This window comes from Cedecea sp. AS113, assembly GCF_037152415.1.
Lineage (GTDB): Bacteria > Pseudomonadota > Gammaproteobacteria > Enterobacterales > Enterobacteriaceae > Cedecea.
In genome coordinates, this window is record NZ_JBBCMI010000013.1 from 56,336 (window position 1) to 139,642 (window position 83,307).

Sequence of the window (83,307 nt, forward strand, 5' to 3'; positions counted from 1 at the left end):
GCGCAGGTGCGTATCCAGGCTGTGCAGCCACGGGCCGACGACTTCACCGCCGAGATAGCCAAGCGTCGTAAACAGCGTGGCCCACAGGATAGCCCCGCAGATATTCAGCGGGATAAACAGCTTTGGCGGCAGCTTACTGGCGCCGATGATAATCGGCCCGACGATGCGAAACCCGTACATAAAGCGGCTGCCAATCACGAACAAATAGGGATGGCGGTTGATCAGCGCCTGCGCCTTGGCCACTTTCTTTTGATGCTTCTTAAAGCGAGCCAGCAGGGCGCTGCCGAAATGCCTGCCGACCAGGAACAGCACCTGATCGCCAATCATGCCGCCCAGTGCGACAGACAGGACGACTAATGGGAAGGTTAAAAGCCCCTGATGCGCGGCCACGCCGCCTAGCAGGGTAATGGTTTCCCCCTCTGCCATACTGCCGATAATCAGCGCGGCGTAGCCATACTGTTCTATTAAGCCATTGATATCCATTAAGCTGGACTCTCCTCCATGTATACCCGTCATACTTCAAGTGGCAGGTGCGTTGGCTGCATCCGCTCACCTCAGTCACATAGTTAGCTATGCTCCTGAGGATTCCCGGCCTTGCCGTGTTACTCGGCAAGCCTGGCCCCTCCGGAGTCAGCGTAGACGCTGTTCAAAAAGACCTGAAAGTCTTTTTGTCCTGCAACGCGAATTATTTAGGGTATGAAATTTTCCCTAAAGCATACAACTCATCGCCGCCAGGCTTGTACAGAATCGGAGATATTTTTCGTCTGGTTAAATAATAACCTGAAGGTGAATTATACTTGGAGTATCGCAAGCATTTGCGCCGCAGGTCCGGAGGTTGTATGAGCCATGTCTGGGGATTGTTTTCCCATCCTAATCGGGAAATGCAGGAAATTAAGCGCGAGAACGAATCCGTCTCGCATCACTACACTCACCATGTGCTGTTGATGGCGGCCATTCCCGTCATCTGCGCGTTTATCGGCACCACGCAAATTGGCTGGAACTTCGGGGACGGCACCTATGTCCAGCTCTCTATGTTTACCGGCCTGTATCTGGGCATTCTTTTCTACGCCCTGATGCTGGGCGGCGTCGCGGTGATGGGGCGGGTTATCTGGTGGATGGCGCGTAACTATCCGCAGCGTCCGTCGCTTGCCCGCTGTATGGTTTTCGCAGGGTACGTGGCCACGCCGCTGTTCTTAAGCGGGATTGTGGCACTTTATCCGCTGGTCTGGCTGTGCGTGGCGGTAGGCGCCCTGGCGCTGGTCTACACCGGCTATCTGCTCTACGTTGGCGTGCCGGACTTCCTCGGCATCGACAAAGAAGAGGGGATGAGTTTTTCCAGTTCAACCCTGGCCATTGGCGTGCTGGTGCTGGAAGTACTGCTGGCCGTCGCGGTGATTCTGTGGGGTTATGGCTACCGTTTGTTCTGACGGGGCGAATTAACAGAAAGTTTTGATATAACGTTACGATTCTTAACTGGCAGTCAAGCGGGGCGGCGGAGTATGATTCCGGCGCCCCGCACGTTTATGTCATCCCGATGACGCTTAGCGGTGAGCCTCTACTTTTCCGGAATCATTACAGAAGTGTCACCATGCCGACAAAAATCCGTTTATCGTTGTTCAGCCTTGCGCTGATGATGACTGTGCCTTTTGCCCCGCAGGCAGAGGCCAGTAAGGTCGCCACCCACGCGGCCAGCGCCGGTCAGGAGATTGCCTCCGGCAGCGCCATGATTGTCGATCTGCAAACTAACAAGATTCTCTATTCCAGCCATCCGGATCTGGTTCGTCCTATTGCCTCCATCACCAAGCTGATGACCGCGATGGTGGTGCTGGACGCCCATCTGCCGATGGATGAAATGCTGAAAGTGGACATCAGCCACACGCCTGAAATGAAGGGCGTTTACTCTCGCGTTCGCCTGAACAGCGAAATCAGCCGCAAAAACATGATGCTGCTGGCGCTGATGTCGTCAGAAAACCGTGCGGCGGCGAGCCTGGCACATCACTACCCTGGCGGCTACGACGCGTTTATTCGCGCGATGAATGCGAAGGCGAAGTCCCTCGGCATGACCCACACCCGCTATGTGGAGCCGACCGGCCTGTCGATTGAAAACGTCTCAACCGCGAGCGATCTGACCAAACTGCTGGTGGCGACGCAGAAATACCCTCTGCTGGGCCAGCTCAGCACCACGCATGAAGATATGGCCACCTTCCGCAACCCGGCTTATACGCTGCCGTTCCGCAACACCAACCATCTGGTGTACCGTGAAAACTGGAATATTCAGCTGACGAAGACTGGCTTTACCAATAACGCAGGCCACTGCCTGGTCATGCGCACGGTCATCAACGGCCGCCCAGTGGCGCTGGTGGTGCTGGACGCGTTCGGGAAATACACCCACTTCGCCGACGCCAACCGCCTGCGTTCCTTCCTGGAAACCGGCAAAGTAACCCCTGTTCCGGCGGCGGCGTTAAGCTACAAGCGCTCTAAAGCGGCGCAAATGGCCAGCAACGCCGCAGCAGGTTCAGAAGAAGAGTAATCAGTCCGGCAGCGTCCCGTCTCCACCGTTGAGGGGGCGCTGCATCATCACCGTGTCCCGCCAGTCTCCCAGCTTAAAGCCAACGCTTCGCAAACATCCGACGGTTTCAAACCCGTGCTGACTGTGTAATTTGCAGGATCCGGTATTATTTTCCCCGTCGCCAATCACCGCAATCATCTGCCGCCAGGGTCCTTTTTCACACAGCGCGATGAGCTGGCTCAACAGGGCTTTGCCAATGCCGCGTCCGGTCATTGCGGCGTCGATATACACCGAATCTTCTACCGTGTAGCGGTAGCCGGGGCGAGGGCGGTACACCGTAGCGTAGCAGTAGCCCACCACTTGATTGTCAATCACTGCAACCAGCCAGGGCAGGCCATGAGCGCGAACCGCCGCCAGCCGCTCGGTCATCTGTTTTCCATCAGGCGGGGTTTCTTCAAACGATCCTTTGCCGTGCAGCACGTGCCAGGCATAAATCGTTGTTATCGCGGGGATATCGTCGGGGATGGCTTCCCTGATGAGTACGGCAGGGAAAGGCAGAGTTTCTACTGCGGACATCTTTCGCTCCTTGGGCAGAAAAAGGGTGAAGATAGCCTTCACCCTGCTTCATTAATCTATGCCCAAAAAAGCGTGAAACATAGTTTGCCCGTCATAGGAGAAACTTATCTCTGTCAGCCGTGCTCCTGCACGCTGTCGTCTTCGGCCCAGCTTTTACGCCGGGTTGTTTTGCCAATTCCAGGATTCATGCTGTTGGTCGGGTCGTTGGCCTTGTAGAACTGCTTCAGCGTTTCCGGCGCTTTGTAGAGATGGCCTACGTTATGCTCGGCGGGGTACTGCGCCCCGCGTTCGTGCAACAGCGCCAGCATCTGCTCTTTCAGCTCGTGCACGTCCACGCCTTTTTTGACGATGTAATCCTGATGGAAGACATGGCACATAAAGTGGCCGTAATAGAGACGGTGGATCAGCTTATCGCCGATCTCCGGCGGCAGCTCTTCGAACCAGTCTTCGTCGTTGCGGCGCAGCGCTATATCCAGCGCCAGAATATCTTCCACTTCATCCGCATGCACGGCGTGATAGCGGATGGCGGCCCCGGCGGCGGCAAAGCGGTGCAGGAAGGCTTTGCTGCCTTCTTCCGCAGTACAAACGAAGAAGTCGCCTTCGGCGGTTTTAAAATATTCGCTCAGCCATGCTTTGGCTTCATCGATCCCGTCCCCGGCCATTTTCAGCAGCAGGTGGTGAGGATATTTATCCCGCCAGGTTTTCATCCGTTCCGGCAGGTGCGCCGGGAAAACGCCGCCGAGCTTCTGCATAAAGCGGTCGGTAAAGTGCGGCTTAAACAGCGACACCTTATCGAGCATCGCATCGGTGCGTCCTTTCATGGTGAAGAAGAACGGCATTTTGTCGGTGCCGAGCTTGTCGATCATCAGGAACGTGTCTTTGCCGTACTTCTCCGCGATGTCGTAAATATCCCGGTGCATATACTCCCCGGCAACCGGCAGATTTTCGAAGTTGGCCAGAATATGGCGGCGGATTTCGCCCAGCACGCGGGGCTGGTTGGTGCCGATGTAAAACACCTGCTGGCGCTTTTCCGCCCGGAAGGTGTCGAGGCGGACGGCGAAGACCGCCAGTTTGCCCGCGCAGCCGGAGGATTCAAACAGGCGGTCCGGATCTGCGTTATAACGCGCGGGCGTGTCGGCCTCCACGTCGCGCACGCGGGTGACATAATCGTGGTCGTGAGCGTGGCGGCCATCGTGCTGCACGTCGCTGTCTTTCACGCGCTGATCGTCGAGCGCGCCAAGAATTTGTTCCGGCGTGGTGCCAAGGTTAATCCCCAGGTGGTTTACCAACTGCAGCTTGCCGCTTTCATCAATGCGCGCGAAAAGCGACATCTCGGTGTATGCCGGGCCGCGCTGTACCAGCGACCCGCCGGAGTTGTTGCAAATCCCGCCGATGACCGAAGCGCCAATACAGGATGATCCAATCACCGAGTGCGGCTCGCGCCCGAGCGGTTTCAGCGCTTTTTCCAGCGAGTAAAGCGTGGTGCCTGGGTAGGCTAGGACCTGCTCGCCCTTATCCAGCAGATGCAGTTTGTCGAGGCGCAGCGTGCTGATAATCACAATATCGCGATCGTAATCGCTGCCGCTGGGCGTTGAGCCTTCGGTCAGGCCGGTATTAGCGGCCTGCATAATAATGATTTTATCCGCCGCGACGCAGGCGCTTAATACGCGCCACAGCTCCAGCAGAGAGCCGGGGAAGACCACGGCCAGCGCTTCCCCCTGGCCGGAACGGAAGCCTTTGCGGTAGCGGGCCGTTTTGGCCGGGTCGGTTAAAACATGGTGCGAGCCAACGTGGCGAGAGAGTTCGTTTATCAGCGTTTTATTATCGGAAGTCATCAAAACAGACATGGATCCACTCCTTGTGATGGCATCAAAAAGCCTGTCGTTAAGCATAGCGCCGAAAAACGTGAGCGTAACGAGGAAATCTCCACGAAATCAGCAGCCAGGTTTGGCTACGCTCTTCTTACCGTGATGGCGATGTGGCAAACTGCACGCCTTAACAAAAGCTTGTGAGAGTGAATCCGATGAAATGGCTCTGTTCTGTAGGGATTGCCGTAAGCCTGGCGCTGCAGCCTGCGCTGGCCGACGAAATGTTTGGCCCGCACCCTTTAACGCCGGAAGCGCGTGATGCCTACGTCACCGACCTGCTGAAAAAAATGACCACCGATGAAAAAATCGGTCAGCTGCGTTTGATAAGCGTCGGCCCGGATAACCCGAAAGAAGCCATCCGCGAAATGATCAAAGCCGGGCAGGTGGGAGCCATTTTCAACACCGTCACCCGCGAAGACATTCGCATCATGCAGGACCAGGTGATGCTGCTCAGCCGCCTGAAAATTCCTCTCTTCTTCGCCTACGATGTGGTGCACGGCCAGCGTACCGTTTTCCCGATAAGCCTCGGCCTGGCGTCCTCGTTCAACCTTGATGCGGTCAAAACCGTGGGCCGGATTTCCGCCTATGAAGCCGCCGACGACGGCCTGAACATGACCTGGGCGCCAATGGTGGACGTCTCGCGCGATCCGCGCTGGGGCCGCGTGTCCGAAGGCTTTGGGGAAGACACCTACCTGACCTCGATGATGGGGCGCACCATGGTGGAAGCGATGCAGGGCAAAAGCCCGGCGGATCGCTACTCGGTGATGACCAGCGTGAAACACTTCGCCGCCTATGGCGCGGTCGAGGGCGGGAAAGAGTACAACACCGTCGACATGAGCCCTCAGCGCCTGTTCAACGACTACATGCCGCCGTACAAAGCCGCGCTGGACGCGGGCAGCGGCGGCGTGATGGTGGCGCTGAACTCTCTGAACGGTACGCCGGCTTCCGCCGACAGCTGGTTGCTGAAGGATTTGCTGCGCGACGAATGGAAATTCAAAGGCATCACCATCTCCGATCACGGCGCGATTAAAGAGCTTATCAAGCACGGTGTAGCCAGCGACCCGAAAGACGCGGTGCGCATTGCGCTCAATTCCGGCATCAACATGAGCATGAGCGACGAGTATTACAGCAAGTACCTGCCGGAGCTGGTGAAAAGCGGTGCGGTGCCGATGAAAGAGCTGGATGACGCCGCTCGCCACGTGCTGAACGTCAAATACGACATGGGGCTGTTCAACGATCCGTACAGTCACCTGGGGCCGAAGGATTCTGACCCGGTCGATACCAACGCGGAAAGCCGCCTGCACCGCAAAGAAGCGCGTGAAGTGGCGCGTGAGAGCATGGTGCTGCTGAAAAACCGCCTGCAGACTCTGCCGCTGAAAAAGACCTCCACCATTGCGGTGATTGGTCCCCTGGCGGACAGCAAGCGTGACGCGATGGGCAGCTGGTCTGCCGCAGGCGTGGCCGCGCAGTCTGTCACCCCGCTGGAGGGCATCAAAAATGCCGTCGGCCAGCAGGGCAAAGTGGTGTTTGCGAAAGGCGCGAACGTTACTGATGAAAAAGATATCGTCGAGTTCCTGAACCAGTACGAACCGGCGGTCACCGTTGACCCGCGCACGCCGCAGGCGATGATCGACGAAGCGGTGAAGACGGCGAAAAACGCCGACGTAGTCGTGGCCGTGGTCGGTGAAGCCCAGGGCATGGCGCACGAAGCCTCCAGCCGCACCAACCTGACGCTGCCGCAGAGCCAGCGTGACCTGATTGCCGCCCTGAAGGCTACCGGTAAACCGCTGGTGCTGGTGCTGATGAACGGTCGTCCTCTGGCGCTGGTGAAAGAAGATCAGCAGGCGGACGCAATGCTGGAAGCCTGGTACGGCGGCACAGAAGGCGGTAACGCCGTCGCTGATATCCTGTTCGGCGACTACAACCCGTCCGGCAAACTGCCTATGTCCTTCCCACGCTCCGTGGGGCAAATTCCAACGTACTACAGCCACCTGAATACCGGCCGCCCGTACGATCCGGAAAAACCGAACAAATATACCTCCCGCTACTTCGATGAAGCCAACGGGCCGCTGTATCCGTTTGGCTACGGCCTGAGCTACACCACCTTTAAAGTCGGTGATGTGAAGCTTTCCGCCCCAAGCATGAAGCGCGACGGCAAAGTTGAAGCGTCGGTTACCGTTACCAACACCGGCGACCGCGCAGGGGAAACCGTGGTGCAGATGTACCTGCAGGACGTGACCGCTTCCATGAGCCGCCCGGTAAAAGAGCTGAAAGGCTTTAAGAAAGTGGCGCTGAAAGCGGGTGAAAGCCAGACGGTCAGCTTCCCAATCGACATCAGCGCCCTGAAGTTCTGGAACGCGAAGATGAAGTACGATGCGGAGCCGGGCAAGTTCAACGTGTTTATCGGCCTCGATTCTGCCCGCGTGCAGCAGGGTGAATTTGAGCTGAAATAAAGCAGAGCATTATTAGAATGCAGCCACCTTTAAAGGTGGCTGTTTTTTTAGGTGTAATCAATGCTTCGTTGAAAATTAGCGTATTCCCTGATTATTTTCGCTGGCAAGATTTAGCTCGTTTAATACTGGCGCAACAGAATAGAATGAGCCGCAAACGACAATCACATCGTCGGCACTGGCGTCAGCTTTAGCCGCTTCCCAGCCGGATAAAATATCCGGGAAGCTTTTTGCCTTCGGTAAATACTGAGCAATATCTTCAGCTTTAGAGCTTCTGGGGCCCGCCTGAATACCACAGCAATACCACTCTCCGTTGAGGTCTTTTAACTGTTCAATAGTGCCGTTGATATCTTTATTAATAAGCATACCGATTACAAAAAGGTACTTTCCCTTTATGGGGAAGTTACGCAATCTTTCCGCTAAATATGCCGCAGCATGCGGATTATGCGCCACATCTAAAATCACCGTCGGTTGATGGCTAATGACTTGAAAACGGCCCGGCAAATTGCCTTTATCAATGACTTCACTCAGCGCGGTAAGATCAAATTTAAGCCCGCTGACGCGCAGAGCCGCTAGTGCGGTAGCCACGTTATCGCGTGGCATTTTAGGCTGGCTCAGCGGCGCAATTTCGCCGAGGTTATCGCTAAACGCCCATGCATCTCCACGGTCTGTGACCTGCCAGTTGACGCCACGCTGATGGGGAATCGCGCCAATATGTTCCGCATAGCGGAGCAATGATGCCGGTGCCTGAACTTGCCCAATCACCGCCGGACGTCCACTACGGAAGATGCCCGCTTTGATTTCGCCGATGGCTTCGGTGCCTTTCCCCAGCCAGTCTTCATGGTCCAGTGCCACGTTGGTAATCACAGAGACATCCGGCGTGAGAATGTTGGTCGCATCGTCCCGGCCGCCCATGCCGACCTCAATGATGGCGACATCAACCTGAGCCCATTTCATCAGGCAAAATGCGCCTAGCGTATTGAACTCGAAAGGCGTGAGCGTCGTGGCCTCGCGCGCTTTTTCAATTTCAACAAAAGCAGCAATGTGGGCGGCGTCCGACAGCTCCTGGCCCTGAATGCGCACGGTCTCTTTATAATGCATCATGTGGGGGGAGCTGAAGACGCCCACTTTGTGCCCTGACAGCATCAGCACTTTTTCAAGGGTATGGCAGGTGGTGCCTTTGCCGTTGGTCCCGCCGACCAAAAAGACAAAAGGGGCGGGCCGTAAGACATTCAGTTTGGCTGCCACGTCCCTGATTCTGTCCAGGCCCATATCAATGACCTGCGAATGAAGGCTGTCGATGTAAGCCAGCCAGCGGGGTAAGTCTGCGGTGAGATCGGGTATGTTGGCGCGGTTGCTCATCAAATATTCCTTGGTTAAGCATCATCACTTTCTGGGACGAAAACTGAGGCAGGGCCATATTATCCAGATAAAGAAAAAATAGGATCCGGCAGTTGTAAGCAATAAATAATGAGTTTTTGAAGCTATCTTGAATATTTAATCCACCGACAATTTAAGCGGGTTTGTACCGGCACAGCATCTTGTTTAGCATTTCACACCAACAAAAAACTCATAAAATAAAGATGAATAAAATGCGGCAGTGGAACGTTAGCTGAGTATGTCCGCTACCGGAAATACTCCATGCTTCGTATTCTTCTCAAAATAATCCTCGGGCTGTCGATTAGCCCCTGGCTTTATGCCGCGCCGGAAAGCTACAGCGTCCTTACGCCGCAAACGGCGATAGAACTTTCATGGCGCGCGTTTGGCGGGACTTCTCAGGCGCACCTCGACGGCGTCACTGGCTCACTTTTGCTGGATGCAGGGAACGACATGCACGACAGCATCAGCGTACGCATCCCGGCCGCAACGCTGCAGGCTTCAAACAGCCTGCTGACTTATCAACTGCAGAGCGGGCTATTCTTTGATACCGCACATTACCCAACGCTCTCGTTTAGCAGCACCAGGGTTGTGGCCCAGGGGGCCGGGCGTTACCGGATTTTCGGCCTGCTGCAGGTAAAAAATGTTCAGCATCCGGTGGTTTTGGAGGCGAGTCTGGATAACGCCCCCGCATTAACTTCAGGCCAAAATGCCCTCTCATTACGTGCCACAACGGTTATCTCCCGCGCCGCCTTTAATATGGATAAATTTGAGGCCGTGGTGGATGACAGTATTGCGATTGAGATTAAAATCCGCGCGAGGATTAGCTAGGTTTTTTAATGTAAGTATTTGTTGTATGTGTATTTAATTGCTTATTCTTTGAGGTGGTTGGTGTCCCTATTTTAACCTTTCAATTTTCCGTTCACCCGTAGATCGATTTCCCATATACGCTCAGATCACGGTGAACGTGCCAGGGGGCATTACGCCATGCCCCCTGACAACCCCCGGCGCCCGGCGAGCTCATCGCCGCTGAAGCGGTAAACCCACCGGTTATCACCCAAACATTCGGGGTCGTTCGCGATGCGTTCCCGACGATCGCTCTCTTTCGCTGTTCCCGACAGCTCAACCCCGCCTGAGTTGGGTCATAACCGGGGGTGCTGAGAGCCGGGAACAAGGGCGTGGCTTTGAGACCTGAAGCAACGTTAACGTTCCGTGTGGCTGCGGGTATAAAGCGAGGCACGGTTCCGGCTTAAATCGCCTCCGTTTTCTCTCCGACTGGCCAGGGTCCGGACGTCGGGAACGGCCGGAGGCTGAGAGCGTCGGGAACGCGTCTCAGCCGACCCAGGACTGGGAGATAAAACGGAGGTCTGCCGCTTCAGCGGTCGATTTATTTGGCCGGGAGTCCGGGGTCTCGGGGGAGTGACGGTGGCTCCCCCGAGCCGTTCACCGTCTCTGCGATGGCATATCAAACCGAACTGGAAGTGAACGGGACCTTAGCCGACCCTGCATAATCACGGGTATTTGCTGCCATAAGCCTGACCGGAAACCATCAATACAAATTCTGCGGCGTAAAAATCCCGTGGTGGGAAGTGCGTAAAGGAATCACTGTGGCAGGCGCTGGGGCAGGCGCAGCGCTGAGCGAATCAATAAAAGCTCTGGCCCACCACTGGCTGTCGTACCTTTCCACTTTGGCCAGCAGCTGCTGGTGGCGGCGTTTACGCTCGTGCAGCGGCATCGTCAGCGCGGAATAAAGCGCATGGCTTGCTTCGTTGGCATCGTAGGGGTTGATCAACACCGCATCCGTCAGCTGTTCCGCCGTGCCGGTCAGGGCCGACAGCATCAGTACGCCGGGGTCTTCGGCATCCTGCGCGAGAACAAAAGCTTTCGCCTCCAGGCTCATCCCCTCAGAAAGTGGGGTGAACATCGCCACGTGGGCGTTACGGTAAAACGCGTGAATCAAATCGGAGTGGCAAAGATGGTTGCGAATATAGTTGATGGGGTACCAGGTCGCATCCCCAAAGCGAGCGTTAATTTCTGCGCACTGGTGTTCCAACTGGTCGCAGAGATCCCGCGCCGACCACGAATAGCCCCTTGAAGCGTCAGAGATTTGCAACAGGCTGACGTCACGCAGGTACTCCGGGTGCGAACTTAGAAACGTTTCCATCGTATTCAGGTGGCAGTGCACGCCGCTGATATCGCTGATCGTGTCGTTGCTGATCACAATCTGGCGAGGGTAGTTCCGCACCGCTTCGGCGTTGGTGTGCGAAAGCGGCGGCAGGGTTTTATCCACGCCGCAGGGGAAAATCCCCAGCCGGATAATGTGCCCGTTGAGCTGAATAAGATTATCCGCCAGCCGCTCCACGCGGTAAAACCGCAGCGCATAGGCGAGGAAATTATTCACATCTCCGCTCGACTGAAAGCCGAGCAGATCGTAGCTGAACAGCGCCTGCATCAGGCTGTCGTGTTCAGGTACCGAACGCAGCACATCGCCTGGCGGGAAGGGCTGATGCAGGAAAAAGCCGCAGCGGTTGGTGTAGCCATCCTCTTTGAGCATCTTGCCGGTGAACAACAGATGGTAGTCCTGCACCCAGACGAGATCGTCAGGCTCGATTTTGGCGGCCACCCGCGCTTTCACGTCATGGTTATAGTTTTTCCAGGTGGTGAAATACTCTTTTTTATAGTGGATCAAATCCGGGCGATTGTGGAAAACCGGCCACAGCACCTGATGAATATAGCCCTGGTAAAAGTTGTCATACTCGTTGGGGGTCAGCACCCAGCTGTATTGCTGGTAGCCCGACTGACTGAAAAAACGCTCTTTTCTCTGCTTGTTCCCTGCGGCTATTTCACCGTTCCAGCCAAACCACAGGCCCGAATGTTTCTTCAGAACGGCATGAAGTACCGGAAGCAGAGGATCGCCGCGCTGCCCGCGTTCTGGTTCGCAGCGATTAGACAGCATGATAAGACGAGACATACATCACCTCAGGTTAGCATTCAGGTTAAGAGCACACGGGCGTTAGCGGGACAGCACCGCTTCTTCCTGGGTCACAATAGTTTCAAACCACGCCAGTTCCGCCAGCTTGTGGGTCACCCACTGGCGGGAGAACGCTTCCCCCAGGCTTTCGGCCATGTAATGACTTTGCTGAAACTCATCGATTGCGACGTGCTGGAACAGCGGCAGCTCAGGGGCAAACAGGGCTGAATTTTTCAGGGTATCGCTGTCGATATTTTCCAGGCCGTAAAGCATGCCGGTCAGAATGGCGGCCATCGCCAGATACGGGTTCACGTCGGCCCCGGCGAGGCGGTACTCAATGCGGCGGTTGCCGTCGTCAGAGCAGGGAATGCGCAGGGCGGCGCTGCGTTTGTTGTAGCCCCAGGAACTGAACAGCGGCTCGGTAAGGTTTTTGCGAAGCCGCCTGAAAGAGTTGACGTGTGGGGCAATAATGGCCACGGCGGCGGGCATTGTTTGTAGCATCCCCGCCAGGCAGAGCTGGGTCATTTCGTTCAGGTTTTCCGCCGGGGAGGCAAAAACGTTGTCGCCTTTGCGGTCGTTCAGGCTGATATGAAAATGCAGGCCGTTTCCGGCCAGGTGCGAAAACGGCTTCGCCATAAAGTTGGCCTGATAGCCAAACTTATCGGCCACGATGCTGGTCAGGCGGCGTAGCGCCAGCACGCTTTCGCACACGCCGACGATGTCTTTGCCATGCTTCAGGTTCAGCTCAAACTGCCCGGCTTCCGCTTCGCAGACGATACCGCTCAGCGGCAGCTTTTGATCGGCGGCGGCCTGCTCCAGCGCTTCAATAAAAGCGGTGTAATCGGAAGGGACGGGCATATAAAAGCAGCCCTGGGCCGGCACGTCCTGTTGGGCTTTGCTGACCAGGTAAAACTCTATTTCCGGCGCAGCGACCGGGTAGAGGCCGTGGTAATGAAACTTCTGCAGGACATTTTCCAGCACCACTCTGGGTTCTAGCGCGTAGCCGCTGCCGTCGCTCTGCTTCATGGTTAACAGCAGCTGCGCGTTGTGCTTCGGGTCGTGGGCGCAGGGCCGCAGCGTCCCCGCCACTGGCAGGCAAAGCCCGTCGGGCTCGTCGTATTCCACGCTGGCTGATGCCTGGCTAAAAGGTTTACCCTCGTGATCCATCGCGTAAACGGACTGCGGGAAATAGCAGCCGGCAGAGAGCGACAGCAGGCTGTCTACCGCGATGCGCTTGCCGCGAAAAGCCCCGTTGACGTCATTGAGGTAAATATCAACGTGCTTTGTGTCGGGGTGACGCTGCAGGTAGCGCTGTACCTCTTCGGCAAACTCTTTAGCTCGCTCCGCCGCTGGCTTTTGCCGCACTGACTGGCCGACGGATTCTTCATTGGATGAAGCCTGCGGCAAAGCGAAAAGCGTAAAAATGTTTTTAACGAGTGAGTGGTGAATGAGTGAGTTCATGGCGGTCTTTTTCTAAGCCTCTCGGCGACGAAAAGAGCATATTCACTGGCGTATAAAAAGAAGGTAAAAAAGCCCAGGCGGTGGGTAAAAAAAGTATAAATGGCAATAAGTGTGGGGATTTAGCCCGGCACCTGCGGCTGTCCGCCTGTCCAAACGAGTTCGCATATCATATACCGCTTAGTGCTTTCCCCAGCCGATTCAAACTCGGCTATTCTTTGTTTACTGCATGATTTTTAAGTAAAGAACAACGAGGAATAACTATGAACATATCAACACGTTGGGGTTTGGCAGGGTTAGTGATGTTGGCAACAGGCGCGCAGGCGGCGGAACCGGTGAAAGTCGGCTCTAAAATTGACACCGAAGGCTCTTTGCTCGGCAATATTATTTTGCAGGTTCTGGAAAGCCACGATGTAAAAACCGTGAATAAAGTCCAGCTCGGCACCACCCCGGTTGTGCGCGGGGCGATTACCTCCGGCGAGCTGGATATTTACCCGGAATACACAGGCAACGGCGCGTTCTTCTTTAAAACTGAAAACGATCCGGCCTGGAAAGATGCCCAGAAGGGCTATGAGAAAGTTAAGCAACTGGATTACGACAAAAATCACCTGGTCTGGCTGACGCCGGCCCCGGCCAACAACACTTACACCATCGCGGTACGTAAGGACCTGGCGGAGAAAAACCACCTGGTTTCCCTGGCGGATCTTAGCGAATACCTGAAAAAGGGCGGCACCTTTAAGCTGGCGGCTTCCGCCGAGTTTATCGAGCGCTCCGACGCGCTGCCGGCCTTCGAAAAAGCCTACGGCTTTAAGCTGGAACAAAGCCAGCTGCTTTCCCTGGCCGGGGGCGACACCGCAGTAACCATTAAAGCAGCGGCACAGCAAACCTCCGGCGTTAATGCCGCGATGGCCTACGGCACCGATGGCCCGGTTGCGGCCCTGGGCCTGGAAACGCTCACCGACCCGAAAGGCGTGCAGGCCGTTTCTGCGCCAACCGCCGTAGTGCGTGAGGCCGTGCTGAAAGAGTACCCGCAAATTGGCGACTGGCTGAAACCGGTCTTTATTTCCCTCGACCAGAAAACGCTGCAGCAGCTGAATGCTAAGATTGCCGTGGAAGGTCAGGATGCCAAAAAAGTGGCCGCTGATTATTTAAAGCAAAAAGGCTTTGTTAAATAGCCTGCTGGCGGCGTGCATTGTGCTTCAAAGCCCGAAATGCACGTCGTTATTTGGTCTGCCTCAAACAGTCGACAACGCCGGTTGTCGGCTGTTTGTCATCAATTAGCTGGAATGACGTTTGCTAAAAATTCATAACAGGGTACTGCTGCTGCTGGTGTTACTGCTGGCGGCCGCCTTGATGTTACTCCCGATCATCAACAACGCGCCTAACCGCCTGGTTTCCGGCGAGCCGCTGGGCGTCACCCAGTTGCCCGGCACGCTGTATTACTGGCTGGCGATTCCTTTTCTGATGCTGGCTGGCCTGACGCTGGCCCCCGCCCGCGCCCTCACTCAGCTGGTGATTATTGCCACCGGCGAGCTGCTGTTTATCGGCCTGCTGTTACTGCTGGGACACACCGCGAGCCAGCTTGCCCTGGAGGGCAGTTCCCTCGCGCGTACTTCCCCCGGCAGCGGGCTGTGGCTGATGCTGGCGGTTTGCCTGCTGCTTTGCGCCGATGCGGCTAACAGACTCACGGCCAGCCCTTTGTGGCGGCTCTTGCTGAATCTCCAGGTCTGGGTCGTCCCCGTCGCGCTGCTGGCAACCGGCTACTTCAGCGATCTTTCGCTGATGAAGGAGTACGTCAACCGCCAGGACGTGTTTGACGATGCCCTGAGCCGCCACCTGGCCCTGCTGGCCGGTACGCTGGCTCCGGCGCTGCTGATTGGCGTCCCGCTGGGGCTCCTTTGCTATCGCCGCCCGGCCTGGCAATCCGGCGTGTTTTCTCTGCTCAACGTGATCCAGACGGTGCCTTCCGTGGCGCTGTTTGGCCTGCTTATTGCGCCGCTGGCGGGTCTTGCCGCCTGGCTGCCGTGGCTGGGGAAAATGGGCGTGAGTGGGATTGGCGTCGCGCCTGCGCTGATTGCGCTGGTGCTTTATGCGCTCTTGCCGCTGGTGCGTGGCGTGGTGGCGGGTTTGCAGCAGGTACCGCGCAACATCGTGGAAAGCGCGCTGGGCATGGGTATGTCGCGGGCACAAATTTTCTGGCGAGCGGAGGTGCCGCTGGCGTTGCCGGTGCTGCTCCGCAGCCTGCGTGTGGTCTGCGTGCAGACTATCGGCATGGCGGTTATCGCCGCGCTGATTGGCGCAGGTGGATTTGGCTCGATTATTTTCCAGGGGCTGTTGAGCAGCGCGCTGGATCTGGTTCTGCTTGGCGTGATGCCGGTTATCGCCCTGGCGGTGATCGTCGACGCGCTGTTTAAGCTGTTTATTTCTCTGCTGGAGGCAAAATAATGATCGAGTTCGATCGCGTCAGCAAATACTTCCACGGCGAAGCGGCGGTCAGTGATTTGACGCTGAACATCCTTGAAGGGCAATTCACCGTGCTGATCGGCACCTCCGGCTCAGGCAAGTCCACCACGCTGAAGATGATCAACCGCCTGGTAGAGCACGACGAAGGGCGCATTCGCTTTGCCGGGGAAGAAATCCGCAGCTTTGACCCGAAGGCGCTTCGCCGCCGCATGGGCTACGCCATTCAGTCCATCGGCCTGTTCCCGCACTGGACGGTGGCGCAGAACATCGCCACGGTGCCTGAGCTGCTGAAGTGGCCGAAGGCGAGAGTGGCCGAACGTATCGACGAGCTGCTGGAGCTGTTAGGCCTGGACGCCGCGCAGTTCCGCGACCGCTATCCACACCAGCTTTCCGGCGGGCAGCAGCAGCGCGTGGGCGTGGCCCGTGCGCTGGCGGCCGACCCGGAGGTGCTGCTGATGGACGAGCCTTTTGGTGCGCTGGACCCGGTCACCCGCGCGACGCTGCAGCAGGAGATGATCCGCATTCATCAACTGCTGGGGCGCACCATCGTGCTGGTGACCCACGACATTGACGAGGCCTTAACGCTTGCCGACAACATCGTGCTGATGGACGGCGGCAAAGTTATCCAGCAGGGAGCGCCGCTGGAGCTGCTGACCAACCCGGCCAACGACTTTGTGCGTGATTTCTTTGGCCGCAGCGAGCTTGGCGTCCGGCTGCTTTCACTGCGCCACGTCGCGGACAGCATTCGCGCCGATGAACGTCTGGAAGGGGAACCTATCCGGGCAGACATGACGCTGCGCGAAGCGCTCTCGCTGTTTATCGACCGCCAGTGCGAAAAACTGCCGGTGGTGGATGCCCAGAATCAGCCCTGCGGCGTGCTGCACTTTAGCGACCTGGTCAGGAGGAGAGAACATGCGCCTGCTGCGTGACCCTTTGCTGTGGCTTATCGCGCTTTTTGCTGCGCTGCTGGTGCTGCTGCCCTACACCAGCGGGCTGTTTAGCTGGCTGTTCCCGCAGCTGACCAGGCCGATGTACCAGCAGGACAGCTTTGTCTCTCTGGCGCTGGCGCACTTAACGCTGGTGGGCATTTCCAGCGTGGTTGCGATGGTGATTGGCGTGGGGCTGGGGATTCTGGTCACGCGTCCGGCGGGGGAAGAGTTTCGTTCGCTGGTGGAGACCATTACCGCCGCCGGGCAAACTTTTCCGCCGGTGGCCGTCTTAGCCGTGGCGGTGCCGGTGATGGGGTTCGGGCAAGAGCCGGCGATCATCGCGCTGGTGATTTACGGCCTGCTACCGATTTTACAGGGGACGCTGGCGGGAATTGGCGCCGTGCCTGAATCCGCGCGCGAGATTGCGCTTGGCATCGGCATGAGCCGCGGGCAAATGCTGCGGAAAGTGGAACTGCCGCTCGCCGCGCCGGTTATTCTGGCGGGCATCAGGACGTCGGTGATTATTAATATCGGCACCGCAACGATCGCGTCTACCGTGGGCGCTAACACGCTCGGGTCACCGATTATTATCGGGCTAAGCGGCTTTAATACCGCCTATGTGATTCAGGGCGCGGTGCTGGTGGCGCTGGCGGCAATTGTTACTGACCGCCTGTTTGAGCGCCTGGAAAGTTACGTCACGCGCCATGCAAAATAACGATGTAGCCGACCAGCATCACGCCGCCAATGCCGCCGATCGCCATAACCAGCATTCCGCCCACAAGGGCCATTTTTGACAGTTTCATCCGTTGCTCCGTTTGTTAACGAAGCGATTATAAAGGGAAGCGGGGTTGTTAATGAACCTTTGATTGTGACGAAGAGGGAAAAAGGCCATTTTCCCTCTTTATTGCCGTCAGTCCGTGGGCTGTCTGCGCTCAACGTTACCCAGCACAAAAACGGGCAGCCCTGCGCTGCGCCATGATTCAATCTGGTCTATTTGCCGTTCTCCGGGGCAGTCACCGCACCAGACCAGCAGCGTTTGCCGGTCAAAAATCTCCGGTTTCAGGCTGCTCAGCGAATTAGCCAGCACGTCGACCCGCCAGCCTTGCTGGCTGGCAATCCACGCCGCCATCCACAGCCGCGTTGTGTCCTGCACGTTCCAGCCCACGACTAAAGCATCTCTGCCATTTTGCTTGCGCGCGGTGGCAATACACATCGCGATATAGTTGATCAGAGCGCCGTCCAGCAGGCTAAGCAGCGCGCAGAGCGCAATTTGCTGCCCGTAAAGGCGGCGACGCAGCGGAAGATAGAGATGTTGCACCAGCGTGTGCGCCGGATAGATACGCCCAATGTCGGCTATCCAGGCGCGGAGCAGGTTGGGGTTGCCGCTTTGCAGATGGCGGAGCAGCGTTTCCTGCCGCTCTCCCCAGGCGTGTTCTTTTTCCCGGTGTTCACCGCTGAGTAGGCCTTTGACTTTGCTGACCTGCACGCCTTGCTCGATCCAGGTTTGGATCTCGCGAATCCGCTCGATGTCGGCGGAGTCAAACAGGCGATGCCCGCCGTCGCTTCGCTTAGGTTTGAGCAACCCGTAACGCCGCTGCCAGGCCCGGAGGGTTACCGGATTAATATTGCAAAGCGCAGCCACTTCTCCGATGGAATAAAGCGCCATAACGTCACCTGATACCTTAAGGGGAGGCCCTTACTAACTGTAGTAAGTTCTGGTGAGTTTGGCTTCATTGGGCGAGATTTCTTGGGGGATTGGCGTTGTTGCTTAATCACATTTCTCTTTCAAATCTTCCACAGATATCTTTCGCTCCGCAGTTATGCCGTTCACCGATAATTAAGTTTCCCTTGTACTTTCAGAGCACGTGAACGTGTCAGGGGGCATTACGCCATGCCCCCTGACAACCCCCGGCGCCCGGCGAGCTCATCGCCGCTGAAGCGGTAAACCCACCGGCTATCACCCAAACATTCGGGGTCGTTCGCGATTCGTTCCCGACGATCGCTCTCTTTCGCTGCTCCCGGCAGCTCAACCCCGTCTGAGTTGGGTCATAGCCGGGGGCGATGAGAGTCGGGGACAAGGGCGTGGCTGTGAGACTTACAGCTACCCAAACGTTCAGAGTGGCTGCGGGATTGAAGCGAGGCACGGTTCCGGCTTAAATCGCCTGCGTTTTCTCTCCGACTGGCCAGGGGCCGGGCGTCGGGAACGACCGGAGGCTGAGAGCGTCGGGAACGCATCTCAGCCGACCCAGGACTGGGAGATAAAACGGAGGTCTGCCGCTCACGCGGTCGATTTATTTTGCCGGGAGTCCGGGTTCTTAGGGGAGTGACGGTGACTCCCCTAAGACGTTCACCGGTGCGGGGGCTGCATATAAAACAGGACTCAAAGTGAACGGAATATTAGCCAGTCTTTCATAACGCCTATTTATGACTAAGAGACAGCTCTGGACCGGCTTAATCCTCGAAGTACCAGTACCCCTGGTTAATCAGCGCCGTCAGCTGGCGGATAAATTCGTCATCCTCCACGGCGGCACCCAGCTCCGTTTTGGTCAGCCGGGTATAGCGGCACATTGACACGGCGGCGGCCTGATGGCTAACGTCCAGCGGTTCACTGTTGACGAAGAAACCCTCGCCAACCTGCAATACCCGCAGCCCGCTCAGGCGAATCAGCTCTTCTCCGCCAGCCAGCGCGGCGGCCACTTCTTCGGGCTCGTAAGGCGGCTCCGCAGATGCAATATCCAGCTCGTGCCGCGGCGTGGTCACAAAGCTGCCGAACCACTGGTTGAACGCTTCCGGCTGGCTAATCAACGCCGTCATCATGTCGCGCAGGCGTTCCAGCTCGTAGTTTTCTACTTTGCCAGGGTTTACGCGGCAGGTGAGATCCGGGTCGCTGTAGTGATCGCCGCCGAGGTCATTTTCCAGCACATAATCGGCAAAGCTGCTGATTAAGTCGCGGCTGTTTGGCCCGCGGAAGCCAACCGAATAGTTCAGCGCCGTTTCATGGGTAAAGCCGTCGTGCGGGAAGCCAGGCGGAATGTAGAGGATATCGCCGGGGGCTAAATCTTCATCGATGATCGGCGTGAACGGCTCAACGTGCAGCAGCGCTGGGTGCGGGCAAAACTGCTTCAGCGGCAGCTTATCGCCCACGCGCCAGCGGCGGCTGCCCATCCCCTGGATAATAAACACGTCATAGTTGTCGATATGCGGGCCAACGCCGCCGCCCGGTACGGAAAACGAAATCATCAAATCATCCAGCCGCCAGTCCGGCAACACGCGGAAAGGGCGCACCAGCGCGGCGGCGGGTTCGTGCCAGTGATTAACGGCCTGGGCCAGCAGCGACCAGCCGGTCTCGCCGAGATTATTAAAGTGTTCAAAGGGGCCATTGCTGGCGTGCCATTTTCCCTCTTTAAAACTGACCAGCCTGCTGTCGACTTCATTTTCCATTGCAAGGCCGGCAAGTTCGTCGGGCGTTATAGGGTCGACAAAATTAGGCAGTGCGTTTTTGAGCACCACCGGCTTTTTCTGCCAGTACGTTTCCATAAACGCTGGCCAGTTGAAATTAAGTTGATAATCCACGGTTATTTACCCCTGTGCGGAAGGAGGCCGATTATAGAGAGCGGCGTCCGCCGCCGACCTTGTCATGGGTCAATCTGCCGCTACATTCCCGCTTTTTCTCCGGCCAGAAAACGCCGGGGCTATCGGTTTTTTCTGATTTTATTTTAACGTTCAACCGGGCTGCAGCCCTTGCTGTGGCTGGTTTTTTCTGGTTTTACACAGAGTTAAAGAAAATTTAGCCTGGAACCGGAACTGAATTCTTACCACTGACTAAGCGGAGAACGTGTTTGACTGTTAAGGGGTAACAGCATGGGATTAGGAATATCGGCTTTTATCAAGCCAGGGCGAGCCATTAGCGACCGTGAAATTACCGATTTACAGCAGGGGCGGTCATGCGCCTCAGCGATAAAACAAAGCAAAGCGCCACCCACGCAAATCGCGTCGGGGTCACTGCACGCCGAGGCCGGAGCTACGCTGCCCCCCGGTGGACTAAGGCAGAGTGCGGCAAATACGCAGACGCCGCAAAAAGGAATGTTCAGCCGTTTTTTAGGACGGCATCGCAGCGGACAAGATGCCGCGCAAATTACGATTCCCGCCACGGCAAGCGCTTCTCGCGCGAGCAGCCCAAGTCTCTATAGCCAGGCCAGCGCTTCTCGTGCCACTAGCCCAAGCCTTTACAGCCAGCCCAGTGCCAGTTCCGCCAGCGTTTATAGTCAGCCGGATGTGTCCGACCCGAACGCCATCCCCAGTAATGAAGTCGGAACGCCTGGCAGCCACTTTGCCGAGCTGCCGCTGGAGATTGAGCCTGAAAAAAACATGCTGCTGGAAACCCGGCTATCGCTCGATAAAAAAGGGCGGCTGGAGATCGATACGCCCGCAACCTCTGCGCCTCTACATGCCCTGATGGAAAAAACCATCGGCCATGACCGCCTGCGTTATCAAAATCACCTGGCCAGCGACGACGGCCATCAGCATGTTTTGCTGGATAAAGAAGGGCGGTTGATGACGCTGCGCAGCCAGCCCGGCGCGTTTATTGCCCTCAGCCACAGTCAGCAAAAAGTGGAGTGGCGGGAAGTACATCCTCCCCATCGGGGATTTATGCGCCGCCAAAGCCTGGCGCCCGCCGGGCAGCATCTTTCCTGGCACGACCGCCAGACCGTCGAGATTGGCGGTGAGAAAGTGCGTCTGCCGGAAACGGGCATCCGCGACCGCCTGACGGACAGCGTTACCGACGGCGACGGCACGCGCTACCGCCTGCACGACAAAAAACTCTTTAGCTTTGACAGCGCCGCCAACGCCTGGCAATCGCTCTCCGGCGAGGACGATAAACTCTCCTCCCTGTCGCGCCAGAGCGACGGCATGCTGTGGCGAGTGAACGACGACAAACAGCTTGGCAGCGCCGTGGGTGACACGATCAAGGTCAATTTTGAGCACAAAATCGATCACTATGCGGTAGGCCCGAAGCGCGATGCTCTGGTGCTGCTGAGCGACGACGAGAAGAAGCCGCAGGTGGCCTATCTGGCCAACCTGGCGGCGACCGATCCTCAGCCTAAAATGCTGACGCTGCCCGAGAACATGACGCTGAAGAAAACGGCGCTGCACGGCCCGCTGCTGTTTGCGCTGGACAACAATGGCCGGCTGCACTGCGGCGACAAACCTGATGCACAAAGCACGGCGCTGACCTTTGGGGAAGCCCGGCACAAGCCGCTGCTGGATAACATCACGCAATACGTGGCCGCGACCGTTGAAGATGGCGCGCGAATCGAAGATATGCTGGCCGATGAAACCGATCGCCTGCACCTTATCGTGAAGGATAAGTACGACCAGAAGCACGCCATTACCTTCCACTGGCACGGCGGCGATCTCAAGCCGCAGAGCAGCTGGAACCTCAGCGACAGCCTGGTGCTCGACTACCAAAAAGGGCTGCCGCAGGTCACGCCTGCCGCCCATGATGTGGTGGATCTCGGGCGGCTCGGCAAGCTGGCTTTGCACGACGGCAAAGTGCACTACTTCAACGAAACTACCGGCCTGTGGGCCGCTTCCGACGAAAAAGCGGACAAGCTGCAGTGCGGCCTGGACGGCCAGCCGTGGCTGATGAAAGACGGCGAGCTGAAGCGCCTCAAGGTCAACCTGAGCAGTAACAAAGTTGACCACGGCAGCAACGTTTTTGCGCTGCCGCAGGTGACCAAAAGCGTAAGCGCCGATCTGGCCACGGCCGGGTTGGACAAAGCCGAGAAAGCGCAGGCATTCACGGCGATCGACAGCCGCCGCTATCTGGCGGTGAACGAAAAAGGCGATATCGGCTTCCACCACATAGACACCACCACTCGCCGCAATCAGCGTGCCACCCAGACGCTCAGTCAGGCGGCTCTGCAGCAGCAAATTGAGAAGCTGGTCCCCGGCAGCGCGGGGAAAGAGGATGCGGCAAAAGTCAGCGATCTCGCCCTCGATGAAGACAAGCAGCTTTGGCTGTTAAGCAAAGAGGGGAGCCTGTTCAGCCTGCCGGAAAACGGCTGGAGCAGCGGCAAAGCTGACGGGTTAGCGAAAGCCACTCTGCCGGCAAACGAGGACGGCAGCCAGCCTGAACTCACCGCGCTGCAAACCTCGGCTAAGGGGCAAGTCAGCGCCCTCGACAAGCAGGGCAATACGTTTGTCTTCAAAGCCGGAGACTGGGAAAAAGGCGACCCGGCGACCGCGCCGGTGGCGGAACCCAACATGGCTCGCCAGCACTACGAGCGCCTGACGAAAGCGTCAAAAGACTGGCGCCTGCCGGGCACCGGGATCACCTTCAAACGCGAGGTAAACTTCCTCGGCCAGACCGGGCAGGACGGCAAGCAGGTTCGGACCTCGTTCCGCACTCGTCTCAGCACGTTTGTCTTCCGTCCGTCGCTGGAATGGCCGCGCCCGATAAAAACCGCCGCCTATTCTATTCAGCACCGCTACGCCGGGCGTGAAGGGCTGAAAGACGTCTACCAGCAGCAGGGGGATTTGACCCAGCGGCTGAAGGCGCTCTCGCAGCAGCCGGGCAGAGCGGCTCCGCGCCCAGGCTTAAGCCAGCGTCTCGAAATCATGAGCGGGGAAACGGCGCGCCAGTGGCAGCCGCAGGAAAAGGCGCTGCTGGAAGAAATGAGCAGCTTTGCACGCCAGCTTTCCGACAGCAGCACGCATTACTGCGAGCAAATTGGCCAGCACTATGGCGTGCGTGACGAACGCCGCCAGGAGGCCACGCCTTCTCGTTTTGGGCTGAACCATAGCCAAAGCGGGGCGCTGAACCCGTCGAGCAGCCGCCAGGATAATTTGACCGGGCAACTGAACGAATTGCTGCGGCGCTATCCGGCCGATAAAAGCAACCACGCCGGGGCGATTATTGCCGAGCTGGAAGCGCGGCAAATAACTCTTAACCACCAGAAAGAACAGGTCCCGATGGGGCGCCAGCGCGATATCCATGACGACATCGGGCTGGTGAAATCCAGGGTAATGCTGGACGTGCTGGCGCTGAAATCCCTGCATGATTCGGTGGATGAGCTGCAGCAGGCCTCGCTGCTGGGCGAACCTCAGCGTTCAGCCAAAATGACGGAAATTGCCGCCAACGTGGCCCGGCTAAGGGACAGCGAATGGGGCGGGAACGTGATTAAAACGGTCACCACTCAGGGCTTCGGCAACCACAAGTCGCTGGAGGCCAACTATGACGCCATCAAGGCAATGACCAAGGCGTTCAGCAAAGAAAACCACGGCGTTAACATCAATACCAAAACCGTGATGCAGGCGGAAAACCAGCGCGAAATGCAGGACAAAATGGTCTCCACCGTGCTCTCGCTGGAGAGCGGCGAAAACCTGGCGTTCAGCCGCACCTATGGGGCGTCTGCCACCGCCACGGTGGCACCGGGCACTCAGGTTGTGGCGGGCGTTGGCGGCAAAGTGGGTGCAGATCGTGGCTACACTATGAGCTTTTCACGCGGCGATACGGGAATTAACGTCAGCTTCGGGCGCACCGGTGCCGTGTCGGCAACCGGCATCGTGGGCGTCGGCTACAACGTGCTGACCGACTACAACAAAACCCACAAAGTTTACCTCGACGGTGACCATAAGCACCCGCTGTCGCAGGGCGTTCGCCTGGGCGGCGGCGTCACGCTGGGCGGGCAGCTTCAGTCCCAGCACGGTGTCTCGTTTGAACTGGCGGAGCACGAAATCCCCGGTTTTATCGAACAGCTGAGCAGCGGCACGCTGGATCCGCTGGAGTTTTTGAACCGGGGTGCCAACCATAGCGTGAAAAGTGGCGCAACCCAGAGCTTCAGCGTGGACATCAACGCCGCCGCGCTGGCGAGCGTTGGCTTCCCGTTTACCGACAGCCACGAGAAAGATTTCCCGACCAGCGCCCGCCTCGGCGGCGGCGTCTATGCCAACACTAACCTGCTGGCGGGCAGCCGCGAACGAACGGACTCACGCAACGCCGAAGGGCAGGGCGTCAGCCACAGCGACCACCGCCTGAGGGCATTTAACCAGATGAGCGCCGGGGCTAACATCGCCATTCCGGTCAGCACCACCCTTCAGCCGAAGCACAAAGATCCCTTCTCGGTGGGCGTCGGCGTCGGGGCCAGCGTGCAGCTGTCAATCAACAACCGGACGACGCACAGCCTCACCGTAGACTTAAAAAATGCCCAGCCGGTGGAGGGCGTTCACCTGGAAAAACTGATGACCACGCTGGGCAAGCAGTTCACCGACAGCGCCTCCACGCAGCTGCTGGCCAAACTGAAAGAGGAGCCGAAAGAAGGGGAGCTGCCGATCTCCGTGGCCGATAAGCTCAGCCAGCTGGATGCCCATTTTACACGCTGGTATCCGCCTGCCGATAACGCGAAGGCGCGCCGTCCGCTGCTCGACACGCTGCAGCAGCTGACCGCCCGGCAGCAGCAGGCCGACTCGCTTTCCGTGCAGAATACGCAGCCGGAACCGACCAATGCCGAGGTGGATGCGCTTATCACCGGGCTACGCGGCGAGTTTACCGACCTCGCCAGCCGCCAACTTCTGGATGAACTCACGCCGGCGGAAGGGGCTCCACGCCTGCCGATGTCAGCCGGAGAGCGGCTGGGCAAGCTGGAAACCCACTTTGCCCGCTTTATTCCGCCGTCGCGGCACCACGAGCTGACGGGCAACGGCCCGCAGGCGGCGCTACAGTCGCTGCAGCAAACCGTGCGCCAGCAAAATGCGGTGCTCAACCAGCAGCAGCTGGTGAACAAGGCGGAATACCAGTCCACCTATAAGAACCTTTCGCGCATCGACAACAACGGCTTGTTCCACTTTATGCGCCACTTTATGGAAGGTGAGTTTTCGCCGAGTAACGCCGACCGCATTACCCAGATGATGGGCGAGGATTACCGGCTGAAAGCGCTCCTGCGCGGGCTGCAGGATAACAGCAGTTCCCAGGCGGTGGTCTCCCTTGAGCTGAAAACCAAGCCGCGTGAAAAGCTGGCCGACCAGTGGGCAAACCATACGGTCACCCAGGACTCGATTGTCGATCTGTTAAAAGATCGAGACAAACTGCGACTGAAATCTATCGCGTTTACAAAAACGCAGAGCAAATCCGATGGGTTCTCGACGCCGTCATTTTTACTCGGCGGCTCTAACGGCGTGTCGCTGTCGATGAACGAAAATCTGGGCACCATCAACTTTAGCTACGGCGATGACGACAGCGCGCCGCTCAGCTACACCGTGGACGGTGGCGTGGCCCAGGCAGAAAAAGAAGTGAAATCGGCGCTGCAAGACGCCGCCGAGGCGGGATTTATGGTGAAAGGAGGATAAGGAAATGACGATGCAACAGCAGCTTCAACAGTGGCTTGATGCCTGGGGAAAACAGCACAAGATCTCGCTGCGTCTGGAAGACGGCGTATGCCTGCTGACGGATGCGCAGCAGCAAGAGGCGGCGGTGATTGAACTGCCGCCGGACAGCAGCGCGGCGGTGCTGCACTGCCGGGTAGGGGAATTAACCGGGCAGGATGCGGCGCTGCTGCCGAACCTGCTGGCGATGAACTTTGAAATGAACGCGATGCGTGGCTGCTGGCTGGCGCTCGATGGGGAAAATGCCATTCGGCTTTGCACTCAGTGCGAAATGTTTGTCCTGGACGCCGAGCGGTTTGCGGGTTGGTTAAACGCCTTTATCAGCCAGAGCGGCGAGGTCAGAGCATTTATTGCCGAGCTGCCTTCGCTGCTGGAGGCCGCCGCGCCGCGCTGATATTGATAGAAATAAAAAACCGGGAAATATCCCGGTTTTTTATTGGCCTGCAGCCACGTTGCTGGCAAACAGATCCTCTTCACGCCGCGCGGGCTGCTGCTTTTGCAGGATCTTGTAAATACGCTGGACGTCATCAGCATAGCGGCTTCGAAGCTGGCGGCGCTTTTCCGACGGGCCGGTATTGTACATGCCGACGGTATTCCAGGAGCGGCCATACTGGCGGAACAGCCCGTGTAACACCCACGCGCCGGTGGCGATGCAGGTACAGGGATCGTGCAGCAGGTTGTCACGCGTCACGCCCAGCTGCTTCAACCGGCCAAAATGCACGCTGTTCACCTGCATCATGCACACGTCTTCGGTGTGGTTCGAGTTGGCGGCGTTCACCGACGAGAGACTAAATTTCGACTCTTTCCAGGCGATGGCCTCCAGCAATGCGGGAGCAATCCCAAAGGCATGCCCCACGCGGGTAAAGCATTCGGCCTGGGCGAGGGCCGGCAGGCTAAGCAGTAAAAGTCCCCAGCGCCATTGTTTAGTCTGCATCGCGTTATCTCCTCTAATTCTTACAGGCAATGTGTGGCGAAAAGCGCACTTGGGTTCCCATTTTTTGCCATGTAAGGAACTCTTTACCCCTGCTTCTCACTCAGTTGAACATTCCGGGCGTGGGTAAAACTAAGCGTCATTGCGCGGTTAAGCGGCGGCCGGTTATTGCTACTGGGTATCACTTAGGGAGTGTGTTGTATGCAGATATCATCAGGACCGGGCGGGTTCTCACCGCTTTTGCCGGAAAACCATTTTCCAGGCCTGGACGGGGCATCACCTGACTCACAGAACGGCAGTAACAGCATTACCGCCAAACTGCTGCTGAATAACGGCGGGAACACGCTGGCGATCCCGCTGGCGCTGAACTTTGCCAACACGGGTGCAGCGGACAAGCCTTCGGCGATTAACTTCGGCGACTCACCGGCCAGTAATAACAGCCCGGCAACGAACCCGGCGAATGCTTCGTCAAGCAGCAGCAGCGGTTCCGCCGACAGCATGATGCAGGAACTCCAGCAGATGCTGCAGCAGTTCCTGAAAGAGCTGATGCAGCTCTTCCACATGAACACCGGGCAAAGTAAGGGGGACGACGATTCCTCTTCACCGGCGAGCGGCATTGGTTCCGGCTCCGGTTCTGGCATGGACAGCGGCAGCAGCGATGGCGTCGGGGATGCAGGCCGCCCGCTGAATAACCTCGCGGCCGCGCCTTCTGGTGGTCCATCCGGTGCGTCCGGGCCGTCTGCGGATAGCCTGCCGCCGGGCGACACCAGCCTGAAAACCAGCGATCCAACGCTGCAAAAAATTGTTTCCCAGTTCGGGGGAGAATATGAAAAAGCCTCCGCTGAAACCGGCGTTCCGGCCAAGCTTTTAGCCGCGCTGACGATGCAGGAATCCGGTGGGGACGTAAATGCCAAATCCACCAACCCGGGTAACGGCCTGACCGACAGCGGCATGAACCAGATCAACCCGGACACTTACCGGGAGATGCAAAGCAAATACCCGGACAAGCTCGGCAGCGACATGAACTCTCCGGCCAACCAGATCATGTGTTCGGCGTTGATGCTTAAAGAAGGCAAAGAGAAATTCGGCAGCTATGATGCCGCGCTGCGCGCCTATAACTCCGGCGACGATCAGGTGAACCTGCACAACCTGTCCAGCGTCTCTTTAGGCGACCCTAACTACGTGAACGAAGTGAACAGCCACATGGCGAAATTCGCCTGATTGTGGAGCGGTAATTTTTGCCTGTTTCTTTACAAAATGGGGTAATTCAGTGGCCACGTCTCCAAAGAGGGTGGCTGCTTTTTTTAGTTACAAAGCAGTTTATTTCTTTGACAAGCTAAAATAGCGTGATTAATCGCAGTAAATGCGTCCAGGAATGTTCCCAATTAAACATAAATACTAAAAGTGAAATATATTTCAAAAAGAAAAGGGTGTTTCCATAGCGACCTCTCAATGTAAATAATCGTAAATATATATTATCGGCTTTGCGGATTGTGAGGAAATCCTGTCGGAGAATCCGTCGGGCTTCATACGTGAGTCGGGCAAAAATTCATTTTTTGGTCGCAACAGGGTAAAAAATTAACGGCCTGTCTGTTTTTATTTAATTTATTCATTAAAATCATTTATTTAGTTTAATTGTGATAAATTTAGATTCTTATTAATACATTTGGAAATATTCAGCGAATCTCACATTTTTTTTCAGTCGGCTTCACGAAATGAATCTCAGCAAACGCTATCGGCTGACGATTTTATTCCGCTCAAAACAACCTGCTATCCAGACATCGGAACAGTTAAACCTGAATTCTTATGTAGGGATATTCCTACATGAGGCTAAAATTTTGTCTGATTGTGAAACCGCGGCTCGGTGATAGGTTGTTCCTGCTTCTCATAAACAAAACTCATTTATTTAGCGTGCTACCGTATTTTATTCACGGCAGCAGGCGGCAATTATTTTGTGGTTCACGTTTATGGTTCATAAGTGGGACTCATACGCCAGACCTTGAATAAGCCAGGCAGCGGGGGATTTATGAAAGAAAACAGTTCGAATCATTGGGAGATAAAACATATTCCGGTCGATATCGACTTGAATATGCCGCGGTCCGCAGCCGCATTACCCGCGTCTGAAAATGTGCACGATGGGCTGGATATCTGGCTGCAAACGTTAGCCCCACTGAAGGTTGATTTGGTGCTGGAGGGCGAAACGGGCACCGGGAAAGACACCTTTGCACGCCGTATCTACGACCATTCCGGCTGTCGTGGCGCTTTTGTGCCAATTAACTGCGCGGCGATCCCCGAAACGCTGGCAGAAAGTGAACTGTTTGGCGTGACGGCGGGGGCCTACACCGGCGCGACACATTCGCGTGCTGGCTACATTGAAAGCGCCAATAATGGTGTCCTGTTTCTGGATGAAATTGACAGTATGTCCCTGAGCCTGCAGGCCAAGCTGCTGCGGGTGTTAGAAACCCGCACCGTGGGGCGCCTGGGCAGCACGCAGTCTATTTCGCTTAATCTGAGGGTGATTGTGGCCTCGCAAAAGCCCCTTGCCCAGCTCATGGAGCAAAAGCTGTTCCGCCAGGATCTCTTCTTCCGCCTGACGACGGTCAAAATTTCGCTTCCGGCGCTGCGTGAGCGCGTGGAATGCATTATTCCCCTGTTCCGCCGTTTTGCGCAGGAGTCTGCTATTCGGCTGAATCGCCCAATGCCGCCGATGCCGCAGCACCTCAGCGAAGCACTATTGATGCACCGCTGGCCGGGGAATATTCGTGAACTGAAAGGCGCTGCCGAAAGGTTTGTGCTGGGGCTGCCGGCCCTGGGGCAGGTGGCGCACCCGGAGATGCGTTCCGTTCGGCTGCGCGAACGCCTGCGGCGGATAGAATACAGCCTGATAGAAGATTGCCTTTCGCGGCATGAAAATCGGGTTGTCAGCGCCGCACATGAATTGGGTATTCCAAGAAGAACGCTGTACCAGAGAATTAAATCTTTGACTGAAAAGGAAAATTAATTTTTTAAATTTCTTTGGAACTGCCGCTTACGCCGCGCCACTTAATCCGTGAATGACACAACATTTGCTGTTTAATTAACGAGGAGTAAACATCATGGCATCAGTAAACACCGGTAACAACGCGGGCGCAAGCAGCAGCCTGGCAGATAGCTTCCAGTCCCAGATGGACTCTATCGAAAACAAATCCATGCAGGACTCTCTGGACAAAGCTGAACGTGACCGTAAGAACGCCTACGTGTCCGGCTACCAGAACTCCGCCACCACCATGATCAGTTCTCTGGCACAGAACAAAATTTCCTTCTAATGCTAATCAGGGATTCGCCCCGGCGTGAATCCCTGATCTTCTCTTCTGCTGGCGGAAACTCTCTTATGCACATTCTTAATCCTGCGACAGGTATGCCTTTGCCAGAACCCGAGTCTCTGGGCGCTGCATCCAGCCCGGCCACTCAGTCTTCCATCCCGTTCGGCAACAGCGTCGCGAATCAAAGCGATGCCGCTTTCTTTTCAGCCGCGCTGCAGCAGCCGGAAGCGGCCTCGGCGATGGGCGGCGTGGGCGGGAAACCTGCCGCAATGTTTGAAAAAGCCTCCGGCATGTTCAAGCAGATGGAAGGCGACCAGAAACAGATGAATAACGTGCTGCGTAAAGCCGCACGCTCCACCGATCCGCTGGTGCTTAACCAGGTGGACGACCAGCTCTCTAACTATTACCTGGAGAGCATGATGAACGCCAAGATTGTCTCGAAGAGCATTTCGGGGCTCGATAAACTGACCAACCTGCAGTAATCCATCATGCAACGACGCTGGCGAAAAATCCTGCAGCCCTGGCTGCTGGTCCTGCTGCTGGCAGGCTGCGACTCACAGGTCATTCTGAACACCGGCCTGACGGAAAACGATGCCAATGACATCATTTCCGAACTCTCGAAATACAAGATTGAAGCCGACAAGCAAATTGATAAAACCGGCGTCACCGTGCTGGTGGCTCAGGACAATATTGAACGCTCCGTCCGCATTCTCAACGCCAACGGGTTGCCGCACAAAGCGCGGACCAACCTGGGCGAGGTGTTCCAGAAAAACGGCATTATTTCCAGCCCGCTCGAAGAGCGCGCCCGCTATATCTATGCGCTTTCCCAGGAGCTGGAGTCCACGCTTTCACAGATTGACGGCGTGGTGGTGGCTCGGGTGAACGTTGTCCTGCCTGAGCGCGTGGCGCCCGGCGAGCCGGTGCAGCCCGCATCGGCATCGGTGTTTATTAAATACACCCCGGAGATGGACCCCGACAGCATTGAGCCCAGGATCCGTCGACTGGTCGCCGCGAGTATTCCGGGGCTTTCCGGGAAAAATGACGGGGCGCTTTCCGTGGTGTTTGTGCCCGCTGCGGCCTATCACGACCGCGTGGAACTGGTGACCTTAGGGCCTTTCCAGCTGACGCTTTCGCAGTATGCCACGGTCAGGACGCTGTTCTTCTCGCTGATGGGCCTGTTGCTGCTGCTCGGCGGGATCTTCACCCTTTTACCGAAGCTAAAGGCGATGAAGCGCGGTAAAAACTCAGGCTCGACTGGACTGGCCGTTGTGCCCTCAGAGCGGCGGTAACGCCAGTGATTGCCTGGGACTACGCGCTCGCGGCGAACTGGCTTCGCTGGTGGCAGGAGGGGTTCTGGCGGCAGGCGGATGCCAGCTGGTTCGGGCTGCCCTGGTTCAGCCTGGACGAGGCGCGACGCCAGAGCCTGATGCTTAAATCGCCGCAGGCCGTGCCGGCTATGCTGGCGCTGGAGGAGTCTCTGCCGGATACGCCCGACGCCCGCCTGCTGGCGCTGGTTTCGCTTGACTTAGCCCAGCGCGAAACGCTTTTTGCGCTGGTGGCTGAGGTTTGTCAGCGCGGGAGCGGGGCGGGGCAGCTCACCGAATCTCAGCGGATCTGGTGCGAACGTCTAACCCGGGGGCTACGCCCCGGCGTCTGGCTGCCCGCAAGTCTTAGTTTTAGCGAAGAGCCGAGTTTCGCCGTGCTCTGCCTGCTGCGCCCGATTCTGACGCCTGCGGCCTGGCTGCGGCTGCGGCTCAGTTTCCCTCAGCCTGTGATTGTGCGATGCGAAGCGTGGCTGGCGGATGAACCTGCGCCGCTAAATCGCCTGCAGGCGCTGTGGGATGGCGGGATCTGGCAGGCTCAACGTTCGGCGATGCCAGCGCTGAATGATTTTTCACGGGAGCAATAAACCATGTGGGTCGGCCGTAAACTTGCTTTAGAAGAGAACGACCAGGTGATTGACGGCGTACTGTTGCCGCACTCCGCTTTGCAGGAGCAGCAACAGGCTCAAAGCCTGGTAGAACAGGCCATGCGCAAGAGTGAAGCCCTGCTGGAGGAGGCTCGTCAACAGGCTGAGCAGATGCTCGCCGAGGCGCAGGTCTATGCTGAACGGCTGGTCATCACACGCTGTGAAGAGGCAGAGGGGGAATTCTGGCTGCGGGTTGAGCCCTTTTTTAGCGAATGGCGGGCCGAGCGGGACGCGCAAAGTGCCGAAATCGTCGGCCAGGCGCAGGCGCTCATTGCGGCCGCGTTTGAACAGCTGTTTGGCGGCCTGAGCGACCAGCAAAAGCTCACGGCGCTGCTGACTCAGCTTCAGAGTTCAAGCGCTCGGGCAACGGACGTCACGCTGTATCACCCCTCACAGTATGAAGCGCCACTGGCAAGCTGGCTGGCCGCGCGCCCTCAGCTAGGCTGGACGCGCTGCATCGACGACGCGCTGGCGGCCGAAACGCTGCTGCTGCAAACCGCCCAGGGCGAGTTCAGCATTAGCTGGGCTTCGCTCCAGCAGCATTTGCTGCGCCTCGCCAGCTAACCCACTGCCAAAAACGTCCCGCCGGGAAGTTAATTTTCCCGCGTCGGGAACTGCCGCCTTTCTGCCGCCACTTATCATGCGATTTCAACGCGAGGAGAAACGTATGAGCAATTCCTTTGATATTCAGCGCAATCTCGACAGCCAGCTGTCCCGTCTGCACCACTCGGTTGCCGAGCTGGCGCAGAGCACGCTTGGCCAGCCCGCGCCAAGCATGGGCGACATGGTGGAATTCAAAAACGCCCTGATGAAAGAGGCGGCGGCGACCTTCACCGACAGCCAGCTGGGGTCGCTCAAGCATAGCCTGAGCAAGGAGATTATCGACTCTATCAACTAGTTATGCCGTCAACGGCTTATTCGTATCGATAAGCCGTTGTTTAACGCAGTTTGCACCCCGGATGGCTACCGTTTTATGCCGTCGATTACAGGAGAAGAGTCGTTGAATCAGCACGTTCGTTTACTGCGCTCAGCCATGTTTGCTTTGGCCGCTACCGCTGGTTGCTTCAGCGCAACTGTTAGCGCTCAAACGCCTGCCGACTGGCAAAATGGCGCCTATGCCTATTCTGCCCAGGGCACGCCGCTGCGCACCGTCTTGCAGGATTTCGCCAGCAGCCACGTCGTGAATCTGCGTTTAGGGGATGTGCCCGACAGCGTGGTGGATGGACGCCTGCGTTCCGACAGCGGCGTGGCCTTCCTCGATCGCCTGGCGCTGCAGTACCGCTTCCAGTGGTTTGTCTATAACGGCTCGCTGTTCGTCAGCCCGCAGTCGGCAGAAACCTCAAAGCGCATCAGCGTGTCAGCCGATGCCGCGCCGGATCTCAAGCAGGCGCTGCGTGATGTCGGGCTGCTGGAAGACAAATTCGGCTATGGCGAGCTGCCTGACGACGGCGTGGTGATTGTCACCGGGCCGCCGGAGTACGTCGCGCTGGTGGCGGACTTTAGCGCCAAAGACAAAGACAAAAAGCAGAACAAAGAGATGATGGCGTTCCCGCTGAAGTACGCCTCGGTGGCTGACCGCGAGATTAAATATCGCGAGAAAACGCTGCTGGTGCCCGGCGTGGCAACCATCCTTAACGAATTGCTGGGTAAAAAGAGCACCCGCTCTTCGCAGGGCATTGTACCCGGCGGAGAAGGCAGCTCGCGTGAAGCCCTCAACAAGTCATTCCAGGAACAATCGGACAATATTCTCTCCGGGCTGATTCAGGGCCAGGACAGCCGTCTGCGCGGCGCAGGCGGTGATGACGAAGGGGAAATGAACCCGCTGGTGTCTGCCGATGTGCGCAATAACGCCCTGCTGGTGCGGGACGATCCTAAACGCCGCGAGCAGTTTCAGGCGCTGATTTCCCAGATCGACGTGCCGCAAAAGCTGGTGGAAATTGACGCCATGATCATTGATGTCGATCGCCACGCGTTTTCGAAGTTCTCCAGCAACCTCAGCGGCACGTTCGGCAACATTACCGCCGGTTCTTCCATGCTGCAGGGGGCAGGCACGTTATTCGTGACCGACTACAGCCGCTTCTTTGCCCAGATCCAGGCGATGGAAGGCGAGGGCAACGCCTCTATCGTGGCTAACCCGTCGATTCTGACGCTGGAAAACCAGCCCGCAGTGATCGACATGAGCGACACCGCTTTCATTACTGCGACCGGCGAGCGCGTGGCGACCATTGAACCGGTGACCGCCGGAACCAGCCTGCAGGTAGTCCCGCGCGCCATCGGCAACGGGCCAACCAGCACGGTGCAGTTAGTTGTGGATGTGGAAGACGGAAAAGTCCAGGTCAACGATGACGGCGTGGCAACCGGCGCGAAGCGCGCCACGGTCAGCACTCAGGCGCTGGTGCAGCAGAACGGTTCACTGGTGATGGGCGGCTTCCATTCCCGTGAAACCGGTGACACCGACCACCGTATTCCGCTGCTGGGCGACATTCCTTACCTGGGGAAATTCTTCTCATATACCAGCCACGAAACGTCGCAGCGCGAGCGGCTGTTCATCATCACGCCGCATCTGGTGGGCGATCAGGTGGACCCGACGCGCTACATCGACGAGCAGGATCGCCAGCAGCTCTCTTCGGCGATGAATGAAGTACAGCTCCGCCAGCGCTACAGCTCGATGAAAGGCGACATCGAAAACGCCATGCGGGATCTGGCGGAAGACAAAGTCCCGACCGGGTTCCAGGCAGGCGGTGAAGGCGTGGGTATTGGCCAGCTGTGCAACGTGGGGCCAGGGCTGTCATCGGACAGCTCCCACAGCCAGTGGTACAGCAATTCATCGGTGCAAATCAGCGTCGGGCTGATCCGCAATATCAGCGGCAAGCCGCAGCGTTTTGACGAATCCAACTGCCGCGATGATGACGTGCTTGCCGTGGCCGCCTGGCCGGGCGGAAACCTTGCCCCAGGCCAGTCGGCAGAAGTGTATATCGCCTACCGCACGCGGGGAGAAGGGCGCCGTAGCCGCCAGTCGCTGCTGAGCTCTGCCTCGTCATTGCCGGTGAATTCATCCAGGTCGCGCAGCTATCTTCTGCCGCCGCGCCCCGTACTGCATTAAGGAGCCACGATGAAACCTTCAATTTTGATACTGATGGCGCTGGCGTTTGTGCTTAGCGGCTGTGCCACCCGCAATGACAACGGCTGTGACAACGTGACGTGTCGTCCCCTGTCAGACAGCCACCACCTGACCATCTGGTGGCCGAACGATATGCGTAACGGCGTGCAGGATTACACGCAGATGCCGGTGCGCTGAGTGCGAGAGCGGGCGTGGCTGTTTTCACGCCTGTTTTTAAAAAATCATTTTTTTCCTGATGTTAGGCAGTTTTGTGGAACCGAAGCCGGTTTCTTTTCACTTAACAGGCGTCTTAATACTGCGACCCAGCAGGACTGGTCGCCTGTATCAACCCCGTTGTCATGGTGAGGTAATCGAATGAGTACGATTGGAAATATGCTGAATCTGGCCACTGCATTACCGCAGCTGGCGCTGAACGCAACCCCAGAAGGTATGGCCGCTAATCTGTTGAAAAACGTTGGCGATCAGATGGTGAACGACATTGCCTCCAAGCTGACCAACCTGCTTTTCTCCGGCGGCATGAACGGTAACAATAACAACACCTTTATGTCTCCGCAGAGTCGGGGCGGCGCGAGCATGGGCAACACGCTGGCAATGAGCAACATGCAGCAGATGCTGCAGCAAGTGATCCAGCAGATGGGCGTGAATTCCCAGAACACGCCGTTCAACAGCCAGGCGGGGGCGGGCAACATGAACGCCTTCAACAGCGGCATGAGCAACGGCCTGCAGTCACCTTCTACCGGCATTGGCCTGGTCCAGCTGCCGCTGTCCACCACCAGCGCCAACAGTGCGAACAGCTTTAACCAGCTGGGTAACAGCATGGGCAGCCAGCTGGGCAGCAAAATGGGCCTGCAGGCGCTGGACGACGTGAAGTCGGACACCAGTGGCCTGTGTGGCGCGCTGGGCGGCGGCGGTAAAGTTGACGGCGGCTCAAAAGAGACTCGTGCTGAAATCGGTAAATTTATGGATCAGCACCCGGAAATCTACGGCAAGCCGCAGAGCGCGGGCGCCGGTATGCCGGGCCTGGTGCACGTTGGTAAAGGCCCATCCAGCTGGGAAGACGCGCTGAAAAACAGCAAGCCGCTGAGCGGCGATTCGCTGAAAGCCTTCCAGTCCGCGAAAAACGATCTGAAAACCTCCATGGTGGGTGGCTCTATCCCGGGTTCCGCCACGGCACCGGGCAACGGCTCTTCCAGCCTGCTGATGAATGCTGACGCACAGCTGTTTAACGGCAATATCATCAAAGATGCCCTGAAGCACCACCACGGCGCGCTTATGGGCCTGGCCAGCGCCGTGCTGGCCTAAGAGATTGGGTTGTAATCCACAGATGTTCTTTTGACGCGTGGTGCGAGGTAACTTCGCCACGCGTGTTTCGCGAAACTCTTCTTCGCCCTCTATTTGACCGGTTTTTCTGCGCTAATCGCGTGGGATACCGGTCTTTTTTTGTCTCGATCATGCCCGTGTATTTCCAGTACAGAATAATTATTCGACTCTCTCCCTAAGAGCTGTCTCTTAATCAAAAATCTCTGCGATTATGTAGGAGCGGCGAATATTCCGTTCACTTCCAGTTCTGTTTTATATGTCACCACTGAACTCGTGAACGGCTCGGGGGAGTCACCGTCACTCCCCCGAGACCCCGGACTCCCGGCCAAATAAATCGACCGCGTGAGCGGCAGACCTCCGTTTTATCTCCCAGTCCTGGGGCGGCTGAGACGCGTTCCCGACGCTCTCAGCCTCCGGCCGTTCCCGACGTCCGGACCCTGGCCAGTCGGAGAGAAAACGGAGGCGATTTAAGCCGGAACCATGCCTCGCTTTACGACTAACATTTGCCTTAGCTACAAAGTCGCTGGTTGTTTTACCCTCACCCTAACCCTCTCCCTAAAAGGGAGAGGGAATAAAAAAATGCCTCCCCTCACATGTTTTCTCCCTCGCCCCTTTGGGGAGAGGACCGGGGTGAGGGGCCGAATTGTTCACTAATATTTAGGTGATAGCCAGTGGGCTTGCTGCTTAGCGTTTCTGAACATGCGGGGAAAAAAGATCTATAGGTGAACGGAATAACTGCAGAATGACAGATATCTCCTGGAGGATTCACAAATAAAATGTGGTTAAGAAAGAACCCAGAGTAAGGGAAAATCGTCCCCGTTACTCCTCAAACTCAATCGTTTCACCCTTCAGGCGGCCCTCGAGCTTGCGCAGCAGGCGGTAAATAGCGGCCACCGCTTTTAGCGTGTCGCGCGGAATATAGGCGCCTTCTTCAGTGGTGCGGTAAAGATTGCGGGTAAGCCAGACGTAGCGCACCACCGGGATATTGGCGGCGTGAGCCAGTTTAATCAGCGCTTTGGCGTCTTCGTCCTGTGCTTTAAACAGCAGCACCGGCAGCGGCGTTTCGTCCGGGAGATAGCGCAGCCCCACGGCGTAGTGCGTCGGGTTCACCAGCAGCACGTCGGCTTTTTCCATCTCCTGCGGGGTGACTTTTTTTGCCGGTGCGTTGAGGATTTCGTGGGCGACGTGTTTGCGGTGGCCTTTGGTGTGCGGGTCACCTTCCATCTGCTTGTACTCGTTTTTCACGTCCTCGTGGCTCATGCGATTCTGCTTGAGGAAGAAGTATTTCTGCAGCGCGAAGTCGGCTACCGAAAACACCAGCATCACGCCGACGATGGTGTGGGCGAGAGTTTCCAGAATCGCCACGCCCGCATGCCAGAAGCCGTCCAGCGTGCCGCCTGAAAGGTTGGCCATTTGCGACAGACGGGGTTTGATCAGCAGCCAGAACACCACCGAAAGGGTGATGGCCTTCAGCAGGCTGTTGAGGATCTGGATAAACTGCTTTACCGAAAACATCTCTTTGAATTTATTCAGCGGGTTGAGCGCCTCAAGCTTTGGGGCCAGCGCGGCGATGGCAAACAGCGGACCAAACTGGATCCAGCCTGCGGCAATGCGCAGCAGGATTACGGTGCCCACCGTCATCATAAAAAACACCCCGATGGTCAGCAGCGCGGCACCGCCAACTTCCCCTAACGCCTGGTTGAAAGGGCTGCTGAGGCGCATCAGCGGCAGGAGCATCAGCGCCTGCAGCTTTGCCATGCTGGCCTCCATCATGGAAAAGATCAGCTGCAGGACGCCGAACATGATCAGCAGTTTGGGGATGTCCTGACTCTGGCTCACCTGGCCCTTTTTGCGGGCCTCCTGAAGTTTATGGGGGCTGGCCTTCTCTGTTTTTTCACTCACGGCTTGGCACCCTCCGAAGCGGCATTACCAGGTGGTTTGACGGGCGGGCAGAATATCCGCCAGGTGCGGGATCATATCGCGCAGGCTGCTGAACTGGTGGCCGGCGAAATACTCCAGCGTGGGCAGGTAAAAGATAAAGAACAGCAGCCCGGCGATGCATTTTAGCGGCACGGTCAGTACCGTGGCCTGCAGCTGCGGACTGTAGATGCTGAGCACGCCAACGGCGAAATCGAGGAACAGCAGGAGCAGCACCAGCGGGCCAGCGTACAGAATGGTGTCGATAAACATCTGCTTTACCTGGCCGAGAAACACCAGGAACCCCTGCTCGCGGAAGTCGGGCAGCCAGCTGTCCACCGGCCACAGCCGGTAGCTGTCCCAGATAACCTGGGTGGCGAGGGACAGGCCAAAGTTGACGATCAGCACCATCATCGACCACTGCAAAAGCATGTAGCCGAGCGGCGTTTCGTCTGCGCCCAGGGCCGGGTTAAGCTGGCCGCCGCTGAGTGCTCCACGCTGGTTATCAAACAGCACGCCCACCGACTCAAACAGCCAGAAGGGTAGCGCCAGCAGGTAGCCAAGAAAAATCCCCAGCACCACTTCTTTCAGCATCATGGCGACAATGCCCCACGGCGTGTGCGGGGCGTGGGTCAACATCGGGACAATAGTCGGCGTGACAAAAAGCGCCAGCGGCACGACAACCGCCGTGCGGATCATGCCTTTCAGGGCAGAGAACGCAAACAGCGGCGTCAGCAGCACGCACGGGTAAATGCGGGCGATTGCCAGCCCCAGCCCCAGCATGCCGTTGAAAATGGGCGTCAGTTCGGCGGCGATCATCGCAGGGTTCCGGACGCGGCCATCATGTTGAAGGCGGACTGCGCCAGCTCCACCATTTGCAGGCCAATCCAGCGGCCGCTCAGCGCCAGCGTGGTACCCACGGCCACCAGCTTGATGGCGAAGGGCAGGGTCTGATCCTGGAGCTGAAACACCGCCTGTAGCAGGGACACCACAATGCCCACCAGCACGGCCACCACCAGCGGTGGCGCGGAGAGCACAACCACCATCAGCACCGCCTGCTTAAACATGTAGATCATGTCCATAACGTCCTCACATATAGCTGTAGAACAGGCCGTCCAGCAGGCGCGTCCAGCCGCTCACCATGACAAAAAGCAGAATTTTGAGCGGCAAAGAGATGGTCATCGGCGACACCATCTGCATCCCCAGCGCCAGCAGCACGTTGGAGACAATCAGATCCACCACCAGGAAAGGGATAAATATTAAAAAGGCAATTTTGAAGCCGTTTTGCAGCTCGGACAGCACGAATGCCGGGATCAGGATCAGCAGGTTGTCGCGCTGGTGGACGACCTTCTCCGACAGATCTTTCGGCCACATGCGCTGGCTGTTTTCCATCAGGTGTGTTTCAAGGTCCGGGTCGCTGTTGCGCAGCATAAAGTCGGTCAGCGGCTTAATGCCGTACTGTAAGCTGTTCTCTAAGCGCTCTGCGCTGGTGGTATCGAGAGGCTTCTCTTTGAAGCGGGTTTGCATCCCGTCGAATACCGGCGCCATCACGAACAGCGTGGCGGCCAGTGCGATGCCGTAAAGCGCCATGTTGGGCGGCGTTTGCTGCACCCCGATGGCGTTTCGCGTCAGCATCAGCACCATCGAAATCTTGAGAAAGCTGGTGGTGATCATCAGCAGCAGGGGCAGCAGCGAAATGGCTCCCAGCAGGATGGCCAGCGCCAGCGGATTGAATGAGCTGATATTCTCGGCCATCACACGGGTTCCATGGCCGTACCCGTCTGGCGCAGCATGCGGGTGACCTGGAAGCCGAGCGTGCCATTAACGTCCACCAGTTCACCTTTTGCCAGCATGCTGTTGCCGTGACACAGCAGCGCCTCGCCCGGCGTGACGTGCTGAACCAATACCGTTGACCCCGCATCCAATTGCTGGAGTTCGCCAAGCGTCAGCTGTAGGTTGCCGCAGCGGATGGTTAAATCCAGCGACAAGTCGTCGAAACACCCCCGTGTTGTTTGCCATTCCCCGGCGGGTACCACTTCTTCGCCGTCCTGCTGATCGTCGTACTCCAGGGGGGCGTTCGGGTAAGTCATGGTTAGCTCCTCGCTAAACGTAATGTGTAGTAAGTCTCTGTGAGTGGTTTCGCTCGCCAGTTCCAGGTGAACCTGAAATTGTCGCCTCGCCAGCGGCATAACGCCGTGTCCTTCCGGCGAGAAGAACGTCTCTGAGGGCAAAAGCAAATCTCCGCTAACCAGACGGCGGGCGGCACCGGCGGAAAGCTGGAGCTTGCCAACGGTCAGCGGTAACTGGAGTGGGAGTTCAGGGTTTAGCGGGGCCATCAGCCGCTGCCAGGCCGGATGCTGAGCAAGCCGATGCAGCGTGGCCCAGGAGAGCGACAGCAGCGTGCAGGCCTGGGCTTCGCCGAGAAAAACCTCGAGGCGCAGCGTGACGTCAGGTTTTTGCCGTTCTTCTGCGGGCTGCAGAAACTCAAAGAGTTCGGCCAGTTCAGGGCTGAGCTGTTGACTGAAATAGCGCCAGTACCAGGCATTGTCCTCGGTGGAGACGCCTGGAAGCGCCGGGCAATCGGCCAGCAGCCCCAGTACCGGCAGCGGGTCGCTAAAAAGCAGCGAGCCAGCCGCGCAGTGAAAAGCTTCACCCGGCATATCTGGCTGGATCAGCGCTCGGGAGGGCAGGAGGCGAAGTTCTCCGGCTATTGCTTCCCGGACGAAAGGGAGCCGCCAGCCGCTGCCGGTCCAGCGCCGCAGGCGGGCTTCATCCGGTGACTGAGCGGCAAGCACCAGGCGTTTCATACCGCCTCCCGCCGCTTAAAGCGCAGGCGAACTTTTTTCCCCAGACGGCGGCAGAGCGAGCCTTGTCCATCCTGTTCAAAGCCGCGAACTTTGTCCCAGGCCTCGGCGGAAAAGCCGAGGGCAATATCCAGCCCATCGCCATTGGCCGGGATAACCTGCGCCACCACTTCGCCTAAATCCGGCAGCAGCAGGCTAAAGCGGGCGGGCAGGCTTTCCTGCTGTTCAATGCCCTGTATCAGGTGCGATTCCAGCATCGCCCGCAGGGCGGAAGACGGGGGTTCACTGGCCTGCTGCGGCTGTTCCGTGCCGCCGAGCGAGCCATCAAACAGGTTAAGCGCCAGAATGGGCATCACCGGGTCGGGCTCATCGTCAGACAGGAGATCGCTGAACTCTTTTTCATCCCGCGACAGCTTCTGGCGATCGCTGGCCCGGCCGGACGAGGACGTGCTGCGAGCGGGCATCTGCGGCATGAAGGGCGTGTTATTTCCCGGCGTGCGCGGTGCACGAGGCGTGGGTGCCTGCGGGGCGTTCTCGGGCTGGTGATGCGGTTGCGGGGCCGGATGGGCCTGCTGCCAAAGCCTGGGCTGCGGGTGAGCGTTTTTTAGCGCGTGGTAAATCATAAAGCGTTCCCCTGATTTTGGTTGAGCAAATACTCCATTTTTTCGATGTCCCGCTGGCAGCACTGTACGGCTGACTGCGCGGCGGTCAGCCGCTCCTGCTGCTGTTGCACCTCTTCCTGTAGCTGGTGCGTGTGCTGAATTTGTTGAATCACGCCCGCGCGGCTGGATTTCTCAACGTCCAGCGTCTCCCGCAGGTCGTTAAGCGGCTGCGTGACGCCCGCGTGCTGCGGCACGAAATTATTTCGCAGCTGCAAATAGCCGATTTTCTGCTCTGCCAGCTGCTGCTCGCCCTGCTCGACGGCCTGCCGGCAGCGCCGGAGCTGCTGCTCATGTTGGCGCTGCTCGCTTTCACAGCGGCGTAAGCGTCGCCGCCGGATGGGCAGTAAGAGCGTCAGCACTTGTTCCAGAGCAACCTGCTGCGGGTCCGGTGAGAGCGGCGTTTCCGCCTCGCTATAACGGCGCATAAGCAATCACCTCCTGTAGCTGCTGGCGGGTGTCGACGAAGTCGCTCGGGGCGTGGTTGGCCTGGCGTAAAAACGCGTTGATGGCCGACTGAGATTGCACTGCTGCGTCGGTCATCGGGTCATTTCCCGGCTGATATTCCCCGAGGCGGATCAGCATTTCGACCTGCTGGTAAGCCGACATCATCTGGCGCAGCGTGCTGGCTTCGGCAATGTGTTCTCGTGGGACGACGTTGCTCATGGTTCGGCTCAGGCTGGCCAGCACGTCCACGGCAGGGTAGTGCCCGCGCTCCGCCAGACGGCGGGTCAATACGATGTGGCCGTCTATCAACGAGCGGACTTCATCGGCCACGGGATCGTTCATCGAGTCCTGTTCGATCAGCACCGAATAAAGGGCCGTGATGGAGCCGCGTGAGGTTTTCCCGGCGCGCTCGAGCAGCCCTGGCAGCAGGGTATAGACCGACGGCGGCAGCCCGCCCCGGCCCGGAGGTTCGCCGAGCGCCAGGCCAATTTCACGCTGGGCGCGGGCAAAACGCGTCAGCGAGTCGATAATCAGCAGGACGTTTTTGCCTTTGTTACGGAACGCTTCGGCAATGGCCGTGGCGGTAAACGCCGCGCGGGCGCGTTCCATGCTGCTGCGGTCAGAGGTGGAGCACACCAGGACGGTGCGTGAGCGCAGTTCGGCATCCAGCTCGTGGTCGAGGAATTCGCGGAGTTCGCGGCCACGTTCGCCAATCAGGCCAAACACAATGGCATCGCACGGCGTGTTGCGCGCCATTTCAGCGAGCAGGGTCGTTTTGCCGCAGCCAGCCCCGGCGAAGACGCCCACGCGCTGGCCCACGCCAATCGTCAGCACGCCGTCAATGGAGCGAATGCCCGTCGGCAGCGGAGTATCAATGCGCGGCCTGTCCGTGGGCGGTGGCGCGTCGCCGAGCACGCCCCGGGCGTCCGGTGTTTCGCTGGCCAGCGCAAAAGCCGACAGGCTGTCTTCGTCGATGGCGCGGCCAAAGCCGTCCAGCACGCTGCCAAATAAGCTGTCCGACACGCTAATAGAATGGGGCTGAAACAGCGGCGTGACGCGAGCGCCCTGGGCGATGCCGTCCAGCGGCCCCAGCGCGGAAAGCAAAGTATGGCGGGGGTTAAAGCCGACCACTTCGGCCATCACTTCGGTGTCGCCGCTGCGGCTGATAAGACACAGGTCGCCGATGCGTGCCTGGGGCAAGCTGCTTTCCAGCAGAATGCCGCTGATGCCGGTGATGCGCCCGTAGGCGCTGACGGCGGAAAGCTGGCTCAGGCTGCTATGGCGCTGGGCAAACCAGGCGTTGAGGTCGGACTGATAGTGCCCCATCACCATTTCACCGCGATGTTTTCTTTGCCGCCAAACTGCACGCTGTCGCCGGTAATGCCGGTCAGGCGCAGGCCGTTACGTTCGTCCCCGACAAACAGGCGCTGCCCGTCCTCGGTCACGATGTTGGCGTGCGGCCCGGCGGTAATTTGCACGATGTGGAAGGGCAGCACGGCCTCGCGCACTTTGGTTTGGTTTGTGAGCGCCACCTTGAGCTGATAATCGCTGCGGATGCTGTCCACCATGCGGCTGACAATCGGCAGCTGGTTTTCCTGCAAATCCCCGGTGAGCGTAATCCCCTGCGGCGTGCTGGCCAGCTGCACTTTGTTATAGAGCTCCCGCTCGCGCAGATCCTGTTCCACCAGGCTGCGCAGTTCGTTGCTATTGGTAATCGCCGGTTTAATTTGCGGCTCATCGTCGCTGTTTTGCTGGGCGATGCCGGGCTGCAGCACCCAGCTGAAGATGGTGAAGGTCAGCAGCATCAGGCTGGACAAGGTGAAGATTTGCGCCCAGCGGGGCAGGATCCTTGCCAGCAGTGAACGGCGCGCGGTCGGCGCTGGTTTGCTTTGTGTCCCGCCGACGGGTTCGCGTATGGCTGATTCTGGCTGACTCGGGCTGACAGCAGGCAACGGCGGTGGCGGGCGGTTATCCCATTCGTCGTCAGCGGCGGCAAGCGTCAGCCAGACGCCGCCGACGGCGAAGATTTCACCGGGCTGCCAGAGTTGCTGAGCGCTCAGGCGTTCGCCGTGGCGGTGGCAAACGGTGCCTTCCATCGGCGTGAGCATCCAGCCTTCGGCGCTGCGGCTTAGCAGCGCGTGGCTGGCTTTAATACCGCCATCGTTGAGCTGCAAATCGCTGTCGGCGGCGTTGCCCAACTGCCAGCGTTCGCCGCTTAACGGCAGCGCCGCGCCTTCATGTAATCCGTTTAATACTCTCAGCTCATACATGGCAGCACCCTTTATGCAGTGAAGGCGTCAAGCGCGTTTTCGTGAATATCAATGCGCCCCAGCACGTTGACCGGCAGGTTAAATTGCAGCTCGGCGAAGGACAGCACCGGGACGTGATGGAATTCGTCCTGGATAAGCAGGCGCAGCGGGCTACGTAAATCCTGGGCGGACAGCAGCACGCTGGTTTGCCGCTGGAACAGGGGGAACACTTCCCGGAGCTGGTCCAGCAGCAGGGCGTGTTTGTCCTGGCTGAGGGCGAAGAAGGTTTCGTTCTGCGTCTGGCGCAGGCTGTCGCGCAGGATCTCTTCGGTTTCCGGCGTCAGCAGCCAAACCTGTATCCCGCCGTCGTGGCTGTACTGGTGGCAAATGTGTTCTTTGATGTCGATGCGAACCTGGTCGACCAGCAGGCCCACATCGCGCTCGTGCTGGCCGTGCACAATCAGCGATTCGGTAATGCTGCGCACCGAACGCAGCGAAATTCGTTCGGCCACCAGGCGCTGCAGCACCGCGCTCAGACGGGTGATCGGGAAGATGCGCTGGAATTCCTGCGCCAGCTCCGGCAGGTCCATCTCCAGCCACGAGATAATGGCGCGGGTCTCCTGCAGGCCGATAAAGCGCGGGCCGCTGGCAAAGAGCGCTTCTTCCATGCGGGCCAGCAGCAGCTGGTGCGAACTCCAGGACTCCATCTGGAATTTATCCAGCAGAGGATCGTTTTCTTCCAGCCACGCCCAGCCTTTTTCCTGCGGATAGGTTTCCGTGCTGAGTTCTGTCCCGGTTTCTTCCTGGGCCAGCAGGCGGTAGTCCAGCGCCCGCTTGCTTGAGCTGAAGGTGCCAATCACTTTAGGCACTTCGTACACCAGAAAACGAAATTCATCGTCAGGCTGGTACGGCGAGAAGTCGATGTTGAAGACCGGCAGCGTGAAGCCGTACTGGTTCACAATGCGGTTACGCAGGCGGCGAATGTCTTCGATAAGCGCCATGGCCGCCGGGTCACCGGCGCGAGCCGACGAGAAGCTGAGGACAAACAGACGGCTGGGGTTGAAGGTACGAATGTCTTCTTCGCCGTTGGCTTCCGGGGCGACAATTTCGCCGCCGGTGGTGGTGGCCGCCGCGCGTTTGGCGCGCCACAGCTGAAACAGCCCCGAGCCCAGGGTGATTATCCCGAGCACGATAAACACCGCCGTGGGCATGCCCGGCAGCAGGCTGAAGCAGAACATGCCGATGGCGGACATAATCCACGCCTTAGGCTGGTTGGTTAGCTGGTCGCTGATTTCGCGGCCAATGTTGTTGTTGGGAATGTCTTCGTTGGCCGACACGCGGGTGATCATCATCCCGGCGGTCAGGGAGATAAGCATCGCCGGGATCTGGTCAATCAGGCCGTCGCCGATGGTCAGAATGGAGTAGACATTGGCGGCGTCGCCTGCGGCCATGCCCAGCTGCAGCACACCAATACAGAAGCCGCCCACCATGTTGATGCTGAGGATCACAATCCCGGCAATGGCATCGCCTTTCACGAACTTCATGGCGCCGTCCATTGCCCCGAAAAGCTGGCTCTCTTTCGCCAGATCTTCACGTTTGCTTTTGGCCTGCTGGACGTTAATCAGCCCGGCGCGCAGGTCGCTGTCGATAGACATCTGCTTGCCCGGCATGGCATCGAGGGTAAAGCGGGCGGCCACTTCGGCAATACGCTCTGAGCCTTTGGTGATCACCAGGAAGTTCACCACCGTCAGGATCAGGAACACCACCAGCCCCACCGCCAGGTTGCCGCCGACCACAAAGTTGCCGAAGGCGGTGACGATATGCCCGGCGTTTTGCTGCAACAGGATCTGGCGCGTGGTGGAGATAGACAGCCCGAGGCGGAACATGGTGGTCAGCAGCAGTACCGCCGGGAAGGTGGTGAACGCCAGCGGTTTGGGCAGGTACATCGCCGTCATGATAAGCAGGCATGACACGCTGATGTTGACCGCAATCAGGACGTCAATCAGCCCCAGCGGCAGCGGGATGATCAGCATGAACACCACCGCCAGCGCGATGAAAGCCCCGACGACCTCGGAGCGTTGCATGGCGGTTATTGCCAGCCGGTTAAGAAGGTTAAACAAAGCGTTCATGGGCTATTCAATCCTGATAAAGTCCGTTTACTGCGCCAGCTGGCTGCGTTTTTCCCACGCGGCGTATTCGCCGTTGAGGGTGCGGAGCAGAAGCAGGGCGTTGCTGCGGGTTTCATCGTTCCCGCCCCAAATTTTCTCCGGCAGCGCCTGGAGCAGCGTCAGCAGCCCGTTGAAAAAGAGAGACTGCTGCAGAGGTTTTTCGCCCACCACCTGCAGCCCAAGCTGGGTCAGGTCGCGGGAATAGAAGCCGTTGCGGCACATGCTGAGCAAGGAGCGCGTCATGACATCGGCCCCCATCGTGACGTGGGAATATTTGCTCTTCAGGCGGTCGAGGAACTGGGCGACTTCCGACAGCGTGTGCGTAATGGCGCGGGTGTCGTTCAGCCCGGAAAGCAGGCGGCGCAGGGCCGTCGGCGGGGCGGATGGGGCCAGGGCGGCGATGTCATCGGAAAGCGCGCGCTGCAGCGTACGTAATGCGGGCACGAAGCCATCGACGCCAAACTTGTCCAGCAGCACGTCCATGATGTTGTCGGCAGACTGCTGGTTGATCACGCCGCTGTAATAGAGCTTGCGCATTTCGCGCTTCTGCGCCGGATCGCTGCTGAAGGCGGCAATTGCCGGGGCGGTATTCACCCCGGCGTTAATTTTTTCCGGGTGCTGCTGCTGCAGGTCGGCAAGCATTTGCTCGACGCGTGCCGCCAGCGCCGGGTTGCTGCCGTTGCGCAGGCGCATCGCCATCAGGCTGAGGGTGACAAATGCAGAAGCCGGGTCGTGATTGGCCTGTTCGAGCAAATCATCCAGCGTCGGGGTTTTTCCGTCGCCACCTGACAACATTCGTTCAAAAGCCGATTCCTGCTCGGCCTGCTCTTTCCCCGACGGGCTTTCTAGCAGTTTCCCCAGCTCTACAAGGTGAGTGACCTTGATTGCCGCCACGGAGATACGGCGCAGCTGGGTGGCCTGCGTGCGCTGTTCCTCATGTTTGATTTTCTGTTCGATGCTTTCCGCAAAAGTTGACGCCATCGACTCCTGAGCGGCCCCGGGCCGCTGCGGCGCGGGCGCTGCACGAGTGGCGGACGAGGAACTGCTCGCCGCGCTCTTATCGTTATTAGTGTCGCTGATTAGCTCATCGACCAGGGCGTCCGCCTGTTCGGTTTCAAGACGCAGATTGTGGTGATGGTGGTGCTGGGGGATTCTCATGTTCATTGCGGTGTGCCTTACCCGATTCGCCTGTCAGTGTGTGGGCTAAGGCCTGGGGCGGTTCCCCGACAAATAAAAAATTTCCGCCGCTGGGGATGTGTAAAAAGTTGCACAAACCCGTTTTCGGGCTGTGTGTGTTTTTGCTCATATTTATCTGATTAATAAAAATTAATTGTTATTAATCAATGTGTTGATTTGATATTTTTCGCTGGCACGGCGCTTGCTATAGGACGAACTCCTGAATCTATTCCATAAAAAGGTGTTCACTATGTCAGCAATGTTTGATTTCGAATCACAGGTTTTCCCGGATGCGCAGGCTGCTTTTGAGTCCCACGTTGTGCAGGGCGAGTTTCCGGTGGTTAACTGGGAGCGCGTGATGCGCGACAACGAACAGCGGCTGTACAATTTTATTCGTAAACGCGTGGCAAATTTTGCCGATATAGAAGACCTGGTGCAGAACACCTGGTATGAAGTGATTCGTAACAAGCACAAGTTTTGCGGCACGTCGCGCCCGGAAACCTGGATGTTCGGGATTGCGGTAAACCTGGTGAAAAATCACTATAAATCCGTCAAAGTGAGCTACCTGCACGATGAGTTAAACGATGATGTGCTCGGTACGCTGCTGCATTCGGAGCAGCCGGAAGGGGTGACTGAGGGTAAGGACATCCTGTCGAAAGTGTTGCAGCGCATTGCGCAACTCCCTGAAGATTATCAGCAATTATTACAGCTGATCGTTGATCACGATATCAGTTACCAGGAAGCGGCTGACCGGATGACTATTCCTATCGGCACCGTGCGTTCCCGTCTTTCCCGTCTCCGACAGTCTTTGAAACAGGATCTGGGGTGGGACAGCCTGAACTGAGCGAGCGGTGCTTCGTTACTCCCTGAACGAGAAGAATCACACTCTATGAAACAAGACGGCGGGCCGCACCCACGGCCCAATGATACTCAGGCATTGCTGAGCGCCGCTTTCAATAGCATGCGCGAGCTGGTTTTCATTGTTGACAGGGATTTCAATATTGTTTTTGCCAACCACAAGGCGCTCAGTCTTTGCCTGCCGGAAGGTGCCGGCCAGGCAAGGGCCGGGCATCTGGTGGGTGAAAATATTTTTACCCGGCTGCGGGGCTATGGCGACCTGCCGCTGCTGGCGGTGGTTGAGCAGCAGCTGGATCGGCCAGAACATTCGCCTTACGGCGATAAAATTAACGCCCGGTTTCAGGCGGCAACGCAGGCTATTCCGGTCGAGGTTTGCCCGAGCCGCTTCGAGTTTCAGCGGCAGAACTGGGTGATGATGGTGGTGTGCGATACCCGCTATCGCAATGATATTCATCGTTTTTACTACGATCGTGAAAACGAACTTCGAGACATTCTGGACAATATGCCGGATGCGATTCTGCGCGTGGACAGTGAACAGCGGCTGCTCTATGCCAACGAAACGGCGCTGCAGTGCATGCCCAAGAGCGCGGCGGCCATCGGGCTGAAGATCAACTCGCTTATCGGCGATTCGACGCTGATGGAGCAGATCGGCTGGTCGCTGCAGCTGGTGCTGAGTAAGCATATTCAGCTGGAGGCCGTGCTGCACGGCATGCGATCCGACCTGCGGGTGTCGAGAATCTACCAGGCGCGTTTTATTCCTGAATTTACCCAGCAGCAGACGCTGAAATCCGTGCTGGTGATCGCTCGTCCCGCTTCCCGGCAATATTTTGCCGAACAGCAGGTGCGGCAGACTCACGAACAGCTGCGGCAGATGACCCAAAAGCTGCAAAGCAGCGTCGAAAACGAGCGCAAGCATATGGCGCGGGAAATCCATGATGAGCTGGGCCAGCACCTGACCTCGCTGCGGGTGGGGATTTCGCTGTTGGGCCAGAATCATCCTGCGCTGCAGCATGAAGTTGAACCTTTGACGCAGCTGGTGGATGGCACCATCAAAGTGGTGCGCGATATCGCCACCCAACTGCGCCCGGCGGTGCTGAACATGGGGCTGAAACCCGCGCTTATCTGGCTGCGGGACCAGTTCAACAAGCACCGTTCCGGCGTGTGTACGCTGACGATTCAGCCGCTGCCGGTGTCGCTGTGTGACGATGAGGTCACCGCGATTTTTCGCGTGGTGCAGGAGTCGCTCACCAATGTGCAGCGGCATGCCAAAGCGCGGGAAGTGGAGGTGAAGGTGCTCACAAAGGGCAAAGTCGTGCTGATTTGTATCAATGATGACGGGCAGGGATTTGATCCCGGCCAGGTCTCCGACGGGGCCTTTGGGTTATTGAGTATGCGCGAACGCTGCATGATGAAAGGCTGGACGTTTAACATCCACAGCACGCCGGGCAAAGGGAGCTGCGTGCATATCGAGATCCCTTATGCCCTGCCGGCCCCGGCTAAAGTTTATGATAGCGAATAGCAAACTTGATGATGTCGGCGTTGTTGTCGAACTGCATTTTTTCCATCATCCGGGTCTTGTGGGTGCTGACCGTTTTGTTGCTGATGCTTAGGGTTTCTGCGATGCCATTGATGTTTTCGCCGCTGCTCAGCAGGCGAAGGATCTGCTTCTCACGCTGGGATAGCGTGGCGTAGCGGCGAAGCTGGTCGTTTTCCTGGGTTGAAAAGACGATGGCTTCCGCCAGGGAGGGATCAATGTAGCGCTGGCGGGAGGCGACGCGATGAATGGCGTGCAGCAGCGTTTGCGGGGCCTGGTCTTTAGTAATGAAGCCGTGGGCGCCGCTGGCGAGGACCATTTGGGCGATTTGCGGCTCGTTGTGCATGCTCAGCACCAGCACCGGCAGCATCGGCCACAGGCGGGTGATTTGCTGCACCAGCTCCGGCCCGGAGTCGCCGGGCATGGAGAGATCCAGCAGCAGGACATCGACGTCAATTTCCGTCAGCAGCGACAGCACCGTTTTGCCACAGCCCGCTTCCGCCACCACTTTAATTTTCTTATCCAGTGAAAAAATCTGTTTCAGGCCCTCGCGCATCAAAATGTGATCGTCCGCGAGGAGGAGTCTGATTGCCATACCGTCTGTCATCCATAATTTATAGTTATTAAATCGTTCTTTTTTATAAGAATAATCATCGCGCACGAATTGCAAAGACGCGTGTTAAATGAACATAGCAGCCTCGCTGCGGCGAATCTAGCTTTGCCGGGGGCGATAAGGTTGCAGCTTGTTACAAGTTCCCCCTGGAACCCACTTCGCCTGCCGCTCACTCACGCCCCATGTTCCTGACCGACAGGTGAAATCATGGTGATTGCCGAGCAGCTCTACCACAAACTCCAGCCGCTGTTTAAACAGCTGAATGCGCCTGGCATGGTGTACAACGCCCAGGGCTACTACTCGTTAACCCTCGACGGCGGCCAGCAGGTTTTCCTGGAGCTGACGGAAAACCTGACGCTGGCGATGATGGGCCTGCTGGCGCTGCCGGATAATCCCGGCGAGGCGCTGCTTCTCGAGCTGTTACAGGCCAACCTGAACATTGACCAGCAGCCAGCCATCACCGTTGCCGCCGATAAAGAGCGTGCGCAGCTGGTGGTCTGGGCGGCGTTACCCCTGGACGAACTGCATCTCGACACGCTGCTGCCTTTGTTGGAGCGGTTGAGCTGGACGCTGTCGGTGATTGGCCGCTGGTGCCAGCCTGCCGCGCCGCGTGAGCGCCAGGCTGCACCGGAGACAGAAAAAGATCGGCTTCAGCGCCGCCAGATTGAAGCGCTGATGCTGCGACGTTAACGTCCAACCAAGGGGAAAAGATGAGTACGATTTCTGCCAGCCATGTGGCGCCACATATCGCCATTGAATATCACCGCCCGGAAGACTATCTCGCTGCCGAAAGCGCTTTGCATAAGCTGCTCAGTCGGCCCAATGGCCGAAGCCTGGTGGGCGAACTGCGTAACCTCAGTACCCAGGGCCGGTACGTTAAGGTGAAAGTCACGGCGATGGCGAATACGGTTGCCCGCCCGGTGCTGACCGACTCTCAGGTCCGCCGGTTTCACCTCTCCGGCAGCGAGTACGATAAGGCGCACAATAAAAAAGCGACGCAATTAGCGCAAAAACAGCCGCTCGGCAAAAAAGGCGAGGGGACCAGCGTCAGCGTCGACTGGAACCCGCGGCAGTCCGTGGCTATCGATGCCCACGGCCGCCCAAGCCTGCTGGACGATCCCTCGCTGGCTTTTGTGTCGCTTGCCCATGAGCTGGTTCACGGTTATCGCATGATGAAAGGGACCTACACCGGAGGGACTTCCGACCGCTACGATACGGGCTCGCCGGCCGGGCAGGAGGAATCCCGCGCGGTGGGCATCGGCAAGTATGCGGGGGAAGCGCTGTCCGAAAACGGTATTCGCCATGAGCACGGCCTGCCGCTGCGCGGGCAGTACGCCGCAGGGTAAATTCTTCCGCAGCAGGAACCACCGCGCCGCTCTCCCCACATAACCTGTTGACGCAACAACTAAAGTGGGGAGATATCATGCCGTTAAACAACGTTGATACCAGCCTGCGGGTCGATCCAGGCCTGATAAGCGGTAACTCAAACCGACGGGTTTCCATGCGCCTCGCGCTGGAGCCTAATAACCCTCAGCATTTCGATTGCACCGTGAACGTGTCGTCGCGCCGGGCTGACGCGCTCTATTACGCCAATAAGGCAATAGATGATACCTGGCGCATTCTGGACATGGGGTCGGGTAACCAAAAGAACCATGTTCGCGCCACGATGGCCGAATCCTATAAGCGAACGCTTCTGTCGCAGAAGGAAACGGGCAACGGGGACTACACCGTGCGCGCCTGGGAGGCCTCTAAGTTTCGAGCGGGAAACTGCGGCGAAATGGCGGCGGTGAATGCGCTACTGCTGGCTAACTCCCGCGTCAAACAGCCGGTTTCCGTGGTGCATAACCGCGATGTCGACCACGCTTTTGTGATCATCGGCGATCCGCGGGAGAACGGGCGGTCTGTGGTGTCCGACCCCTGGCCGGAATTTGGCCGAGCCATGCGGATAGAAGACGCGAAATTCGGCGACAGTTACCACGTACTGCATACGTATCCTGTTGGCCACCGGGACGATGATGTTCGCGAGAAGCTGCTGCGTGGCGAGAAAGCGACGCAGGCGGAAGTGGATAAAGCGTTCCGTAAGGCCGCGCCAAAACTCGCGAAGCTAAGCCCTGAAAAGCTGCGGGACTCGGTGGTGGCGGGGCCAGGATACGTGCAGCGGCACGCCTCCAACAACCTGGGTATTCAGTACGATGGCACCGACAGCCGGGGCGTTGTGCAACATTTTGACCAGTCGCTGTCCGTCGGGCAGATGCGTTCCCGAATGATCGGGCCTCAGGCTGCGGTAGATGCGCAGCAGCGTGGGACACCTGCGCCAACGTTCACCAGTAACGATCGGCCTCGTCAGCGCACGGAATCGTTCGCCGCGGAATCTTCTTCCCGTGGCCGCCGCCCGAGAACGGCATCCAATGCGGTTCCCCCCGCAGCCCCTCGTCGCCGGGCAAACTCCGTCGATATTCGTCCGGCCCCGATGCCCATTTATGCCCCACCGCCTCCCGCGCCTGGAGGGATGTACAGCACGGTTCCGCTGCCGGGTCATGCCCCCGCGTTCAACTACGGCCCGCCGCCAGCGGCTGCACCGGTTTACAGCTACGGCCCACCGCCAGCTGCAGCGCCGGTTTACAGCTATGGCCCGCCGCCGGTGCACGCCCATGCGCCTATGCACGCGATGGCAAGCCGACCGGTTTACCGTGAGCCGCCGGTTATTCCGCCGGATGTCTACGGCACTGCACCAGCCCCGGCCCGAACCCGGCCTCGATCTAACTCAGTCACTGCCGCTTTCCGGCGAATCATAGGTAACTAACGATGCCCGCACCTTCAAAATTAGCGCAAGTTTTGCAGCCGCTGTTGACCGATGAGCTGGGGCAAAGAGTCGAGCTTGAGAACGCAGAAGGCTATTCCGTTGAGCTTGGCGAGGGCGTGACGCTGGAGATCAGCGAATCGCCGGTTGGGCACCTGCTGCTGAGCTGCATGCTGCCCGTTCAGCCCACCCGGCTGAGCGATACCGACACGCTGACGGTGCTGCTGCAGGCTAATCTGCTGGGGATGGATTATCCCCCGGTGCTCACCGGGCTGCTGCCCGACCAGCAGCAGGTTGTGCAGTGGAGCAGTCTGCCGTTCCATCAGTTGGAGCCGGAAGTGCTCAAGCGGCTGTTTAACCGCTTTGCGCAGCAGGCCGAAAAGCTGGCCGCGTGGTTGGTTTAACCGCGATCCTCACGTTTTAGCCGCCTTCGTGCGGTTAAAACGTTTTTCTGAATGAACCTCCAGGAAGAGGCAAAAAACGGCAGGGTCAGGGGAGTAAAAGTAAAACAATAGTGGCTGTTTATACAGTATCTCGTCATAATTCGGGCCACAGACGCCGTTCTGTGACTTAAATTATCCAGAGAAAGAAGTGATGTTATGGCTTTGTCGTCGGCGCAAAAAGCGCAAATAGGTGCCTGGTATAAGGCGTTACAGCAGCAGATCCCGGATTTTATTCCGCGAGCGCCTCAGCGGCAGATGATCGCCGAGGTGGCGAAGACCCTTGCCGGTGAAGAAGGGCGGCATCTGGCTATTGAAGCGCCGACCGGCGTCGGCAAAACCCTCTCTTACCTGATCCCCGGCATTGCTATCGCCAGAGGGGATCAAAAAACGCTGGTGGTCAGCACCGCCAACGTGGCGCTGCAGGATCAAATTTACAGCAAAGATCTGCCGCTGCTGCGCAAAATCATTCCTGACCTGAAGTTTACCGCCGCCTTTGGCCGCGGGCGTTACGTGTGCCCGCGCAATCTGGCCGCGCTGGCGACCGATAACTTTACGCAGGGCGATCTGCTGGCGTTTCTGGACGATGAAATGTCGCCGACCAGCAAAGCCGAACAGCAGCGCTGCGCCAAACTTAAAGCCAGCCTCGACGGCTATAAATGGGACGGGCTGCGGGATCACACCGATGAGGCGATTGACGACGATCTCTGGCGACGGCTAAGCACCGATAAAGCCAGCTGCCTGGGGCGAAACTGCCACTGGTATAAAGAGTGCCCGTTCTTTGTGGCCCGCCGGGAAATCGACGAGGCGGAAGTGGTCGTGGCCAACCACGCGCTGGTGATGGCGGCGCTGGAAAGCGACGCGGTGCTGCCGGAGGCGAAAAATCTGCTGCTGGTGCTGGACGAAGGCCATCATCTGGCGGACGTTGCCCGCGACGCGCTGGAGATGAGCGCGGAGATAACGGCGGGCTACAGCCGCCTGCAGCTCGACCTGTTCAGCAAGCTGGTGGAAACCTGCATGGCGCAGTTCCGGCCCAAAAGCCCGCCGCCGCTGACCGTGCCTGAACGTCTGACCAATCACTGCGACGAAGTGTATGAGCTGCTGCAGTCGTTTAACGCGATCGTTAGCCTTTGGCTGCCGGGGGAACGGGAAGGCGAACACCGCTTTGAAATGGGCGTCCTGCCCGAAGAGATCATGGTGATTTGCCAGCGCCTCGCGAAGCTGATGGAGGCGCTGCGCGGCCTGTCGGAAGCGTTGCTCAACGATTTGAGCGAAAAAACCGCCAGCCACGATATCGTGCGCCTGCACCGGGCGCTGCTGCAAATGAACCGGGCGCTAGGCTTCTTTGAAGCGCAGAGCAAGCTGTGGAAGCTGGCGGCGATGGAGCAGGCCTCCGGCGCGCCGGTGTCGAAGTGGGTGACGCGTGAAATCCGCGAGGGGCAGCCGCATCTGTTCTTCCACTGCGTGGGGATCCGCGTCAGCGATCAGCTGGAAAAAATGCTGTGGCGCAAAGTGCCGCATGTGATTGTGACCTCCGCCACGCTGCGCTCGCTCAACCGCTTTGATCGCCTGCAGGAGATGAGCGGCCTGCGTGAGAAAGCGGGCGACCGGTTTATCCATCTGGACTCGCCGTTTAATCATATTGAGCAAGGGAAAATCGTTATCCCCAAAATGCGCTTTGAGCCGCTGATGGAGCACGAGGCGCAGCATATTGCCGAGATGGCGGCCTTCTTCCGGGCGCAGCTGGCACAGGGCGAGCATAAAGCGATGCTGGTGCTGTTCGCCAGCGGCCGCGCCATGCAGCAGTTTTTAACCCACGTCACCGATCTGCGGCTGATGCTGCTGGTGCAGGGCGATCAGCCCCGTTACCGTCTGGTGGAGCTGCATCGCCAGCGCGTTCAGGCCGGGGAAACCAGCGTGTTGATTGGCCTGCAATCTTTTGCCGAAGGGCTGGATCTGAAAGGCGAGCTGCTGACTCAGGTGCACATCCATAAGATTGCCTTCCCGCCGGTAGACAGCCCGGTGGTGGTCACCGAAGGAGAGTGGCTGAAAAGCCTCAACCGCTATCCTTTTGAAGTGCAGAGTTTGCCCAGCGCCTCTTTTAATCTGATTCAACAAGTTGGGCGTTTAATTCGTAGCCACGCCTGCTATGGTGAGATAGTCATTTACGACCGCCGCCTGCTGAGTAAACGCTACGGCGAGCGTCTGCTGGCCGCGCTGCCGGTGTTCCCGATTGAACAGCCCGACGCGCCGGAAGCAAAAGTGATAATAACGACGCCGAAACACACTGTACGGCGCAAACGTGTGAGCAAGAAATAGCAAGGAGAGTCTGGATGGACTATCGCAAAATCATTAAAGAAATTGGCCGCGGGAAAAACCACGCCAGAGATCTCGATTTTGATACGGCGCGCGGGCTGTATAGCCACATGCTGAAGGGCGAAGTGCCTGACCTTGAGCTGGGCGGGGTGCTGATTGCCCTGCGTATTAAGGGCGAAGGCGAAGCGGAGATGCTCGGTTTTTATGAGGCGATGAAGCAGCATGTCATTACGCTCACGCCGCCGCCCGGCAAGCCGATGCCGATTGTCATTCCTTCCTATAACGGCGCCCGCAAGCAGGCTAACCTCACGCCGCTGCTGGCGCTTTTGCTCAACAAACTGGGTTACCCGGTTGTGATCCACGGCGTGAGTGAAGATCCCACCCGAGTGCTGACGGAAACCATCTTTACGCTGCTGGGCATTGAGCCGACCCGCCACGCCGGACAGGCACAGGCGAAGCTTGAATCTCATCATCCCGTCTATCTGCCGATTGGCGCGCTTTGCCCGCCGATGGAAAACCAGCTGGCAATGCGCTGGCGCATGGGGGTGCGTAACAGCGCGCACACGCTGGCGAAGCTGGCCACGCCGTTTGAGGAGGAGGCCGCGCTGCGTTTGGCCAGCGTTTCTCACCCGGAATATGTGCCGAAAGTGGCGAAGTTTTTTGCTGATATCGGCGGGCGGGGGCTGTTAATGCATGGCACCGAAGGTGAAGTGTACGCCAACCCGCTGCGCTGCCCACAAATAACGCTGATTGATGGACAGGGCACCCGCATCGTGAGCGAACGGCAAGCCGAACACGAAGGCGTCGTGCTGCCATCAGGCAAAGATCCTGAAGTCACTGCCCGCTGGATTGAGCGCTGCGTGGCGGGCGTTGAGCCGGTCCCGCAGTCGCTGAAAATTCAGATGGCCTGTTGCCTGGTTGCTACCGGAGAGGCTGTAACGCTTGAGGCCGGCCTGGCGCGGGTTGCCGACGTATTCTGAATGCTAAACAAAAAAAGCCCGCGACAGGCATCGCGGGCAAACAAGGGTAACATCAGGGTTAAACAAGGGTAGTGCTATCAAGGCCGATGAGGGTACCGGCCTTGATGAGGGTATTACTTGAGCGCGGGATTATTTGTAGATAACCGCGGTGCCGCTCATTTGGCCTTCGGTGTTGGCAGAAGTAATCGCGTAAGAGCTTGCGCCAGCGGCTTCTGCTTTAGCGGCCAGTTTTGCTTCCAGGCCATCCAGAGTTGTTGCGCCAGTGGCGGAAACAACGCCAATTTTATTCAGGTTCTGCGCCTGGGCTTCGTTTACGGATTGGGCAGCGAAAGCACCGAAAGACAGAGTAGAAAGAGCAATTGCAGCTACAGCATATTTGATGGTTTTCATGGCTAAATTCTCGCAGGTTGTTCTGTTAAGGTGACGTTGTTCCGTCGATGTGATTATGGTCACACTTTTCTGTGGAAGAATAAATCGAAGAGAATTGACGACCTTAATCAAAAAAATTGAATTAGTTATAACGTATTGAAATAAATGATAATTACGGAGTAAATAATTTCGTTGCGTGACGTTAACCCTGGAAACACTTAGTTTGCGCACATTTTGCTACTCTTTTTGCCAGCGCTGGTCTTACCTGATGTGCAATCGCTTGCGCCTCTTTTTCAGCCTGACTTTGATGATTTGCGCAGTAAGCTGACAGGGAAGCTTTTATACTGTTCTCTTTCCTTTTTAACCCGACGGATGAGGTTCGATGGAGATAAAGCTGCACTCCAACGCCACAACAACGCCGCGTACGCGAAAGTACATTCAGGAGTCCGCGAAAACGGACGGCGAGCTGGCGGAGGAGCTGAACATTTCGGTCGATACCGTCCGGCGCTGGCGTAAACGCGACGACTGTTACGACAAATCTCACCGGCCGAATACCATTCATCGGGCGTTAAGTCACGAGCAGGAATCGATGCTGATCTTCCTGCGCGTGCGCCTGGCGCTTTCCCTCGATGAACTTCTCGAAGCTGCTCGCTTACTGATTCAGCAGGGGATTTCCCGCGCAAGCGTCAGCCGTATGCTGCAAAACTGGCAGCTGTCGCGCATGGCTAAGCCAACGCTCAGCCAGACGCCGGGCCATTTTACGCTGGATACCTTCTCGCTGCCGGAGACGATTAGCCATAAGCAAGGTGAACTGCTGGTGTTCAGTGAAAGAACCTCCGGCTATATGGCCGTTGCGCTGCGCGAGCGCGGCAGTGAAGAGGTGGCTGAGCCGCTGGTGGGCTTTTTGCGGGAAGGGTTGCCGCTCGCCGTACTTTCTTTAACGACAAAATCTTGCTCTTTTACGCACAAGCTTGCAGGGGAACTGGGCGTGCCTTTACAGGCTGTGGAGCAGGAAGCCTGGCTGGAAAAGGCCGGGCAGGGCAATTACCACCAGGCGCTGGAAGCGCTGCTGAACGGCGAGCGCTTTGATAAGCGGCTGGGGCTGGGGGCGGTGCTGCTGGAGTTTGAAGATCTGCTCAATAAAAGGATTATCCGCAGCAGGCTGAAAAACCTGACGCCCGAGGCGTGGCTGAAACTTCATCATTCCCATCGTTAAAGCGCCCCATTGGGGCGCTTTAGGTTGCTGACAAAGAGAGAAAAAGCGTGGTTTTTCCCTCTTTGTGGTTATCAGCCGAAAATCAACAAATTGATTTTCCTGTTTTTTTAACATGAGGCCTGATATTTCTTCTCTGGTCAGAGGCTTGCCAGTCGTCGAAGCGCCCCATTGGGGCGTTTAATTCATGGCAACGCTATTTCCCTTCACACAGCGACAGGAAATACTGCGTCAGCAAATGTGCCGGGCGGCCGCTGGCCTGGGTGAATTTCCCACGCGACAGCGCGGTGCCGCTGACGTCCAGATGTGCCCACGGACGCTGGGGGCAGAACTTACTCAGGAACTGGGCGGCGGACACCGCAATGGCGGCGTTGTTGGGTGGCGTGTTGGTGTAGTCGGCAATGACGCTTTTGACCTGACCGTCAAAGCTTTCGTCCAGCGGCAGCGGCCAGACGCGATCCTGTGTCAGGCTACCTGCCTGCTGCAGGCGCTGGCTTAGGGCTTCATTGTTACTCATTAAGCCCGAAATATCGTAGCCCAGCGCTTTGACCACCGCGCCGGTCAGCGTGGCGACGTCGATCATTTCGACGGGCTTAAAACGCGCTGCGGCGTAGCTGAGCGCGTCGGCGAGAACCAGCCGCCCTTCGGCGTCGGTATTAATAATTTCGACGCTGGCCCCCGAGTAGGAGCGCACGACGTCACCCGGCATCATCGCCGTGCTGCCGGGCATGTTTTCCGCCAGCGCCATAAGGGCCACGACGTTAATAGGCAGCTTAAGACGCTTCACCGTTTCCATCATGCCGAACACCACTGCCGCGCCGCACATGTCATATTTCATGGTGCGCATGCCTTCACCTTCTTTCAGCCACATTCCGCCGGTATCGAAGGTGATCCCTTTCCCGACGAGGGCGTAAACTGGCGCTTCTTCGCTGGCACCCTGCCAGCGCAGCGTCACCAGCCGGGGAGGGTTGACGCTGCCTTTTCCCGTGGCGTGCAGGCAGCCGAGTCCGTGGTCAAAAATGGCCTGCTCGTCCAGAATCTCGCACTGGGTTTGCGGGTGTTGGCGGGCCCAGGTTTCCGCCCGCAGCGCCACATCCTGTGGCCGACAATTCAGCGCGGGTAAATCCGCCAACTGGCGAGAGAGCAGCATGCCCTGCGCGATGGCTTCGGCCTGGGAAGCCAGACGGCGAGCCAGCGCATTATTGGGTTCGGTAATCAACCACAGCTCGCCATTGCTTTGCGGTTCGTCTTCGCGATAGCCCAGCTGCGGCAGCTGATAGAAGCGGTTGAGGAGGGCAATCAGCAGCGTGCGCAGGCGAACAAAGGTGGTTTCATCCGCCAGATTAAAGCCTGCGAGATCCAGCGCCACGGGCTGCAAAACAGGGGAGGGCAGCAGCGCTTCGGCGGCGGAAAGCAGCTGGCGAAGTACGGCTGGCTGAGTGATTTCTGCTGAAGGCAGCAGCGACAGCCGCGCACAGATACCCCGTAAACCAAAGGTGGTGGTTTGCGGTTCATCGTGGGTTGACATCTCTTCCAGCAAGGATTGCAGGGCGTTTGGCCAGCGGCTTAGGGAAGTGTCCCACAAGATAAGATGAGCGTTGTTAAAGGCTGCATCGGGTGAAACGAGTATACATTTCATTGGATTACCTCCGCGGTGATGCGCTGCTTATAGGCGTCCAACCATTCGCTGTCTGCCGGGCGGATGACCGTGCGGTTGCCGTCCCTGGTAGTGAGAAACACCTGGGCGGGCTGCGCTGGAGTGGCAACAGAGAAGGAGAAGTTGTCGATGGTTGTCGCCGCGCCGTATTCGCCCCGGTTGTTCATGCAGACGACGGACAGGTCGCCTGCCCGGCCGTAGCGGGCAATCAGTCGGGCTTCAAGATCGTACACGGCGGACTCAGCCGCGCGCTGGGGAGACATGCCGCGCGCCATGCGGCTGACGATTTCATAGCTGATACAGCCTTTCATCAGGTCTTCCCCGAGGCCGGTCGCCGTCGCGGCACCCACTTCGCTGTCTGCGTAGAAGCCGGAGCCGGAGACCGGGGAATCGCCCACCCGGCCAGGGCGTTTCATAAACAGGCCGCTGGTGGAGGTGGCGACGGACATTCTTTGCTGGCCGTCAAGGGCGATAACCCCCACGGTGTCGTGCCCGGTGTACGGGCTTAAGCCGCGATCCAGTGTTTCACGCTTGCGCCTCAGGTAATGGTTGTACGCGCGCTCGGTCAGCATGGTTTTGCTTTCAAAACCCCGATCTTTGGCCCACGCTTCGGCACCCTGGCCGACCATAAAACTGTTGAAGCGCTCTTCGCTCAGGGCTTTGGCCACCAGAATCGGATTGGCAATATTTTTTACCCCCGCCACGGCACCGAGCGCGAGGCTGGTACCGTCCATAAAGGCGGCGTCGAGTTCGACTTCGCCTTGTTCATTCGGCAGGCCGCCATAACCGACCGATTTATAGAAGGGGTAATCTTCCACGCATTTAACCGCGTGCACGACGGCATCGCTCGCCGAACTGCCTTGCTGCAGCCGTTCAGCCGCTTCACCTATCCCTTCCCATGCCATACGCCAGGTGGCGATCGTTCCCCAGTTTGCTGCTAACGTCATGTTTAACTACTCCGTGGCGGGTTTACGTTCAGTCACTTGAGCCGGTGATTCATTGGCCCGATATTGCCGGTCGACCACTTTCAGGAACGGCAGATAAATCAGCGCCCCGATGCACAGGTTGATTATCTGGATAACCGCGCCGCTCAGGTGGCCGGTGACGATAAATCCGCTTAATACCGGCGGCAGCGTCCAGGGGATATACACCCCGGTGGTGGTGGCTACCATGCCAATGGACATCGCGATGTACTGCACGGTGACCAGCACCAGCGGCACAAGGTTGAACGGGATCAGCATGACGGGGTTCATGATGACCGGCAGGCCAAACAGCACCGGCTCGTTAATGTTGAAGATGGAGGAGCCGACGGCCAGGCGCGAAACGTTTTTGATGTGCTGGCTGCGGGCAAACAGCAGCATAGCAATCACCAGAGACAATGTAGCGCCCGCGCCGCCCATCCAGATCATGTCGTAGAACTGTTCCGTCACTACGTGCGGGGGAGGCATCCCGGCCTGCGTAGCGGCCAGGTTATCCATTTGGTTTTCCATCCAGAACGGACGGAGGATGCCGTTGACCATCGAGCCGGAGTTGATCCCCACCGACCACAGGCTGGTGATGCTGAAACAGGTGAACAGTGCGCCAATGTAAGAGGTGCCGAAGTGGCGAATCGGCGTCGCCAGCACTTCATACACGAACTGGTGAATGGTGTGGTAGTCGGTTTTGGCAAACAGGACGCGAACCGCCAGGGCGACAATCAGAATCAGCAGCGAAGGGATGAGGGCGGCAAAGGATTTTTGCACCGCCGGTGGGACGCCGTCCGGCATTTTGATCACCCAGTTCTGGCGCAGCATCCAGGCAAAAAGCTCCGTGCTCGCCAGCGCACCTAGCATCGCCACAAACAGCCCCTTCGATCCCAGCCATTCCATCGGGATCAGGTTGCCGACGTCCGGGTGTTTCGCAAAAGGCGTGAGGATCAGAAAGCAGGAGAGGGACAAAATGCCCGATGACATTCTGTCGATGTCGTAGCGTTCCGCCAGCCGGTAGGCCACCAGAAAACTGATAAACACCGCCATCGTAGAGAAGATGGCGTTAAAAGGGATCTCAACGGTGGTGGACCACCCCTCACCAAAAACAGAAGCCATAAACTGCTGGTAATGGGTACTTGGGAAGGACGAGATCACCAGCAGAATGGAACCAACGATAATAAACGGCATGAACGAGATATAGGCGTCGCGAATGGCGCCGAGGTGGCGCTGCTGCGCCATTTTGGCAGCCAGCGGCATCAGCCGGGCTTCTAATGCGGCCATCAGGTTTTTCATTTTACCGCTCCGTAAGTAATCACAAGAGACAATTCTTGCGTGCTTCTACCTTAGTGGTTGTTCGGAGCTAATAAAGTGAGTTAATTCACAGATGAGCCACATAAGTATCATATGATTGCTTAAATGGTTTGAGGGTGAAGGTGCCATAAAAATGCCCCGCAAAGCAGGGCATTATGTTGGCTGGAACGCGGGCTATTTGTAGATAGTGGCGGTGCCGTACAGGCGGTTATCGCCGCCGGCGGAGTTAATTACATAGCCGGTTGCACCCTGTTCCTTCGCTTTTTCAGCCAGTTTAGCCTGGAGATCGTCAAGGTTAGACGCTTTGGCGGTGACGGTACCAAAAGGTTGCATCTGTCCGACGTTTGCGTTACTCATTTCCTGGGCTGCCATGGAGGCAAAAGGCAGTGCAGCAAGAGAGATAACCGCAGAGAAATACAGCAGTTTTTTCATCTTTACATCCTCTTGAGCGTTGAGAGCAAAACACCTTTTTGTTGTCTGACAATTACAGTCTAGTTCCCCTTTGGGCAGGCGATGGCGCAAAAAACTGATGGACTTGTGCGTGTTTTTTGAACGATAAAACTTGACCAAATGCTGACAAAAAAGCCACAACCAGGTGGCTGATTTTATTTGTTTTTTTCTGGTTTAGCGCGCGTCGGGGCGAACCAGGTCAAAACGCTGTGATTCATCAACCGTGTAATAGGCGGTTGGCCCTCCGGCCCGCAGCACGGGTTGCGCCAGCGCGGTCTGGTAGATGCCGTCGATAAGCAGGTGTTCGTCGATGTGTACGGCAACCACTTCCCCCAGCACCAGCCAGCTGTTCAGCTCGTCGCCGTCGGCAGAGGTCAGGCGAATGCACTGCGACAGGCGGCATTCAAAGTTGACCGGGCTTTCAGCCACCAGGCTGGCGCTGACCTTGGTGCCTGCTATTGGCGTCAGGCCCGCTCGCTGGAACTCATCTTCTCCTCTGGGGAGCGTGACGGAGGTTTCATTCATCTGTTCTGCCAGCGGGCGCGTGGCCAGGTTCCAGACGAATTCTTTGGTGTCGAGGATGTTCTGGACGCTGTCTTTCCAGCCGGTGCTGGAAAAACCAATGATCGGTGGACGATAGTTAAAGCAGTTAAAGAAGCTGTACGGCGCGAGATTGCGCTGGCCCTGCAGGTTGCAGGAGGAAATCCAGCCGATTGGGCGCGGCCCGACAATGGCGTTCAGCGGATCGTGTGGTAAACCGTGGCCTTCCGAGGGCTCGTAGTAATAACGTTTTTTACTCATTACGCACCTGAATTCATGTTGGAAAGGTCAAATCGTCAGCGATGTATTTACCCGACGCGGAGAGCAGAGTATCTTACGCGGCCACACAAGGAGAAGCCCCAATGAAAACCCCTGCCGATACCAAACCTGGTTTGCACCCGCGTAACCGTCACCGTAGCCGCTATGACTTTGCCGCATTAACCGCGAGCAGCCCGGCGCTGGCGGAGTTTTTACGCCCGGGGCCGCACGGCGACACAACCGTTGACTTCGCAAATCCGCTGGCGGTGAAGGCGCTGAACCAGGCGCTGTTGGCGCATTTTTATCAGGTTAAGCAGTGGGATATCCCCGAAGGGTACCTTTGCCCGCCAGTGCCGGGCCGGGCGGACTATATTCACCATCTGGCCGACCTGCTGGCGGAAGGCAACGGCGGCGTTGTACCTGCCCAGGCTTCCGTCCTGGATATCGGCGTCGGCGCGAACTGTATTTATCCGCTCATCGGGCAGCACGAATACGGCTGGCGCTTTACCGGCTCTGAGCTGGACGGCGATGCGTTTCGCAGCGCGCAGCAAATTGTAGACGGCAATCCTGGGCTTAGCCGCATGATCCGTCTCCGTCGCCAGAAAAATGCTGGCTGCATTCTGGACGGCATCATCCACAAAAATGAAACCTATGATGCCACGCTATGTAATCCGCCATTCCACGATTCAGTCGAGGCGGCCCGCAGCGGCAGCGAGCGTAAGCGCCGCAATCTTGGCCAGGACGCAAGCGCCGCGCTGAACTTTGGTGGTCGTGAGCAGGAGCTGTGGTGCGAGGGGGGCGAAGTGGCCTTCGTCAGCCAGATGATCAAAGAAAGTAAAGCGTTTGGCCGCCAGGTGCTGTGGTTTACGTCGCTGGTTTCAAAAGGTGAAAACCTGCCTGCGCTGTACCGCGTGATGCAGGAAAACGGCGTGGTGAAAGTGGTGAAAAAAGAGATGGCACAGGGGCAAAAACAGAGCCGTTTTATTGCCTGGAGCTTTATGGATGATGCCCAGCGCGCACGCTGGGCGAAAACCCGCGGGAAATGATTAGTTGGCTGTGCTGGTGGGCGGCAGCGCGCCGGCCGCCGCCTCTGTGGCCTGTTGCGCCTGTGCTGCATCGGCACCCGGCTGCATGACCTGCACGGTTTGCACCGGGGGCCTGATGCCCGCTTCATCAAAGTGTTTTTTGACCATTCCGTCGAGCGCGTAGCGCACCGTCCACTGTTTTAGCGGCAGGGTGGTAAAGGTCACGCGTACTGTGAAGGCCTGGTTCGTCAGCCCCACAATGCCTGAGAACAACGGCTCGCCAATGACCAGCAGACGAATATCTTCCTGGCCCATCAGCGCGTCCACGGCTTCTTTCAGTACCCGGTTGGCGTTGTCCACGTCCTCCTGCCTGTCGACGTCGTAGTTCGCGACGAAAGAGCCAATCCCGCGGACAAAGTTGGCGAAGGTCGTTATCGATGACCACGGAATAATATGGTAAGCCCCCGTATCCTGGCGTACGCCCACCGAACGAATCGACATTTTCTCGACTGTGCCTGTAATCGCGCCGATGGTGACGTAGTCGCCGGTATTCATCCCATTTTCAAACTGAATGAATATCCCGGTAATAATATCCTTCACCAGGGTTTGCGAACCAAAGCTTATCGCTAGCCCCAGCGCCCCCGCCCCCGCCAGCAGAGGTGCGATGTTCACGCCGATTTCAGAAAGCAAGATCATGATGGTGATGGTGCTGATCACCACGGCCAGCGCGTTACGGAACAGCGTTAGCAGCGTGCGGGCTCGCGCGCTTGGCATCGGGCGGCCGTGGATATCCGACTCAAGGCGGTTTTCGATCAGGCTTGCCAGCAGCGTCCAGCCTACCGCCGAGAAGAAAAGGATCAGTACAATGCGGATCAGTATATCGACGGTTTTTTCTCCCGCACCCTCAGTGAGCCATTGCCAGACATCGAAAAGCCCCCAGGCGTCCAGCAGCAGCATGACTGCGACGCAAACGGTAAGAATACGTGCCAGCTTCAGCGAGACGGAGATCCAGCCATTAAGACGCTTTTGCAGCTCGGGGTAATTGCGCTGCACCTGTGGAGAAAGGGTGATGGTTTTTGCTATCCAGCGCGAAAGCATGCCGGAGATAAACGCCGCCACGCCGATGATGGTCAGGCTGTGCAGTGAGGCGCCCATCATAAATTTCAGGCTGTTGCCCGGATCGAAAAGCGAAAGGAAAAACAGCACCACAAAATAGAGACAAGCGAGCCAGTGCCAGATGAGCGCAAAAGCACGAATAAACAGGCTAAAGAAGCTCATTGAGCGATCTGCCAGGTGAATCAGGCTTTGCTGGATGGCGCGTTTGTTGTGAAAAATCAGATATAGCGCCCAGACGGTAATCAGTAGCATGACCACCACGTTAACCATGGCGCTGATCTGGGCGTTGACCTGATTGGCGAGAATCGGCACCACCACCAATAACCCGTAGCCGATGATGGTACTTAGCCAGGAAAGGCGAATACTCCAGTAGCGGGCGCCCTGGTCGCCAATGGGGAAGGGGCGTAGCGCCGGGAAACGCGGGCTGAAAATGAGGCGCAGAACAGCCTTGAAGAACTCGATAAGCCCAAAGGCATTAAGAAATAGCCCCTGCTGGCGCGCGATAGTGGCGTTGCCTGCGTTCATTTTGTCACTCAGGAGCTGCCCGACGAATAGCGTTAACGCCAGCAGCAGGATGTCCACCGCAAAGGCGCCGAGGATGGTCACCGGCAGGTGAAGCCAGTTGGTATGATCGCGGTTTTTTCTTCGTCCCCAGTCGCCCATTTTGGCCCACAGCGGCCTGACGCCGGCGCGAAGCAAGAAATAGAACACAAAAACGGCGCTGGCGAGCATCGCGAAGTGGCTCAGCGCATTGAAGAAAGTCTGCTGGTTAAAGGCTTTCCTCGGTGCGCTGGCGATATTTTGCTGGAGCAGCTCAAAACGCTGCGTAAGTTCTCCCCCATAGCGGCGGCTGACGTCGGTGACGTTTTCGAGCACGGTTTTATCTTCAGTGAGCGTATCCGGTGGGGCAATAACCGGCATGGTCTGTGAGGTGCCGTCAGCGGCGACTTTGCGAAGCTGCTCGATGAGTTCACTCCGGGACTTTGGGTTGTCCAGCACGTCGGCGAGCGCCGAGTACGCTTTTTTCTTTTCTTCTACGCTGGGTTCTGTTTGTGCGGCGCTGCCCTGGGATGTCGAGGCGGCAACGGCGGCAGCGGGTAAGGTGACTGCATGGCCGGGCAGGCTCATCAGGCTAAACAGTAATATCAGGATCCATCGCACAGCGCTCCTCCGGACTGAGAAAATCTGACAAAGGAGTAAGTATAGTGGCTGAGATTTTGGCGAGGAGAAAAGCGGGATGATTCCAGAAAAATCAGGGCGGCTGGAATTTGCCGCCCTGAGTCAGGCGTTATGCGACGTGCTGCAGAAACTCGCGCAGACGCGGGCTCGGCGGGTTGTCGATAAGTTCTTGTGGGTTGCCGTCTTCCGCCACGCGACCTTTGTCGATAAAGATCAGGCGAGAAGCCACTTTCGCGGCAAAGCCGACTTCGTGGGTCACGATCACCATGGTCATGCCTTCTTCGGCCAGGTCCTGCATCACTTTCAGCACTTCATGACGCAGTTCCGGGTCGAGGGCCGACGTTGGTTCATCAAACAGCATCATCTTCGGCTTCACGGCAAGGGCACGGGCAATAGCCACACGCTGCTGCTGGCCGCCAGAAAGCTCTGACGGATAGTGATGCGCGCGTTCCGCCAGGCCAACCTTCGCCAGCAGCTCTTTCGCCAGCTTCTCCGCGGCGTCTTTTTTCATGCCGCGGACGCGAATCGGGCCGAAGGCGACGTTTTCCAGCGCCGTCAGGTGCGGAAACAGGTAGAACTGCTGGAACACCATGCCAGCTTCCTGACGGATCAGGCGATCGTCTACCTTCGGATCGTTCACTTTCAGGCCGTCAACAATCAGGTCGCCGCTGGTGATCTCTTCCAGCTTGTTGATGCAGCGCAGCAGGGTTGATTTGCCGGAGCCGCTTGGCCCGATAATCACCACCACTTCACCCTGTTTGATGTTCAGGTCAATGTTGTGCAGCACCTGGGTTTGGCCAAAGTGCTTGGAGACATTTTTAAATTCAATCACAGGATTTTCATCCTTCTTTCAAGGCGACGCAGCACGAAGCTCAGCACCAGGGTAATAATCAGATAGAAGACCGCAACGGCGCTCCAAATCTCCAGCGCGCGGAAGTTACCGGCGATAATTTCCTGACCCTGACGAGTCAGCTCTGCTACACCGATAACGATGAACAGCGAGGTGTCTTTGATGCTGATGATCCACTGGTTACCCAGCGGCGGCAGCATACGGCGCAGCGCCAGCGGCATAATCACGTGACGGATGGTTTCACGTTTTGACAGCCCAAGCGCAAGGCCCGCTTCCTGGAAGCCTTTATGAATTGAGAGCACAGCCCCACGGGTGATTTCCGCGATGTAGGCTCCGGAGTTGATCATGATGGTGACGACCGCCGCGCTGAACGGATCGATACGCAGATCGGTAAAGGCCATCGGCAGGGCGAAGTAGATAAACATCACCTGCACCACAATTGGCGTGCCGCGAATCACTTCGATGAAAACAAGCGCTACGTGGTTGGCAATCCAGCCGCCGTAGGTACGAGCAAAGCCCGCCACTAAACCAATTACTAAACCGCCGCAAAGACCCAGGATAGAAATCCATAGGGTCATCTTAGCGCCTTCAAACAAGATGGGAATTGCAGGCCAAATGGCGCTCCAGTCAAACTGCATGATGTGTTCCTGTTGTCTACCGTGGTTCACCTCTTCGGGCTTCAGGCCGGGGCCTTGTAGCGTGAGAGGCGTTTAATAATAAGAGGGGCGAAAGGCGCCCCTCAGGTCTTACTCATACTTAGAATTATTATTTAGGCTCGGTACCGAACCATTTTTTGTAGATTTCGTTGTACGTGCCGTTCTCTTTCAGGGTTTTCAGCGCGCCGTTGATTTTGGTGCGCAGTTCGTCGCTGCCTTTAGGCAGGGCGATACCGTACTGCTGAGCTTCCAGAGACTCACCTACCGCTTTGAACTGACCGTTACCGGCGGTTTTGATGAAGTACAGGATGTTTGGCGTGTCGTGCAGAACCGCGTCAGCGCGGTTGGTGCCCAGTTCCATGTAGGCGTTATCGATGTTCGGGAACTGACGCAGGTCTTTGGTTTTGATGTTAGCTTTTGCGTAATCAACGGAGCCGGTGCCGCCTTTAACAGCAACCACTTTACCGTCCAGATCTTTCACGCTTTTGATGTCGTTGTTATTGGCTTTGACCATCACCAGCAGGCCGCTTTTGTAGTAGCCGTCGGAGAAGTCGATCGCTTTTTCGCGCTCAGGAGTGATGGTGATCCCGGCCAGTGCCAGGTCCACGTTTTTGGTTTGCAGGGCAGGGATGATGCCGCTGAAGTCCATTGGCTTCAGGGTATAGTCCAGCTTCAATTCTTTGGCGATAGCCGCCCACAGGTCCACGTCAAAGCCGACATACTGATCGCCTTGTTTAAATTCAAAAGGAACGAACGCGGTGTCGGTCGCAACGACCAGTTTTTTATCAGCGGCATGGGAAGATACAGCGAAAGCCAGGGTAAGTGCAGCCAGTGAAACTTTCAAAATCGACTTCATAGCATTTCCTTTGTTAATCCACGGGGCGATCCCCTGCGTCAGCGGCGACTCATGAAAGAATCGTGCCAAATTTGCAACTTACTGTTTTGCAAGGATGTGATTATTTAACATTGCACATTGAGCGTTGCAAGCAGGTCATAACGCACCGTTATGGTGCACCATTTTGGTGCGCAAAATGAGCCGGCAGGGTAGGGGTTAGTTTTACCGCGAAATCAGTGGACAAAACAATCATTCGTTAACGATTGTGTGAGGTGATTATTACATTTTATTAACTTTGGGCTATGAATTAATCGATGGTCTGCGCTGTTTTGGTGCAGGCTCCGCCCCCGGGCGGAGGAGGAGCCATAGGAAAATGCTCTGGTTACTCGATATTGGACTCAATGAACCACAGGAATTTGTCCAGATCGCGGGAAGCGGCGGTGAAAATATCTGCGGTATCCTCGTCTTTTGCTTCACCAATGGCTTTACGCACATCGTTCGCCACGATGGCATAGCGATCGGCCAGCTCTTTCAGGTGCTCCTGAACGGTGTGAATGTCCAGCGGATAGCTTTTCAGCGGAGTTTTGCTGTTGATCACCTGAGTGGTGCCCAACGCCACGCCGCCAAGCTGCACGGCACGTTCTGCCATGGTGTCCAGGTGCTCGGTCAGCGCCGTACGGAAGCCGTCCAGCATTTCGTGCACGGCAATAAAGTTAGCTCCGCGCATATTCCAGTGAGCCTGCTTGGTAATCAGCGACAAGTCGATGAACTGGACGACCTGGCGATTCAGCAGCTCGATAGTGGCTTTTTTCTCGCTGTCTTTTACATCATTGCGGGTATATAGCAGGTTTGTAGATTTAGTTTTTACCAGTTTAGCGGTACTCATAATCTTTCATCCTCTTGATGTTGGTGTCCCAATGAATTACCGGGGATAAGTATAGCACCACTTTTTTACTTTGCTGGTGAGGGTAATACCTATCAAACCGATAGTAAGAGAAAAATGGAAAAGATTAATTTGTTATTTAACAGCTGGTTATTGAGTGTTCTTAATTTATGTCAAAAATCATGAATAAATATGACGGCGAAAAGAAAATAATTCTTATTGAGTATTACAGTTGACGGGAATATAAGTGCTTGATTACGGATACATCATTTAATGCGGCAATTATCACCGCATTAAATGCAGGGCAACAGATTAATTTATGTCGACGTTTTTAATCTGTGCTTCGCGTTTCATGGTCAGCGTTGATCCCACCGATGCTGCGATGATGGAGAGCAGAGCCAGCCATTGTACCAGGGTCAGGTGCTCCCCGAGGAACAGCATACCTGACAGGGCCGCAAGGCCAGGCTCAAGGCTCATGAGTGTGCCAAAGGTGCGGGTAGGGAGTCGGGTTAACGCAATCATCTCCAGCGAATAAGGCAGCGCCGTGGAAAGCACGGCAATGGCCAGGCCGACGGGCAGCAGCGACCACTGCAGCAGCGAGCTGGTGGCTTCCCAGGCGCCCAGGGGGACAAAGATAATAGCAGCAATCAGAGAACCAAACGCGACCGTGGCGGGGCCGTGCTCAGCGCCCGCTTTTTGCCCGGCAATAATGTAGATAGCCCAGCAGGCACCGGCCCCGAGGGCGCAGGCAGCACCGGTCAAATCTACCTGGGAGATGTCCTGGCCGAGGGGAAGCAGGAACCACAGTCCGGCCACCGCCAGCACCACCCAGATAAAGTCCACGGCACGGCGTGAGCCAAAAAGCGCCACGGCAAGCGGCCCGGTAAACTCCAGCGCCACCGCGATGCCCAGCGGTACCGTGCGCAGAGAGACATAAAAGAGGTAATTCATGCTGCCCAGCGCCAGCCCATAAAACAGTAAAGGCAGGCGTTGCTCTGGCTTAAAACGCAGGCGCCAGGGTTTAAAAATCACCGCGAGAATAAGAGTGCCTAAAAACAGGCGCAGCGAAGTGACGCCCTGGGGACCGATTAGCGGGAATAATGATTTCGCCAGCGAGGCGCCGCTTTGAATCGAGGTCATGGCGATAAGTAAAACTACGATCGGCAGCCAGCGCGGCATATTACGGGAGGTTTGCGGCATCCTGTACCTTGTCAGTATTTGTCTATGTTTGGTCAAGAAAATAAAAGTCTGCCCAGTCTAAAGGATTAAGTTATGGCTGGTTGAACTTTCATTAAGAAAAATTCTCATGGCGTGGAGTACGATCCGGGGGCTTTTGTCAGTTTGTGTCAAAAATAATTCCAGAATTATCTGAATGACGATGTTATTAAAGGGATTAAAATTTGCCGTCGCGAAGCGGTATTTTCCTGATTTTTTAGTGATTTAGCATGTAGTGGAAATGTTATGTTACAGGAAAAAGATCGTTAGACAACACAATTGGCGAAGAGTTTCTGTCATGGTTTTGTTATATTTAAAACTTAGGACTTACTTGAAGCACATTTGAGGTGGATATTATGAAAAAAATTGCATGTCTTTCAGCACTGGCCTGTGTTCTGGCCGTCTCCGTAGGTACCGCATCTGCAGCAACCAGCACCGTAACCGGTGGTTATGCTCAGAGCGATATGCAGGGCGTTGCTAACAAAGCTGGCGGTTTCAACCTGAAATACCGCTACGAAAATGATACCCCGCTGGGCTACATCGGCTCCTTCACCTACACCCAGAAAAGTGACACTTCTAACGACGTGTACACCAAAGGCCAGTACTACGGCATCACCGCTGGTCCTGCTTACCGCATCAACGACTGGGCAAGCATCTACGGTGTAGTGGGTGTTGGCTACGGTAAATTCCAGGCGACTCAATTCCCAGGCGCTCACGATTCCGTTAGCGACTACGGCTTCTCCTACGGTGCTGGCCTGCAGTTCAACCCAATCGAAAACGTTGCTCTGGACTTCTCCTACGAGCAGAGCCGTATTCGTAGCGTTGACGTTGGCACCTGGATCGCTGGCGTAGGCTACCGCTTCTAATATCCCTTTCGGGATAGAAATAAAAAATCCGCCCAAGTGGCGGATTTTTTTTATCGGTTAACCGGCAAAAGTTAACGTGTCCTGGTCTCAAACATATCCGTCTGCAGATGAGTATAGTCCACTTTCTTCAGGTTGAAGTTGGTTATCCAGACGGGCCCGGCCTTTTGCTCGGAAATAAATTTGTACTTCGGCGTAAGCTCTTTCGCCTTAATCCCCGTCCACGCAGAGAAGAAGTTGAGGAAATCATTGGCGCTGCGGCGTGCTTTGATTAGCCGGTGCGCGGTGTCATCGCTCGACAACACCATAAATGGCACCTGGAAATTTTGCTGGAACTTATCGTCGTGCGCCAGATATTGCACGTCGGTGCCGCGCTCTTTGAACGCCAGGCCGTGGTCGGAGAAATAGACCATTGAGAAGCTGTTCCCGGTGTTTTGTAACTGCAGATAAAGCTGTTTTAGCAAGTCGTCGGTTTGCGTCATGCTGTAGAGATAGCAGGATGTCTCTTTAGATTGCACAAAATCTTTGTATTTCCCCTGAGTGCGATCGCAGGCCTGCGGGTGCGAACCCATCAAATGCAGCACAATCAGCTGCGGCGTGTTGCGCTGAGTAGCAAACACCTGGGCCGTCATTTTTAACAGGGCTTCATCGCGAGTGTTTTTATCCGCCTCAAAATCCCCATTTTTCAAAAACTGCACTTCGTCAGCGCGTTTGGCGATGCTGGCGATGGCGGTATCGTATTCGCCGATTTGGCCCTGGTTTGAGAACCACCAGGTCTGGAAGCCCGCGCGGTTTGCCAGGGTAACAAAATTGTCCTGATACTGGGGTTTGCCGTCGACGACCCGGTTCAGCGTCAGCCCCAGCGATTTTTGCGTTGAGCCGCTGGCGGAGACGTAGTCCATAAACAGATTGCCTTTGACCTGGCTTGCAAAGGGCGTGTTGTCCCAGTGGCCGCCAAAGGCTCCCAGCGCATCGCGGCGGGCGCTCTCGCCAATCACTACGACGTAGGTATGGTATTTAGGCTGCACCGACACTACGTTCCAGGAGTCTTTTTGCTGCGACAGTTCTTTCATGCGCGCCTGCTCCTCGATAACTTCGTGGTTGTTGACCACGACATCTTTCACGAAGCGCACCACCGGGTAGCCAGTATCTTTAAATTTAAACACGCCGCCGTAGGCTAGGTTGGTTACCGGCGTGACAAAAAAACAGACCACGCTGACGGCGAGACATAAGCTATCGAAATGACCCCAGGCGCGTTTTTCTTCACGTTTGCGGCGCAGCGCCATCACCCCAAGGGCGAGAATAAAGAGAGACACCACGTAGCTGTACCACGGGAAGATGGTCATGATTTCCGTGGATTCTTCAAAGTTGGTTGAATGCAGCGCCAGCAGAGTATTGAAGTTGGGCGAGCCGTAGGCCTGGCCGAACGGGAAGTACATGGCTGCCACGAGGCTGCAAAGCCCAAGCAGGATTTTCTGGACGCTGGGAGCGGTGCGCCACAGCAGCATAAGGACGCAGCTAAAGGCAATGGCGTAAAGCAGGCTGAAGGCATAGCCCAGCGCGAAGTTTATCAGCAGAGACTGCAGAAAATAGAAACCTGCCCACGGATTCAGTGCGATTCCGCGCGCAGTCAGGGTATCTTTAACCGTTACATTCATCTTTATTATGGTCTTGCAAAACGCCATGCGGTGACCCTGGCGATAAGGGCAGAGCCTGCCTGACAGACGGAAACGAAGGGGAATTGCACCGCATCTGCGAGCCGCTTCATGTGCAGGGCTGCAAGAAGATAGAGCCGTAAGATAAGAATATCAACTGATAACAGAGCGAGGTTTTGCGAAGCTGATTGCAAATCCGACAAATGATGGGGTTAAAGCTCGGCCAGAGTAGCCATTAACGGGGATTTTGCAGGGGAATTGTGACAAAAGGATGATCGTTCGCGCGGAACGCTGAACAAAGTCGCCAGGCGGCGTGGCCTGGCGTTATTGTTGTTTTTCTTCTTTCTGCTGGGGTTTACCGGCAACCCAATCACAAATCATGTTCAGCAGCATTAAGCGTACCTGGAAGGGAGATTGTGTAAACACGTTGATGCACCTCTTAAATTCGTTCATAGCGTCCTCCTGTTAGCCGTGCGACCGTTTTTCCGTAAACAAGCCTGACTGCATTACATACAGGTATAGCACAGGCTATATTTTATAGCCATGGCTATTTCGTTAATTTTTTGTGGATGAGCAATGCTGGTTTACAATAAAGCCTTCCGTCGTCAGATGACGACGCCGCGCCACTGGAAGAGGAAGCACTATGAGCCGTCGGGCAGGGCAAAAGAACAGCGAAAAAGTGACGCCATTACCGAATATTGAAGAGCATGTTGAGGGCTTCAGGCAGGTACGCGAGGCGCACCGCCGCGAGTTAATTGATGATTATGTTGAGCTGATTTCGGATTTGATTCATGAAGTGGGTGAAGTTCGCCAGGTAGATATGGCAGCCCGGCTCGGCGTTTCCCAGCCGACGGTTGCCAAGATGCTAAAACGCCTGGCGTCCGTCGGGCTGATTGAGCAGATCCCATGGCGCGGCGTCTTTTTAACGCCGGAAGGTGAAAAACTGGCGCAGCAGAGCCGGGAACGGCACCAGATTGTTGAAAACTTCTTCCTCGCACTGGGCATCAGCCCGGAGACCGCGCGTATTGATGCCGAAGGTGTGGAACACCACGTCAGCGAAGAGACGCTGGAGGCTTTCCGCAAATTCAGCGCAGAGCGAGGCATCGGTTAAACATGCTGCTGCGTCTTGCGCAGCCGTTCCTGCGCGATCGATTCCTGCATTTATTGTTGTTAATCGGCGTCGCCCTGAGCCTGGCGGTGCCGTTCCGCCCGGCTTTATGGCCCGCCGCCATAGACTGGCACACCATTATTACCCTGGCCGGGCTGATGATGTTGACCAAGGGCGTCGAGCTGAGCGGTTATTTCGAGGTGCTGGGGCGCAAGATGGTGGCGCGGTTTGCCAACGAGCGGCAGCTGGCGCTGTTTATGGTTACGGCAGCGGCAGCGCTGTCGACCTTCCTGACTAACGATGTCGCGCTGTTCATCATTGTGCCTCTCACCATCACGCTGAAAAAACTCTGCTCGGTGCCGGGCAGTAAGCTGATTATTTTTGAGGCGCTGGCGGTCAACGCCGGCTCTTTGCTCACGCCTGTAGGTAACCCGCAGAACATCTTACTGTGGGGGCATTCCGGGCTCTCTTTCGGCGCTTTCACCTGGCAGATGATGCCGCTGGCGCTGGCCATGACCGCCAGCTTGCTGGTGTTGGCGTGGCTTTGTTTCAAGCCAAAACCGCTGCGTTACCACGGCGAAGTGAATGACAGCCGCTGGCAGCCTAAGCTGGTCTGGTGCTGCCTGGCGTTTTACATCGTCTTTATTCTGGCCCTGGAGCTTAAGCTTGAGTTTTGGGGGCTGGGGCTGATTGCGCTTGGGTTCCTGGGGTTGGCGCGCAAAGTGCTGCTCAGTATCGACTGGAGCCTGCTGGTGGTATTTATGGTGATGTTTATTGATGTTCACCTCATCACCCAACTTCCGGTGCTGCAGTACTCGCTTCAGGGCGTGGCGCAACTCTCTCCTGGCGAGTTGTTTGGCCTGGGTATTTTGCTGTCACAATTCATCAGCAATGTGCCTGCCACCATTTTACTGCTGAACTATGTGCCAGCTTCGCTGCTGTTGGCCTTCGCGGTCAATATCGGCGGTTTTGGCCTGTTGCCGGGTTCGCTGGCGAACTTGATTGCCCTTCGTATGGCCAACGACCGTCGGATCTGGTGGCGGTTCCATCTCTATTCTCTCCCTATGTTGCTTTGGGCCGCGCTGGTCGGCTACGGCTTATTACTGCTTTTACGCTAGCGCCCACTCAGGCAGAAACAGGCAAGGAATGAGCAGAAATCCCCCATTCCAGAATCGTGCGCGACGCGTATAACTGGCAGTCCGCACTCTTCCTTCCTGAAATCCTGAACATGAGGTAGCGCTATGCGTTATAAAAAATTAGGAAATACCGGCCTGTTTGTTTCAGAGCTTTGCCTGGGCACCATGACTTTTGGTGGTGAAGACGGTATATGGGGAAAAATAGGCCAGCTCGCGCAAAATGATGCCGACAAGCTGGTTGGACGCGCGCTGGAGGCCGGGATTAACTTTATTGATACCGCCAATGTTTACTCCGGCGGGCGTTCGGAAATCATCACCGGCCAGGCGCTGAAAAACCTTAATGTGCCGCGTGAGAATGTGGTGGTGGCCACCAAAGCATTCGGCGAAACAGGTACCGCCGGGCCGAACTCTCGAGGTTCATCGCGTTTTCATCTGCTAAATAGCGTCAAAGAGAGCCTGCAGCGGCTGCAGCTCGACTATATCGATCTGTACCAACTGCACGGTTTTGACCCCGCGACGCCGATAGAGGAAACGCTGCGGGCGCTGGATTCGCTGGTACAGCAGGGGCTGGTTCGCTACATAGGCGTTTCCAACTGGGCGGCCTGGCAAATCATGAAGGCACTCGGGATTTCCGAACGCCTGGGACTGGCACGTTTTGCCTCTCTGCAGGCTTATTACACCCTTGCCGGGCGCGATCTGGAGCGGGAGCTGGTGCCGATGATGCAAAGTGAAGGCGTCGGCCTGATGGTGTGGAGTCCGCTCGCGGGCGGGCTGCTCAGCGGCAAGTACGACCGCGACGGGAAAGCCGAAACCGGCAGCCGCCGCCTGGAGTTTGATTTTCCACCGGTAAACAGGGATCGCGCGTTTGATTGCGTGGATGTGATGCGTGACATCGCCGATGCCAAAGGCGTTTCCGTGGCGCAGATTGCGCTGGCCTGGCTGCTGCATCAGCAGGCAGTGACGACGGTCATCGTGGGGGCGAAGCGCATTGAGCAGCTTGAGGATAATATCGCTGCGACGGGGGTTCAGCTTAGCGCGGACGAGCTTGACAGGCTGAATGCGGTAAGTGAGTTGCCGCGAGAATATCCGGGCTGGATGCTTGAGCGGCAGGGTGAGTATCGCCGGGAACAGCTGAAGAATCAGTCATAAATCGGGAATAATTTAGCCCTCTCCCGGAGGGAGAGGGGGAAAACAAGCGATGCGATAAAATTATCGTTTCAGCTTCAAATGCAGCAAAGGGAAAGGATTCCCTTCACCGTCGAGTTCAGACCGCCCGGTCCGGGCAAATCCCATATGCAGATAGAAGCCCACGCCCTGCGGATTCTGCTCATTCACATCCACCTCATCGACCTGCAAATGTTCAATGGCATAGTGCAGAAGCTGCTTGCCCACGCCCATGCCACGGCTTTCAGGCGAAACAAACAGCATTTCAATCCGATTTTCGTGGCAGCCGATAAAGCCCAGAGGCTCACCGGTTTTGCCGGCTGCCAGCAGCATCGGGATCTGTGGCATGTAGAGTTCGCGCACCTGGGGCTTTAACGCCCTGATATTTTCTTCAGGTAAAAAGTCATGCGTGGCGCGAACGGATGCTTCCCAGATTTCCGCCAGCGCATCAAAATCCGCCGGGTTTGCTTGTCTTATCGTTAACATTCTTGTTCCAGAGGTCGTTAGTTAAACGGCGCTTCTTTCTTCAGGATCTTGTCGATCACATCCAGCACGCCTTGTTGATTGCAGTGCCCTGCCTGGTAGCTGGCAATGCGTTTGATTTTGTCCGGGGCGTTGGCCATCGCAAACCCGTATTGCGCCTGAGTCAGCATCTCGATGTCGTTGCCGCCGTCGCCAAAGGTCACCACTTCGCTGTCCTGGATGCCCCATTTTTCCTGCAGGATCCGCAGGCCGTTAGCCTTATGAATCCCCGGAATAATCAGGTCGATAGAGCCGTGCCCGCTGGTGACCGGCACCATAATGCCTTCCAGCGCTGCGCCCAGGGCGTCCATAGTTTCATCGAGCTGGCTGTCCGGCAGGTTCAGGGCAAACTTGAAGAACACGTCGTCGAGGCCGGAGAAGTTTTCCACGTGCTCAAGGCGGTGATAGTACTTCGCCGCCAGCGCTTTAAAATCGTCACTATAGCCGTTGAGGGTATAACCGTTATGCTTGCCGCAGGCGATGATCTCCACGTGCGGCAGGGTCAGCAGGTGATCGACCACCGTGTTGAACTCTTGTCTGGTCAGCTCGCCGTTGAACAGATCTTCGCCTTCGCTGACCACCCAGCCGCCGTTATCGGCGACAAAAGAGATCTCGTGGGCAATCTCCGGGAAGAAGGAGATAAGCTGGAAATACTGGTTCCCGCTGGCCACCACAAAGCGGATGCCTTGCTCTTTCATCTGCTGATATTGCGCGGCAAAGCGTTCGCGGTTGTAGGTTTTTTCGTCATTAAGAAAAGTGCCGTCCATGTCTACTGCAATCAGTTTGATGCTCATTGAACTCTCCATTATTCAGTTTCTAAAGTCTGGCCGGAAGATTGCCCCGGTTTGGCCACGGCGCGGGCGACCAGCGCCGCAATCACCATTAGCGTCAGCACAACTAGCATGGCCTGGCGCAGCCCATAATGCTCGCCGAGGAAGCCCAGCAGCGGCGGCCCGACTAAAAAGGCGACATAGCCCGAAGCGGCAACGACGCTGACGCGGCTGGCCGGATCGGGGCCGGTATCACCCGCCGCTGAAATGGTCAGCGGGAAGCCTAAAGAGGTGCCCAACCCCCACAGAATCACCGACACGCCGGCAAGGAAGGCGTTGTCGACAAACACAATGGTGCCGATGCCAATAATGCCCATGATCGCACAGGCGCGGACCACAATAACGCGGCTGTAGCGGTCAATAAACCAGCCGCCGGTGAAGCGCCCGACCGTCATGCCGAGGGTAAAGCCTACGTAGATAAGCGACCCGGAAGTTGGGCTAAAGCCGTGCCCGTCCACCATCAGCAGCGGCAGCCAGTCGTTGGCCGAGCCTTCGGCAAAGGCCATCGCCAGCACGACAAAACCAATCAGCAATAGCTGAATATCTTTGTAAAACGGTCGGTGCGGCTCGTGGGCTTCGGTGTTCTCCGGGTTATCTTTGCCCACGCCGTGCGGCACGGCGATAAGCGCGATGGCAATCGGCGCAATGGTCAACAGACCAATCAGCAGCAGGTGCCCCCAGGACACGACGTTCCACGCGGTTAACGTCAGGCCAATCCCGGCGCCAACGAGCGTGCCGAGGCTAAAGAAGCCGTGCATCATCGGCAGCACAGTTTTCTTCATCAGGCTCTCGATAATGGCCCCTTCGACGTTCATAGCCACTTCTGATGAACCCATCCCGCTGCCGAGCAGCGCCAGGCCGAAGGCAAACAGCACCGGGGAGGCGAGGTACAGCGCGAAGCTCATCATTAACATTCCGGCGACCATCAGCGTCATGCCGCTGCGAATAATGGTACGGGTGCCAAAGCGTTTCACCAGCCAGCCGGAACAGAGAATACCGCCCATCGAGCCTATCGACAGGCCAAATAATACGATGCCCATTCCGGCCGTCGAGACGCTGAGCGTATCGCGGATCGCGGGCGTGCGTGTGGCCCAGGATGCCATCACCAGGCCCGGAAGGAAGAAGAAGGTGAATAACGCCCAGGTACGGAGCTGCAGGGCTTTTCTCTGTGAAACAGACATGAACAACAACCAGTGAAAGAGAAACAGGGGAGCAGACTAGCAAGCTTGTGTACATTTGTACACATCCCGGTATAGACTCTTTGTCATACTCTAAATTCAGGTAGGTAATGATGAGCAAAGCCCCGCGCCGGAATGACCCTGAACGTCGCTCGCGTATTTTGCAGGCGACGCTGGATATGGTGGTAAAGCACGGCATCAGCGATATCACGCACCGCAAAATTGCCGCTGAGGCTGGCGTTTCGCTGGGGTCAATGACCTACTATTTTGCCGGGATTGAATCGCTGCTTTGCGAAGCGTTTACCCTGTTTGCCCACCAGATGTCGGACAGCTACCGGGAGCGCATGCAGCAGGCCACCAATCGCGATGAGGCCTGCGAAGCGATTGTCGATATGATTTGCGGCGGCTGCGTGGCCACGCCGTATAACATGCAGGTGATGTACCAGCTTTATGCTTATGCCAGCTGTAATCCGCAGCTAAAAGATATCATGCAGGAGTGGATGATTCGCAGCCAGCAGGCGCTGGAGCCGTTTTTCGATCCGCTAACCGCCCGGGCGCTGGATGCTTTCCTGGAAGGCATGACGCTGCACTACGTCACCGATCGCGAACCGATGGGGCGCGATGATATGCGGGTGATGGTGCGCAGGATTGTAGGGACAGGGGATGCAAAATAAAGCGAGTGGAGGGGTTAGTAAGCGTTTGTTATTGAAACCCTAAAAAATAAAAACCCATTTATGTAAACGGGTTAGTAAAAACAATGACTTGTAAGATAATCAATAAGTTAGTTTGGTGGTGATAGGTGGCGATTACGGGGCATTGCCAACCACTGCCGCCACTTTGTCGCCACTTGGCAGAGTAGCTAACGGGTTGAAGCGCAGCGCTGTTTCAAGGTGATCAGGTGCAAGGTGAGCATAGCGCATAGTCATTTTTATGTCGTGATGGCCCAGTATTTTTTGCAGCGCAAGAATATTCCCGCCGGACATCATGAAATGTGCTGCGAACGTATGACGCAGAACGTGAGTAAGTTGCCCACGCGGAAGGACAATGGAGGTCCTGTCCATCACTGCTAAAAACTGGAAATAGCTGTCCGTGAAGAACTTGAAACCGTCTAGGGAAATGATTTCCTCATACAGCTCTTTGCTGATCGGAATGCTGCGGTTCTTTTTACCCTTAGTCCTGACAAACGTAATTCGATACTTTGTGACCTGAGAGCGTGTCAGGTTCACAGCTTCGCGCCAGCGAGCTCCAGTGCTCAGACAGATTTTAACAACTAGAGCGAGCAGGGGGCTTTGACGTTGGCAGTCGTACAGAAGCTCCGTGATTTGCTCATGTGTAAGCCAGGCCATTTCTTTCTCTGCGATCGTGAACTTCCGCATGCTTTCTAATGGATTCGGCGCAGACCATTCTCCTAACCGGGCCAGTTCGCTAAAGACGCTGCTCAGATAGCTTTGCTCAAGGTTGATGGTGACCGGACTGGCTCCTTTCTTCCATTTCTCGCTGAAATAGATTTCCCCTGTAAGGCGCTTATCACGGTAGTGCGCAAACATTTTGGATGTGAAATCGAGAGCGAGAGGATTGCCCAAAGCATCAACCATCAGGATCAGCTTGTCATAAACGTGCTGACCAGCCGTCAGAGATTTGCCGTGTAGTTTGAACCAGAGTTCAACAACGTCATTTAGAGTCCGGCGATCAACCGATTCACCCAACCACGGTTTGGCTTCTGTCTCTTCCATTGTGTGACGTTCGAAAGCTAACGCCTCGCCCTTGGTGGCAAACTGCTTACGTACACGCCGTCCGCTACGCCCGGCGGGGTAGCATTCACAGATCCATTTCCCTGTGGGGAGTTTTCGTACTGCCATAAAAAAGCCCTCATGTCTGAGGGCTAAATTTAACTGTGTATTTGAACAGTGGTCAATGTATGTTTTAGATTACGCCATACATTTTCATTCATATGAATCAGGCTCTTCCAATTTAATTTCTAGATCAGTAATTTTTGATTCAACAGCTTCTTTGATATTTTTGCTGTCATAACCTAGCTCATCTAATTCGAAATTATCAAGTTTTTGAATATATTCTTTATCAAAAGCTATATTCATTAATCTACTCACATCTGAGTGTTGATATTTACTGTCCGGCAAAACAACCTCAAAAACACCCCTTATTACTTCATCAACTAATTTACCTTTAGTCTCTTCATCAAATGCTAGTCTGTAAAGTTTTCTGATGCTTTGATACATATCAATAACGTTGTTAACATATACCTCAATGTCGGACATGTTTTTTTCAATGAAATTTTCTTCAAACTGACTGGCTAGCTCTGATTTGTCTTTTCCATCAATTTTTATGTTTTCAGTTTTGCTTATGGCTTTATTTAAAATTGGCTTCAGTTTTGATGTTAAAGCAACTACGCTATCTAAATTATGTTTAGTAAAGTCTCGGTTGTGTGCTATTTTACATCTTAATTCATATAATGTTCTCCAGTCCTTTTTGATAACATCAGAAGTTATATCTATACTCGTTTCGGGTGATGCTGCCAACTTACTGATTTAGTGTATGATGGTGTTTTTGAGGTGCTCCAGTGGCTTCCATTTCTATCAGCTGTCCTTCCTGCTCCGCTACTGAAGGCGTGGTGCGTAACGGCAAAAGCACTGCCGGACATCAGCGCTATCTCTGCTCTCACTGCCGTAAAACATGGCAACTGCAGTTCACTTACACCGCTTCTCAACCCGGTACGCAC

Annotated in this window: 78 protein-coding genes (1 of these 78 running past the window's edge); 37 read left to right on the plus strand and 41 right to left on the minus strand. The window is 56.7% G+C overall.

Features of this window, described 5'->3' with window-relative positions; all coding sequences use genetic code 11:
- Positions 1–483: the 5' portion of a DedA family protein gene (locus WFN87_RS15885; protein ID WP_008456314.1), read on the minus strand. It extends 81 nt beyond the left edge of the window; 483 of the gene's 564 nt are visible here — the first part of the coding sequence; its start codon is at positions 481–483; its stop codon lies beyond the left edge, outside the window.
- Between the two features lie 356 nt (positions 484–839).
- Here WFN87_RS15885 and WFN87_RS15890 point away from each other — a divergent pair, with 356 nt between their 5' ends.
- The gene (locus WFN87_RS15890) at positions 840–1,427 is read left to right on the plus strand and encodes a Yip1 family protein (protein ID WP_008456316.1); all 588 of its coding nucleotides are present in this window, start codon (positions 840–842) and stop codon (positions 1,425–1,427) included.
- Positions 1,428–1,588: 161 nt separating this feature from the next.
- Positions 1,589–2,530, plus strand: coding sequence for a D-alanyl-D-alanine endopeptidase (gene pbpG, locus WFN87_RS15895; protein ID WP_336982265.1), 942 nt, complete (start codon positions 1,589–1,591; stop codon positions 2,528–2,530).
- Here the strand turns inward: pbpG and WFN87_RS15900 are convergent, their stop codons facing one another.
- A complete protein-coding gene (locus tag WFN87_RS15900; protein ID WP_336709380.1) occupies positions 2,531–3,085 on the minus strand; it encodes a GNAT family N-acetyltransferase in 555 nt (184 codons plus the stop codon).
- 113 nt (positions 3,086–3,198) lie between these two features.
- The gene (dld, locus tag WFN87_RS15905) at positions 3,199–4,932 is read right to left on the minus strand and encodes a D-lactate dehydrogenase (protein ID WP_336982266.1); all 1,734 of its coding nucleotides are present in this window, start codon (positions 4,930–4,932) and stop codon (positions 3,199–3,201) included.
- Positions 4,933–5,108: 176 nt separating this feature from the next.
- On the opposite strand from dld, the gene bglX reads away from it, so the two are divergent.
- Positions 5,109–7,406: a beta-glucosidase BglX gene (gene bglX, locus WFN87_RS15910; protein ID WP_336982267.1), complete on the plus strand. Its 2,298-nt coding sequence runs from the start codon at positions 5,109–5,111 to the stop codon at positions 7,404–7,406.
- A 75-nt stretch (positions 7,407–7,481) separates the two neighbouring features.
- Here bglX and folC read toward each other — a convergent pair whose 3' ends face one another.
- The gene (gene folC / locus WFN87_RS15915; protein WP_336982268.1) at positions 7,482–8,765 is read right to left on the minus strand and encodes a bifunctional tetrahydrofolate synthase/dihydrofolate synthase; all 1,284 of its coding nucleotides are present in this window, start codon (positions 8,763–8,765) and stop codon (positions 7,482–7,484) included.
- A 279-nt stretch (positions 8,766–9,044) separates the two neighbouring features.
- Between folC and WFN87_RS15920 the strand changes: the two genes are divergently transcribed.
- Positions 9,045–9,611, plus strand: a complete 567-nt coding sequence (locus WFN87_RS15920) for a YceI family protein (RefSeq protein ID WP_166995385.1) — start codon at positions 9,045–9,047, stop codon at positions 9,609–9,611.
- A 718-nt stretch (positions 9,612–10,329) separates the two neighbouring features.
- Here the strand turns inward: WFN87_RS15920 and WFN87_RS15925 are convergent.
- Positions 10,330–11,751: an alpha,alpha-trehalose-phosphate synthase (UDP-forming) gene (locus tag WFN87_RS15925; RefSeq protein WP_336982269.1), complete on the minus strand. Its 1,422-nt coding sequence runs from the start codon at positions 11,749–11,751 to the stop codon at positions 10,330–10,332.
- A 42-nt stretch (positions 11,752–11,793) separates the two neighbouring features.
- Entirely contained in the window at positions 11,794–13,212 is a 1,419-nt protein-coding gene (locus WFN87_RS15930) for a glutamine synthetase family protein (RefSeq protein ID WP_336708603.1), read from the minus strand.
- 260 nt (positions 13,213–13,472) lie between these two features.
- Between WFN87_RS15930 and osmF the strand changes: the two genes are divergently transcribed.
- From osmF to WFN87_RS15950, 4 genes are all read left to right on the plus strand, one after another.
- The gene (gene osmF, locus WFN87_RS15935) at positions 13,473–14,384 is read left to right on the plus strand and encodes a glycine betaine ABC transporter substrate-binding protein OsmF (protein WP_166995391.1); all 912 of its coding nucleotides are present in this window, start codon (positions 13,473–13,475) and stop codon (positions 14,382–14,384) included.
- A gap of 118 nt (positions 14,385–14,502) precedes the next feature.
- Positions 14,503–15,654, plus strand: coding sequence for an ABC transporter permease (locus WFN87_RS15940; protein WP_286180333.1), 1,152 nt, complete (start codon positions 14,503–14,505; stop codon positions 15,652–15,654).
- Complete coding sequence (locus WFN87_RS15945) at positions 15,654–16,601, plus strand: ABC transporter ATP-binding protein (RefSeq protein WP_336982270.1); 948 nt, start codon at positions 15,654–15,656, stop codon at positions 16,599–16,601. Before WFN87_RS15940 ends, WFN87_RS15945 begins: the two co-directional genes overlap by 1 nt.
- Positions 16,585–17,316, plus strand: coding sequence for an ABC transporter permease (locus tag WFN87_RS15950; RefSeq protein WP_336982271.1), 732 nt, complete (start codon positions 16,585–16,587; stop codon positions 17,314–17,316). Before WFN87_RS15945 ends, WFN87_RS15950 begins: the two co-directional genes overlap by 17 nt.
- Here WFN87_RS15950 and WFN87_RS15955 read toward each other — a convergent pair.
- The 3 genes from WFN87_RS15955 to WFN87_RS15965 all read right to left on the minus strand — a co-directional run bounded on the left by WFN87_RS15955 (position 17,297) and on the right by WFN87_RS15965 (position 20,174).
- Entirely contained in the window at positions 17,297–17,389 is a 93-nt protein-coding gene (locus WFN87_RS15955) for a hypothetical protein (RefSeq protein WP_409335219.1), read from the minus strand. The genes WFN87_RS15950 and WFN87_RS15955 overlap by 20 nt on opposite strands.
- A 122-nt stretch (positions 17,390–17,511) precedes the next feature.
- Positions 17,512–18,267 carry a MerR family transcriptional regulator gene (locus tag WFN87_RS15960; protein WP_166995393.1) on the minus strand — a complete coding sequence of 252 codons (756 nt, stop codon included), beginning with the start codon at positions 18,265–18,267 and terminating at the stop codon, positions 17,512–17,514.
- A gap of 785 nt (positions 18,268–19,052) precedes the next feature.
- Positions 19,053–20,174, minus strand: a complete 1,122-nt coding sequence (locus WFN87_RS15965; RefSeq protein ID WP_336982272.1) for a ribosomal protein uL16 3-hydroxylase — start codon at positions 20,172–20,174, stop codon at positions 19,053–19,055.
- Between the two features lie 288 nt (positions 20,175–20,462).
- Between WFN87_RS15965 and WFN87_RS15970 the strand changes: the two genes are divergently transcribed.
- The gene (locus WFN87_RS15970; protein ID WP_336982273.1) at positions 20,463–25,949 is read left to right on the plus strand and encodes an AvrE-family type 3 secretion system effector; all 5,487 of its coding nucleotides are present in this window, start codon (positions 20,463–20,465) and stop codon (positions 25,947–25,949) included.
- A gap of 4 nt (positions 25,950–25,953) precedes the next feature.
- Positions 25,954–26,379 carry a type III secretion system chaperone gene (locus WFN87_RS15975; RefSeq protein WP_336982274.1) on the plus strand — a complete coding sequence of 142 codons (426 nt, stop codon included), beginning with the start codon at positions 25,954–25,956 and terminating at the stop codon, positions 26,377–26,379.
- A 39-nt stretch (positions 26,380–26,418) separates the two neighbouring features.
- On the opposite strand, the gene WFN87_RS15980 is transcribed toward WFN87_RS15975, so the two are convergent.
- Entirely contained in the window at positions 26,419–26,919 is a 501-nt protein-coding gene (locus tag WFN87_RS15980) for a lytic transglycosylase domain-containing protein (protein WP_336982275.1), read from the minus strand.
- 198 nt (positions 26,920–27,117) lie between these two features.
- Between WFN87_RS15980 and WFN87_RS15985 the strand changes: the two genes are divergently transcribed.
- The 11 genes from WFN87_RS15985 (at position 27,118) to WFN87_RS16035 (ending at position 36,610) form a co-directional block, all read left to right on the plus strand.
- Positions 27,118–28,137 (plus strand): lytic transglycosylase domain-containing protein, encoded by a 1,020-nt coding sequence (locus WFN87_RS15985; RefSeq protein ID WP_336982276.1) that lies wholly within the window; start codon positions 27,118–27,120, stop codon positions 28,135–28,137.
- Positions 28,138–28,942: 805 nt separating this feature from the next.
- Positions 28,943–29,917 carry a sigma 54-interacting transcriptional regulator gene (locus WFN87_RS15990; protein ID WP_008460967.1) on the plus strand — a complete coding sequence of 325 codons (975 nt, stop codon included), beginning with the start codon at positions 28,943–28,945 and terminating at the stop codon, positions 29,915–29,917.
- 94 nt (positions 29,918–30,011) lie between these two features.
- Positions 30,012–30,221: a hypothetical protein gene (locus tag WFN87_RS15995; RefSeq protein ID WP_008460970.1), complete on the plus strand. Its 210-nt coding sequence runs from the start codon at positions 30,012–30,014 to the stop codon at positions 30,219–30,221.
- Between the two features lie 65 nt (positions 30,222–30,286).
- Positions 30,287–30,700, plus strand: a complete 414-nt coding sequence (locus WFN87_RS16000; protein ID WP_008460972.1) for a type III secretion system protein — start codon at positions 30,287–30,289, stop codon at positions 30,698–30,700.
- 6 nt (positions 30,701–30,706) lie between these two features.
- Positions 30,707–31,507, plus strand: a complete 801-nt coding sequence (sctJ, locus tag WFN87_RS16005; protein ID WP_008460974.1) for a type III secretion system inner membrane ring lipoprotein SctJ — start codon at positions 30,707–30,709, stop codon at positions 31,505–31,507.
- Between the two features lie 5 nt (positions 31,508–31,512).
- A complete protein-coding gene (locus WFN87_RS16010; protein ID WP_336982277.1) occupies positions 31,513–32,127 on the plus strand; it encodes a type III secretion protein HrpD in 615 nt (204 codons plus the stop codon).
- A gap of 3 nt (positions 32,128–32,130) precedes the next feature.
- The gene (locus WFN87_RS16015; RefSeq protein ID WP_336982278.1) at positions 32,131–32,751 is read left to right on the plus strand and encodes an HrpE/YscL family type III secretion apparatus protein; all 621 of its coding nucleotides are present in this window, start codon (positions 32,131–32,133) and stop codon (positions 32,749–32,751) included.
- Positions 32,752–32,854: 103 nt separating this feature from the next.
- Positions 32,855–33,085: a hypothetical protein gene (locus WFN87_RS16020; protein ID WP_008460979.1), complete on the plus strand. Its 231-nt coding sequence runs from the start codon at positions 32,855–32,857 to the stop codon at positions 33,083–33,085.
- Positions 33,086–33,220: 135 nt separating this feature from the next.
- On the plus strand, positions 33,221–35,290 hold the full coding sequence (gene sctC, locus WFN87_RS16025; protein WP_442892779.1) for a type III secretion system outer membrane ring subunit SctC: 2,070 nt from the start codon (positions 33,221–33,223) through the stop codon (positions 35,288–35,290).
- Positions 35,291–35,299: 9 nt separating this feature from the next.
- Positions 35,300–35,485 (plus strand): HrpT family type III secretion system protein, encoded by a 186-nt coding sequence (hrpT, locus tag WFN87_RS16030; RefSeq protein ID WP_008460981.1) that lies wholly within the window; start codon positions 35,300–35,302, stop codon positions 35,483–35,485.
- Positions 35,486–35,662: 177 nt separating this feature from the next.
- Positions 35,663–36,610 (plus strand): type III secretion protein, encoded by a 948-nt coding sequence (locus tag WFN87_RS16035; protein ID WP_336982280.1) that lies wholly within the window; start codon positions 35,663–35,665, stop codon positions 36,608–36,610.
- 837 nt (positions 36,611–37,447) lie between these two features.
- Here WFN87_RS16035 and sctU read toward each other — a convergent pair.
- Genes sctU through sctW form a run of 11 tightly spaced genes read right to left on the minus strand, consistent with a single transcriptional unit; the run spans position 37,448 to position 48,036 of the window.
- Positions 37,448–38,530, minus strand: coding sequence for a type III secretion system export apparatus subunit SctU (gene sctU / locus WFN87_RS16040; RefSeq protein WP_166995409.1), 1,083 nt, complete (start codon positions 38,528–38,530; stop codon positions 37,448–37,450).
- Positions 38,531–38,554: 24 nt separating this feature from the next.
- Positions 38,555–39,364, minus strand: a complete 810-nt coding sequence (gene sctT, locus WFN87_RS16045; protein WP_008460984.1) for a type III secretion system export apparatus subunit SctT — start codon at positions 39,362–39,364, stop codon at positions 38,555–38,557.
- Positions 39,361–39,627, minus strand: coding sequence for a type III secretion system export apparatus subunit SctS (sctS, locus tag WFN87_RS16050; RefSeq protein ID WP_039291380.1), 267 nt, complete (start codon positions 39,625–39,627; stop codon positions 39,361–39,363). The genes sctT and sctS overlap by 4 nt, the downstream gene beginning before the upstream one ends.
- A 7-nt stretch (positions 39,628–39,634) precedes the next feature.
- Positions 39,635–40,300 carry a type III secretion system export apparatus subunit SctR gene (sctR, locus tag WFN87_RS16055; protein ID WP_008460987.1) on the minus strand — a complete coding sequence of 222 codons (666 nt, stop codon included), beginning with the start codon at positions 40,298–40,300 and terminating at the stop codon, positions 39,635–39,637.
- A complete protein-coding gene (locus WFN87_RS16060) occupies positions 40,300–41,352 on the minus strand; it encodes a FliM/FliN family flagellar motor switch protein (RefSeq protein WP_336982281.1) in 1,053 nt (350 codons plus the stop codon). The genes sctR and WFN87_RS16060 overlap by 1 nt, the downstream gene beginning before the upstream one ends.
- On the minus strand, positions 41,349–41,972 hold the full coding sequence (locus WFN87_RS16065) for a type III secretion system HrpP C-terminal domain-containing protein (protein ID WP_336982282.1): 624 nt from the start codon (positions 41,970–41,972) through the stop codon (positions 41,349–41,351). Before WFN87_RS16065 ends, WFN87_RS16060 begins: the two co-directional genes overlap by 4 nt.
- The gene (locus WFN87_RS16070) at positions 41,969–42,436 is read right to left on the minus strand and encodes a type III secretion protein (protein ID WP_336982283.1); all 468 of its coding nucleotides are present in this window, start codon (positions 42,434–42,436) and stop codon (positions 41,969–41,971) included. The genes WFN87_RS16065 and WFN87_RS16070 overlap by 4 nt, the downstream gene beginning before the upstream one ends.
- A complete protein-coding gene (sctN, locus tag WFN87_RS16075) occupies positions 42,423–43,787 on the minus strand; it encodes a type III secretion system ATPase SctN (RefSeq protein ID WP_205247154.1) in 1,365 nt (454 codons plus the stop codon). The genes WFN87_RS16070 and sctN overlap by 14 nt, the downstream gene beginning before the upstream one ends.
- A complete protein-coding gene (locus WFN87_RS16080; RefSeq protein ID WP_336982284.1) occupies positions 43,781–44,725 on the minus strand; it encodes an FHA domain-containing protein in 945 nt (314 codons plus the stop codon). The genes sctN and WFN87_RS16080 overlap by 7 nt, the downstream gene beginning before the upstream one ends.
- Positions 44,726–44,736: 11 nt before the next feature.
- Positions 44,737–46,833: a type III secretion system export apparatus subunit SctV gene (gene sctV / locus WFN87_RS16085; RefSeq protein WP_213716011.1), complete on the minus strand. Its 2,097-nt coding sequence runs from the start codon at positions 46,831–46,833 to the stop codon at positions 44,737–44,739.
- 27 nt (positions 46,834–46,860) lie between these two features.
- Positions 46,861–48,036: a type III secretion system gatekeeper subunit SctW gene (gene sctW / locus WFN87_RS16090; protein WP_166875588.1), complete on the minus strand. Its 1,176-nt coding sequence runs from the start codon at positions 48,034–48,036 to the stop codon at positions 46,861–46,863.
- Between the two features lie 262 nt (positions 48,037–48,298).
- On the opposite strand from sctW, the gene WFN87_RS16095 reads away from it, so the two are divergent.
- Together WFN87_RS16095 and WFN87_RS16100 are read left to right on the plus strand one after the other, a co-directional pair.
- Positions 48,299–48,892 (plus strand): RNA polymerase sigma factor, encoded by a 594-nt coding sequence (locus WFN87_RS16095; RefSeq protein WP_008461001.1) that lies wholly within the window; start codon positions 48,299–48,301, stop codon positions 48,890–48,892.
- Positions 48,893–48,937: 45 nt separating this feature from the next.
- Positions 48,938–50,425, plus strand: a complete 1,488-nt coding sequence (locus WFN87_RS16100) for a histidine kinase (protein ID WP_008461002.1) — start codon at positions 48,938–48,940, stop codon at positions 50,423–50,425.
- On the opposite strand, the gene WFN87_RS16105 is transcribed toward WFN87_RS16100, so the two are convergent.
- Positions 50,403–51,035, minus strand: a complete 633-nt coding sequence (locus WFN87_RS16105) for a response regulator (protein ID WP_008461003.1) — start codon at positions 51,033–51,035, stop codon at positions 50,403–50,405. The genes WFN87_RS16100 and WFN87_RS16105 overlap by 23 nt on opposite strands.
- A 225-nt stretch (positions 51,036–51,260) precedes the next feature.
- On the opposite strand from WFN87_RS16105, the gene WFN87_RS16110 reads away from it, so the two are divergent.
- From WFN87_RS16110 to ybiB, 6 genes are all read left to right on the plus strand, one after another.
- Positions 51,261–51,743: a CesT family type III secretion system chaperone gene (locus WFN87_RS16110; RefSeq protein ID WP_008461004.1), complete on the plus strand. Its 483-nt coding sequence runs from the start codon at positions 51,261–51,263 to the stop codon at positions 51,741–51,743.
- Between the two features lie 20 nt (positions 51,744–51,763).
- Positions 51,764–52,399 carry a XopG/HopH/AvrPtoH family type III secretion system effector gene (gene xopG / locus WFN87_RS16115; protein ID WP_008461005.1) on the plus strand — a complete coding sequence of 212 codons (636 nt, stop codon included), beginning with the start codon at positions 51,764–51,766 and terminating at the stop codon, positions 52,397–52,399.
- A gap of 77 nt (positions 52,400–52,476) precedes the next feature.
- Entirely contained in the window at positions 52,477–53,856 is a 1,380-nt protein-coding gene (locus WFN87_RS16120; protein WP_336982285.1) for a hypothetical protein, read from the plus strand.
- 2 nt (positions 53,857–53,858) lie between these two features.
- Positions 53,859–54,257 carry a CesT family type III secretion system chaperone gene (locus WFN87_RS16125; RefSeq protein WP_008461007.1) on the plus strand — a complete coding sequence of 133 codons (399 nt, stop codon included), beginning with the start codon at positions 53,859–53,861 and terminating at the stop codon, positions 54,255–54,257.
- Between the two features lie 195 nt (positions 54,258–54,452).
- Entirely contained in the window at positions 54,453–56,612 is a 2,160-nt protein-coding gene (dinG, locus tag WFN87_RS16130) for an ATP-dependent DNA helicase DinG (protein ID WP_336982286.1), read from the plus strand.
- Between the two features lie 14 nt (positions 56,613–56,626).
- Positions 56,627–57,589, plus strand: coding sequence for a DNA-binding protein YbiB (gene ybiB, locus WFN87_RS16135; protein WP_166995427.1), 963 nt, complete (start codon positions 56,627–56,629; stop codon positions 57,587–57,589).
- Between the two features lie 129 nt (positions 57,590–57,718).
- Here the strand turns inward: ybiB and ybiJ are convergent, their stop codons facing one another.
- Positions 57,719–57,979 carry a DUF1471 family protein YbiJ gene (gene ybiJ, locus WFN87_RS16140; protein ID WP_008461011.1) on the minus strand — a complete coding sequence of 87 codons (261 nt, stop codon included), beginning with the start codon at positions 57,977–57,979 and terminating at the stop codon, positions 57,719–57,721.
- Between the two features lie 361 nt (positions 57,980–58,340).
- Between ybiJ and WFN87_RS16145 the strand changes: the two genes are divergently transcribed.
- Positions 58,341–59,174: a helix-turn-helix domain-containing protein gene (locus WFN87_RS16145; RefSeq protein WP_336982287.1), complete on the plus strand. Its 834-nt coding sequence runs from the start codon at positions 58,341–58,343 to the stop codon at positions 59,172–59,174.
- Positions 59,175–59,367: 193 nt separating this feature from the next.
- On the opposite strand, the gene WFN87_RS16150 is transcribed toward WFN87_RS16145, so the two are convergent.
- The 5 genes from WFN87_RS16150 to WFN87_RS16170 all read right to left on the minus strand — a co-directional run bounded on the left by WFN87_RS16150 (position 59,368) and on the right by WFN87_RS16170 (position 64,358).
- Positions 59,368–60,810, minus strand: a complete 1,443-nt coding sequence (locus WFN87_RS16150) for a leucyl aminopeptidase (RefSeq protein ID WP_166995432.1) — start codon at positions 60,808–60,810, stop codon at positions 59,368–59,370.
- On the minus strand, positions 60,807–61,775 hold the full coding sequence (locus WFN87_RS16155) for a N(4)-(beta-N-acetylglucosaminyl)-L-asparaginase (protein WP_336982288.1): 969 nt from the start codon (positions 61,773–61,775) through the stop codon (positions 60,807–60,809). The genes WFN87_RS16150 and WFN87_RS16155 overlap by 4 nt, the downstream gene beginning before the upstream one ends.
- A gap of 6 nt (positions 61,776–61,781) precedes the next feature.
- Entirely contained in the window at positions 61,782–63,089 is a 1,308-nt protein-coding gene (gene celB / locus WFN87_RS16160; RefSeq protein ID WP_213715999.1) for a PTS cellobiose transporter subunit IIC, read from the minus strand.
- Between the two features lie 192 nt (positions 63,090–63,281).
- Complete coding sequence (gene mcbA, locus WFN87_RS16165) at positions 63,282–63,539, minus strand: DUF1471 family periplasmic protein McbA (protein WP_008461021.1); 258 nt, start codon at positions 63,537–63,539, stop codon at positions 63,282–63,284.
- 192 nt (positions 63,540–63,731) lie between these two features.
- Positions 63,732–64,358 (minus strand): flavin reductase family protein, encoded by a 627-nt coding sequence (locus WFN87_RS16170; protein ID WP_166995436.1) that lies wholly within the window; start codon positions 64,356–64,358, stop codon positions 63,732–63,734.
- A gap of 101 nt (positions 64,359–64,459) precedes the next feature.
- Between WFN87_RS16170 and rlmF the strand changes: the two genes are divergently transcribed.
- On the plus strand, positions 64,460–65,401 hold the full coding sequence (gene rlmF / locus WFN87_RS16175; protein ID WP_336708562.1) for a 23S rRNA (adenine(1618)-N(6))-methyltransferase RlmF: 942 nt from the start codon (positions 64,460–64,462) through the stop codon (positions 65,399–65,401).
- Here the strand turns inward: rlmF and ybiO are convergent, their stop codons facing one another.
- The 6 genes from ybiO to rhtA form a co-directional block, all read right to left on the minus strand.
- Positions 65,402–67,657 (minus strand): mechanosensitive channel protein, encoded by a 2,256-nt coding sequence (gene ybiO / locus WFN87_RS16180; protein ID WP_336982289.1) that lies wholly within the window; start codon positions 67,655–67,657, stop codon positions 65,402–65,404.
- A 127-nt stretch (positions 67,658–67,784) separates the two neighbouring features.
- On the minus strand, positions 67,785–68,507 hold the full coding sequence (gene glnQ / locus WFN87_RS16185; protein WP_008461025.1) for a glutamine ABC transporter ATP-binding protein GlnQ: 723 nt from the start codon (positions 68,505–68,507) through the stop codon (positions 67,785–67,787).
- Positions 68,504–69,163, minus strand: a complete 660-nt coding sequence (gene glnP / locus WFN87_RS16190) for a glutamine ABC transporter permease GlnP (RefSeq protein WP_008461026.1) — start codon at positions 69,161–69,163, stop codon at positions 68,504–68,506. The genes glnQ and glnP overlap by 4 nt, the downstream gene beginning before the upstream one ends.
- Before the next feature lie 127 nt (positions 69,164–69,290).
- Positions 69,291–70,037: a glutamine ABC transporter substrate-binding protein GlnH gene (gene glnH, locus WFN87_RS16195; protein ID WP_008461028.1), complete on the minus strand. Its 747-nt coding sequence runs from the start codon at positions 70,035–70,037 to the stop codon at positions 69,291–69,293.
- A gap of 361 nt (positions 70,038–70,398) precedes the next feature.
- Positions 70,399–70,902, minus strand: a complete 504-nt coding sequence (dps, locus tag WFN87_RS16200) for a DNA starvation/stationary phase protection protein Dps (RefSeq protein ID WP_039301421.1) — start codon at positions 70,900–70,902, stop codon at positions 70,399–70,401.
- A gap of 309 nt (positions 70,903–71,211) precedes the next feature.
- Complete coding sequence (rhtA, locus tag WFN87_RS16205; RefSeq protein WP_008461030.1) at positions 71,212–72,099, minus strand: threonine/homoserine exporter RhtA; 888 nt, start codon at positions 72,097–72,099, stop codon at positions 71,212–71,214.
- 371 nt (positions 72,100–72,470) lie between these two features.
- Here rhtA and ompX point away from each other — a divergent pair, with 371 nt between their 5' ends.
- Entirely contained in the window at positions 72,471–72,980 is a 510-nt protein-coding gene (ompX, locus tag WFN87_RS16210; RefSeq protein ID WP_008461031.1) for an outer membrane protein OmpX, read from the plus strand.
- 71 nt (positions 72,981–73,051) lie between these two features.
- Here ompX and WFN87_RS16215 read toward each other — a convergent pair whose 3' ends face one another.
- Complete coding sequence (locus WFN87_RS16215) at positions 73,052–74,635, minus strand: sulfatase-like hydrolase/transferase (RefSeq protein ID WP_166995441.1); 1,584 nt, start codon at positions 74,633–74,635, stop codon at positions 73,052–73,054.
- A 321-nt stretch (positions 74,636–74,956) separates the two neighbouring features.
- The gene (mntS, locus tag WFN87_RS16220) at positions 74,957–75,085 is read right to left on the minus strand and encodes a manganase accumulation protein MntS (RefSeq protein ID WP_008461033.1); all 129 of its coding nucleotides are present in this window, start codon (positions 75,083–75,085) and stop codon (positions 74,957–74,959) included.
- 190 nt (positions 75,086–75,275) lie between these two features.
- Between mntS and mntR the strand changes: the two genes are divergently transcribed.
- From mntR to WFN87_RS16235, 3 genes are all read left to right on the plus strand, one after another.
- The gene (gene mntR / locus WFN87_RS16225; protein ID WP_008461034.1) at positions 75,276–75,743 is read left to right on the plus strand and encodes a manganese-binding transcriptional regulator MntR; all 468 of its coding nucleotides are present in this window, start codon (positions 75,276–75,278) and stop codon (positions 75,741–75,743) included.
- 2 nt (positions 75,744–75,745) lie between these two features.
- Positions 75,746–76,858, plus strand: coding sequence for an SLC13 family permease (locus WFN87_RS16230; RefSeq protein ID WP_336982290.1), 1,113 nt, complete (start codon positions 75,746–75,748; stop codon positions 76,856–76,858).
- A 123-nt stretch (positions 76,859–76,981) separates the two neighbouring features.
- Positions 76,982–78,025, plus strand: a complete 1,044-nt coding sequence (locus WFN87_RS16235; protein WP_166995444.1) for an aldo/keto reductase — start codon at positions 76,982–76,984, stop codon at positions 78,023–78,025.
- 60 nt (positions 78,026–78,085) lie between these two features.
- On the opposite strand, the gene WFN87_RS16240 is transcribed toward WFN87_RS16235, so the two are convergent.
- Genes WFN87_RS16240 through WFN87_RS16250 form a run of 3 tightly spaced genes read right to left on the minus strand, consistent with a single transcriptional unit; the run spans position 78,086 to position 80,573 of the window.
- A complete protein-coding gene (locus WFN87_RS16240; protein WP_336982291.1) occupies positions 78,086–78,526 on the minus strand; it encodes an acetyltransferase in 441 nt (146 codons plus the stop codon).
- A gap of 17 nt (positions 78,527–78,543) precedes the next feature.
- The gene (locus WFN87_RS16245; protein WP_336982292.1) at positions 78,544–79,356 is read right to left on the minus strand and encodes a Cof-type HAD-IIB family hydrolase; all 813 of its coding nucleotides are present in this window, start codon (positions 79,354–79,356) and stop codon (positions 78,544–78,546) included.
- 11 nt (positions 79,357–79,367) lie between these two features.
- Positions 79,368–80,573 (minus strand): MFS transporter, encoded by a 1,206-nt coding sequence (locus tag WFN87_RS16250; RefSeq protein ID WP_008461044.1) that lies wholly within the window; start codon positions 80,571–80,573, stop codon positions 79,368–79,370.
- A 110-nt stretch (positions 80,574–80,683) separates the two neighbouring features.
- Here WFN87_RS16250 and WFN87_RS16255 point away from each other — a divergent pair, with 110 nt between their 5' ends.
- Positions 80,684–81,244, plus strand: a complete 561-nt coding sequence (locus tag WFN87_RS16255) for a TetR/AcrR family transcriptional regulator (protein ID WP_008461046.1) — start codon at positions 80,684–80,686, stop codon at positions 81,242–81,244.
- A 132-nt stretch (positions 81,245–81,376) separates the two neighbouring features.
- On the opposite strand, the gene WFN87_RS16260 is transcribed toward WFN87_RS16255, so the two are convergent.
- Together WFN87_RS16260 and WFN87_RS16265 are read right to left on the minus strand one after the other, a co-directional pair.
- Positions 81,377–82,429: a phage integrase gene (locus WFN87_RS16260; RefSeq protein ID WP_336982293.1), complete on the minus strand. Its 1,053-nt coding sequence runs from the start codon at positions 82,427–82,429 to the stop codon at positions 81,377–81,379.
- An 84-nt stretch (positions 82,430–82,513) separates the two neighbouring features.
- Positions 82,514–83,107, minus strand: coding sequence for a hypothetical protein (locus WFN87_RS16265; RefSeq protein WP_336982294.1), 594 nt, complete (start codon positions 83,105–83,107; stop codon positions 82,514–82,516).
- A gap of 41 nt (positions 83,108–83,148) precedes the next feature.
- Between WFN87_RS16265 and WFN87_RS16270 the strand changes: the two genes are divergently transcribed.
- The coding region (locus tag WFN87_RS16270; RefSeq protein ID WP_150321466.1) for an IS1 family transposase at positions 83,149–83,307 on the plus strand (159 nt) is incomplete at its 3' end.

What these genes read in the sequence shown, in the direction of transcription:
- WFN87_RS15890 (WP_008456316.1), top strand. Translation starts at nt 840, where the DNA reads ATGAGCCATGTCTGGGGATTGTTTTCCCATCCTAATCGGGAAATGCAG.
- pbpG (WP_336982265.1), top strand. Translation starts at nt 1,589, where the DNA reads ATGCCGACAAAAATCCGTTTATCGTTGTTCAGCCTTGCGCTGATGATG.
- WFN87_RS15900 (WP_336709380.1), bottom strand. Translation starts at nt 3,085, where the DNA reads ATGTCCGCAGTAGAAACTCTGCCTTTCCCTGCCGTACTCATCAGGGAA.
- dld (WP_336982266.1), bottom strand. Translation starts at nt 4,932, where the DNA reads ATGTCTGTTTTGATGACTTCCGATAATAAAACGCTGATAAACGAACTC.
- bglX (WP_336982267.1), top strand. Translation starts at nt 5,109, where the DNA reads ATGAAATGGCTCTGTTCTGTAGGGATTGCCGTAAGCCTGGCGCTGCAG.
- folC (WP_336982268.1), bottom strand. Translation starts at nt 8,765, where the DNA reads ATGAGCAACCGCGCCAACATACCCGATCTCACCGCAGACTTACCCCGC.
- WFN87_RS15920 (WP_166995385.1), top strand. Translation starts at nt 9,045, where the DNA reads ATGCTTCGTATTCTTCTCAAAATAATCCTCGGGCTGTCGATTAGCCCC.
- WFN87_RS15925 (WP_336982269.1), bottom strand. Translation starts at nt 11,751, where the DNA reads ATGTCTCGTCTTATCATGCTGTCTAATCGCTGCGAACCAGAACGCGGG.
- WFN87_RS15930 (WP_336708603.1), bottom strand. Translation starts at nt 13,212, where the DNA reads ATGAACTCACTCATTCACCACTCACTCGTTAAAAACATTTTTACGCTT.
- osmF (WP_166995391.1), top strand. Translation starts at nt 13,473, where the DNA reads ATGAACATATCAACACGTTGGGGTTTGGCAGGGTTAGTGATGTTGGCA.
- WFN87_RS15945 (WP_336982270.1), top strand. Translation starts at nt 15,654, where the DNA reads ATGATCGAGTTCGATCGCGTCAGCAAATACTTCCACGGCGAAGCGGCG.
- WFN87_RS15950 (WP_336982271.1), top strand. Translation starts at nt 16,585, where the DNA reads ATGCGCCTGCTGCGTGACCCTTTGCTGTGGCTTATCGCGCTTTTTGCT.
- WFN87_RS15955 (WP_409335219.1), bottom strand. Translation starts at nt 17,389, where the DNA reads ATGGCCCTTGTGGGCGGAATGCTGGTTATGGCGATCGGCGGCATTGGC.
- WFN87_RS15960 (WP_166995393.1), bottom strand. Translation starts at nt 18,267, where the DNA reads ATGGCGCTTTATTCCATCGGAGAAGTGGCTGCGCTTTGCAATATTAAT.
- WFN87_RS15970 (WP_336982273.1), top strand. Translation starts at nt 20,463, where the DNA reads ATGGGATTAGGAATATCGGCTTTTATCAAGCCAGGGCGAGCCATTAGC.
- WFN87_RS15975 (WP_336982274.1), top strand. Translation starts at nt 25,954, where the DNA reads ATGACGATGCAACAGCAGCTTCAACAGTGGCTTGATGCCTGGGGAAAA.
- WFN87_RS15980 (WP_336982275.1), bottom strand. Translation starts at nt 26,919, where the DNA reads ATGCAGACTAAACAATGGCGCTGGGGACTTTTACTGCTTAGCCTGCCG.
- WFN87_RS15985 (WP_336982276.1), top strand. Translation starts at nt 27,118, where the DNA reads ATGCAGATATCATCAGGACCGGGCGGGTTCTCACCGCTTTTGCCGGAA.
- WFN87_RS15990 (WP_008460967.1), top strand. Translation starts at nt 28,943, where the DNA reads ATGAAAGAAAACAGTTCGAATCATTGGGAGATAAAACATATTCCGGTC.
- WFN87_RS15995 (WP_008460970.1), top strand. Translation starts at nt 30,012, where the DNA reads ATGGCATCAGTAAACACCGGTAACAACGCGGGCGCAAGCAGCAGCCTG.
- WFN87_RS16000 (WP_008460972.1), top strand. Translation starts at nt 30,287, where the DNA reads ATGCACATTCTTAATCCTGCGACAGGTATGCCTTTGCCAGAACCCGAG.
- sctJ (WP_008460974.1), top strand. Translation starts at nt 30,707, where the DNA reads ATGCAACGACGCTGGCGAAAAATCCTGCAGCCCTGGCTGCTGGTCCTG.
- WFN87_RS16015 (WP_336982278.1), top strand. Translation starts at nt 32,131, where the DNA reads ATGTGGGTCGGCCGTAAACTTGCTTTAGAAGAGAACGACCAGGTGATT.
- WFN87_RS16020 (WP_008460979.1), top strand. Translation starts at nt 32,855, where the DNA reads ATGAGCAATTCCTTTGATATTCAGCGCAATCTCGACAGCCAGCTGTCC.
- sctC (WP_442892779.1), top strand. Translation starts at nt 33,221, where the DNA reads ATGTTTGCTTTGGCCGCTACCGCTGGTTGCTTCAGCGCAACTGTTAGC.
- hrpT (WP_008460981.1), top strand. Translation starts at nt 35,300, where the DNA reads ATGAAACCTTCAATTTTGATACTGATGGCGCTGGCGTTTGTGCTTAGC.
- WFN87_RS16035 (WP_336982280.1), top strand. Translation starts at nt 35,663, where the DNA reads ATGAGTACGATTGGAAATATGCTGAATCTGGCCACTGCATTACCGCAG.
- sctT (WP_008460984.1), bottom strand. Translation starts at nt 39,364, where the DNA reads ATGATCGCCGCCGAACTGACGCCCATTTTCAACGGCATGCTGGGGCTG.
- sctS (WP_039291380.1), bottom strand. Translation starts at nt 39,627, where the DNA reads ATGGACATGATCTACATGTTTAAGCAGGCGGTGCTGATGGTGGTTGTG.
- sctR (WP_008460987.1), bottom strand. Translation starts at nt 40,300, where the DNA reads ATGGCCGAGAATATCAGCTCATTCAATCCGCTGGCGCTGGCCATCCTG.
- WFN87_RS16060 (WP_336982281.1), bottom strand. Translation starts at nt 41,352, where the DNA reads ATGAAACGCCTGGTGCTTGCCGCTCAGTCACCGGATGAAGCCCGCCTG.
- WFN87_RS16065 (WP_336982282.1), bottom strand. Translation starts at nt 41,972, where the DNA reads ATGATTTACCACGCGCTAAAAAACGCTCACCCGCAGCCCAGGCTTTGG.
- WFN87_RS16070 (WP_336982283.1), bottom strand. Translation starts at nt 42,436, where the DNA reads ATGCGCCGTTATAGCGAGGCGGAAACGCCGCTCTCACCGGACCCGCAG.
- sctN (WP_205247154.1), bottom strand. Translation starts at nt 43,787, where the DNA reads ATGGTGATGGGGCACTATCAGTCCGACCTCAACGCCTGGTTTGCCCAG.
- WFN87_RS16080 (WP_336982284.1), bottom strand. Translation starts at nt 44,725, where the DNA reads ATGTATGAGCTGAGAGTATTAAACGGATTACATGAAGGCGCGGCGCTG.
- sctV (WP_213716011.1), bottom strand. Translation starts at nt 46,833, where the DNA reads ATGAACGCTTTGTTTAACCTTCTTAACCGGCTGGCAATAACCGCCATG.
- sctW (WP_166875588.1), bottom strand. Translation starts at nt 48,036, where the DNA reads ATGAACATGAGAATCCCCCAGCACCACCATCACCACAATCTGCGTCTT.
- WFN87_RS16095 (WP_008461001.1), top strand. Translation starts at nt 48,299, where the DNA reads ATGTCAGCAATGTTTGATTTCGAATCACAGGTTTTCCCGGATGCGCAG.
- WFN87_RS16100 (WP_008461002.1), top strand. Translation starts at nt 48,938, where the DNA reads ATGAAACAAGACGGCGGGCCGCACCCACGGCCCAATGATACTCAGGCA.
- WFN87_RS16105 (WP_008461003.1), bottom strand. Translation starts at nt 51,035, where the DNA reads ATGGCAATCAGACTCCTCCTCGCGGACGATCACATTTTGATGCGCGAG.
- WFN87_RS16110 (WP_008461004.1), top strand. Translation starts at nt 51,261, where the DNA reads ATGGTGATTGCCGAGCAGCTCTACCACAAACTCCAGCCGCTGTTTAAA.
- xopG (WP_008461005.1), top strand. Translation starts at nt 51,764, where the DNA reads ATGAGTACGATTTCTGCCAGCCATGTGGCGCCACATATCGCCATTGAA.
- WFN87_RS16120 (WP_336982285.1), top strand. Translation starts at nt 52,477, where the DNA reads ATGCCGTTAAACAACGTTGATACCAGCCTGCGGGTCGATCCAGGCCTG.
- WFN87_RS16125 (WP_008461007.1), top strand. Translation starts at nt 53,859, where the DNA reads ATGCCCGCACCTTCAAAATTAGCGCAAGTTTTGCAGCCGCTGTTGACC.
- dinG (WP_336982286.1), top strand. Translation starts at nt 54,453, where the DNA reads ATGGCTTTGTCGTCGGCGCAAAAAGCGCAAATAGGTGCCTGGTATAAG.
- ybiB (WP_166995427.1), top strand. Translation starts at nt 56,627, where the DNA reads ATGGACTATCGCAAAATCATTAAAGAAATTGGCCGCGGGAAAAACCAC.
- ybiJ (WP_008461011.1), bottom strand. Translation starts at nt 57,979, where the DNA reads ATGAAAACCATCAAATATGCTGTAGCTGCAATTGCTCTTTCTACTCTG.
- WFN87_RS16145 (WP_336982287.1), top strand. Translation starts at nt 58,341, where the DNA reads ATGGAGATAAAGCTGCACTCCAACGCCACAACAACGCCGCGTACGCGA.
- WFN87_RS16150 (WP_166995432.1), bottom strand. Translation starts at nt 60,810, where the DNA reads ATGAAATGTATACTCGTTTCACCCGATGCAGCCTTTAACAACGCTCAT.
- WFN87_RS16155 (WP_336982288.1), bottom strand. Translation starts at nt 61,775, where the DNA reads ATGACGTTAGCAGCAAACTGGGGAACGATCGCCACCTGGCGTATGGCA.
- celB (WP_213715999.1), bottom strand. Translation starts at nt 63,089, where the DNA reads ATGAAAAACCTGATGGCCGCATTAGAAGCCCGGCTGATGCCGCTGGCT.
- mcbA (WP_008461021.1), bottom strand. Translation starts at nt 63,539, where the DNA reads ATGAAAAAACTGCTGTATTTCTCTGCGGTTATCTCTCTTGCTGCACTG.
- WFN87_RS16170 (WP_166995436.1), bottom strand. Translation starts at nt 64,358, where the DNA reads ATGAGTAAAAAACGTTATTACTACGAGCCCTCGGAAGGCCACGGTTTA.
- rlmF (WP_336708562.1), top strand. Translation starts at nt 64,460, where the DNA reads ATGAAAACCCCTGCCGATACCAAACCTGGTTTGCACCCGCGTAACCGT.
- glnP (WP_008461026.1), bottom strand. Translation starts at nt 69,163, where the DNA reads ATGCAGTTTGACTGGAGCGCCATTTGGCCTGCAATTCCCATCTTGTTT.
- glnH (WP_008461028.1), bottom strand. Translation starts at nt 70,037, where the DNA reads ATGAAGTCGATTTTGAAAGTTTCACTGGCTGCACTTACCCTGGCTTTC.
- dps (WP_039301421.1), bottom strand. Translation starts at nt 70,902, where the DNA reads ATGAGTACCGCTAAACTGGTAAAAACTAAATCTACAAACCTGCTATAT.
- rhtA (WP_008461030.1), bottom strand. Translation starts at nt 72,099, where the DNA reads ATGCCGCAAACCTCCCGTAATATGCCGCGCTGGCTGCCGATCGTAGTT.
- ompX (WP_008461031.1), top strand. Translation starts at nt 72,471, where the DNA reads ATGAAAAAAATTGCATGTCTTTCAGCACTGGCCTGTGTTCTGGCCGTC.
- WFN87_RS16215 (WP_166995441.1), bottom strand. Translation starts at nt 74,635, where the DNA reads ATGAATGTAACGGTTAAAGATACCCTGACTGCGCGCGGAATCGCACTG.
- mntS (WP_008461033.1), bottom strand. Translation starts at nt 75,085, where the DNA reads ATGAACGAATTTAAGAGGTGCATCAACGTGTTTACACAATCTCCCTTC.
- mntR (WP_008461034.1), top strand. Translation starts at nt 75,276, where the DNA reads ATGAGCCGTCGGGCAGGGCAAAAGAACAGCGAAAAAGTGACGCCATTA.
- WFN87_RS16230 (WP_336982290.1), top strand. Translation starts at nt 75,746, where the DNA reads ATGCTGCTGCGTCTTGCGCAGCCGTTCCTGCGCGATCGATTCCTGCAT.
- WFN87_RS16235 (WP_166995444.1), top strand. Translation starts at nt 76,982, where the DNA reads ATGCGTTATAAAAAATTAGGAAATACCGGCCTGTTTGTTTCAGAGCTT.
- WFN87_RS16240 (WP_336982291.1), bottom strand. Translation starts at nt 78,526, where the DNA reads ATGTTAACGATAAGACAAGCAAACCCGGCGGATTTTGATGCGCTGGCG.
- WFN87_RS16245 (WP_336982292.1), bottom strand. Translation starts at nt 79,356, where the DNA reads ATGAGCATCAAACTGATTGCAGTAGACATGGACGGCACTTTTCTTAAT.
- WFN87_RS16250 (WP_008461044.1), bottom strand. Translation starts at nt 80,573, where the DNA reads ATGTCTGTTTCACAGAGAAAAGCCCTGCAGCTCCGTACCTGGGCGTTA.
- WFN87_RS16255 (WP_008461046.1), top strand. Translation starts at nt 80,684, where the DNA reads ATGAGCAAAGCCCCGCGCCGGAATGACCCTGAACGTCGCTCGCGTATT.
- WFN87_RS16260 (WP_336982293.1), bottom strand. Translation starts at nt 82,429, where the DNA reads ATGGCAGTACGAAAACTCCCCACAGGGAAATGGATCTGTGAATGCTAC.